General features: G+C 67.1%; 88 protein-coding genes and 1 pseudogene (1 of these 89 only partly in view). 31 read left to right on the forward strand and 58 right to left on the reverse strand.

What is annotated here, in order from left to right:
* From wecB to B2J86_RS18180, 14 genes are all read right to left on the reverse strand, one after another.
* Positions 1–181: the 5' end (the start) of a non-hydrolyzing UDP-N-acetylglucosamine 2-epimerase gene (gene wecB / locus B2J86_RS09740; protein WP_173025402.1), read on the reverse strand. The gene continues 959 nt to the left of window position 1, outside the view; 181 of the gene's 1,140 nt are visible here — the first part of the coding sequence; it begins with the start codon at positions 179–181; its stop codon lies off the left edge, out of view.
* Between the two features lie 63 nt (positions 182–244).
* Positions 245–1,720, reverse strand: coding sequence for a lipopolysaccharide biosynthesis protein (locus tag B2J86_RS09745; protein WP_216842348.1), 1,476 nt, complete (start codon positions 1,718–1,720; stop codon positions 245–247).
* Between the two features lie 67 nt (positions 1,721–1,787).
* Entirely contained in the window at positions 1,788–2,936 is a 1,149-nt protein-coding gene (locus tag B2J86_RS09750) for a TIGR03088 family PEP-CTERM/XrtA system glycosyltransferase (protein ID WP_173025404.1), read from the reverse strand.
* Positions 2,933–4,879, reverse strand: a complete 1,947-nt coding sequence (locus tag B2J86_RS09755) for an XrtA/PEP-CTERM system amidotransferase (protein WP_173025405.1) — start codon at positions 4,877–4,879, stop codon at positions 2,933–2,935. The genes B2J86_RS09750 and B2J86_RS09755 overlap by 4 nt, the downstream gene beginning before the upstream one ends.
* Positions 4,880–4,881: 2 nt before the next feature.
* Complete coding sequence (gene xrtA, locus B2J86_RS09760; protein WP_173025406.1) at positions 4,882–6,471, reverse strand: exosortase A; 1,590 nt, start codon at positions 6,469–6,471, stop codon at positions 4,882–4,884.
* A 343-nt stretch (positions 6,472–6,814) separates the two neighbouring features.
* Complete coding sequence (locus tag B2J86_RS09765) at positions 6,815–7,687, reverse strand: XrtA system polysaccharide deacetylase (protein ID WP_173025407.1); 873 nt, start codon at positions 7,685–7,687, stop codon at positions 6,815–6,817.
* A 16-nt stretch (positions 7,688–7,703) separates the two neighbouring features.
* On the reverse strand, positions 7,704–8,825 hold the full coding sequence (locus B2J86_RS09770) for an XrtA/PEP-CTERM system-associated ATPase (RefSeq protein ID WP_173025408.1): 1,122 nt from the start codon (positions 8,823–8,825) through the stop codon (positions 7,704–7,706).
* A gap of 3 nt (positions 8,826–8,828) precedes the next feature.
* Entirely contained in the window at positions 8,829–10,388 is a 1,560-nt protein-coding gene (locus B2J86_RS09775) for a TIGR03016 family PEP-CTERM system-associated outer membrane protein (RefSeq protein ID WP_371736370.1), read from the reverse strand.
* A gap of 19 nt (positions 10,389–10,407) precedes the next feature.
* On the reverse strand, positions 10,408–11,370 hold the full coding sequence (locus B2J86_RS09780) for an XrtA-associated tyrosine autokinase (protein ID WP_173025410.1): 963 nt from the start codon (positions 11,368–11,370) through the stop codon (positions 10,408–10,410).
* 9 nt (positions 11,371–11,379) lie between these two features.
* Positions 11,380–12,942 carry an XrtA system polysaccharide chain length determinant gene (locus tag B2J86_RS09785; RefSeq protein WP_173025411.1) on the reverse strand — a complete coding sequence of 521 codons (1,563 nt, stop codon included), beginning with the start codon at positions 12,940–12,942 and terminating at the stop codon, positions 11,380–11,382.
* 66 nt (positions 12,943–13,008) lie between these two features.
* Positions 13,009–13,647: an XrtA/PEP-CTERM system exopolysaccharide export protein gene (locus tag B2J86_RS09790; RefSeq protein ID WP_169167493.1), complete on the reverse strand. Its 639-nt coding sequence runs from the start codon at positions 13,645–13,647 to the stop codon at positions 13,009–13,011.
* Positions 13,648–13,853: 206 nt separating this feature from the next.
* On the reverse strand, positions 13,854–14,837 hold the full coding sequence (locus B2J86_RS09795) for an NAD-dependent epimerase (RefSeq protein ID WP_254068038.1): 984 nt from the start codon (positions 14,835–14,837) through the stop codon (positions 13,854–13,856).
* A 220-nt stretch (positions 14,838–15,057) separates the two neighbouring features.
* Positions 15,058–15,141 carry a hypothetical protein gene (locus B2J86_RS18415; RefSeq protein ID WP_371736384.1) on the reverse strand — a complete coding sequence of 28 codons (84 nt, stop codon included), beginning with the start codon at positions 15,139–15,141 and terminating at the stop codon, positions 15,058–15,060.
* A 367-nt stretch (positions 15,142–15,508) separates the two neighbouring features.
* Positions 15,509–15,937, reverse strand: coding sequence for a sugar phosphate nucleotidyltransferase (locus tag B2J86_RS18180; protein ID WP_254068039.1), 429 nt, complete (start codon positions 15,935–15,937; stop codon positions 15,509–15,511).
* Positions 15,938–16,252: 315 nt separating this feature from the next.
* On the opposite strand from B2J86_RS18180, the gene B2J86_RS09805 reads away from it, so the two are divergent.
* Positions 16,253–16,741 (forward strand): low molecular weight protein-tyrosine-phosphatase, encoded by a 489-nt coding sequence (locus B2J86_RS09805; RefSeq protein ID WP_173025413.1) that lies wholly within the window; start codon positions 16,253–16,255, stop codon positions 16,739–16,741.
* Positions 16,742–16,829: 88 nt separating this feature from the next.
* On the opposite strand, the gene rpe is transcribed toward B2J86_RS09805, so the two are convergent.
* Positions 16,830–17,513, reverse strand: a complete 684-nt coding sequence (gene rpe, locus B2J86_RS09810; protein ID WP_169167490.1) for a ribulose-phosphate 3-epimerase — start codon at positions 17,511–17,513, stop codon at positions 16,830–16,832.
* A gap of 30 nt (positions 17,514–17,543) precedes the next feature.
* Between rpe and apaG the strand changes: the two genes are divergently transcribed.
* From apaG to B2J86_RS09850, 8 genes are all read left to right on the forward strand, one after another.
* The gene (gene apaG / locus B2J86_RS09815) at positions 17,544–17,951 is read left to right on the forward strand and encodes a Co2+/Mg2+ efflux protein ApaG (RefSeq protein WP_169167489.1); all 408 of its coding nucleotides are present in this window, start codon (positions 17,544–17,546) and stop codon (positions 17,949–17,951) included.
* Positions 17,948–19,924, forward strand: coding sequence for a site-specific recombinase (locus tag B2J86_RS09820; RefSeq protein WP_173025414.1), 1,977 nt, complete (start codon positions 17,948–17,950; stop codon positions 19,922–19,924). Before apaG ends, B2J86_RS09820 begins: the two co-directional genes overlap by 4 nt.
* Before the next feature lie 169 nt (positions 19,925–20,093).
* Positions 20,094–21,353 (forward strand): cation:proton antiporter, encoded by a 1,260-nt coding sequence (locus B2J86_RS09825; protein WP_169167487.1) that lies wholly within the window; start codon positions 20,094–20,096, stop codon positions 21,351–21,353.
* On the forward strand, positions 21,343–22,467 hold the full coding sequence (locus B2J86_RS09830; RefSeq protein WP_169167486.1) for a YbdK family carboxylate-amine ligase: 1,125 nt from the start codon (positions 21,343–21,345) through the stop codon (positions 22,465–22,467). Before B2J86_RS09825 ends, B2J86_RS09830 begins: the two co-directional genes overlap by 11 nt.
* A gap of 26 nt (positions 22,468–22,493) precedes the next feature.
* Positions 22,494–23,468: a thiamine-phosphate kinase gene (gene thiL, locus B2J86_RS09835; RefSeq protein ID WP_173025462.1), complete on the forward strand. Its 975-nt coding sequence runs from the start codon at positions 22,494–22,496 to the stop codon at positions 23,466–23,468.
* Between the two features lie 36 nt (positions 23,469–23,504).
* Complete coding sequence (locus B2J86_RS09840) at positions 23,505–23,969, forward strand: universal stress protein (RefSeq protein WP_173025415.1); 465 nt, start codon at positions 23,505–23,507, stop codon at positions 23,967–23,969.
* 9 nt (positions 23,970–23,978) lie between these two features.
* Positions 23,979–24,500 (forward strand): phosphatidylglycerophosphatase A, encoded by a 522-nt coding sequence (locus tag B2J86_RS09845; protein WP_173025416.1) that lies wholly within the window; start codon positions 23,979–23,981, stop codon positions 24,498–24,500.
* On the forward strand, positions 24,497–25,030 hold the full coding sequence (locus B2J86_RS09850; RefSeq protein ID WP_173025417.1) for a CinA family protein: 534 nt from the start codon (positions 24,497–24,499) through the stop codon (positions 25,028–25,030). Before B2J86_RS09845 ends, B2J86_RS09850 begins: the two co-directional genes overlap by 4 nt.
* Positions 25,031–25,149: 119 nt before the next feature.
* On the opposite strand, the gene B2J86_RS09855 is transcribed toward B2J86_RS09850, so the two are convergent.
* The gene (locus tag B2J86_RS09855; RefSeq protein ID WP_173025418.1) at positions 25,150–26,646 is read right to left on the reverse strand and encodes a SulP family inorganic anion transporter; all 1,497 of its coding nucleotides are present in this window, start codon (positions 26,644–26,646) and stop codon (positions 25,150–25,152) included.
* A gap of 135 nt (positions 26,647–26,781) precedes the next feature.
* The gene (locus B2J86_RS09860) at positions 26,782–27,615 is read right to left on the reverse strand and encodes a UPF0149 family protein (protein ID WP_169167481.1); all 834 of its coding nucleotides are present in this window, start codon (positions 27,613–27,615) and stop codon (positions 26,782–26,784) included.
* Positions 27,616–27,853: 238 nt separating this feature from the next.
* On the opposite strand from B2J86_RS09860, the gene B2J86_RS09865 reads away from it, so the two are divergent.
* From B2J86_RS09865 to B2J86_RS09875, 3 genes are all read left to right on the forward strand, one after another.
* Positions 27,854–28,672 (forward strand): hypothetical protein, encoded by an 819-nt coding sequence (locus B2J86_RS09865; protein ID WP_254068040.1) that lies wholly within the window; start codon positions 27,854–27,856, stop codon positions 28,670–28,672.
* Positions 28,673–28,756: 84 nt separating this feature from the next.
* Positions 28,757–29,602 (forward strand): IclR family transcriptional regulator, encoded by an 846-nt coding sequence (locus B2J86_RS09870; RefSeq protein ID WP_169167433.1) that lies wholly within the window; start codon positions 28,757–28,759, stop codon positions 29,600–29,602.
* Positions 29,603–30,082: 480 nt separating this feature from the next.
* On the forward strand, positions 30,083–31,798 hold the full coding sequence (locus B2J86_RS09875) for an ABC transporter ATP-binding protein/permease (RefSeq protein WP_173025463.1): 1,716 nt from the start codon (positions 30,083–30,085) through the stop codon (positions 31,796–31,798).
* A gap of 218 nt (positions 31,799–32,016) precedes the next feature.
* Here the strand turns inward: B2J86_RS09875 and B2J86_RS09880 are convergent, their stop codons facing one another.
* Complete coding sequence (locus B2J86_RS09880; protein ID WP_173025420.1) at positions 32,017–32,544, reverse strand: putative toxin-antitoxin system toxin component, PIN family; 528 nt, start codon at positions 32,542–32,544, stop codon at positions 32,017–32,019.
* Entirely contained in the window at positions 32,534–33,802 is a 1,269-nt protein-coding gene (locus B2J86_RS09885; protein ID WP_169167432.1) for a class I SAM-dependent RNA methyltransferase, read from the reverse strand. Before B2J86_RS09885 ends, B2J86_RS09880 begins: the two co-directional genes overlap by 11 nt.
* A gap of 150 nt (positions 33,803–33,952) precedes the next feature.
* On the opposite strand from B2J86_RS09885, the gene B2J86_RS09890 reads away from it, so the two are divergent.
* Positions 33,953–34,870, forward strand: a complete 918-nt coding sequence (locus tag B2J86_RS09890; protein WP_173025421.1) for a bifunctional 2-polyprenyl-6-hydroxyphenol methylase/3-demethylubiquinol 3-O-methyltransferase UbiG — start codon at positions 33,953–33,955, stop codon at positions 34,868–34,870.
* A gap of 86 nt (positions 34,871–34,956) precedes the next feature.
* Here the strand turns inward: B2J86_RS09890 and B2J86_RS09895 are convergent, their stop codons facing one another.
* The 6 genes from B2J86_RS09895 to argS form a co-directional block, all read right to left on the reverse strand.
* The gene (locus tag B2J86_RS09895; RefSeq protein ID WP_173025422.1) at positions 34,957–36,510 is read right to left on the reverse strand and encodes an RNA polymerase factor sigma-54; all 1,554 of its coding nucleotides are present in this window, start codon (positions 36,508–36,510) and stop codon (positions 34,957–34,959) included.
* A gap of 42 nt (positions 36,511–36,552) precedes the next feature.
* Positions 36,553–37,311 (reverse strand): LPS export ABC transporter ATP-binding protein, encoded by a 759-nt coding sequence (gene lptB, locus B2J86_RS09900; RefSeq protein WP_169637161.1) that lies wholly within the window; start codon positions 37,309–37,311, stop codon positions 36,553–36,555.
* Positions 37,308–37,943: a lipopolysaccharide transport periplasmic protein LptA gene (gene lptA, locus B2J86_RS09905; protein WP_173025423.1), complete on the reverse strand. Its 636-nt coding sequence runs from the start codon at positions 37,941–37,943 to the stop codon at positions 37,308–37,310. The genes lptB and lptA overlap by 4 nt, the downstream gene beginning before the upstream one ends.
* A gap of 96 nt (positions 37,944–38,039) precedes the next feature.
* Positions 38,040–38,684: a thiol:disulfide interchange protein DsbA/DsbL gene (locus B2J86_RS09910; RefSeq protein WP_173025424.1), complete on the reverse strand. Its 645-nt coding sequence runs from the start codon at positions 38,682–38,684 to the stop codon at positions 38,040–38,042.
* Between the two features lie 57 nt (positions 38,685–38,741).
* The gene (locus B2J86_RS09915; RefSeq protein WP_173025425.1) at positions 38,742–39,419 is read right to left on the reverse strand and encodes an SPOR domain-containing protein; all 678 of its coding nucleotides are present in this window, start codon (positions 39,417–39,419) and stop codon (positions 38,742–38,744) included.
* Between the two features lie 13 nt (positions 39,420–39,432).
* Positions 39,433–41,130 carry an arginine--tRNA ligase gene (gene argS, locus B2J86_RS09920; protein WP_173025426.1) on the reverse strand — a complete coding sequence of 566 codons (1,698 nt, stop codon included), beginning with the start codon at positions 41,128–41,130 and terminating at the stop codon, positions 39,433–39,435.
* A 125-nt stretch (positions 41,131–41,255) separates the two neighbouring features.
* Between argS and B2J86_RS09925 the strand changes: the two genes are divergently transcribed.
* The 3 genes from B2J86_RS09925 (at position 41,256) to B2J86_RS09935 (ending at position 43,027) form a co-directional block, all read left to right on the forward strand.
* Positions 41,256–41,537, forward strand: coding sequence for a PsiF family protein (locus B2J86_RS09925; protein WP_169167424.1), 282 nt, complete (start codon positions 41,256–41,258; stop codon positions 41,535–41,537).
* A gap of 117 nt (positions 41,538–41,654) precedes the next feature.
* Positions 41,655–42,656 (forward strand): glycosyltransferase family 2 protein, encoded by a 1,002-nt coding sequence (locus tag B2J86_RS09930; protein WP_240964681.1) that lies wholly within the window; start codon positions 41,655–41,657, stop codon positions 42,654–42,656.
* Positions 42,653–43,027 carry a GtrA family protein gene (locus tag B2J86_RS09935; RefSeq protein WP_169167422.1) on the forward strand — a complete coding sequence of 125 codons (375 nt, stop codon included), beginning with the start codon at positions 42,653–42,655 and terminating at the stop codon, positions 43,025–43,027. Before B2J86_RS09930 ends, B2J86_RS09935 begins: the two co-directional genes overlap by 4 nt.
* Here B2J86_RS09935 and B2J86_RS09940 read toward each other — a convergent pair.
* The 6 genes from B2J86_RS09940 to B2J86_RS09965 form a co-directional block, all read right to left on the reverse strand.
* Positions 42,944–44,518, reverse strand: a complete 1,575-nt coding sequence (locus B2J86_RS09940; RefSeq protein WP_254068041.1) for a glycosyltransferase family 39 protein — start codon at positions 44,516–44,518, stop codon at positions 42,944–42,946. The genes B2J86_RS09935 and B2J86_RS09940 overlap by 84 nt on opposite strands.
* Positions 44,519–44,534: 16 nt before the next feature.
* Positions 44,535–45,353: a ChbG/HpnK family deacetylase gene (locus B2J86_RS09945; protein WP_173025427.1), complete on the reverse strand. Its 819-nt coding sequence runs from the start codon at positions 45,351–45,353 to the stop codon at positions 44,535–44,537.
* A gap of 1 nt (position 45,354) precedes the next feature.
* On the reverse strand, positions 45,355–46,908 hold the full coding sequence (locus B2J86_RS09950) for a glycosyltransferase family 39 protein (protein ID WP_173025428.1): 1,554 nt from the start codon (positions 46,906–46,908) through the stop codon (positions 45,355–45,357).
* Between the two features lie 130 nt (positions 46,909–47,038).
* Positions 47,039–47,485 (reverse strand): DUF2214 family protein, encoded by a 447-nt coding sequence (locus B2J86_RS09955; RefSeq protein WP_173025429.1) that lies wholly within the window; start codon positions 47,483–47,485, stop codon positions 47,039–47,041.
* A gap of 57 nt (positions 47,486–47,542) precedes the next feature.
* On the reverse strand, positions 47,543–48,466 hold the full coding sequence (locus tag B2J86_RS09960; protein WP_169637147.1) for a LysR family transcriptional regulator: 924 nt from the start codon (positions 48,464–48,466) through the stop codon (positions 47,543–47,545).
* Between the two features lie 171 nt (positions 48,467–48,637).
* Positions 48,638–49,648, reverse strand: coding sequence for a fumarylacetoacetate hydrolase family protein (locus tag B2J86_RS09965; protein ID WP_173025430.1), 1,011 nt, complete (start codon positions 49,646–49,648; stop codon positions 48,638–48,640).
* A 102-nt stretch (positions 49,649–49,750) separates the two neighbouring features.
* Between B2J86_RS09965 and B2J86_RS09970 the strand changes: the two genes are divergently transcribed.
* The 3 genes from B2J86_RS09970 (at position 49,751) to B2J86_RS09980 (ending at position 52,175) form a co-directional block, all read left to right on the forward strand.
* Positions 49,751–50,533 (forward strand): IclR family transcriptional regulator, encoded by a 783-nt coding sequence (locus B2J86_RS09970; RefSeq protein ID WP_169170765.1) that lies wholly within the window; start codon positions 49,751–49,753, stop codon positions 50,531–50,533.
* Positions 50,534–50,552: 19 nt separating this feature from the next.
* Positions 50,553–51,743, forward strand: a complete 1,191-nt coding sequence (locus tag B2J86_RS09975) for a DUF3108 domain-containing protein (RefSeq protein WP_216842349.1) — start codon at positions 50,553–50,555, stop codon at positions 51,741–51,743.
* A gap of 135 nt (positions 51,744–51,878) precedes the next feature.
* Positions 51,879–52,175, forward strand: coding sequence for a DUF3567 domain-containing protein (locus B2J86_RS09980; RefSeq protein ID WP_169169708.1), 297 nt, complete (start codon positions 51,879–51,881; stop codon positions 52,173–52,175).
* A 77-nt stretch (positions 52,176–52,252) separates the two neighbouring features.
* Here B2J86_RS09980 and B2J86_RS09985 read toward each other — a convergent pair whose 3' ends face one another.
* From B2J86_RS09985 to B2J86_RS10055, 15 genes are all read right to left on the reverse strand, one after another.
* A complete protein-coding gene (locus B2J86_RS09985; RefSeq protein WP_173025431.1) occupies positions 52,253–52,801 on the reverse strand; it encodes a hemerythrin domain-containing protein in 549 nt (182 codons plus the stop codon).
* 5 nt (positions 52,802–52,806) lie between these two features.
* Positions 52,807–53,211 carry a ribonucleotide reductase subunit alpha gene (locus B2J86_RS09990; RefSeq protein ID WP_169169706.1) on the reverse strand — a complete coding sequence of 135 codons (405 nt, stop codon included), beginning with the start codon at positions 53,209–53,211 and terminating at the stop codon, positions 52,807–52,809.
* Between the two features lie 15 nt (positions 53,212–53,226).
* Positions 53,227–53,895: a nitroreductase gene (locus B2J86_RS09995; protein ID WP_254068042.1), complete on the reverse strand. Its 669-nt coding sequence runs from the start codon at positions 53,893–53,895 to the stop codon at positions 53,227–53,229.
* Positions 53,861–55,183 carry an NnrS family protein gene (locus tag B2J86_RS10000; protein ID WP_254068043.1) on the reverse strand — a complete coding sequence of 441 codons (1,323 nt, stop codon included), beginning with the start codon at positions 55,181–55,183 and terminating at the stop codon, positions 53,861–53,863. Before B2J86_RS10000 ends, B2J86_RS09995 begins: the two co-directional genes overlap by 35 nt.
* A complete protein-coding gene (locus tag B2J86_RS10005; RefSeq protein ID WP_173025432.1) occupies positions 55,180–57,618 on the reverse strand; it encodes an adenosylcobalamin-dependent ribonucleoside-diphosphate reductase in 2,439 nt (812 codons plus the stop codon). Before B2J86_RS10005 ends, B2J86_RS10000 begins: the two co-directional genes overlap by 4 nt.
* Before the next feature lie 423 nt (positions 57,619–58,041).
* The gene (locus B2J86_RS10010; protein ID WP_173025433.1) at positions 58,042–58,767 is read right to left on the reverse strand and encodes a carbonic anhydrase; all 726 of its coding nucleotides are present in this window, start codon (positions 58,765–58,767) and stop codon (positions 58,042–58,044) included.
* A 2-nt stretch (positions 58,768–58,769) separates the two neighbouring features.
* On the reverse strand, positions 58,770–59,639 hold the full coding sequence (locus B2J86_RS10015; RefSeq protein ID WP_173025434.1) for a peptidylprolyl isomerase: 870 nt from the start codon (positions 59,637–59,639) through the stop codon (positions 58,770–58,772).
* Positions 59,636–60,442: a respiratory nitrate reductase subunit gamma gene (gene narI / locus B2J86_RS10020; protein ID WP_254068044.1), complete on the reverse strand. Its 807-nt coding sequence runs from the start codon at positions 60,440–60,442 to the stop codon at positions 59,636–59,638. The genes B2J86_RS10015 and narI overlap by 4 nt, the downstream gene beginning before the upstream one ends.
* Positions 60,439–61,146 (reverse strand): nitrate reductase molybdenum cofactor assembly chaperone, encoded by a 708-nt coding sequence (gene narJ / locus B2J86_RS10025; protein WP_173025435.1) that lies wholly within the window; start codon positions 61,144–61,146, stop codon positions 60,439–60,441. Before narJ ends, narI begins: the two co-directional genes overlap by 4 nt.
* Positions 61,147–61,149: 3 nt before the next feature.
* A complete protein-coding gene (narH, locus tag B2J86_RS10030; RefSeq protein ID WP_173025436.1) occupies positions 61,150–62,682 on the reverse strand; it encodes a nitrate reductase subunit beta in 1,533 nt (510 codons plus the stop codon).
* On the reverse strand, positions 62,679–66,497 hold the full coding sequence (locus B2J86_RS10035) for a nitrate reductase subunit alpha (protein ID WP_173025437.1): 3,819 nt from the start codon (positions 66,495–66,497) through the stop codon (positions 62,679–62,681). Before B2J86_RS10035 ends, narH begins: the two co-directional genes overlap by 4 nt.
* A 34-nt stretch (positions 66,498–66,531) precedes the next feature.
* On the reverse strand, positions 66,532–67,947 hold the full coding sequence (locus tag B2J86_RS10040) for an MFS transporter (RefSeq protein WP_173025438.1): 1,416 nt from the start codon (positions 67,945–67,947) through the stop codon (positions 66,532–66,534).
* A 20-nt stretch (positions 67,948–67,967) separates the two neighbouring features.
* Complete coding sequence (locus tag B2J86_RS10045) at positions 67,968–69,260, reverse strand: nitrate/nitrite transporter (RefSeq protein ID WP_173025439.1); 1,293 nt, start codon at positions 69,258–69,260, stop codon at positions 67,968–67,970.
* Between the two features lie 129 nt (positions 69,261–69,389).
* Positions 69,390–70,094 (reverse strand): response regulator transcription factor, encoded by a 705-nt coding sequence (locus tag B2J86_RS10050; protein ID WP_173025440.1) that lies wholly within the window; start codon positions 70,092–70,094, stop codon positions 69,390–69,392.
* Positions 70,051–72,036, reverse strand: coding sequence for a type IV pili methyl-accepting chemotaxis transducer N-terminal domain-containing protein (locus B2J86_RS10055; RefSeq protein WP_173025441.1), 1,986 nt, complete (start codon positions 72,034–72,036; stop codon positions 70,051–70,053). Before B2J86_RS10055 ends, B2J86_RS10050 begins: the two co-directional genes overlap by 44 nt.
* A 47-nt stretch (positions 72,037–72,083) precedes the next feature.
* Here B2J86_RS10055 and B2J86_RS10060 point away from each other — a divergent pair, with 47 nt between their 5' ends.
* The gene (locus B2J86_RS10060; RefSeq protein ID WP_254068045.1) at positions 72,084–72,905 is read left to right on the forward strand and encodes a ChaN family lipoprotein; all 822 of its coding nucleotides are present in this window, start codon (positions 72,084–72,086) and stop codon (positions 72,903–72,905) included.
* 3 nt (positions 72,906–72,908) lie between these two features.
* Here the strand turns inward: B2J86_RS10060 and B2J86_RS10065 are convergent, their stop codons facing one another.
* Positions 72,909–75,584 (reverse strand): EAL domain-containing protein, encoded by a 2,676-nt coding sequence (locus B2J86_RS10065; protein ID WP_173025443.1) that lies wholly within the window; start codon positions 75,582–75,584, stop codon positions 72,909–72,911.
* A gap of 53 nt (positions 75,585–75,637) precedes the next feature.
* On the opposite strand from B2J86_RS10065, the gene purU reads away from it, so the two are divergent.
* From purU to B2J86_RS10085, 4 genes are all read left to right on the forward strand, one after another.
* Entirely contained in the window at positions 75,638–76,486 is an 849-nt protein-coding gene (purU, locus tag B2J86_RS10070; protein WP_169636307.1) for a formyltetrahydrofolate deformylase, read from the forward strand.
* A gap of 5 nt (positions 76,487–76,491) precedes the next feature.
* A complete protein-coding gene (locus tag B2J86_RS10075) occupies positions 76,492–77,406 on the forward strand; it encodes a LysR substrate-binding domain-containing protein (protein ID WP_169169693.1) in 915 nt (304 codons plus the stop codon).
* A 152-nt stretch (positions 77,407–77,558) separates the two neighbouring features.
* Positions 77,559–79,085 carry an FAD-linked oxidase C-terminal domain-containing protein gene (locus tag B2J86_RS10080; RefSeq protein WP_173025444.1) on the forward strand — a complete coding sequence of 509 codons (1,527 nt, stop codon included), beginning with the start codon at positions 77,559–77,561 and terminating at the stop codon, positions 79,083–79,085.
* A gap of 151 nt (positions 79,086–79,236) precedes the next feature.
* On the forward strand, positions 79,237–80,268 hold the full coding sequence (locus B2J86_RS10085; protein WP_173025445.1) for a patatin-like phospholipase family protein: 1,032 nt from the start codon (positions 79,237–79,239) through the stop codon (positions 80,266–80,268).
* A 176-nt stretch (positions 80,269–80,444) separates the two neighbouring features.
* On the opposite strand, the pseudogene B2J86_RS18185 reads toward B2J86_RS10085, so the two are convergent.
* From B2J86_RS18185 to B2J86_RS10105, 4 genes and pseudogenes are all read right to left on the reverse strand, one after another.
* Positions 80,445–80,531 (reverse strand): annotated as a pseudogene (locus B2J86_RS18185) (hypothetical protein); the annotation flags it as partial.
* 16 nt (positions 80,532–80,547) lie between these two features.
* Positions 80,548–80,733 (reverse strand): type I restriction endonuclease, encoded by a 186-nt coding sequence (locus B2J86_RS18190; RefSeq protein WP_173025446.1) that lies wholly within the window; start codon positions 80,731–80,733, stop codon positions 80,548–80,550.
* Positions 80,734–80,797: 64 nt separating this feature from the next.
* Positions 80,798–81,487: a hypothetical protein gene (locus B2J86_RS10100; RefSeq protein WP_254068046.1), complete on the reverse strand. Its 690-nt coding sequence runs from the start codon at positions 81,485–81,487 to the stop codon at positions 80,798–80,800.
* 46 nt (positions 81,488–81,533) lie between these two features.
* Positions 81,534–83,096: a type I restriction-modification system subunit M gene (locus B2J86_RS10105; RefSeq protein ID WP_173025447.1), complete on the reverse strand. Its 1,563-nt coding sequence runs from the start codon at positions 83,094–83,096 to the stop codon at positions 81,534–81,536.
* A gap of 349 nt (positions 83,097–83,445) precedes the next feature.
* Here B2J86_RS10105 and B2J86_RS10110 point away from each other — a divergent pair, with 349 nt between their 5' ends.
* Positions 83,446–83,907: a hypothetical protein gene (locus B2J86_RS10110; protein WP_216842350.1), complete on the forward strand. Its 462-nt coding sequence runs from the start codon at positions 83,446–83,448 to the stop codon at positions 83,905–83,907.
* Positions 83,908–83,970: 63 nt separating this feature from the next.
* Here the strand turns inward: B2J86_RS10110 and B2J86_RS10115 are convergent, their stop codons facing one another.
* From B2J86_RS10115 to B2J86_RS10125, 3 genes are all read right to left on the reverse strand, one after another.
* Positions 83,971–85,263, reverse strand: a complete 1,293-nt coding sequence (locus B2J86_RS10115; protein ID WP_173025448.1) for a DUF445 domain-containing protein — start codon at positions 85,261–85,263, stop codon at positions 83,971–83,973.
* Positions 85,264–85,488: 225 nt separating this feature from the next.
* A complete protein-coding gene (locus B2J86_RS10120; RefSeq protein ID WP_173025449.1) occupies positions 85,489–85,896 on the reverse strand; it encodes an FKBP-type peptidyl-prolyl cis-trans isomerase in 408 nt (135 codons plus the stop codon).
* A gap of 42 nt (positions 85,897–85,938) precedes the next feature.
* On the reverse strand, positions 85,939–87,090 hold the full coding sequence (locus tag B2J86_RS10125; RefSeq protein WP_173025450.1) for an aminotransferase class V-fold PLP-dependent enzyme: 1,152 nt from the start codon (positions 87,088–87,090) through the stop codon (positions 85,939–85,941).
* Between the two features lie 211 nt (positions 87,091–87,301).
* On the opposite strand from B2J86_RS10125, the gene ltaE reads away from it, so the two are divergent.
* On the forward strand, positions 87,302–88,369 hold the full coding sequence (gene ltaE, locus B2J86_RS10130) for a low-specificity L-threonine aldolase (RefSeq protein WP_173025451.1): 1,068 nt from the start codon (positions 87,302–87,304) through the stop codon (positions 88,367–88,369).
* A 124-nt stretch (positions 88,370–88,493) separates the two neighbouring features.
* On the opposite strand, the gene B2J86_RS10135 is transcribed toward ltaE, so the two are convergent.
* Complete coding sequence (locus B2J86_RS10135) at positions 88,494–89,213, reverse strand: YggS family pyridoxal phosphate-dependent enzyme (protein WP_173025452.1); 720 nt, start codon at positions 89,211–89,213, stop codon at positions 88,494–88,496.
* A gap of 40 nt (positions 89,214–89,253) precedes the next feature.
* Between B2J86_RS10135 and B2J86_RS10140 the strand changes: the two genes are divergently transcribed.
* The 4 genes from B2J86_RS10140 to B2J86_RS10155 all read left to right on the forward strand — a co-directional run bounded on the left by B2J86_RS10140 (position 89,254) and on the right by B2J86_RS10155 (position 93,148).
* The gene (locus tag B2J86_RS10140; RefSeq protein ID WP_173025453.1) at positions 89,254–90,297 is read left to right on the forward strand and encodes a type IV pilus twitching motility protein PilT; all 1,044 of its coding nucleotides are present in this window, start codon (positions 89,254–89,256) and stop codon (positions 90,295–90,297) included.
* A 55-nt stretch (positions 90,298–90,352) separates the two neighbouring features.
* Positions 90,353–90,988 (forward strand): cyclic nucleotide-binding domain-containing protein, encoded by a 636-nt coding sequence (locus B2J86_RS10145; RefSeq protein WP_173025454.1) that lies wholly within the window; start codon positions 90,353–90,355, stop codon positions 90,986–90,988.
* A gap of 40 nt (positions 90,989–91,028) precedes the next feature.
* Positions 91,029–92,165, forward strand: coding sequence for a PilT/PilU family type 4a pilus ATPase (locus tag B2J86_RS10150; protein WP_169169926.1), 1,137 nt, complete (start codon positions 91,029–91,031; stop codon positions 92,163–92,165).
* A gap of 68 nt (positions 92,166–92,233) precedes the next feature.
* On the forward strand, positions 92,234–93,148 hold the full coding sequence (locus B2J86_RS10155; protein WP_173025455.1) for an NAD(P)-dependent oxidoreductase: 915 nt from the start codon (positions 92,234–92,236) through the stop codon (positions 93,146–93,148).
* A 39-nt stretch (positions 93,149–93,187) separates the two neighbouring features.
* Here B2J86_RS10155 and B2J86_RS10160 read toward each other — a convergent pair whose 3' ends face one another.
* The 3 genes from B2J86_RS10160 to B2J86_RS10170 all read right to left on the reverse strand — a co-directional run bounded on the left by B2J86_RS10160 (position 93,188) and on the right by B2J86_RS10170 (position 94,913).
* The gene (locus B2J86_RS10160) at positions 93,188–93,847 is read right to left on the reverse strand and encodes a BON domain-containing protein (protein WP_173025456.1); all 660 of its coding nucleotides are present in this window, start codon (positions 93,845–93,847) and stop codon (positions 93,188–93,190) included.
* Positions 93,847–94,443, reverse strand: coding sequence for an SIS domain-containing protein (locus tag B2J86_RS10165; protein WP_173025457.1), 597 nt, complete (start codon positions 94,441–94,443; stop codon positions 93,847–93,849). The genes B2J86_RS10160 and B2J86_RS10165 overlap by 1 nt, the downstream gene beginning before the upstream one ends.
* A 71-nt stretch (positions 94,444–94,514) precedes the next feature.
* Positions 94,515–94,913, reverse strand: coding sequence for a YraN family protein (locus B2J86_RS10170; protein ID WP_169169922.1), 399 nt, complete (start codon positions 94,911–94,913; stop codon positions 94,515–94,517).
* Between B2J86_RS10170 and B2J86_RS10175 the strand changes: the two genes are divergently transcribed.
* A partial coding sequence (locus B2J86_RS10175; protein WP_254068047.1) for an SAM-dependent methyltransferase occupies positions 94,913–95,270 on the forward strand: 358 nt, incomplete at its 3' end. The genes B2J86_RS10170 and B2J86_RS10175 overlap by 1 nt on opposite strands.

The raw sequence follows: 95,270 nt of genomic DNA on the forward strand, positions 1-95,270 counted from the left end.
TATTCAGATCATGCTTGGGCACGATATCGAATAACTTAAGCACTTGGTCGAGCATTTCGCGGTGTTGCGCCGTTGCGCACACCACCGTCTCGATATCGCCGGCCCGGTCCTGCAGGCCCTTGACTAGAGGAGCCATCTTGATAGCTTCCGGACGAGTGCCGAATATGACCATGACTTTCATCGCTTGTCTTTCATTAAGAAAACTTATCTTCTGACGGGCGGATGAAATGGCGTGCAGAAATCACTAAGCCTGAGCCGGTGGCACCCGCGAGCGAATCAAGTCCACCAAAGTCGACTCCAGCCCCTCAGGCCGCCCCGAAACCCACCAACTGAAAAACCCCCATACGCTGCAGAAAATAGCTCCAGCGAATGCACCAAACAGCAACTGCTGCCAGCTGGAAAGGTTCACTATTGCCATCAGATGTGTGCCAAGGACAAACAGACCCAGCGCGCCAAGCAAAGGGCGCCAAAGCGATTGCGCAATCGCACCGATGTGTAGTCCACAGAACTTGTGCGCGTACAAAGTGGTCATGCAAGCGCTGAATACGCTCGATAACAGACGAGCCCACACCAATCCGACCAAGTGAAACAATGGCAACAACACCACGACCCCTGCTGCAAATACTGCCAACTCCATCCACACAATGGCACTGAGCGAGCGTGTGTGACCGTTCAAGATCAACAGTGTGGCCACGGGACTCACTGAAAACTGTGCTGATGCAACCAATGCGTAAACAGCAACATATGACGAGGCCTGCACCCAAGACGGCCCCAGAACGACAGCAGTGAGAGGGATCGAGAATATTGCCACTCCAGCGGCAATCGGCATCGTGAAGGCGTTTGCCGCAGCCATGGTTTTGAGCACAGCGCCGTTTATTCGATGCTTATCGTTTTGCATGGCCGACAGCACGGGCAAAAAGGCGCGTACCAAGGGAGGCCCCAGCTCAGCCACAGGCATGCGCCCCAGGTCACCGCCTACATGGTATTCACCGAACTCCTGCGTTGAACCCACTCGACCTGCGATGAATTCGTCACTCCTTTGAAGGAAGAACGCCCCCAAAGAAGACAGCATGAGCCAGCGCGTTACACCCCAGATCTCACCCATATGACTAAAGCTCCACCGTGGGCGGTAAGGGTGCAGGACATAACTCAGCACGAAAACAACCAAATATCCGGCAGTGATCCCCAATACCAGCGCCCGGTAATCACCTAACAAATAGCCAGCCAGCAATGTGATTAGGACACGGATAACGTTGGACGTAACGTTAACTCGAAAATCCAGGGAAAAGCGGAAGTTCTTCTGCGCGAGTGTGAGACCGATGTTATTGACGCCGTCGAGCAACATGCAAAAGGCAAATACCCAAAGTACCGGTTGGACTCTTGGCTCCTTGAAGTAGGTAGCGGCCAATCCTGCACTGGCCACCAGCAGCACCGCCAACACCAGCCCCTGGATGGCCTTCAAAGTCCAGGCAGAGTCGATTTCATCGCGCGTGACATCACCCTTGCGCAGAAGCGCAGTGGCTACACCTAGATCTGTCATGGCGTGCACCATGCCGACAAAGAGCATAGCCATCGCAACGATGCCGTAGTCAGCCGGGAGGATCAACCGGGCCATGATGACAGTGTTAACAAAGCCCAGGGCCTTGATCGACCATCGGGTTCCCAAGGTCCACAAGGCACCTCGAATGAGTGCGTGCTTCGGGCTTTGCGTTCGCGTCATGGCAAACAAGCCCGGGACTTCGAAGCCATTGAATGAAGGCCAGCGACTGGCAAGGACTTGAGAGAGTTCATGTGGCCAACGAGCCCAAAAATATCGGACTGTATTGATCGACCATCGCCTGAAGGCCAAAATGATCGACCACCGTTTTCCTGGCAGCGGCGCCTTGAGCAATGGCCATGCTTTCGTCCAAGAAAACCGTCCATATTGCCTCGGCCATCGCCGCCTCGTCATCCGCAGGAACCAACTGTCCGTTCCGACCGTGTTGTACGACCTCGGGGGTCCCGCCCACGGCTGTCGCGACTACTGGCAATCTGCAGGACATGGCCTCCTGCAACGTGCAGGATGTTCCCTCGGCCTGCGACGGCAAAACAAAACAACGGAGTTGATTGAGAACGTCGGCCACATCAGAACGTGTACCCGGGAGCCAAGCCAGATCCTGTAGGCCGCCGCGGCTCAGTATCTGCTCGACTTCCTTTTTCAACGGGCCGTCGCCGACCATGACGAGACGCATTCGGTACCTCGCCTCTGGATGCTCGTTTATCAATCGTACGAATACGCGTGCAAGCATTGGCTGATTCTTGACGGTCTGCATGCGCCCGACGGTTCCGATGATCCAGTGCTCGGCCGCCGAGAAAGGGCAACCCGACAGGCCAACTCCGATGGCGTCCGCTGGACGGAAAGCATCGGTATCCACCCCATTGACGATCAAAGTTCTGCGGCACTGAGGAATTCCCACTCCGTCGGCCAGGTAGCGAAACAGGTCTTTCGACACCGCGACATAGTGGCTCACAAAGGGCCTGTAGAGTTTGCGCACGCGACGGTACTTCTTGCTCATCCCTTTGGGATCGTGTGAGTCCCATCCGTGCTCGGCGTGAATGCGTAGCGGCACCCTGGCCAACCAAGCCAGCGGCGTGACCTCTAGCGCAGCGAGGTTGCAAGTGTGGACCACGTGGGGTTTTATTTCACGCAGCAGCTTGTAAATGCGCGGATATAACGGTACCGCATGACCCGGCTGTTTTTCCAGTTCGATGAACCGCACACCTGGTTGGGTAATGCGATTCTTGAAATCGCTGATGGTGGTAAGCGCCATTACCACGTGCTCGAACTGGTCAGCTGGCAAACGGTTGATTAGTTGAACGATGACGTTTTCCAATCCTCCCGCCGAGAAGCTGTAAACCACATGAACGATCCGCCGGCGGAGCTGTGTGGTGTTCATATGGGTGTGGCCGCCGCACGGGTGACAGCAGTGGGCACAGCCTGTGCGGGCGTCTGGGCATAGCGGAGGAAAGCATCAAACATGATCAGCATCCACAACACCGTCGAGTGATCGTATTTGCGGTTCATATGCTGATTAATCAGTGCCCGCAGTGTCTCGACATTGAAATATCCCGAATCCAGCATGCGCTGGCTAAGCACCGACTCGCACATGCGCACGGCCAGTGGTCCCCGCAGCCAACTGGCCAATGGCACTGAAAATCCCATCTTGGGCCGGTACAACACGTCGCGCGGCAGTAGTGGCTCGAAAGCTTTTTTGAACACATATTTGCCCTGCCCACCATGGATCTTCAGGCTGCTGGGCAGCGTGGCCAGCCATTCGACGAGATGATGATCCATAAGCGGTTCCCGTACTTCGAGCGAATGCGCCATGCTGGCGCGGTCCACCTTGGTGTTGATGTCGCCGACCAGCCACGTCTTGTAGTCCAGATACTGGATTAGGGCCAGCGGATCTTCGGTCTGCGCTTTGCCTGCGTGCTGGCGAAACACGTCGAGCGAGCTGTATCCGCCAAGACTGCGCTGGAACTCCGGCGAAAAAAGGCGCTGGCGCTGGTCAACCCGCAGGTGCGACATGCTGTGGTGGTAGGCCTGTACCGTGTCCATGGCCATGGCCTGAAAGGTGGTCTTGGCGCGGAACATGCGCGGTGCCCAGTCGGCCTTGGGGTACAGAATGCCGAGCGAACCGAACAGCGGGCTGCGCAGGCCGTGGGGCACGCGGCTACGCACGCTCTCCTCGCCCAGGTGCATGCTGTAGCGTCGGTAGCCACCCAGGCTCTCGTCGCCTCCATCGCCCGAGAGCGCCACGGTCACATGCTTGCGTGCCATCTGGCAGACCCGGTAGGTGGGAATGGCCGAACTGTCGGCGAAGGGCTCGTCATAGAGCCTGGCCAAGGTATCAATGAGGTCGAAGTCGTCGCTCTTGACGATTTCGAGCCGATGGTCGGTTCGGTAGAGGTCGGCCACCTGCTGGGCAAAGGCTGATTCGTTGTAATGGGGGTCGTCGAAACCGATGGCGCAGGTGTGCACTGGCAAGCTGGACAATCCAGCCATGGTGGCTACTACGGCGCTGGAGTCAACACCGCCGGAGAGGAAGGCGCCGAGGGGAACGTCGGCGATCAGGCGTAGGCGCACCGACTCCTTTACACGCTCGCGCAGTTCGCTTTCAGCTTCAGCTAGATTGACGGGATTGTCATTGCTGAAATAAACGTCCCAGTAGGGCTGGGGCGCGGGCTGGCTGGGCATTCCGCGGCGCAGCAGCAATGTATGGGCCGGTGGGAGCTTGTGGGCCTGACGGTATATGCAACGCGGGTCGGCAACATAGCCCAGGGAAAAGTACTCTTCCACGGCCAGTGGGTCAATGCAGCGCACAAAACCGGGGTGGGCGGTTATCACCTTGAGCTCAGAGCCGAAGATGAAGCTGCCGTCAGGTAGCCAAGCGTAATGCAAGGGCTTGACGCCCATGCGATCGCGCGCGAGGAACAGCGTTTGTTGATTGCGGTCCCACAGAGCAAAAGCGAACATGCCGCGCAGGCGCTGGACGCATGCAGGACCCCAGGCCTCCCAAGCGTGGACGATGACTTCGGTATCGCTGCGGGTCTTGAAACAGTGCCCCATATCCTTGAGCTCGGGCACCAGTTCCTGAAAGTTGTAAATCTCACCATTGAAGACGATTCCCACGCTGTCATCTTCGTTGAACAGCGGCTGTTGGCCAGTGGTCAGGTCGATCACAGACAAGCGCCGGTGACCCAGCGCGAGGCCGGGCTCAAGGTGAAGTCCGTCTTCGTCGGGGCCGCGGTGAGACTGCATGTTGTTGATATGCGAGACCAGCGCTCGATTGAAGTTGCGCTGACCTTGGGTATCGAATAGGCCGGAAATGCCGCACATGATCAGTGCCCCTCGCGAACCATGCCAAGCGTAGTTCGCAAGGCACTGCCGTGAACAGAAAGGAAGGCCTGCAAAATGTGATTTCCCTGGGCTTCGGCCTCCGCAGTCGGTGCAATCGTCGGCAACACGGTATAGAGCACGATGATGGCTCCGTCATCGCCCCGTCCTGCAAGCAGCCCCAAAGCAGTGTGAAGCTTCGCCATAACGTCACTGGACATAAACCTGTTGTTGACCCAATAAAATCGCCACGTCAATATGCGATCCGTGGTGCGGGCCAACCCTCCTCCCTGCTCACGAAGCACCGCTGTCGCAACCCGCGTGGGCACGCCGCCGAAGCTCACATCACTGGTACCCGAGGAAACACGAGACCACCGCATGTCGTCGCTATCCACTAGCACGTTTGACGACGTCACCAACTTGCGCTTGTTGTTTTGCTGGCGGAAATAGGTGAGGTGCAACCCGACACGCTGACCATCCGGCCCTATATAGCCAGTGTGACTGCTCGCCGATGGGTTCTGGAAATTGGGCGTCCAGAATGCCGGGGCCGTATCCGCACCGTGCCAAGGAGGCTGCGCCTGCACGGCGGACAACACCACCGGATTGGAAGACACGCTTTGAAGAAGCGCAACCTTGGCCAGATGAGGAAATGCCACGACAGTCAGTGCAACCGCAAAAGCCACCCAAACATCCCTGGACGGAATAGCCGGTCTTTCGTGTACTGATGTGGTACTGCTCTCAACAGCCGATTTTTCGCCTGCCGTCAACTGGTCTTCCCAATGCGACCCAATGAGCAACATGAAGAAAATCACGATCCCGAAGAATACCCAGCCATAGATCAGGTGATCGACCCCAGTCGCAAGCTCATTGCCAGAGAAGTGTCCGATCATGACAATCATATAGGCGCGCAGCCAGTTGGCTACGAGCGGTACTAGGATCGAAATACCGACGAAGATCAGTCGCTTGCGTAAGCTCGTATAGGTAAGGTACGCAAATATGCAGCCGACCGTAATGGAAGCGATAAGGTATCGGATACCACTACAGGCCTCCACGACAGACCACGAGCCCGACGGGATAATGAATTGAAGACCCTCTCGATAGACGGGAATTCCCGTCCATCGCAGCGCAACGACTGTGAAGTCAGCGGTCCATTCCATGAGTTGCGGCAGCATAAAGTCGCCTATCGGAACTGCAAAGAATAGAAATGCCAAGGGAAATATCATTATCCTTGCGATGTCCCATCCGAGTATTACCGGAACGCTTAGAACGAGCAAGGCTACCAATGCAAGATGAGTGGTTGCATTCACCACTACCAAGTCACCAAGCAGCCAAAACACGGCCACGATGGTCATTAAGACCCCTGCCCACCTAGACGATTGTGGAGTCTTGATAACCCACCGATCCCTAATACGCCACAACAGCCAGAGCGTAATCAGCGGAACGACATAACCATGGGCGTACGTATCAGATGTGGACCAGATCGTAACCATGCCCAAGGCAGTGCGCCAAAAAAGAAGCAGAATTGCCATCTGCAGCAAACACAGTGCCAATAATGGCTGGCGCCACGGTTCTGGGATTCTTCTGATCAACGGCATCAAATGCTCAATGAAAGGGGCGAGTCTGCAAAGTTAATGACGAACTCACCGGAATCAGAAAGCTACCTGTGTCAACAAACGCTAGGTCTCGCGGGTTGGCGCGCCATGCACCAATAATCCCCATGTGCGTATATGGACAGAGGCCACGGATCGACCCCACAGACTCATCATCTCGAACATCTATGAAACCACCCAATAAAATCATATGTCGGTCCTGCAAACAACTCAATAGGTGACAAAAACAAACCTTAGTTCTGTCGATGAGTTGATCATGCACGCCGTGGGCGCACGTTAAATTGCTCTTATTCATGGGGCGCCTTTAGCGAGCGAATCCAGCGAGCATTTAATTTATAACCACCGATACCGGCTGACATGATTCTTGGAGGAAAATCTGATCCATACGGCCCCAACGAAAGTCTTGGAGCAATCGTGAAAATCGTTGCTCGGTGTGGCGAATGTTCACATAATGACGGAAACGCGTCTTGAGTCCGAGGCCTGGAATTTGGGGTTGTTCGGCGTCGATCTCCCAGGGGTGAAAGTAGAAGACGGCAGGTTCGGCGTCGCAAAGGTTGACCTGCTTAATCATCCACCGCGACAGTTCGTAGGGCAGTAACCGGAAGAATCCACCACCGCTGCACGGCAGATTACGGTTGAACACGCGTAGGGTGGTCAAAGGCACTTCAATTAGTTTCTCACGTATCTGGTGGGCAAACCGCGGCGCGTCCGGCATGCCGTAATGGTCGTGCTGAATTGGGTAAATGCTCGAGCTATAGCGATGGCCGACACGCTCAAGCGAGTCGAGTGCCCATAGGTTGCTCTCACCAATGGAAAAACTGGGAGCGCGGTAGCCCTGCACAGGCACGCCAGCGATGTCCTCCAATAAAGACTTAGCGCGCTGGATATCTTGGAAAAATTCCTGGGCGGAAAGGTCACTTACCCGTTCGTGGCCGTAGCCATGACTGGCGAGTTCGTGCCCTTCGTCCACAATTCGACGCACCAGTTTCGGGTAACGCTCAGCAATCCAGCCCAAGGTAAAGAAGGTTGCATGGATGCCACAGCCGTCCAGCAAAGCCAGAATACGGTCCATGTTGCGCTCCACGCGGCATTCGCGGGTATCCCATTCGCTGCGCCTGATGAAAGGCGCGAACGCGGACACTTGGAAGTAATCCTCGACGTCAATGGTCAGCGCGTTGGTGATGGGAAGCGTGCTGCACATGGTCGTAGGTCCGGGGTTAACTGGTGGCGTTGCCTGGACTCGGGCGGCGAACAGTGGCCACCAACTTTTGTAGATGCACCAGGATCTCAAGGTTCACGCGCTCTTGGCGCAGAACGCTGTGCTCAATGCGCAGCAGGCGCGCGCTCAGTTGCTCGGCCGCAATGTGCGCCAATTGGTGGTCCATGGTGTCGGCAAGCGCAGCGTCCAGGTCCAGGTCCAGCGCCAAAGGTTCTGCATTGCCTGCGGGGGGGCCATCGGAGTGCGTTTCTCCGACGCGCTGCAATGGAGCGTAATGCGCCCCCTCCCTGGGCTCTGCAGGAGGCATGTGCATTTCTGCTTGCAGCTCGTGGATGATCTCATTGACCAACTCAGGGTCGATATGGGTTCGGTCGCTCAGAAACCCTTGCAAGAGGACGCGATCGCACAGGTTGTTGATGCGCCGCGGAATGCCTCCCGTATGGCAATGCACACTGTCGAAAATTTCTGCATCGAAAGTGGGCTTATCGGTTGCGCCTGCGCATTTGAGGCGGTGCAGAATATATTGTCGTGTTTCATCGGCATCCAACGGTCCCAGATGGCATGCAGCAGTCACCCGCTGGCGCAGTTGCACCATGCCAGGACTTTGCAAGATTTGTCGAAATTCGGGCTGACCAACCAGAAAAGTCTGCAGCAATGCGTCGCGGCCATTTTGGAAATTCGAGAGCATGCGCAACTCTTCCACAGCCTGGGGCTGTAGGTTCTGCGCTTCGTCGACGATCAGTAGGCAGCGCTTGCCTCGCAAGGTCTGTGCGACAAAAAACGCTTCCAATGCCAGTAGCAAACCGCTTTTGGAGACCCCGTGCACAGGCACCCCAAAAGCAGCGCCCACCAGGCGAAGCGTGTCTTCAGCCCCCAGTTGCGTGCTCACCAGATGGGCGGCCACGATGCTGTCCGGATCCAGGCTGTCGAGCAAGCCGCGAACGATCGTGGTCTTGCCAGCCCCGACCTCGCCCGTGATGACGATGAAGCCTTCGCAGCGCATGACGCCGTATTCCAAGTAGGCACGGGCGCGTTGGTGCTGCTTGCTACTGAAGTAGAAGCCCGGATCGGGATTGAGCTGAAAAGGCTTGCTTTTCAAGCCATAGAACGCTTCGTACATGGATCAGAACCGGTGCGTGATGGTACCGATTACGGCCGATTCGCGATAAGGGATGGCGGGGCCACCGGAGACAACGCGGCGTATCTGGACTCCCCCGTTCGTCCGCGGCGCCAGCAAAGTATTCAAGCCGAATGAGAGCGAACGCACCCGCGTTTCCAGGCCAGAAACCGTGCCCATGCTTTGCTGCTCGATCCAGCTCGCATTGAGCGAAGAGTTCGGTGTGAGACGGTGTGCCAGCCAAAGGCTCCAGCCGCGCTGCCGAATACGGGTGTTGGTATCAAAATCGTCGCCCAAGGAACGCGCAATAGTGTCCAGGCGCCGATTGTCGGTCCGCGTCGCTGCCAGGGTCAGCATGCTGCGCTGGCCTAGAAACGCCAGCGACAGCTGCTGGGCCCGCTGCAATGAACTCGAAGACCGCAAAAAGTCCGGAAATACTTGCAGGTTGGCTGGCAAGCCCAGGCGTTCGATCTCTGCCAATACGAACTGGGTACGCCGGATGGGGTCGAGCTCCTGCCGGGCATAAACCCCGTTGAGCAGGTCGAACAGCGATCCTAGGGACGCCGACTGTGCGTTCTGCCCGCTGGAGACGCCCTGGCTGTCGGTGTAGCGCCAGACGGTGAGCCCGGTACGGTGCTCCAATACCACGTTATGGGCATTTCCAAAATACCTTCTTTCGTGATCGAAAGACAGGCGCGTACGCTCGGAAGGTTGCCAAACGGCGCCCAAGCCCACGATGCTGTTGGACTCACGGATCGGTGATAGCTGGTTGGTGGACTCGGCACCCACAACACCAGACACGGCTATCTGCGGCGAGATGGCATATACAAGATGGGCTCGCAGAGTGGCAGTATCAATGTTGCGGCCCAGAGAATAGTCAACGGTCTGTTGGCTGGCATCGACGGACCACCCGAGCACTTGGCCGCTGCTTCTGTTGCCCAGGCGCAAAAGCCAGTCCTGGGTCAGAATATTGGAACGAATTGCTGTATTGGTGTGGGTGTCTTGCGCACTGTAGCGCGCCTCGTAGTCTGCTAAGGAACCGAAGCGGCCGCGCAAGTACGGGGAGACACGGAAACTCGAGCTCTGCGTGGCATTGGGATTGGCCGGAGAGCCGCCGACTGGAGCACCAAAAGCCGATATGGGCTGCGATGCAACGACGCCTTCCACATCGACAAAGGCACGTTGTTCGATCGCCTCGATGACAGCGTTTGCGTTCAAGTTGTGCAATACGTGGTCAGAGCCCGTTCCCCGGGCGTAATGGATCCCACGGAGCGAATAATCAAAAAACCCCTTGATCCGGGCCGTGTTGCTGACCAGCCTTAAGCCTGGAATCACCTCCGTCACCTGATCACTGACGGGAGTGGCCTCCAGTCGGGCATTGCTGGTCACCGTATGCTGCAGTGATATTCGTGGCTCCATCCAGATACTGGGTTGCCGCGGCTCAGTGGATTCCTCCATTTGTTGTGCTGCGACAGGGCGTGCCACAAATGCCGGCGCAGTGACCAGCAGTAAAAAGGCACAGCGAGCGAATGGAGGGCTTACGACACGGCGGTACGTTGGCTTCACTCGGGCTCTCCTGTGTGCGTCATGCCGCGACAGCGGCTGATCGCGCTCTGCCATGCGTGTGCTCATAGCCATAACCATGGCCATACCCATACGCTCCCACGCCACCGGTGCGGGCTTGGTTGAGCACCATGAGCTTGATGGGACATGCCTCGATGGTGGACAGGGCGTGCTGAACCTGGGACTGCAGAGTCTTTTCCGCCTGGACCACCATGACAATCTGACCCATGTGGCTTGCCAGCGCCCGTGCTTCGGTAGTGAGCAGCAAGGGTGGCGAATCGAAGACGATAATGCGATCGCTGTAACGCTTGCTCATATCTTCCAGCAACGCGACCATGGCATCGCTGGCCAATAGTTCCGTTGCGCGTTGGTGGGGAAGCCCTGTAGGTAACAAGGTGAAGTTATCAATATTGGTGCGCAGCAGCACATCGGACACACCAATCGTCGGATCGAGCAACAGATCCAGCAAGCCACGCGCTTGCGGCAATCCCAGCGTGCTCATGACCGAGGGGCGCGCCACATCCGCGTCCACCAACATCACCGTATGGTTCAGCTCCATCGCCATGCTCATGGCCAAGTTGATGGCCATGAAGCTCTTGCCTTCCCCAGGCATGGCACTGGTCACCATGATGAGGTTGCCGTTGGCCACCAACGCCGCGCCTTTACCAGTTGCATTGTCCAAGAGGGGACGCTTGATGACGCGAAACTGGTCCGTGGTGGCTGAGCGAGGTGCGTTGGGTGTGACAAAGCCGGCTGCAGCCAACGATGCCAAGTCGACCTGGACACTTTTTGAAACTTGCTTCGGCGACGAAGCGTCCTCAGCACTTTTGCTGCTTTGGAAGAGAGACTCGGCCACTGGCAGACTGGACTTCGTTTGCTGTGGGGCGCTAGTCGGATCAAGGTGTACCGCTTCACCCGGAACGGGCGTACCAGCGTTACGCAATTGCTCTAAGCGCTGAGCGGCTTTTTCAATGGAGCTGGTCATGGTTGCGTCTCATCCGAGGAGGCGAGTTTGGTAGGACAGTGCTGCCATACCGCCTGCGTAAAGAACAATGAGAGCCATCAACGCCAGCATGAAGCGCCTGAAGCTGCGTTTCTCGCGTTGATGTAAGTCCTCATTGGGAATCAGGTCGACAACGCCCAAGAGAGGCAAGTGGGTTAACTGCCGCAGCGCCGCGCCGTCGAAAATTACCGGCCGGATTTGGCTCACAACAAACGCGATGCCCAACCCGGCAGCCAGTGCCGCCAACAAGGACACCGGCAACAACAAAACCCTGTTAGGAGCCACAGGCTTTGGGTTCACACGCGGCGGGTCGATGACACGGAAATCGGCCACGCTGGACGTGTTTTCCAGCTCACCTGACATTAAGGCAGACTCGCGCCGCGACACCAAATCCGCGTAGTTTTTCTGGTGAATTTGGTAGTCCCGATTGAGCTGTGCCAACTCCGCCTCCAGCTGCGGCGCCACCTTCAGCTGCTGCTGTATGTGGCTGGCGCGAGATTCGTATTCAGCGACGCGCGCGCGCAAGGAGGCGGCCTGCACTTCGGCCGCAGAGTATGCTCGACTGAGCTCCAGCACGGCCGGGCTGGATGGCACGGAGTTCGTCGCAGGAGATTCCAGTGCCTTTCGTCGCAACTCTTCCACCTCTAGGCGTTTTTGCGCTTCGAGTTCCTCGATCAAACGGCGCGTATTGGTCACGTCAGGGTGCGCATCGGTGTAGCGCTGCAAAAGCGTATCCAAATTGCGTTTTTGCACGTCTAAACGTGCGTCGATCTCCGGGGTCTGCACCGGGGCTCCCAATCCCGCGAGAGACTGCTGAGATTGCAGACGGAGCGTCTCCAGTTGGCGACTGGCGGCAGCGCGCGCGCTCTCGGCCTCCCGCAGTTCGAGGCGCGCCTGGCTCAGCATGTTGGCAATCTCTGCGGCGCGTCCCGCAGAGTCCAGTCCCGCTTGGGACTGCATCTGGATATTGCGCAGTTTGAAATCTTTGAGCCGGCTTTCGGCTTCGGTCAGCTTGGCCTCATAGCTTTTAATTTGCTCATCAAGGAAGCGGCGCGCGCTGTCCGAGTCCTGGCGCGAAGCCCCTAAACTGGACTCGACAAAAATCGTCAAGAGGGACTGGACAACGCGCTGCGCCACCTCCGGGCGCTGAGCGCTATAGGACAGGGTGTAAAGATTGTCGCGCCCCGCGCTCTGGATGCTGATCGCTTTGGTAACGGCATCCACCAACGCATCCTTGTCTGCCTTGGTCTTCACCCCCAAATCGAGATCGACCTGGCGCACCAGCCGCTCCACCGTTGGCCGGTTGATCAACGTGCGGCTGAGCATGGCCACCTGCTGCTCGATGTTGGGCTGCACGGCAATGCCTGTCATGAGCGGGCGCAAAATGGATTGCGTATCCAAGAACACGCGTGCCGATGCCTGATAGTGGTCGGGCATCAACAGTACCACCCCTATCCCTACTACCCCCACAAGCCAGGCAACAAGCATGGCCAACCGGCGATAGGTCCACATCCCGCGCACGGTTGTGGTGATCTGACTTAAAAGCTCGTCCATCCGCCCCCCTATCGCATGCAAACTGCGCGGTCTATCGCGTGATCGCTCCGACTGTGCCCATCCGCGTCAGAACCATCCTTGGGGAATGATGAGAATGTCGCCAGGCAGCACATCCACATTGGCATCGATGTCACCGCGCTTGATCAGATCGTTCAAGCGCACGGTGTAGCGCTTGTTGCCCTCTGCTGCCCGCACGAGGGTGGCGCGGTTACCATCCGCGAAATCGGTCAGACCTCCCGCAGCGATAAGCACGTCGAGCACCGTCATGTTTTGTTTGTAGGCAAGAAACTGCGGTTTTGCCGCTTCGCCAACGACACGGATCTGCTCGCTGTACGGGCCGACGAAACCTGTCACGATCACGGTAACCACCGGATCGCGCACATATTTGGCCAGCTCTTTTTCCACATCTCGTGCGATTTGCGCCGATGTCTTGCCCTGCGCAACGAGCCCGTCCACCAACGGCGTAGACACTTGGCCATCGGGCCGTACCGGCACGCTTTGTGATAACTCGGGGCTGCGCCAGACGATGATGTTGAGCATGTCGCCTGGCCCGACGATATAGTTGTAATCGGGGGCAGATGCCTTGACCGGGGCTGCCGGGTAAGCGCCGCCGAAGCCGGAACAGCCAGCCACTGCGACGGCCACACCGCCCATACCCACCACACGAACCACTGCCTTTAGAAGCCCAGAGATGTATTTCTGCATGGAGAACTTTCTACAAAGTTTGCGGAAGTATCAAATGGCTAGAAACAATACAAGACCGTTGCAGCAGCATACCTTGAACGAATGCGGAATGCAGCAGCATTTTCCTGGGGTCCATGGACTTCGGCAACCCTGCCGCGGCGCTCTCGGCGCATCGCCCCTGTCCTTAGCCTGAGTTCCTTTTACGCTACCCGTTCAAGCCGACAGATTCAAGCTCCGTAATAGTCACGGTACCACCGAACGAAGTACGCCATCCCTTGCGCCAGTGGCGTGGATGGCGCAAATCCCACCCAGTCCCGCAGTGCCGTGGTGCTGGCATAAGTCGCCGGCACATCCCCCGGCTGCATGGGCAGCAATTGCTTGGTGGCCACCTGTCCCAGCGCACATTCCAGGCAGCCGATGAAGTCCAGCAGTGGCACGGGGTCGCTGTTGCCAATGTTGAAGATGCGGCAAGGGACACCGCCCTCGTGCTCGGGCGTGGCAGGGCGGTCCAACACCCGCAACACCCCCTCAGCTATATCGTCGATGTACGTGAAATCACGCTTCATGTCGCCGTGGTTGAATACTTGGATCGGCTCGCCTGCCAGGATGGCGCGGACAAACAAGTGGTACGCCATGTCGGGCCGGCCCCAGGGACCATAGACCGTGAAGAAGCGCAGGCCTGTGGTCGGAAAACCGTAGAGGTGGCTGTAGGTGTAGGCCATCAGCTCATTGGCCTTCTTGGTGGCAGCGTACAGGCTTACCGGGTGATCGACCGCGTCGGTTTCGGTGAATGGCATCTTGGCATTACCGCCATAGACGCTGGAGCTGGAGGCATAAACCAGGTGAGCGACGCTCTGGGCGCGACAGCCCTCCAGCACATGGCCAAAGCCTGCGAGATTGGAATCGAGATAGGCATAAGGATGCGTGATGCTGTAGCGCACGCCGGCCTGGGCGCCCAAATGGATGACACCATCGAACCGTTCGGTGGCAAACAACTTGGCCATGCCCTCGCGGTCGCCCAAATCCAGCCTGAGAAACCGAAAACCAGGTGTGCCTTCGAGCCGTCGCAGTCGCGCCTGCTTGAGCGCGGGATCGTAGTAATCGTTGAGGTTGTCCAGGCCTAAAACCCGGTCACCGCGTGCCAGCAGGCGCTGGGCCACATGGTGGCCGATGAAACCGGCCGCACCAGTCACGAGGATGTGTGAGGGCATTCGCTCTGTTGGCATGGCAGGTGCCTCCGGAAAATTGGCGTGCCGTTAACGCCTATAAATGTCGTCCAAACGCACGATGTCGTCCTCGCCGAGATAGGCCCCCGCTGCACGTCGACCATCTCCAAGTGGACCTGTCCCGGGTTTCGATCCGGTGCGCGACGCCCAGAGGAATATGCCTGGACCGGTTCTCGGACGTCAGGAACACGTCGTCGCCCTTCACTCAGGCCGTGCCGCGCACGACCACCCAGTGCTCGGCGAGATGGTAGTGCATTTGCAGCGGCAGCTTGCCACCGGGCTTGGCCACGATGGGCTTGACCTGAAATCGCTCTCCCGCATCGATGCTGTCCTACCAGCCACCAGGGGGTGGCACACCTTGCAGTGCAGCGGCCCTTCGGTGCAACTTTTGTGCTTGAGGCGGTCGACGATTTTTCACGTCCTGGGTGTAGCGTTGATGGACCACCAGCACTGCGTCGGGCGCCTCCACCATGACCAGCCTTGCACGCCCATGCAGACCAGCTTAGGCGTCTGAAGAAAGCGCCAAGGTGTCGCAGCTGTCCTGCATGAGGGTCCGTCGCTGCGCCACATGGCCGTCGCCGTCCTTGGGCAGGATCTGCCACAGGGCATAGCGCGCCCCAGGCGCCCCCATCGGGCCTACACAGCGCCAACGCATGCTAGCCCGATGCACGCAGCACAAACAGCCTACTGTTACAAAGGTAGTCGCCCGATCGCACGTAACCCTTGGCCGTTGCAAGGTCGGGTTTTCCGACAGAACGGTCTATGGTGTGCGCCCCGTCGCGGCCGACCGGGGGGCTGGTCTGGATGTAGTCATAGCCCGTCTCTGGGCGATCGGGCGTGAGCCCAAAAGGCGCGATGGCACCCTCCTGTGCCAGCAGCGCTGGCTGGGCAATGGCATGGTCTGCAGGCATGACTAGCAGCAGCATCGGATCGGTGCCGCCGTCCTGGGCGGCCAGCGCAGCGAGCGTCAGGGCGGGGGCTGTATTGCGGCCATGGATCTCCAGCACGATACGGGCCTGCGGCCGATCAGACGCACAGATGCGTGCCCGAGCCGCCCGATAGCACCACGGCTGAATCGTCAACATGCAGGCCTACCGTTTGTCTGGGTGCAAGGTCGACGCATGCGCTCTACCCACCGCGCCGGACGCGCATGACGGGGGCGGCGCCTGGCGCCGACGAAAAATCACCGGGTAACAACGGTATGGCGGCAAGAACGCAGGCCCCATTTCGCACGGCGCTTCGCAGGGCTGAGTCACTGCGGCTTCGTGCCGCCAGGCCGCCTTATTCCATTTGATGGCACGCAAGCGCTGCTTGGGGTCCGTGTTTGCAGCGCGCCCGCCGCGCCGCGGGTGCGCTCCTACAATGGCCCCGCCCCGGCCATTGGGGCAAGCTTGCCTCCCATGAGCCAGTACTTCGTTCTCTTCGTTTGCATGGGCAATATTTGCCGCAGTCCCACCGCGCAAGCGGTGTTCCGCCAGCGCGTCGCAGCGGCGGGGCTGGCGCAGCGCGTGCGCATTGACTCTGCGGGCACCCACGCCGCGCCCCAGGGCGAGGCACCGGATCCACGCGCACAGGCCCATGCACGCCAGCGGGGCTATGCCATGGACGCGATCCGGTCGCGCCCGGTTCACGAGGGCGATTTCCACCGGTTCGATCTGCTGCTGGCCATGGACGACCACAACCTGGCCTTGCTGCAGAGCCGCTGCCCGCCGGCGCTGCACCCGCGCTTGCGGCGCCTGACCGACTTTTGCCTGCGCAGCAGCTGCTCCGTGGTGCCCGATCCCTACTACGGCAATGCCCAGGGTTTCGAGAATGTGCTGGACTTGCTGGAAGACGCCTGCGACGGACTGCTCTTGCATGTGCGCCGGCAACTGGACTCGGCGGGATGAGCATGCGGCGCGGCCGCGGGACGGACGCAGGGCGGGCCCCAAGCGCCTGGCGACAGAAGCCCCGCGCGGAGCTGGACTCGCGAGACGCTCAGGCCGCGAGCGCGCCCCGCATCGCGGTGATCACGTCCCGGTAGTCGGGCTTGCCAAAGATGGCGCTGCCGGCGACGAAGGTGTCTGCCCCCGCGTCGGCCGCGCGGCGGATGTTGTCCACCTTGATGCCGCCGTCCACTTCCAGTCGGATGTCGCGGCCCGTGGCATCGATGCGCCGTCGCACCTCTTCGATCTTGCGCAGCGCCGAGTCGATGAAGCTCTGGCCGCCGAAGCCGGGGTTGACGCTCATGATGAGCACGAGGTCGATGTCGTCGATCACCCAGTCGAGCACATCGAACGGCTCGGCCGGGTTGAACACCAGCCCGGCCTGCACGCCTTGGGACTTGATGGCCTGGATGCTGCGGTGCACATGGTGCGTGGCGTCGGGGTGGAAGCTGATGAGATCGGCGCCGGCCTGGGCGAAAGCGGCAGCCAGCGCATCGACCGGCTGCACCATGAGGTGCACATCGATGGGGACGGCCACACCCTCGGGCGTGACGGCGTGGGGCTTCAAGGCCTGGCAGACCATGGGGCCGAAGGTGAGGTTGGGCACGTAGTGGTTGTCCATCACGTCGAAGTGGATCCAGTCGGCTCCGGCAGCGATGACGCTGCGCACTTCGTCGCCCAGGCGGGCGAAATCGGCAGACAAAATGGAAGGGGCAATGCGGTGGGTGCGGCTCATGCCTGCAATTGTCGCAGTTACCATTGGCCGATGCCAAAGTACCAATTCCAGGTCGAAGTGCAACCCGAATACCTGCCTGAGCAGTCGTCCCCGAATGCGGGTGTGTTCAGCTTTGCCTACACCATCACCATCACCAACGCGGGCTCCGTCCCGGCGCAACTGGTCTCGCGCCACTGGATCATCAGCGATGCGCACGGCCACACCGAAGAAGTCCGGGGCCTGGGCGTGGTCGGGCACCAGCCGCTGCTCAAGCCCGGCGAGTCCTTCCAGTACACCAGCGGCTGCCAGCTGCGCACGCCCAGCGGCACCATGCACGGCAGCTTCTTCTGCGTGGCCGAAGACGGCGAATCCTTTGACTGCGCCATCCCGCTGTTCGTGCTCGAAGCGCTGGACCCGGGCGAGCCCAGCCAGCCCCTGAGCAGCCGGGTGCTGCATTGAAGGTCGCGCCCCTGGACTTGGCCGCCCTGCTGGCGCGGCTGGATCCGCAGGCGCCGCTGGCCGAGCGCCACCTGTGGCTGATCGCTCTGCTCGACTGGGTGCGCGGCGCGCGCGACTCGGTGCCCGCCAGCCTCGGGCGCGTGCAGCTGCTGATCGATGCTGTGGAGGCGCGCCACGACGTGCGCGCGCGCCTGCAGGCTTGGTGGGCCGCGCTGGTGGAGACGGTGGACGTCACCACCTTGCTGGCCGATTTCGGCTTTGCGCCGCGCACGGCACTGGTCAGCGAACTGGCCGAGCGCCTGCGCCGCAAGCTGCTGCCCAGCAGCCCCGAGACCATCGATGCCTCCGAACTGTTCACGCTGGCGCTGCCCAGCGCCTTCGATGCGCAGTGGCTGGGGGCGCTGCACGAAGAGCAGCTCGAGCGCCTGGTGGCACTGCTGGCGGACGGCGAGGGCCACACCACGCGCTGGCAAAAAACCCTGCTCGACGCCATCACCTACTGCGCCGGCCAGATCCTGTCCACCGGCTATGCGCCCGAACTGCGCCTGCGCATGAGCGAGGCCGCGCGCGAGGCACAGCCGTTCCACGCGCTGATCCGCGATGTGGAGAGCCTGCGCGTCGAGGTGCTGCACGGCCTGCGCACGCGCGACCGGCTCGACGAATCGGCGCAGCGCCTGCGCGAGCGGCTCGATGCCTGCCGCAGCGCGGCATCCACCGTGTATGCGCACTTCGAAGACAACGGCATCTCGGTCGGCCTGGTGTTCCGACTGCGCCAGCTGCGCGTGCGCATCCTGCGCGTGCGCGAACTGCTCGAATGCGTGCTCTCGCCCACACCGGCCGTGAGCGCGGCGCGGCTGCTGGCCCACCTGGTGCAGGTCGGGCAGGAGCGGCGCAGCCTGCGCGCGCTGCTGGCGGCCAACTCCTCGCTGCTGGCGGCCAAGGTGGCCGAGCGCAGCGCCGAGACCGGCGAGCACTACATCACGCGCACGCGCGGCGAATACTTTGCGATGGTGCGCAACGCCGCCGGCGGCGGCGCCGTGATGGCATTCACCACGCTGCTCAAGTTCGCTCTGTACGCGCTGGCGCTGTCGGCCTTCTGGGGTGGCTTTGTCGCCGGCATCAATTACGCGGCGAGCTTTGTGCTGATCCAGCTGCTGCACTTCACCGTGGCCACCAAGCAGCCGGCCATGACGGCGCCGGCCATGGCCGCCAAGCTCAAGGACATCGATTCCGACAGCGGCGTGGCCGAGTTCGTCGACAAAGTGACCTACCTGGTGCGCTCACAGGTGGCGGCGGTGCTGGGCAACGTGCTGGTGGTGTTCCCGGCCGTGCTGGGCCTCACGGCCCTCTGGGCCCTCGCCACGGGCGGCCCCGCGATCAGTGAAAAGAGCGCGGAGCAGGTACTGGACTCGCTGCACCTGCTGGGGCCGTCCCTGCTGTTTGCGGCGTTCACCGGGGTGCTGCTGTTTGCCTCCAGCATCATTGCCGGCTGGACGGAAAACTGGTTCGTGCTGCACCGGCTCGACTCGGCCATGCGCTACAACCCGCGCATCACGCGCCTGCTGGGCGCCGCGCGCGCGGCGCGCTGGGCGCGCTTCCTGCGCGACAACCTCTCGGGCCTGGCGGCCAACATCTCGCTCGGATTCATGCTCGGGCTGGTGCCGGCATTTGCCAGCTTCTTTGGCCTGGGGCTCGATGTGCGCCACGTCACCTTGTCGACGGGCCAGCTGGCCGCCGCCGCGGCGAGCCTGGGCCCGGACGTGCTGAGCCACCCCGCGTTCTGGTGGGCCGTGGCCACCCTTCCGCTGCTTGGCGCCCTGAATGTGAGCGTGAGCTTCTACCTGGCCTTCCTGCTGGCGCTGCGCGCGCAGAACGTCACCGGCGTGGAGCGCGCGCGCATCTATGCCGCCGTGCGCGCGCGCCTGCGCTCGAAGCCGCTGAGCTTCTTCGTGCCCGGGCGCCAGGACAACTGAGGCCGGCCCATGCCCTCCTCCCTGCCGGGCGTGCCACTGTCCTACAGCGAACGCCTGCAACAGACGGTAAATTCAGGCCATCGCGCCGGCGCACGGCGTGCGCCCCCCAGGGTGCGATCCCCCTTCTCTGCGCGCACATGCCGCGCTTGACGCACAAGGACCCACACACATGAACGAGATCCTGTCTTTCTGGGCGCAATGGCTGCGCCCCTCTGCCGGGCTGCCCACCGTGCAGTGGTCGCTGCTGCTGGCCATGGCAGCCATGGCGGGCTACCTGTGCCAGCGCCACATCGGGCTGCCCAAGGTCGTCGGCTACTCGCTGGTCGGCACAGCGGCGGGCCTCGCAGGCTTCAGCGGCGCAGTCTGGCCGCTGCAGGGCATCGGCCTGTTCTTGCTCGAACTGGGCATCTCCGTCGTGCTGTTCGAGTGCGGCGCACGCATTCCACTGCGCTGGTTCCGCCACAACCCCATGGTGCTGGTGCAAAGCGTGCTCGAGTCGGCGCTGACCTTTTTTGCCGTCTATTGGACGCTGGTGTGGCTCCAGGTGCCCGAGCGTGTGGCCGGGCCGCTGGCCGTGGTGGCGCTGGCGGCTTCGCCCGCCGTGCTCACGCGCGTGGTGAGCGACACGCGCGCGGCCGGCCCGGTGACCGAGCGCGCCATCGTGCTGGCCACGCTGTCCACGCTGTACGCCCTGACGCTGGGCAGCGCGCGGGCCGAGCTGATCCACCGCCCGGCCATCTCGCTGGCCGACACGGTCTACCCGGTGGTCGTGGTGCTGGGCGTGTCCATCATCGTGGCCGCGCTGCTGGCGCTGGTGATGCGCATGGCGCTGCGCGCCATGAGCCCGACCAGCGAGAACACCTCCATGCTGCTGCTGGCCCTGATCGCCGCCAGCACCGCCGTGGCCGCGCACATGGGTGGCTCGGCGCCGCTGGCCGCGCTGCTGGGCGGCATGCTGCTCAAGCAGCTCAACCCGCGCCCCTGGGCGTGGTCGCGCCAGCTCGGCACGGCCTCGTCGCTGCTGACCATGCTGATGTTCGTGCTGGTCTCCACCGTCGCCGCGCAGGCCGACTGGAGTGCTCCGGTGGCCGGCCTGGTGCTGGTGCTGATCGCCGTGCGCCTGCTGGCAAAGGTGACAGGCGTGGCCATCGGCAACGTCGGCAGCGGTGCCAGCTGGCGCCAGGCGCTGTGGGTCGGCGGCGCGATGACGCCGATGTCGTCGATCGCGCTCCTGATCGCATCGCAGTTCGTCGTTGCCTCGCCCGCCACCGGCCAGATGATCGCCCGCGTGGCGCTGCCCGCCATCCTGCTGATGGAGGTGCTGGGCGCCGTGATCGCCACCATGGCCATCTACCGCGCCGGCGAGAGTTCCAAACCCTGGGCGCCACTGACGACACGCGCCAGCAACGGAGACACCCGTGAGCCTTGAAGCCTTCCACCATTCCGAACCGCTGACGCTGGGCGTCGAGCTCGAACTGCAACTCGTCAACACCCACGACTACGACCTCGCGCCCTATGCCGAGGACATGCTGCGCCTGATGCTCAAGAACCCGCTGCCCGGCAGCGTGGTGCCCGAGATGACCAACAGCATGATCGAGATCTCGACGGGCATCTGCCACTCGTCGAGCGAGGTGCTGGGGCAGCTGAGCCCGATCCGCGACGCGCTCGTCAAGAGCGCCGACAAGCTCAACATCGCCGTGGTCGGCGGCGGCACGCACCCGTTCCAGCAATGGCACGAGCGGCGCATCTACGACAAGCCGCGCTTCCAGGAGCTCTCGCAGCTCTACGGCTACCTGTCCAAGCAGTTCACCATCTTCGGCCAGCACGTGCACATCGGCTGTCCCGACGCCGACGCCGCGCTGCTCATGCTGCACCGCATGTCGCGCTACATCCCGCACTTCATCGCGCTGTCGGCGTCCAGTCCCTATGTGCAGGGGCAGGACACCGCGTTCGACTCGGCGCGGCTCAATTCCGTGTTCGCGTTCCCGCTCTCGGGCCGCGCCCCCTGCGTGCTGACCTGGGCCGAGTTCGAGCAGTATTTCGACAAGATGACGCACACCGGCGTGGTCAAGAGCATGAAGGACTTCTACTGGGACATCCGCCCCAAGCCCGAGTTCGGCACGATCGAGATCCGCGTCTTCGACACGCCGCTGACCATCGAGCGCGCCGCCGCGTTGTCCGGCTTCGTGCAGTCGCTCGGGGCCTGGTTCCTGGCCGAGCAGCCCTTCACGCCGACCGAGGATGACTACCTCGTCTACACCTACAACCGCTTCCAGGCCTGCCGCTTCGGCATGGACGCGGTCTATGTGGACCCGGCCACGGGCAGCCACATGCCGCTGCGCGAGCACATCATGCGCACCATGGACCAGATCGCCGGCCACGCGGCGGCGCACGGCGCCTCGGGCGCGCTGCACCTGCTGCGCAGCGAGGCCCATGCCGGCCAGAACGACGCGCGCTGGCTGCGCGAGCGCCAGCGCGAGGAGCAGCTGCTCGCCGAGGTCAGCCGCCAGGCCGCGCAGCGCTTTCGCGGCATGCCGGTATGACCGCGCCCCTGGCAGCGGCGCCGAGCATGGGCGAATTCGACCTGATCGCGCGCTATTTCACGCGTCCGGTGCGCCGCGCCGCGCTCGGCGTGGGCGACGACTGCGCGCTGCTGGCGCCGGCCCCGGGCATGCAGCTGGCGGTGTCGAGCGACATGCTGGTGCAAGGCCGGCACTTCTTCGCCGGCACCGACCCCAAGCGTCTGGGCCACAAGGCCCTGGCCGTCAACCTGAGCGACCTGGCGGCCTGCGGCGCACGGCCGCTGGCGTTCACGCTGGCGCTGGCCCTGCCGTCGGCGGACGAGCCCTGGCTGGCGGGCTTTGCGCGCGGCCTGCTGCGGCTCGCCGACGCCCACGGCTGCGAGCTGGTCGGCGGCGACACCACGCGCGGCCCGCTCAACATCTGCATCACGGTGCTGGGCGAGGTGCCCGCCGGCCAGGCCCTGCTGCGCAGCGGCGCGCGGCCCGGCGACGACATCTATGTGAGCGGCACGCTCGGCGATGCACGCCTGGCGCTCGAGGCGCTGCAGGGCCGCGCCGCCCTGCCGCCGCTGTGGCTGGCCGCCGCGCGCGAGCGTCTCGAACGCCCCACGCCACGCGTGGCGCTGGGCCTGGCGCTGCGCGGTGTCGCCAGCAGCGCGCTGGACGTGAGCGACGGCCTGCTCGGCGACCTGGGCCACATCCTGCGCGCCTCGGGCGTGGGGGCCCGCATCGACACCTCGAAAACTATCGAATTGATAGCTGCCAGCGCTTATCCAGCAAGCGCCCGAGGCATGATCGACCCCGAACTGCTGCACCAGTGCACGCTCGCCGGCGGCGACGACTACGAGCTGGCCTTCACCGCTGCGCCCGCGCAGCGCGCCACGGTGGCGGCCGCGGCGCAGGCGAGCGGCACGCCGGTCACGCGCATCGGCGTGATCGAGGCGGCGCCGGGTCTGCGCCTGGTCGATGGCCGGGGCCAGCCGGTGGCCCAGCGCTTCGCCTCGTTCGACCACTTCGCCTGAGAAGGCGGAATGCCCCCCCTTTCCACAGGAGCCCCCATGTACACACAGATCCTCGTGCCCATCGACGGCAGCCCCACGTCCGACCATGCCCTGGGCGAGGCCGCGGGCCTGGCGCAGCTGGCGGGCGCGCGCGTGCGCCTGCTGCACATCGTCGATCCGATGGAGCACACCAACGGTTTCGAACGCCCCGAGGTCTACCACCGCGACGTATTGCCCGGCGCGCTGCGCGCGGGCGAAACGCTGCTGCGCCAGGCCCAGGAGCGGCTCGCGCAGCGCGGCGTGCAGGCCGAGACCGCGCTGGTGCAGAGCCTGGGGCCGCGCGTGGCGCAGCTGGTGGTCGAGCAGGCGCAGCAATGGGGCGCCGACCTGATCGTGCTCGGCACCCAGGGGCGGCGCGGCCTGCCGCGCCTGATGATGGGCAGCGACGCCGAGCAGGTGGCCCGCATCGCGCCCGTGCCGGTGCTGCTGGTGCGCGCGCCAACCGGCGCAGTGCCCGCCTAGAATTCCGCCATGCACAGCCCCTCCGACGCCCCTCCCGCGCGCCCCGGCGTCCGCTTTCTGCTGGCGCACCCGGCGCACTTCATCGCGCTGGGCTTCGGCTCCGGCCTGAGCCCCAAGGCGCCGGGCACCGTGGGCACGCTGTGGGCGTGGCTCGCCTTCCTGGTGCTGCAGCAGTGGTTCGATCCGCTGCGCATGGGCGCGCTGATCGCCTTCGCCACGCTGGGCGGCTGGTGGGCCTGCACCGTCACCGCGCGCCACATGCGCGTTGCCGACCCGGGCGCCGTCGTCTGGGACGAAGTCGTGGCCTTCTGGCTGGTGCTGTGGCTGGCGATGCCCATGGGCTTCTGGGGCCAGCTGGCCGCGTTTGCGCTGTTCCGCTTTTTCGACGCGGCCAAGCCTGGGCCCGTCGGCTGGGCCGACCGCCTGTTCAAGGGCTTTGGCTGGCGCGGCGGCTGGGGCATCCTGTTCGACGACTTCGTCGCGGCGTTCTGCACGCTGCTGGTGTTGGCGCTGTGGAGGTTCTGGGTGTGAACGCCGAATCGCTATCGAAACAAGAGCATCCAGCGCTTACCGGTCAATCGCCCGAGGCCGATTTGACCGATATTTCAGCGCAGCTGCTGGCGCGCGGCTGGATGCTGGCCACGGCCGAGAGCTGCACCGGCGGCCTGGTCGCCGCCGCCTGCACCGCGCTGGCGGGGTCGAGCCAGTGGTTCGAGCGCGGTGTCGTCAGCTACTCGAATGCAGCCAAGACCGAGCTGCTCGGCGTGCCCGCCGCGCTGATCGACGCCCACGGCGCCGTCAGCGAGCCCGTGGCGCGCGCCATGGCCGAGGGCGCGCTGGCGCACGCGCACGCCCAGGTCAGCGTGGCCGTCACCGGCATCGCCGGCCCCAGCGGCGGCAGCGCGGACAAGCCCGTGGGCACGGTGTGGTTCGCCTGGTGCGTGGCCGGCAAGATGCGCAGCGAGGTCCGGCACTTTGCCGGCGACCGCGCCGCCGTGCGCGCGGCCACGCTGAGCCACGCGCTGGCGCAGCTGGCGGCCTGGCTGCACGCACCGGCGTAGCCGCCCTCTTCGCCGCGCCGGCGTCGCGCCGCGCTCCAGAAAAAACAGCCGAATCGGCCGGAAACCGTGGCTGGGCCAGCGCGAACAGCTATGGTTTTGGCTAAGTCGGCAGCGCGGCCTCAGACCGCTCCGGTGCCCAGCCGGTCGATCAGCACCTCGCTGGCCGCGTTCAGGCCCACCACGTCCACGGTGCAGCCGTGGTGGCGCAGGCGCTGCACCACCTTGTTCAGCGCACCCACGGCGGTGACGTCCCAGAAATGCGCGCGCGAGACGTCGATGCGCACGCTGCGCTGCCCGGCGCCGAGCACGTCAAAGGCATCGACGAAGGCGTCGGCCGAGGCAAAGAACACCTGGCCCGACACGCGCCAGGTGCGGCGGCCGGTGGCCCCGTCGCCGTCGCGGTCCTCGCAGCGCACGTCCAGCAGGCGTGCGACCTTGAACGCGAAGAACACGCCGCTGAGGACCACGCCCACGGCCACGCCCGCCGCCAGGTTGTGGCTGGCGAGGGTGACGACCACCGTGGCGAGCACCACGGCGCTGGACAGGCGCGGGTGGCGCACCAGCGTGCGCAGCGATGTCCAGTCGAAGGTCTCGGCCGACACCATGACCATGATGGACACCAGCGCAATCACCGGCACCTGCGACACCCAGGGCTTGAGCGCCACCATCAGTACCAGCAGGAATACACCGGCGAACAACGTGGACAGGCGCCCGCGCCCACCGTATTTGACGTTGCCCACGGCCTGGCCGACCATGCCGCAGCCGGCGATGCCGCCGAAGCAGCTGGCGGCGATGTTGGCCACGCCGAGGCCCGCGCACTCGCGGTTCTTGTCGCTGGGGGTGTCGGTCAGTTCGTCGACCACGGCGGCCGTGAGCACCGATTCGAGCAGGCCCACCATGGCGATCGCCAGCGCGGGCAGCAGGACGATGCGCAGGGTCTCGAGCGACGCCGGCACTGCGGGCAGGCCCCACACCGGCAGCGCATCGGGCAGCTGGCCCAGGTCGGCCACCGTGGGCAGCGCCAAGCCCAGGGCGGACGACAGCACGCTGAGGACGACCACGCAGATCAGCGGCGACGGAATGGCCGTGAGCGCGCGCCAGCCCAGCAGCGCGCCCAGGCGCGGCAGGCCGTAGATCAGCGCCAGGCCCAGCGCCAGCAGGGCCCAGGTGGCAATGCCCGCGCCGGCCAAGTGCGGCAGCTGGGCCGAGAAAATCAAAATCGCCAGCGCATTGACGAAACCGGTGCGCACCGAACTCGAGACAAAGCGCATCAGCACGCCCAGCCGCAGCAGGCCAAACAGCACCTGCACCGCGCCCGCCAGCAGCCCGGCGGCAAACAGGTACTGCAGCCCGTGCGACTGCACCAGGGGCGCGGCCACCAGCGCGACCGAGCCTGCTGCCGCCGACACCATGGCCGGGCGCGAGCCCGTGAACGCGATCACGAGGCTGATGACGAACGAGGCGAACAGGCCCACCGACGGGTCGACGCCCGCGACGAAAGAGAACGCGATCACCTCGGGGATCAGCGCAAACGTGGCGACGGCGCCGGCCAGCAGCTCGCGCGGAATGCTCGGCGCCCATTCGGCGCGCAAGCGGGTCAGCAAGGGGGAGGTCATGGAACCGCAACGCGCCCGAAGGCGCGTGAAAAGTGGAAAAAGCATCAAATCGGGTGCAAATGCCCGTCCAGAAAGCGCATCAAGCTATTTAAAGCATAGCGTTGCGCACCGCGCTGGACTGGGGCCGCGCGGCGCTCAGGCGCCGTGGCACTTCTTGTACTTCTTGCCGCTGCCGCAGGGGCAGGGGTCGTTGCGGCCGGGCTCGGGCGCCTTGCGCAGGGTCTCGACGCGCGGGCCCATGCTCTGCCAGAGCTGGCGCAGGTCGTAGACGGCCCAGATGGCCTCGCCGAACAGCTCGACGCGCGCCTGGCTGGTGCTGGGCGGGCCGTCCTCGGCGTACATGCTGACCTCGGGCTTGCCGGTGTCGTCCTCGGTCAGCGCGACGATGCTGCCGAGCGCGTCGTCGAGCCACTGCGCGGCCTCCTTGTCGCGCGGCGCCTGCCACTCCTCGGGCCAGTTTTCGACCGCGAACATGAAGCCCAGTGCCCACACCTGGGCAAACGACGGGATCTCCTGCCCCTCCATCTCGGCGCGCTCGTCCTCGGGCAGGCTGGCGATGGCGCCGCGCATGTCCATGACTTCGGGCTCGAAGGTGCGCTCGTCGTCGAGCTTCTCGACCGGGGTGTCGAGCGCCAGCACCACCTCGTCCCAGCGGCGCATCCACAGGTCCAGGAACTGCGCCTGCTGCGCGGCGTCGGCAAACATGGGCAGCAGCGGCAGGGCCTCGCCCTCGGCCACTTCGACGGGCTCGCCGTCGCCCAGCAGCATGGGCAGGTATTCGCCGGGCGGGATGGCGCGGCGTGTGCAGACCAGCGCGGTCAGGAAGCCATCGCAGAACTCCCACTGCGGGATCTCTTCGCTGCGCGTGCGCAGCTCGTCAAGCAGGGTGTCGAGGGCGTCGAGCTCGTCGGCGCCAAGGGCCGGCGCACCGGCGGCGCGTTCGGCAGTGTCCGGGGTGCGTTCATTCATGGGGGATTCCGATCATCGGTCAAAGGCTTCTATGATGCCCGAGGGCAGCGCCATGCGGCGGGCCCGCGGGGACGGCGCGCCGGGCAGGGCCCGTGCACGGCGGCAAGTGTAGTCCTGCACACCCCTGCCATCCCCCTTGTCAACCACCCAGCGACCTGTTTCGGACCTTGATGCGCCTGCCCAGCCCTTGCCCCCCGCTGCCCTGGCGGACCCTGCGAGCGAACGCATGCCGGCCCTGATGCCCGAATCTTCCGCGCCGCCGCGCGTGCCCCCCGACTACGCCGCCTTCCTGCGCCGCCAATTGCCGGCGCAGCAGTGCAACGTCGCCAGCTATACGCTCGACGGCGAAGAGGTGTGGCTCAAGAAGGCCGGCCCGCGCCATGGCCTGTGGCGCTACCACGCGCTCGGCGCGCTGGCAGGCCTGGCGCGCCTGCCGGTGCTGCACCCCGTGCCCAACCTGGGCGGGCGCGCGGCCATCGCGACCGAGGCGCGGCGCCTGCGCGAGCTCGGCGCGCTGGGCCTGCGCGTGCCGCCGCTGCTGGCGGTGCACGCCGATGGCCTGCTGCTGCGCCATCTCGGCGCCCCGGGCCAGCCCACGCCCTCGCTGGCGCACGAGATCGAGGCGGCGGTGGTCGACGGTCCCGCCGCCGTGCAAGCGCTGTGGCAGCAGGGCCTGGACGCGCTGGCGGTGGTGCATGGGGCGGGCAGCTGCCTGAGCCAGGCCTTCGCGCGCAACCTGGTGCGCTGCCCCGATGGCGTGGTCGGCTACATCGACTTCGAGGACGACCCGGCGCGCACCCTGCCGCTGGCGCACTGCCAGGCGCGCGATGCGCTGTGCTACGTGCATTCCACCGCGCTGTCCCTGGTCCAGGGCGGCGCACTTGGCGGCGCGCGCGCGCTGTGGGCCCGCTGGCTGGCGCAGCGCCCCCCGGCCCTGCGCGCAGCGCTGGACGGCACGGTGGCGCGCATGGGCTGGCTGCGCTACCTGCCGGCCAGCCAGCGCCTGGGACGCGACCTGCAGCGCGCGCGCGCCGCGCACGACGTGCTGAGCGCCTGACCGCCGCAGCGCCCGCGGCGCCCGGCTGCAGCGCTGCGGCGAAGGCGCTACCATCGCAGCCCGCTCGTCTGCCCCCCATCCGCCATGCCCTCGCCCCGCCCCGCCACACCGCCTGGCCACGCTGCGCACGGGCCCAACTTCGTGCATTCGCTGGCCAAGGGGCTGGAGATCCTGTCGGCTTTCTCCGAAGGTGAGATGCGGGGCAACCAGCAGCTCGTCGAGCTCACCGGCCTGCCCAAGGCCACGGTCTCGCGCCTGACCTCGACCCTGGTGCAGCTGGGCTACCTGCGCATCGACGCGCACACCCGCAAGTACCTCATGGGCACGCGGCTGCTGGGCATGGGGGTGAGCGTGCAGCGCAAGATCGGCCTGCAGCGCGTGGCCCGCCCCTTCATGGAGGCCCAGAGCCGCGAGACCGGCCTGACGGTCGGCCTGGGCACGCGCGACCGCCTCGGCCTGGTGTTCCTGGAAGTGCAGCGCCCGCCAACCCATACCGGCCTCGTGACCAACGCCGACGCCGGCACCGTCCTGCCCCTGGCCACCACGGCCATCGGCCTGGCCTACCTGGTGGCCGCGCCGGTCAAGGAGCGCTCGCAGATCCTCGAGGGCCTGCGCCGGCGCTTTCCCGACGACTGGCCGCTCATGCGCCAGAACATCGAGCGCGCGCATGCCGATTACGCGCGCCACGGCTTCGTCACCACCGAGAGCTCGTGGGGACGCGATATCAATGGTGTGGCCGTGCCGGTGCTGCTCAGCGAACGCAACGCCTTGTACGCGTTCAACTTTGCCGGGCCGGCCTGCCGCATGCCGCTGGCCTACATCCAGAAAGAGCTGGGACCGCGCCTGCTGGCGATGGTGGCCGAGGTGCGCGAAGCCATGCTGCGCACACCGCGCCCGCGCCTGGCGCCGCCCGAACTCTACGCGCCCTGAGCCCCACGGCGCCGTGGCCGTCTTCCACCACGGCGCCGGTCGCTTCAGTGTGTCCGGCGGTCTGGCCGGGTCGGTCGCGGGCACCGGCCCGCGCGGCGGCGAAGCGGGCCTGTTCTGGCGTCTAGGTGTGGCTGCGCGGTCCCCAGGCAGCCGCCTGGGCGTTGCGCAAAATGCGCCAATGTCCTAAGCATGGGTAGGCGGGCGCCGACGCGCACACCCGGGGCACCAGGGCTATCGTGCAGCAGGCGCTCTTGCCGGCTTTGAAACGCGTTGTTGATGCCTCTCTCCCGTGCTGTTCCCTCTGCAGCGGGCGCTGTGCCCGCTGCTTCCGCGGCAGCTGCCGCGCCATCCCAGCGCACCCGGGTTGACCTGGGAGACGCGGGTGCCCCTCCCGACGACGGCGACGGCAGCGCCCCCGGTGGCAACGGCGGGCGCCGGCGGCGTGTGCCGGGGCTGTCCACGGCCGCCTGGCGCCAGTTCCTGGGCGTGGCGCTGCCGTACTGGCGCGGCGACCGCCGGCGCATCGCCTGGGCGCTGCTGGCGCTGCTGGTGGCACTGATGCTGTGCGAGACGCAGCTGGCGGTGATGCTGGTCGACAAGACCGGCGAGATGACCTCCGCGCTGGCGGCCAAGGACCGCGAGCGCTTCTGGAGCGCGGTGCGCATGTGCCTGCTGGTGCTGTCCTTCGCCGTGCCGGTGTACGTTTTCTATTACTACATGCGCGACGCGTTCGCCAACCACTGGCGGCGCTGGCTCACGCACCGCTTCCTGGACGGCTACCTGGGCGAGCGGCGCTATTACGAACTGGGCAACGGCGCGGTCAGCGGCGCCATCGACAACCCCGACCAGCGCATCAGCGAAGACATCAACACCTTCACCGGCCGTTCGGTGAACTTCCTGCTGCTGTTCCTGGGCTCGGCGATGCAGCTGGTGGCTTTCAGCGCGGTGCTGTGGTCGATCTCGCACACGCTGGTGGTTTTTTTGGCGGTGTATGCACTGCTGGGCACCTTCCTCGCGCTGTACCTGTTTGGCGCGCCGCTGATCCGGCTGAACTTCTGGCAGTTGCGGCGCGAGGCAAACTTCCGCTTTGGCCTGATGCGCCTGCGCGAGAACGCCGAATCGATTGCCTTCTACCGCGGCGAGGCGCAGGAGCGCGCGCAAATCAACCGCCGTTTCGACGAAGTGTTCAACAACTATGCGCGCCTCATCAAGAAGCAGCGCTCGCTCAACTTCCTGCAGCGTTCGTTCAGCCAGCTCACGGTGGTGCTGCCCAGCCTCATCTTGGCCAACCAGGTGCTCTCGGGCGAACTGGAGGTGGGGCGCGCGATCCAGGCGGCAGGCGCGTTTGCCGCGGTGCTCGGCGCGGTGTCGCTGATCGTGGACAACTTCGAGAGCCTGAGCCGCTTCGTCGCCGGCATCGACCGGCTGCACGCGCTCTCGCAGCTGGTGCTGAGGACGGCACCGGCCCCGGGCGCCGCCGCCCAGGGCGGCGCCCCCGCCCCTGAGCCCGTGCCGACCCAGATCGCCACGCGCGTGGGCCCCTGCCTGGCCATCGAGGTGCTGACGCTGTACACGCCGCAGTTCGGGCGCCTGCTGGTGCAGGACCTGACGGTGCAGCTGCAGCCGGGCGAGGCGCTGCTCATCACGGGCCCGAGCGGCTGCGGCAAGAGCTCGCTGCTGCGCGCCATTGCCGGCCTGTGGCGCAGCGGCTCGGGCACCATCGTGCACCCGCCGCGCGAGCACATCTTCTTTTTGCCCCAGCGCCCCTACATGCAGCACGACACGCTGCGCAGCCAGCTCATCTACCCGAGCCAGGTGACGGCGCTGGACGACGCCCAGCTGCGCGCGCTGCTCGACGAAGTCAACCTGGGCGACCTGGCGGAACGCGTGGGCGGGCTCGATGCGGTGCACGACTGGGAGAAGCTGCTGTCGGTGGGCGAGCAGCAGCGCCTGGCGTTCGCGCGGGTGCTCGTGCACCAGCCGGCCATGGTCATCCTCGACGAAGCGACCAGCGCGCTCGACAGCGCCAACGAAGCGGCGCTGTATGCGCGCCTGCGCGGCACCGGCGCGACGCTGGTGAGCATTGCGCACCGCAGCGCCGTGCTCGCGCACCACACCCACGTGCTGCAGCTGCTTGGCGGCGGCGCGTGGCAGCTGCACGCTGCCCGGGGATTCCGCTTCGACAGCGCCGAATGAGGCCGGGCGGCCACGGCGCCTCCCGGTACGCGGCCGCGCAGCCGCGCCTGGAATGTCGAAAAAGATAGCTGAAAGCGCATACTCATCAAAGGCTGGAGCCCTAAAACGCGCTGAAAAGAGAGTGACAGGGGTCAGGGCGCGAACCCTGGCCCCACGGCGTAGGCCAGCGCCGCAACGCCGCCAGCCCGGGAACACGCGGAGAGGCCGTGTTCCGGGACTCAGGCCAGCACGCGCCCCGCGCCTGTCGGCGCCGCACCCGGTGCGCCGGACGGGGCGCACACCGGTGCCCACACCAGCGCCGAGCCCACGTGGGCGCCGTGCGCCAGCATGCGCCGGCGCAGGACCACCACGGCCTTGTCCTTGCTGAGCAGCACGGCGCGGTGCGCGGCCGCCAGGTCGAGGAATTTCTGGTCGTCGGCATCGCGGCAGGCGGGGGGCACGCGCGGCGCCACCGGCGCCAGCTGCACCTGCGCATCGAAGGCTTGCACCACCGAGGCCACGCTCAAACCGTAAAACGCCAGCCGCGGCACGATGTGCGGGTACGCCAGCACGCGCTCCAGTTCCTCGCGCATGGCGCCGGTGGCCAGCCAGCGCAGCTGGCCCGCGCCCAGCAGGTCGCGCACCGGGGCCACGGCCGGGTCGCCAAACACCAGCAGGTCGAGCACGATGTTGGTGTCCAGCACCAGCGCGCGAGGCGCTTCTTCGGGCGTTGCCGCGGCCAGCGGCCAGCGCAGCTCAACCCGCATCGGCAGCGGGCGGTGCGGCGCGCGGCGCGCGCACGGCGCCCTTGACCATGTCGAAGCGGAACAGCCGGCACTCGATCGGGCCGTTCCACATCGGCACGCGGCGCGATTCCTTGAGGCGCATCTTGCCGGGCAGCTTGAGGTCGGGCGTGAGCATCCAGGCCTGCCAGCCGGCGTAGTTTTTCTTCCAGTGCGCGGCCAGCTGGCTGAAGAACTCGCCGCCGTCCTCGGTCTGCGCGGCCTCGCGGCCCACGGTGCCGGCGCGCGCGCGTTCGGCGGCATTGCTGCCGGCCGTGCCGGCGGCGGCAATGCGCTCGCCGTAGGGCGGATTGAGCAGCATCACGCCCGGCGTCTCGCTGGGCGGCATGCGCTGCAAGGCATCGCCGCCGCGCAGCTGCACGGCGCCGGCCACGCCCGCGCGCTCGGCGTTGCGCTGCGCGAAGTCGACCATGCGGTGCGCCACATCGCTGCCAAAAATGGGCACAGGGCTTTCCTGTTCTTCACTTTCAGCTTCGTTTTTTATAGCACTCCAGACATGGGCCTGGAACGGCAGCAGCTTCTCGAAGGCAAAGCGCCGGCGCTGGCCGGGCGCGATGCGGCAGGCGATCTGCGCCGCCTCGATGGCAATGGTGCCGCTGCCGCAGCAGGGGTCGTACAGCGGCAGGGGCGTGTCGCCATGCGGGTCCCAACCGCTGGCCGCGATCATCGCGGCGGCCAGGGTTTCCTTGAGCGGCGCGTCGCCTTTGTCTTCGCGCCAGCCGCGCTTGAACAGCGGCTCGCCCGAGGTGTCGATGTACACGGTGGCGTGCTCGGTCGTCAGGTGCAGGTGCACGCGCACGTCGGGCCACTGGGTGTTGACGTCGGGGCGCACGCCGCTCTTGGCGCGGAAGCGGTCGGCCACGGCGTCCTTGATGCGCAGACCGGCAAAGTTCAGGCTGGTCAGCGGGCTGTGCTGGGCCGTCACCTCGACCTTGAAGGTCTGGCGCGGGGTGAACCAGATCTCCCAGGCCACGCCGCTGGCGATCTCGTAGAGGTCGTTTTCCGAGCGGTAGGGCTGGTGGGCCAGTTGCACCAGCACGCGCTGGGTCAGGCGGCTGTGCAGGTTGAGCAGCAGCGCATCGCGCCACGAGGCGCGCAGCAGCACGCCGCCGCGCCCGGTCAGCAGGTCGTTGCCCGTGAGGCCCGTGGTCTGGTGCACCTCGTCGGCCAAAAAGCCCTCGACGCCGGCGGCGCAGGGCAGGAAAAGTTGCAGTTGATTCATAGCGGTGCAGAGGATAAGGCCTGCGCGGCCCGGGTGCGCTGCAAGCACTGTGTTAGCGTTATGGCGCAGGCGCCGTCCGCCTCCTGTAGAGCGCGCCTGTTCATTATTAATAGGGCGCGCTTCCCCTACCGTGCCCAGCGAGGTGTCTTCATGAACCCAGACAGCCGCACCTGCCCCCTGTGCAGTGCCAGCCCGGCCGAAACCTTTCTTGGCCGCGCCTTCGATGCACCGGAGCAAGACACCACGGTCTCGATCTGCGCCTGTCCGGCCTGCGACTTCGCTTGGCAGTGGCCCTTGGAGCGCACCGCGCAAGAAAGCGCGGCGGTGTTCCATAGCGAATACCAGGCCGCGCGCAAGGAAAGCTATTTCGACAAGGAGCGCCGCGGCGAGGTCGCTGCCCTGCAGTTGGACTTCCTGGACGAGTTGGGTCCGCCCGAGCGCACCCTGCTGGACATCGGCTGCGGCGACGGCACGCTGGCGACTGCGGCCGCTCAGCGTCGCTGGGCCGCGGTGGGACTGGATCCTGCCATGCCCGAAGACGCTGCCCCAGTCGCCACCAATCTCGCCCGTCCCCCCAGGCTGATCCGCGGCACACTGGAACAGTTGGGTGCAGGCGAGCAATTCATGTGCGTCACCCTATGGGACGTGGTCGAGCACCTGCCCGACCCCGAGCCGACGCTGGCCCAGGCCTGGGAGCGCGTCGCCCCGGGTGGCTGGCTGGTACTGGAGACGGGCAACTACCAGAGCACCGAGCGCATGCTCTCGGGCCAGCACTGGTGGGCGTGGCAGCTGGATCACCGCTGGTATTTCGCGCCATCGACGCTGGCCCGGCTGCTGGAGCCGCTGCGCTTCAGGCAGTCGTGCCTGGCCCGGCGCGTGCTGCGCCCCTGGTCCACCGGGAACGCGTACAACCAGCCGCCCTCGGCCCTGCAGACAGCCCTGTCGATCGCCAAAAGGCCGTGGCGTGCCCAACCCATCGCAGCCGAGCACGCCACCCGGCGCCAGGCGGCAGCGCGCTGGCCCGAGTGGTCGGGGCTGTCGATCTTCACGCTGGCCCTGCAGAAATAACAGGCAGGCGCCCTGCGCTGCTGCGCGACGCCGCATGGGTGCAGCGGATGCCGCAAGCGCATGCTGGCGTACAACTTTGTCTGTATCTACAGCGCCTTGCGCAGCGATGTGGTCGGGATTTTCAGCGCCTCGCGGTACTTGGCCACGGTGCGGCGTGCGCATTCGATGCCCTGCTCCTTGAGCATGTCGGCCAGCTGGCTGTCGGACAGCGGCTTGGCCGGGTCCTCGGCGGCGACGAACTGCTTGATGAGCGCGCGCACGGCCGTGCTCGACGCATTGCCGCCAGTGTCCGTGCCCAGGCCCGAGCCGAAGAAGAACTTGAGCTCGTACGTGCCCTGCGGCGTGGCCATGTACTTGGCGGTGGTCACGCGGCTGATGGTGGATTCGTGCAAGCCCAGCTCGTCGGCGATGTCGCGCAGCACCAGCGGGCGCATGGCCAGCTCACCGTGCACGAAGAAGTTCTTCTGCCGCTCGACGATGGCGCGCGAGACGCGCAGGATGGTGTCAAAGCGCTGCTGGATGTTCTTGATGAACCAACGCGCCTCTTGCAGGCGCTGCTGCAGCGCCTGGTGGCCGCCCGCGCCTTTGTGGCCGCGCAGCGCGTTGGCGTAGATGTCGTGCACGCGCAGGCGTGGCATGACGTCGGGGTTGAGCTGCACGGAAAACTGCTGGCCGCCGCGCCCCACGGCGCGCACCAGCACGTCGGGCACCACGGCATGGCGCTCGACGTCGGCAAAGCGCCGCCCCGGCCGGGGCTCGAGCCGCGCGATCAGCGCCATGGCGGCGCGCGTCTGCTCGTCGCTGGCGCCGCAGGCCTGCGCGAGCCGGCGCAGGTCGCGGCGCGCCAGCCAGTCGAGCGGCTGCTGGCACGCGCGCAGCGCGGTCTGCACGGTGTCGGCGTCGCAGCCGCCGTCGCGCTGCAGCGCCTTGAGCTGCAGCGCCAGGCATTCGGCCAGGCCGCGCGCGCCCACGCCGGTGGGCTCCAGGCTTTGCAGCAGGTGCAGCGCCACGGTGAAGCGGTGCACCAGCTCCTCACGCTCCTCGGTGGGGGCAGCGCCGGCGAGGCCCGCGGCGAGCTCGTCCAGAGAGTCTTCAAGGTAGCCGTCGTCGCTCAGCGACTCGATCAGGAAGTGCAACGCCGCGCGGTCGAGCTCGGACAGGCGCAGTGCCAGCGCCTGGCGGTGCAGGAAGTCGGTGAGCGTTTCGTGGCCGCGCGCCAGCTCGGCCGCATCGGTGTCGTCTTCGCTGCCGTTGGCGTTCTGGCGCGCGGGCGCCTCGCCGCCCCATTCGCTGTCGTCGGGTGCGGTGTCGCTGCTGCCGTCACCGCCCCAGTCGGGGGTGTCGGGCATGCCAGAATCCGCACTATTTTGGCCTTCAGCGCTTTCTGGGCTTGCGCCTGCAGCTCCTGAATACAGAGCATACTCGCCCTCCTCCTGGGCCGGCGTGTCGGCCTGGGCCAGGCCGAACTCCTCGCGCGCCGCCTCGTCGGGGTTGCGCTCCAGGAAAGGGTTCTCGTCGAGCATCTGCTCGATCTCGGCGGACAGCTCGAGTGTGGACAGCTGCAAGAGCCGGATCGACTGCTGCAGCTGGGGCGTGAGTGCCAGGTGCTGCGAGACCCGCAGTGACAGGCTGGGTTTCATGGGCGGCCTCCACGCCGCGGGCGCTGCGGGAAGGCCATGGGCTTACATCCGGAAATGCTCGCCCAGGTACACCCGGCGCACCTCGGCGTTGTCGACGATCTCGGACGGCGTGCCCTGGGCCAGCACGCGGCCGTCGCTGATGATGAAGGCGTGGTCGCAGATGCCCAGCGTCTCGCGGACGTTGTGGTCGGTGATGAGCACGCCGATGCCGCGCGCCTTCAGGAAGCCAATGATGCGCTGGATCTCGATCACGGCGATCGGGTCGATGCCGGCAAAAGGCTCGTCGAGCAAGATGAAGCGCGGCTGCGTGGCCAACGCGCGCGCGATCTCGACGCGCCGGCGCTCGCCGCCCGACAGCGCCAGCGCCGGCGAGTCGCTCAGGTGCTCCACGCGCAGCTCCTGCAGCAGGGCCGCCAGGCGCTCTTCGATCACGGCCTTGGACAAGGGCTTGCCGTGCTCATCGCGCTGCAGCTCGAGCACGGCGCGCACGTTCTCCTGCACCGTGAGCTTGCGGAAGATCGACGCTTCCTGCGGCAGGTAGGACAGGCCCAGGCGCGAGCGCCGGTGGATCGGCATGTGAGCGACCGACTGGCCGTCGATGCGGATGTCGCCGCCATCGCTGGGCACCAGGCCGACGATCATGTAGAACGAGGTGGTCTTGCCCGCGCCGTTGGGGCCGAGCAGGCCGACGACCTCGCCCTTTTGCACCACCAGCGAGACATCCTTGACGACTTTGCGGCTGCCGTAGGCCTTTTGCAGGTGCTGCACTTCCAGGCGGCTGCCCGGGGATGCGGCGCTCATGGCTTGCCACCGCCGAGCGCGTCGCTGGGTCGCAGCGCGGGGCCCGGCGCACCCGGCGCGGGGGCGGGCGGCGCAGGCGTTTCCTTGGGCGCCAGCACGGCGCGCACGCGCGAGCCCGGGGCCGGCGGCGTGTTGGGTGCGGCCTGCTGGCCGTCGACCGTGAACACGTCGGTGAGGTTGAAGTAGACGATGACCGCGCCCGAGAGTTCGTCGCTCAGGGTGCTGCCGCGGTAGCGGCGCAACTCGGCGCGGCGCAAGAAACGCACGGTATCGGCGCGGCCGTTGTATTCAATGACCTCGCCCTCGCCTTCGACAAACTCTTCGGGTGCACCGGGCGCGGTGTCGCGGCGCTGGCGGAAAAACGCGCGCTGCCCGGGCGGCGCTGTCACCACGCCCGACTGGTAGCCTTCGGCATCCTGGCGCACTTCGAGGCGCGCGCCGCGCAGGACGATGGAGCCCTTGGTCATGACCACGCGGCCCGTGAAGACGCTGGTTTGCTGCAGGTCGTCGTGGCGCAGCGCGTCGGCCTCAATGTTCATGGGCTTGTTGCGGTCGGCCTTTTCGGCATGGACCAGCCCGATGGGGGCGCAGGCCAGGCAGGCCAGAAGGGGGAGCGTGAGCAGGCGTTTCATAGGGCACGAATCTTGCAATGATTGTAGCCATGCACCGGCCACAAAAAAGCCCGCGGCTGCGGGCTGGCGTTCCATCGGGCGCGGGTGGCGCAAGGCTCAGCCCTTGGCGCTCTGGGCCACGAGGTAAGTAACCACCTCCAACACGGCGCCCATGCTGCCTGCGTGGGTGCCATCGGTGTAATAACGGCCGGCCACGCCCATCGAGGGCACGCCTTCGACGCCATAGGCCTCCTGCAGCTGGCTGGCGCGGCGCACCTGATTGGAGACGGTAAAGGAGTTGTAGACCTCCTTGAACTTGGCCAGGTCCATGCCGGGCTGCTTGCCGATCCAGGCAAAAATGGCATCGTCCTTGGCCAGGTTCTGGCGTTCGACGTGGATGGCGCGGAACACGCGGGGGTGCAGCTCGCCGAGCTTGCCCAGGCCTTCGAGCGCGTAATAGAGCTTTTGCTGCGGCACGAAGCTGGCATTGAAGGCCACGGGCACGCGGCGCACGCTGGCGTTCTGCGGTGCGTTCTTGAGCCAGGCGGCGAAGGTCGGCTCGAAATCGTTGCAGTGCGGGCAGCTGTACCAGAAGAACTCGATCACCTCGACCTTGCCGGCCGGTGCCTCGGTGGGTGCGGGCTTGGCCAGCTTGACGTAGTCCTTGCCCTCTTTCGGGGCGAGCTGGGCCAGGGCCGGCAGCGACAGGGTGGACGCAGCCACGGCAGAGGCGGCAGACAGGGAAAACTCACGGCGTTTCATGGAAAGGACACTCCTTGTTCTGGTTGCGGGGGTCTGAGCGGCCACCGCGCGGAAAGTTCAGCGCTGCACGCGCACCAGGGCCGACTCCACGCCGGCGCCATCGAGCTTTTCCTTGAGCTGCTCGGCATCGTCTCGCTTGCCAAACGGACCCACGCGCACGCGGAACACGGTACGGCCATTTTGCTCGCGCTCGCTCACGCGCGCCTCCCAGCCCATCATGGCCAGCTTGGCGCGCTGCGCGTCGGCGTCAGACTGGGCGCGGAAGGCGCCTGCCTGCACGAAATAATCGAACGGGTCCACGCTGACCGCGGCGGCAGACTTGGACTTGGCCTTGACCAAGTCACCCAAGGGGTCTGCCGAGGTGGCGGCCTTGGTGGTGCCCGCAGGCGGCGCCTTGCCCGCGACCGCGGGGGGCAATGGCGCTGCAGCAGGGGCGTCGGGCGCATGCGCAGCGGCAGGCGGCATGGCCGGGGGCGCTTCTGCCCCCACCGGGCCCGACGCCTCGGGCGCTGTGGTGCGCGCCGGGTTCTTGCCATAGAGTGGTGAATTGGGGTCCCAGTTTTTGTTCTTCTGCGCTTCGGCCGCGTCCTGGTCGAGGCTGCGCGAGGCGCCCTTGTTCAGAAAGGGCACCGGCACCTTGGTCACGTAGACGGCCACGGCCAGCGCCGCCCCCAGCCCGACGACCAGGCCGAAGATGAAGCCCACAATGGTCCCGCCCTGCTGCTGCTTTTTCATAGGTCCGATTCCGTCACATTCTGCGCGGGGCAGACACGCCCAGCACCGCCAAGCCATTGTGCAGCACCTGCGCGGTGGCGGCGACCAGCGCCAGGCGCGCACGCTTGACGGCCTCGTCGTCGACCAGGATGCGCTCGGCGTCGTAGTAGCTGTGGTAGCAGGCGGCCAGGTCGCGCAGGTAGAACGTCACGTCGTGCGGTGCCTCGCCCTCGGTGGCCGCCGTGAGCATGTCGGGGTATTTGGCCAGCTGCAGCATCAGCGCCTGGGCCTGCGGGCCCTCGAGCGCCGAGAGGTCGGCGTTCTTGAGGCCGGTCACGTCGCCGCCCCAGGCCGTGAGCACCGAGCAGATGCGCGCGTGCGCGTACTGCACGTAGTACACCGGGTTGTCGTTGTTCTGCGCCACAGCCAGATCGACATCGAAGGTGTATTCGGTGTCGGGCTTGCGGCTGAGCAGGAAGAAACGCACCGCGTCCTTGCTGGTCCATTCGATCAGGTCGCGCAGCGTCACATAGCTGCCCGCGCGCTTGCTGATCTTGACCTCTTCGCCACCCTTGACCACGCGCACCATGGTGTGCAGCACGTAGTCGGGGTAGCCCTGCGGAATGCCGACATCGGCCGCCTGCAGGCCGGCGCGCACGCGCGCGATGGTGCCGTGGTGGTCGGTGCCCTGGATGTTGACGACCTTGGTGAAGCCGCGCTCCCACTTGGCGATGTGGTAGGCCACATCGGGCACGAAGTAGGTGTAGCTGCCGTCCTGCTTGCGCATGACGCGGTCCTTGTCGTCGCCGTAGTCGGTGCTCTTGAGCCACAGCGCGCCGTCCTGCTCATAGGTGTGGCCGTTGGCGATGAGGCGCTGAACCGTGGCCTCGACGCGGCCGCTGGTGTAGAGGCTCGACTCCAGGTAGTACTCGTCGAACTTCAGATTGAACGCTTGCAGGTCCTTGTCCTGCTCATTGCGCAGGTAGGCCACGGCGAACTGGCGGATGGACTCCGCATCGTCGACGTCGCCGCTCGCGGTGAATTCGCGGTCGTCGGCCTTGACGGTCTTCTTCGCCAGAAAGTCGTTGGCGATGTCCTGGATGTAGTCGCCGTTGTAGAAGGCCTTGCTCGCCGGGTTCTCGGGATCGGTGGGCCAGCAGCTGTCGCCGGGCTGGAAACCCTTGGCGCGCAGCTGCGTGCTGTGCGTCAGCGTCTGGATCTGCACGCCGGCGTCGTTGTAATAGAACTCGCGGTGCACGCTCCAGCCCTGCGTGGCGAACAGGTGGCAGAGCGCATCGCCCAGCGCCGCCTGGCGGCCGTGGCCGACGTGCAGCGGGCCGGTGGGGTTGGCCGAGACGAACTCGACCAGCACCTTCTCGCCCCGCTCGGGCGCGAAACCGAACCGCGCACCGGCCGCCAGCACCTCGCGCACCACTTCCTGCTTGGCGGCGGGCTGGAGGCGAATATTGATGAAACCAGGACCGGCAATCTCGATGTCCGAGACCCAGCGCTGGAAGGCGGGCGTGGCAAGCAGCGCGCTGCGCAGCGTCTCGGCCAGCTGGCGCGGGTTGAGCTTGAGCGGCTTGGCCAACTGCATGGCGGCCGTGCAGGCGAAGTCGCCATGGGCGGCTACTTTAGGGGACTCGAACGCGGCACGGGCGGCCGTGCCAGGGAAAAGGGTGTCCAGCGCGGCCGCAAGCGCGGCCAGCAGGTCTTGTTTGACAGAGAGCATGGCCCGATTTTACGGGGCCGGGAAATGGCAGCTGCGCTGCGCGTCAATCGCATTGTGGGCGCTGCCGTTGTGTGGTGAAATTCCGCCGGGGTGGCCCCTCACCCATCCCCCTTAAAGGAGACTCCATGAAACAGCTTCTTTCCCTGACCGCGCTGGGCCTGGCCCTGTCCCTGGGTGCGGCACATGCCGCCGACAACGCCACACCCTCGGCGCAGCAATCCAAGATGGCCAGCTGCAACACTGACGCCAAGGGCATGAAGGGAGACGAGCGCAAAGCCTTCATGAAAAACTGCCTGAGCCACAAACCCGCCACGCAGCAGGACAAGATGAAGACCTGCAACACCGACGCCAAAGGCATGAAGGGCGATGAACGCAAGGCGTTCATGGCCCAATGCCTCAAGAAGTGACGCGGCACACCGCGCGCCACCCGCCTGTCCCGCCAGGCGGTTTTTTTTTGCCGCAATGCATCCGCCTACGATATGACGCCCCTACCACCGCCCCCTGCGAACCCTACGGCCCCTGACATGCCCCACGCTGGCGTCCCGGCGCCCCGCGCCACCCGGATCCCCTCCATTTCCTGCGTGCTGCCGGCCTACAACGAGGGCCAGAACCTGGCCCAGGTGGTACCGCAGGTGCTGGCATCGCTGCACGCGCTGTCGCCCCAGGTGGAGGTGCTGGTGGTCGACGACGGCAGCCGCGACGACACGGCCGCCGTGGCGCGCGCGCTGTGCGCGGCGCACCCGGGCGTGGTGCTGATCGAGCTGTCGCGCAATTTCGGCAAGGAAGCGGCGCTGACCGCTGGACTCGACGCCGCGCGCGGCGAGGTCGTCGTGCTGATGGACGCCGACGGCCAGCACCCGGCCGCCCTGCTGCCGCAGATGCTGGAAAAATGGCAGCAAGGCAGCGACGTCGTGTATGCCGTGCGGCGCACGCGCGACGACCAGTCGCCGCTGCACGCGCGTCTGGCGCACCTGTTCTACCGCCTCGTCAACTGGGGCAGCCGGGTCGCCATTCCGGCCGACGCGGGCGACTTCCGCTGGATGGACCGCAAGGTGGTCGACGCCCTGAAAGCGCTGCCCGAGCGCAACCGCTTCATGAAGGGCCTGTACGCCTGGGTCGGCTTTCAGAGCACGGCGCTGGATTACCTGCCCCTGCCGCGCACCCAGGGCCACAGCAGCTTCGGGCTGCGCGGCGCGTTTTCGCTAGCGCTGACCGGCATGGTGGCGTTCTCTTCAACCCCGCTGCGTGCGCTGTCGCTGCTGGGCCTGCTGCTGTCCATGGCTTCATTGGCCTACGGCCTGTGGGTGGTGCTCGAGTACTTCTGGCTCGGCATCGAGGTGCCGGGCTATGCCACGCTGGCGGCAGGCATGATGTTTTTGAGCGGCATCCAGTTGCTGTCGATCGGCGTGCTCGCCGAGTACGTGGGCCGCATCTACGAAGAGGTCAAGCGCCGCCCGTCCTACCTGGTGAGCGAGCGCAGCGGCGCAGGCTTGGCGCAGGACGGCGCAGACCGCCCCGGCGCATGAGCGCGGCGCGCACGGGCTTGTGGTTTCTGGCCGTCGGCGGCACCGCGGCGCTCACCCACATGGCGGTGTTCGCGCTGGCGCAGCGCTGGCTGTGGCCCGAGGCGGCCAACGCGCTGGGCTTTGGCGTGGCCTTTTTGGTCAGCTTTGCGGGCCACCGGCGGCTGAGCTTCCATGGTGCCGGCACCACGCTGGCGCAGAGCCTCGCACGCTTTGGCGCCACGGCGCTGGCCGGCTTTGCCGTCAATGAACTCGCGTTCGTGCTGCTGCTGCGCGTGGCGGGCTGGCCGTCATGGCTGGCGCTGGTCACCGCCATGGGGCTCGCAGCCGGCCAGACCTTTGTGCTCAGCCGGTTCTGGGCCTTCCGGCGCTGAGCGCCACAGGCTCCAGCCCGCACCGCGCTGCACCGCCACCCAGCCGGCGGGAATCTGCGCCGCGGGCAGCGCGTTCGGCGCCACCAGCCAGCGCCCCGGCTGCTGCGCAGCGGATGCGAGCACCTCGGGCGTTTGCAGCACGCGCCCGGCAGCGGCGTCGAAGTCGGCGCCTTCAAACAGCTCGCGACGCCAGTTGTCGCCCGCCGAGCGGCGCAACGCCGTCCAGTCCTGCACCACCACCATGGGCTGCACGGACTGGGTGTAGAACGGCAGGTCGTACGGGTATTCGCCGAGCGCATACACCGTGTCGGATGGGCGCGCCTGGCAGGCCAGCGTGCGCGCGATGTCCTGCGTGCCATGGCGCGCCGCATATCGGCCCGCCAGCCCATGGACCGCCACGGCCACGGCCACGGCCAGCAGGCAGAGCGCGCCCCACAGGGCGCGCTCCCAGCGGTGGCCGCCGAGCCAGCGCTGCCAGCCCAGCGCGGCCAGCAAGGCCAGGGGCGGCATCACCGGCAGCACGTAGCCGACGATCTTGGAGTTCGGCACCGAGAAGAAGCCGACGATGGCGACGATCCAGATCCAGCACAGCAGCCAGACCGGCCGCGCTATTGAATCAGTAGCTGCTTGCGCAGACTGGACGGGCGCTTTGACCTGATTCAATGCAAAAATCACCCAGGGAAAGAACAGGCCGGCCAGCGCCGGCAGGTAGAACCACCAGGGCCGGGGGTTGTTGAACGCCGTGCCGGTGTAGCGGCCGAACTGCTGCACGCCAAACAGGTAGCCGACAAAGTCCGGGTACTGCCGCTGGGCCAGCACGAACCACGGCAGGGCAATCACGGCGAACAGCGCCAGTCCGCTGGCCCAGGGCAGGCGCAGCGCCTTGGGCAACTGGCGCGTCCAGAGCAGCCAGACCAGCAGCACCAGCCCCGGCAAGGCCAGGCCGATCAGCCCCTTGGAGAGCACGCCCAGCGCGCAGGCCACAAAACCCAGGCGCGCCAGCGCGGCATGGGGGCGCGGGCCGTGCAGGAAGGCCAGCGCGAAGCTCCAGATGGCAACGCCTATCCACGCGGCGACCAGCATGTCGTGGTTCACGTACTGCCCGGCCGCCAGAAACGACAGGCTGGTGCCCAGCATCAGCGCCGCGCGCCGTGCCACCGCGGGCGGGGCCACCTGCAGCGCCGCCAGGTACACGGTCACCATCATCAGCCCCGCGTGCAGGGCCGGCGCCAGGCGCGCCGCCCAGACCCCGGCGCCGAAGACGGCCATGGCGAGCGCCTGCAGCCAGTGCAGCAGCGGCGGCTTGTGGAAGAAGGGAATGCCGTCGAGCCGCGGCGTCAGCCAGTCGCCCGAGACCAGCATCCAGCGGCCGATTTCGGCATAGCGCCCCTCGTCGGGCAGGGCCAGCGGGCGCAAGCCCGCGAGGACCAGCAGCAGCGCCCACAGCGCGCCCATCATCAGCCAGGATTTTCGGGATCCGGTCAGGCGCATGTGCAGTGGGGCCCGGTCACGCGGGCGCCGCAGGGAAGAGATCGTGGCCGCGTGCCAGGCGCACATCCGCAGCGGCCAGCGCCTGCGCGAACGCAGCGCTGGCCAGGTAGGCGCCTTCGCGCGCGCGCGCCGCCCCGATGGCGTCGTCCGCGTCGGCGCGGTCGGCGGGGTGGCACATCAGCACCGTGCCCGCGGGCGCTGTGCGCAGCCAGCGCTGCATGTGCTGCGCATACGCCGCGGTGTCGCCCGAAAAATCGTAAATACCCGACAGCACCTCCGCATGCGGCAGCCCCGCGCGGTTGGCTTGGCGCACCAGGGCCTGCGCGCCCCAGGCCGCAATGGTGCGCGCCTTGAGGTCGCGCTGGCCCGGCGGCGCCAGCGACACGCGCAGCCAGGGCGGATGCTGCGGGTAGCGCCGCTGCACGGCCTCGACCAGCGCCTCGCGGATGCCGCGGAACTGCTGCACATGCTGGTGGCCGTCGATGTGGTCGGGCGGCGCCTTCCAGTGCGCCTCGAACGCGTCGAGCTGGCGCTCGACCACGGCGCGCACGGCATCGGCGCGCAAGGCCCCGAGGGCAGCCCACAGCATCAGGGCCGGCAAGGGCTGGCCGTGCCCCGCCGCCAGGGCGAACGCGCTGGTCCAGTCCAGGTGCAGCCCCACATCCACCTGGCCGCGCAGCGGCTGCAGCCGGGCCACATCCTCGCGCCAGCGCGGCGACAGCACCATGGCGCTGGTCGCGCTCAGGCGCCCCTGGGCGGCCAGCGCGGCGATCGCGCGCGACACGCCCTCGCTCAGGGCGAAGTCGTCGGCGCACAAGACCAGGGCGCGCGCCATCTCAGTGGCTCGCCGGGTCCGCGCCTGTGCCGACTTGCACCGACCAGCCCCAGCCGCCACGCACCCGGTGGGCATCCTCGGGGCCGGTGCCCGGCGGCCACAGGTTCAGCACCCCCAGGCGCTCGGGCTCGCCCGGTGCAATCCAGGGACTCACGGCCAGGTTGCCGTCGATCAGCACGCGGGGCTGCTCGGGCAGCCACAGTGCCACAACGCCACTGACCGTGGCGGGCCCGCGGATGATGGAAATGGGGCCGCCCAACGCTTGCCGCGCCGGGCCGGCCACGGCCAGTGCCAGCTCCTCGGACGCAAATTCTCGCCAATGCGGCGAACGCGGCCGGTGGCGTCCGAACGCGGAGGAGTCGTACGACTGCCACACCAGCAGGGCCTGCAGCAGCACAAAGAACACGCCCCCCAGCACCAGCACCCGGCGCACAGCGAGGGCCTCTTCGCGCAGGCGCAGCCAAGCCATGAGGGCAGGCACCGTCCACATCGCAAAGGCCGTGCCCCATTGCAACTGCAGGTCCACGCCGCCCAGCACACCCATGGCCGCCATGAATAAGGGCGGCAGCAGGCCCCAGCACAGCAGGACCGAGGCACCACGCTCCGCTGTCTGCGCAGCATGCTGCGGACCAGCGCTTGGCGGCAGGCGCGCACCGGGCGCCGCCAAGCGGCGCTGCGCCCACCAAACGGCAACCAGCAGCAAGAGGGCCGGCAGGCAGCGGTTGAGCAGCCAGTCCGCCAGCCATTTCGTCGATGCGGTCAGGCGCTCGACGGGGCCCAGCTGGGCGCCCAGCGACGACTGCATCGCATAGGCGATGGGGCCGCGCTCCTGCTGCAGCAGCCACAGCGCATGGGGCAGGACCAGCGCCAGCGCGACCGCGACCGCCAGCACCAGGCCGCGGCGCTGCAGCGGGTCGCGCCACAGGCCGTGGCGCGCAAACAGCCACAACCCGCACAGCGCCGTGACCGCGTACTGGTACTTGCTGAGCATGCCCGCTGCGGCCACGACGCCCAGCGCCAGCCACCAGCGCAGCTGCGGCCGCGTGAGGATGCGCCACCACAGCCAGGCACTCGCCGCGACCCACAGCGTGAGCGCCGTGTTGTGGTTGTAGTAGTACAGCCGGCCGTTGTAGAAAGTGATGCACAGCGCCGCCAGCAACCCCACCAGGGCGTAGTGCCGACCGTACATTTCGCGCAGCAGTGCCGCGTAGAGCGCCAGGGAAGCCAGCGTGCACAGCGCGCCCAGCAGGTAGCTCGACCAGGCAGACCATCCGGCCACCTGCACAAAGGCCCAGAGGGCCCAGGTGGGCAGTGGCGGGTGCTTGTAGTAGCCCCACTGCAGCGAGCGCACCCAGGTGAGCTGCTCGATGTTGTCGGCCGGCGGACTCAGTGCCACGCTGCTCAGGTGCCACAGCCACAGCACGCCAAACAGCCCGAGGATCGCCCACGTCCAGTCAACGCTTGCGAGCCCCTGCAGCGCGTGCTGCGCGCCGCGCGCAGGCGCGGCGGCGCCCGGCGGCGGTGGGGTGGTCATCTGCGCATCGGCACGCGTCATACAAGGTCCTGGGATTCTGCGTGGCATGCGCCTGGGCGCAGCCGGGTCACTCAAAGCGCAAAGCCGCGGCTCGAGCGTGCGCCTACAGCCAGAGCCTTCGGAGCGGGCCTACATTTTGTCACACTGCGACCTACCAGCCGCGCGCCCAGAACACCGCCACCACAGCGATCACGGGCAGCAGATGCGACTGCACCATCACCAGGCGGCGCACGCGGGCCACTTCGTCCGCGGCGGGCAGGGCCCCAGTGGCGTACAGGGCACGGCGCCAGCGCCGAAAGGCCAGCGTGGGACGGATGGACAGCAGCACCATCACCACGAACAGCGCCACCTTGAGGTGCAGCAGCGGTTGCGTGGCGTACCAGGACGCCCCTTTGATGCCCCAGAACACGCGCGCCAGGCCGGTGGCCAGCAGCACCACGGCGGTGATGCCATAGATCAGGTCCAGGCGCGCCAGGCGCGCCACCACGGCGGCGTTGAGCCATTCGGTGCGGCACAGGGCCGCCTGGCTCGAGAGAAAGACCACCAGGGTCAGGATGGCCACCAGATGCAGGCTGGCCAGAACGGCTTCGAGGGTCATTGCAAGTCCTTGTACATGGGCCGGGGCGAAGCCGGAGGCGCCCACGGCACCACCGCCTCAGGGTGTCTTCCAGAACCCGGGTTGGCTGTAATTGTGCTTGAGGTAGTCGATCCACAGGCGCACGCGCAGCGGCAGGTGCTTGGCGTGCGGAAACACCACATAGATGCCGTTGGGCGGTGCGGCGAACGCGTCGAGCACCGCCACCAGCTGGCCCGCGGCGATCTCGTCCTCGACCTCCCAGGTGCTGCGCCAGGCGATGCCAAAGCCGGCCAGGCACCAGTCGTAGAGCACCTGGCCGTCCGAGCAGTCGAGCGGCCCGCCGGGGCGGATGTGCACCAGTTCGCTGGCGCCCGTGGCCGTGGGCACGCGAAAGGCCCAACCGCGCGTTTGCGAGGCGTCGCTCGACAGCGTCAGGCAATCGTGCGCCGCCAGCTCGCTTGGGTGCTGGGGCGTGCCGCGGCGCTGCAGGTACTGCGGCGCCGCGACGCACAGGCGCCGGTTGTCGGCCACGCGCACGCTCACGAGCGAGGAATCGGGCAGGTCGCCCACGCGCACGGCGCAGTCAAAGCCCTCGCCCGCCAGGTCGACCACGCGGTCGCTGAGGTTGAGCGAAATCGCCACCTCGGGGTGCAGCGCGCGGAACAGCGGCACCAGCGGCGCCACATGCCGGCGGCCAAAGCCGGCTGGCGCCGTGATGCGCAGGTGGCCGCTGGCCTTGACGCCGCCGGCCGAGACGCTGGCTTCGGCGTTGGCCACCTCGGTCAAGAGGCGCTGGCAGTCTTCCAGAAAGGCGCTGCCCTCGTTGGTCAGGCTGATGCGCCGCGTGGTGCGCACGAGCAGCTTCACGCCCAGGTGCTCTTCGAGCGCGTCGAGGCGACGGCCCATGATGGCCGGGGCCACGCCCTCGGCACGCGCCGCCGCCGTGAGGCTGCCGCGCGTGGCCACGGAGACGAAAGATTCAAACGCCTTGAGCTTGTCCATGGGCGCCGATTATGGGTGTGCGACGCTGCCTAAAACCGGTGCCGGCCCTTCATCGGGCGTGACCCCGGTGGCCTGGAGGGCGGCGCTCCTGCGCTGTGTCTCCTTCAACTATTTCTTTGATAGCTGTCAGCGCTTACTGGGCAAGGGCCAGAGCCCTATTTCATGGAAAACTCAGGCGGGCGCCGCAATCGCCTGGTCGATGGCGCCAAATATGCTCTGGCCGTCCTTGCCTTTCATCTCGATGCGGATGGTATCGCCGTACTTCATGAATTCGGTCGAGGGCTGGCCGTCCTGGATGGTTTCGATGCAGCGCTTCTCGGCGATGCAGCTGTAGCCCTTGGGCCAGTCGGTGCGGCCCTTGGCGTCCGCCACGCCCTTGTTGCTGACAGTGCCGCTGCCGACGATGGAGCCGGCGCGCACGTTGCGCGTCTTGGCGATGTGGGCGATCAGCTGGCCGAAGTGGAAGGTCATCTCGGTGCCGGCGTCGCACATGCCGACCTTGCGGCCGTTCCAGGTGGACTGCAGCGTGAGATGCAGGCGGCCCTTGTCCCAGGCGTCGCCGAGTTCGTCGAGCGTCACGGCGACGGGGCTGAAGGCGGTCGCGGGCTTGCTCTGGAAGAAGCCGAAGCCTTTGGCCAGCTCGGCCGGAATCAGATTGCGCAGGCTCACGTCATTGGCCAGCATGACCAGACGGATGCCGTCGAGCGCCTGCTCGGGCGTGCTGCCCATCTTCACGTCGCCGGTGACGACGGCGATCTCGGCCTCGAAGTCGATGCCCATGGCCTCGCTGGGCACCACCACGTCGTCGCAGGGGCCGATGAAATCGTCGCTGCCGCCCTGGTACATCAGCGGATCGAGATAGAAACTGGCCGGAACTTCGGAGTTGCGCGCTTTTCGAACCAGTTCGACGTGGTTGATGTACGCCGAGCCGTCGGCCCACTGATAGGCGCGCGGCAGCGGGGCCATGCACTGCTGCGGGTCGAACGGGAACGCGTGGCGCGCCTTGCCCGCGTTGAGCTGGTCGTACAGGTCTTGCAGCTGCGGCGCCAGGTAGCTCCAGTCGTCGAGCACCTGCTGCAGCCTGTGGGCGATGCCGGTCGCATAATGCGCGCTGCCCAGGTCGCGTGAGACGACCACCAGCTGGCCGTCGCGTGAACCGTCTTTGTAGGTGGCGAGTTTCATGGGTGCAAAACCTTTATCGGCATGGAAAGCGGCTGCGCCCAGCGCAAATTACGCTGGGTGAAATCGATTTAACTAAACAAAACCTCTGAAATTCTAGTGCACATGGACAAGGAACGCGCCGGCATCCAGTCCGTCGAGGTCGGCTTCTCATTGCTCGAAGGCCTCACGCGAGCGCGCGGGCCGCTGATGCTCAAGGACGTGGCCGCCTCGGCCGACATGAGCGCGGCCAAGGCGCACCGCTATCTGGTGAGCTTCCAGCGCATGGGGCTGGTCACGCAGGACAGCCGCACCGCGCGCTACGACCTCGGGCCCGCCGCGCTGCGCCTGGGGCTGGCGGCGCTGTCGCGCCTGGACGCGGTGCGCCTGGCGCGCGAGCGCCTGCCGCAGCTCATGGACGAGATTGGCCACACGCTGGCGCTGGCGGTGTGGGGCAACCACGGCCCGACCATCGTGCACTGGGAGGAGTCGGCGCAGGCCGTCACCGCCAACCTGCGCCTGGGCGACGTAATGCCGCTGCTGGCCTCGGCCACGGGCCGCTGCTTTGCCGCGCACCTCGCGCCCGAGGTGGTGGCGCCGCTGCTGCAGGCCGAGCTGGCACAGGCCGAAAAATTGCACCGCAGCGACCTGCCCGCCACGCTGGCCGCGGCCCAGGCCCTGCTGCAGGAAGTGCGCGAGCGCGGCGCAGCGCGCGTGGTGGACACGCTGCTGCCGGGCATCGTCGCCTTCTGCGCGCCGGTGTTCGACGCCGACGGCCACCTGGCGCTCGGCATCACCACGCTGGGCTCGGTCGCCACGCTGGACGCGGCCTGGGGCGGCACCATCGACACGCCGCTGCGCGCCGCCGCCGCGCACCTGTCGCACGACCTGGGGTTTGGCGGCGCCTGAGCGCGGCCGGCAGGGCACCATGATCCCGCGGCGCACCCTGCTGCTGATCGCCACGGCGGTGCTGGCCCTGCACTGGTGGGTGCTGGCCGGCGTGCCGCTGCACTGGGACCGGCCGGCGACCGCGCAGCCGCCCCAGGTTTTCACCACCCGCACCGTGGCAACGCCACCGCCCGCCCCCGCGCAGGCCCCGCCGGCCGCCGCGCCGGTGCGGCGCCCGCCGCCGCGCAAGAAGGCGCCTGTGCCCGCCAGCACGCCCTCTCCGGCCCCTGCGGTGGCGGCGAGCGCCGAGGCCAGCCTCTTGGGCCCGCCCCCCGGCGCGACCGACCCGGAGCCTCTGGCAAACCGTGCGCCGGACCCGGAAACCGACAACCAGGCCAGCGCGCCCTCTCCCGACCCTGCCGCCGAGACTGCCCCCGACCACGGGCCGGGCCCGCAGCCGCTCCTTGCGGCCGAGGCGCCGGACGCCCCTTCAGAGGCCCCCGCGCCGGCGCCCGCCGCAGGCACGACAGCAGCGATCGACATCGCCGTGCCGGGCGCGGGCGCACCCGGGGACAGCGCAGCGCCCCGCCCGGTGCGCATTCCGCCTCCCGTGCGCCTGGATTTCGAGGTCAGCGGGCAGGCCAAGAAGCTCCACTACAGCGCGCGCGCCGAACTGCTGTGGCAGCACGACGGCCAGCACTACCAGGCGCGCCAGGAGATCAAGCTGCTGTTCCTGGGCGCGCGCACGCAGACCAGCGAGGGCGACATCGCCGCGGGCGGCCTGCAGCCCCGGCGCTTCGGCGACCGCGCACGCAGCGAACAGGCCGCGCACTTCGATTACGCCCACAACCGGATCACGTTCAGCGCCAACACGCCCGAAGCCGTTCTGGTGCCGGGCACGCAGGACCGGCTCAGCGTGTTCCTCCAGCTCGGCGCCCTGCTGGCCGCGGCGCCCGAACGCTACCCGGTGGGCACCCGCATCAGCGTGGCCACGGCAAGCGCGCGCGCGGCCGACGTCTGGTCGTTCACCATCGAGGGCGAGGAAACGCTGGACCTGCCCGTGGGCGCCACCCCGGCGCTGAAACTGGAGCGCCTGCCGCGCCGCGACTACGACCAGAAGGCCGAGCTGTGGCTCGCGCCCGCCCTGGGCTACCTGCCCGTGCGCATCCGCCTCACCCAGGCCAACGGCGACTTTGCCGACCTGCGCCTGAGCGGCCACGCCGCGCCCTGAACCGGGGCCAAGGCCCCGCCAGCGAAGGTGATTGGCATCCGTGAAATACTGGGGCAGGCCCCCGGGCCGCACCGCAGGACTTGAACTCCGCGCCCGCGCTGTCATCTGACAGACACACAGACCAGGGAGAACACCATGCACATGCTCTACGACTCAGAATCTTTTGTGGTGGTCCACATGCTGACAGACGCCGTGAAGCCGCTCGATGCCACGTCGGCGGACAGCCCCGCCCCCGCCCCACAGCTGGCCCGCCACGGCTTCGAGATCGTAGACAAGCGCTCGGGCAAGGAGGTCTACCTCGATGGCTCGTGGGCAGAAATGTTCCAGCAGGTCATCCTGGCATGGCAGCGCGACGCACCGACGCAGGAGGAAGTGGAAGACACGCTGGACCGCTACACGGGCCTGGCGCAGAACCCGGTGGTGGTGCACTGACCAAGCAAAACACCAGTCAAATCCGCCACAAACACTTACCCATCAAACGCCAGAAGCTATCATTATAATAGCGCAAATCAGGACGCAGCGCCCCGGCGCTGGCGCATGTCCTGGGCCATGCGCTGCAGCGCGTCGGCGCCGAGCAGGGCGCGCGCCGCCGGGTACACCAGGTCTTCCTCACTGCGGATGTGCGCGGCGTAGGCTGTGGCGAAGCGCGCGAACGCGGCCTCGTCCTGCGCGCTGAAGGCGGTTTTTTTCCCTTCGGCCAGCGCCTGCAAGGCCGTGCGCGCGGCCTGCCAGTCGGCGTCCATGCGCGCATGGTCCTGCTGCAGCTGCCGCACCCGCGCCGCCACGGCGGCGTCACCGTGCGCCAGCAGCGGCGGAAACACGTGCAACTCTTCGTCTTCGTGGTGCAGCGGCGCGGCGAGGTCGAAGTAGCGCAGCACATCGTGCGCCGCCTGGCGCGCGGAGTCGTCGCAGGCCTGGCCGTGCAGGTAGCCGACCAGCCTCTGCAGCAGCGCCAGCGTGCGCTGCACGCGCTCGTGGCAGGCCTCGAGCATCTCGAACGGCGTGTCAAAGCCCACGGCGGGCGCGCCGAAGCCGGGCAGGGCCGCGTTGCCGGCCATGGCGCTCAGCCCAGCCGCACCGGCTCGCCCTGCCGGTTGAACGGGATGAACGCGTCCACCCGGCCCTCCTTCACAGCGTCCACCATGCGCTGCAGCGGCGCCTCGGCCTCCTCGCTGCTGGGCGCGCGGTGCAGCGTGCCAGACAGCGCGGCGGCGAACACCATGGCCCAGTCATGACCGAACTGGGCGGATTCGTCCACCAGTGCGGCAAACGAGGCAATGTCTTCGGGCCGCTTGTCCACGCACATCAGCGGCACCAGCGCGCCGCCCTGCCCGGCCGCGAAATCGGCGCGCTGTGCGGGCGTGGCATCGCCCGGCAACTCGGCGCCGGCGAACACAAACAGCAGCCTCTGGGGCTCGGGCTGCGAGCGGGCGGCCTGCAGCAAATCGTCAAAACTCGCAATTTCCATGGGTGTTCTCCGACATCACAGCAAAGGGTCTGCGCGCGACGGCTCGTCGGGGGGCTCGCCGCCGAGGGTGCGCAGGTAATCGGTGGGCACGGGACGCAGGCGCGCGCGCTTGCGCGACTGCACCGTGCCCAGGCTCAGGAAGCACAGCGCGTGCTCGCCCGCGCCCAGGCCAAACAGTGTGCGCAAGCCCGCGGACTTGAGCGCCTTGCCGCTGGTCAGCGCCGAGCCGTAGCCCAGCGCCGTGGCCATGAGCAGCATGTTCTGCACCGCGCAGCCGGCCGACACGATGCGCTCGTGCAGGTCGATCTGCGGGTCGCCGCGCTCGCCGTCCACCACCACGAGCAAAAGCTCGGGCGAGCGATAGGCCTTGTCGCGCGCCTGCGCCACCTGCTCGGGCGTGGCGCGGGCGTCGCGCCCGAGCAGGGCGGCGGCGAACACCTCGGCCAGCGGCCCGCGCTGCGCCTGCGGCACCCGCACCAGGCGCCAGGGCAGGATCTGCCCGTGGTCGGGCGCCTGGCCGGCGGCGGCCACGATCTGCGCGAACTCGGCAGCCGGGGGCGCGGGCTCGGCCAGGCGCTTGGGCAGGATGGTCTGGCGCGCCTGGATCAGCGTGGCAGCCACCGCGGCCAGCTCGCCGGGCGTGCCGCCTTCAACCGGGGCGACCATCGGCGCGCAAGCGTCCATACCAGTCTCCCAGCCGCACCCCCCATACCGCCACCACGGCGGCCCACAGCAGCGCGGCCGCCAGCAGCAGCCACGCCGACGCGGCACCGGGCAGCGCCGCCGCGATGCGCAGCACGGTGGCCGCCTGCAAGGCCCAAAAAAGCGACCAGACCGTCCGGTCGGCCACCAGGGCACGGCCGCTGTGCCCGCACGACACGCGCGTGACCATGGCCAGCATCAGCGAGGCCAGGCACCCCATGGTGAGCGCATGCAGGGCCCCCAGGCCGAGCACGGGCGCGCCCTGCGCCAGGCCCAGCAACTGGGATACGCCAGCGAGCACCAGCGCCAGCCCCAACCACAGAAAGCCCAGGTGCAGCATGGCCAGCAGCCGGTTCTTGAGGCTTTGCACCACGCCCCACACGCCGGCCAGCCACAGCAGCACGGCGCCCACGGCCAGTTCCAGCACGCCGCGCACCAGCAGCCACAGCGGCGCCACCGGCCCCTGCAGCGGCCCGTCGAGCTCGACCCACACGGCAGCGGCCTCGAGGGCGGCGGCGGCCAACATCAGCCACAGCACCCAGAACGGGCGCCACACGGCGATGAACGGCAGGGCGCTCGACGTGAAAAACGGGATCATGCGGTGCGCCACCGTGACGTACACCACCACGACGAAGCCCCACAACGCCGTGAGCACGCAGGCGCGCGCCACGGCCGGCGCATCCAGCGCCAGGCCGAGCACGGCGCCCATGGCGCTCAGGCTGCCGACGGCGCAGGCCACGGCGATGGCGCGCGCATGCACCTGGTCGTCGGCGCGGCTGCGCAGCACCAGCCACCAAAACAGTGCCGTCATCCACGCCAGGCCGAGCGCCGCCAGCGCCGCACCCGCGATGGCCCAGCGCGCCGCCATATGGGCGCCCCCCAGCCACAGCAGCCAGCCCAGGGCCTGCAGCAGCAGGGGCGGCAGCAGCGTGCGCGTCCCCCAGGGCGCAACCCCCAGCCACTTGGGGCCGGCGGTGAACAAAAAACCCGAAAAGAACAGCGGAATGAAGCCCAGCACCATCACGGCGGCATGCACGAGCGACGGCGACAGCGCATAGGGCAGCCCCAGCAGTCCGCTCGCCCGGTCCACCTGCACCAGCGCCCACCACACCCCCGAAGCCCCCAGCAGCACCATCGCCAGGAAAAACCCCAGCCGGTGCGGAGCCCGCATCAGGTAGACCGGCCGCCAGCGGGGGTCGGGCGGCGCCAGCCCCTCGGGTGCAGGCTTGCCCGGTGCCCCAGGCCGCGCGGTGGCGGGGCGCAGGCTCATCCGCAGGTGCCGAGGTGGCCGCACTGGGTGCAGTAGTCGCAACCGTCCTTGCGGATGACCGCGTGCGCGCCGCACTCGCTGCATTTCTGGCCGGCCATGATGGGCGGCATGGCGGCCACGGCCACCGCAGGCGCCTCGGCCAGCGCCGGCACATCGACGCCCAGGTTCTTGCGGGCGCGCCGCGCCAGGATGTTCTGCACTGCGTAGGCGATGGCGGCCACTTCGGAGTCGTGCCACATGGGCACATGCGTGCCATCGGCCTTCTGGTGCGTGCCCAGGCGCACGGGGCCGCGGTCCCAGGCGACCTTGCGCATGTCGCTGAGCGCACGCTCGAGGAAGCCGCCGCGCGCCGCCAGCGACAGCAGGCGCATGCTCGACGTCACCCATTGCTGCGACTCGCCGCTCTGGCCCACGGGCATGAAGAACTCGATCGCGCGGTCGACCGTGCCGGTGCCGTCGGCATTGGGCACGGGCAGGAAGGACACCACGAGGTACAGGCGCTTCTGGCCTTCCTGCGTCCAGTACTCCACTTTCTCGGCCACGGCCGACAGCGCGCCCTTGGGGCGGCTCTCGATCACGGTGCGCATCGGGTCCACCGGGGCCGCGGCCGGCGCCTGCGGCGCAGCCTCGGCGGGGGCGTGGGTTTCGAGCACCGCACCCAGGATGCTGTTGGGGCGGTACGTCGCCAGCCCCTTGAGGCGCGCGCGCCAGGCCTGCAGGTACAGGCCCTTGAAGTCGTCGTACGGGTAGTCGGCCGGGATGTTCACGGTCTTGGAGATGGCCGTGTCCACGAAGGGCTGCACCGCCTGCATCATCGCGATGTGGCCGTCGGCCGACATCTCGAGCGCCGAGACGAAGTACGCGGGCAGACGCGCCACGTCGCCGCCGAGCTCGCGGTACAGGCGCCAGGAATGGTCTTCGACCGCGTACTCGGAAGTGCTGCCGTCGCCCTCGCGCTTGCGGCGCTTGTACATCCACGAGAACGGCGGCTCAATGCCGTTGGACGCGTTGTCGGCAAAGGCCAGGCTCACGGTGCCGGTGGGCGCGATCGACAGCAGGTGGCTGTTGCGGATGCCGTGCTTGCGGATGTCCTTTTGCAGCGCTGCTGGCAGGCGGCTGGCAAACGTGCCGGTGGCCAGGTAGCCCTCGGCGTCGAATTTCGGGAAGGCGCCCTTCTCGCGCGCCAGCGCCACGGACGCGGCATAGGCGGCGTCGCGCATGCGCTCGGCGATGCGCGCCGCCATGGAGCGGCCCTCGGGCGCGTCGTAGCGCAGGCACAGCATGGCCAGGGTGTTGCCCATGCCGGTGAAGCCCACGCCGATGCGGCGCTTGGCGTGCGCCTCTTCGCGCTGCTGGGGCAGGGGCCAGAAGGTCAGGTCGAGCACGTTGTCGAGGGCGCGCACCTGCAGCGCCACCGATTTTTCAAACGCGTCGAAGTCGAACGCCGCTTCGCCCGACAGGCCGAACGGGTGGCGCACAAAGCGCGTCAGGATGACGGGGCCGAGGTCGCAGCAGCCGTACGAGGGCAGCGGCTGCTCGCCGCACGGGTTGGTGGCCTCAATGGACTCGCAGTAGTGCAGGTTGTTGTCGGTGTTGATGTGGTCGAGGAACAGGATGCCGGGCTCGGCGAAGCCGTAGGCCGACTTCATGATGGTGTCCCACAGCTCCTGCGCCGGCAGCGTCTGGTAGACCCACTGGCCGTCGGCCCGCTGGTAGGCGCCCTGCGCCATCAGCGTGGCGCCCGGCCGCGCCTGGTGCACGAGCTCCCACGGCTGGTCATTCTGCACCGCCTCGATGAAGGCATCGGAGACGCCCACCGAGACATTGAAATTGTTCCAGCGCCCCGGCGTGCGCTTGGCGGTGATGAAGTCCATCACGTCGGGGTGGTCGATGCGCAGCACGCCCATCTGCGCGCCGCGGCGCGCGCCGGCGCTCTCGACCGTGGAGCACGACTGGTCGAACACGTTGATGTAGCTGCACGGGCCCGAGGCCATCGAATGCGTGCCCTTGACCTGCGCGCCGCGCGGGCGGATGCGCGAGAAGTCGTAGCCCACGCCGCCGCCGCGCCGCATGGTTTCGGCCGCTTCGCGCAGCGCTTCGTAGATGCCGGGGTAGCCGCCCTCGTCCACCCCCTGGATGCAGTCGCCCACGGGCTGCACGAAGCAGTTGATGAGCGTGGCCTGGATGTCGGTGCCGGCGGCGCTCATGATGCGGCCCGCGCCGATGGCGCCGGCGTGCAGGTTGGCCAGGAACAGCGCTTCGTATTTTTCCCGCTCGCCCTCGGCCTCGACCGAGGCCAGCGCGCGTGCCACGCGGCGGTACAGGTCTTCGGCGCTGGTTTCGCCGGCCTTGAGGTATTTTTCTTTCAGCACATCGAGGCTGATGGGCTGGGTGGCGGTCACGTCGTGCGCGCGGCCGAGGTCTTCGCGTTTCATGGGGTCTGCCTTGGGAAAAGGCGGCGCAGCACCGGGCACGCGCAGCCGTGGAAGGGGTTGCGCAGCGCACCGGGTCCCGGAAACAGGACAAGGTGGGCGCTGCGCAGACGGCAAGAATAGACCTTTTTGGCGACAGACCCGCGCAAGTCCCGCCCCGGCGTGGTGGTTAAAACGCATTCCTGACGCAGCGCAATCTTGGTGCATCTGTCCTGCGGTCCCCAGCGGCACGGGCTCGGGCGGAGGCGCCGTCCACGCCCCGCACCGGGGGCGGCGCCCCTTCGCGGATCCACTGGGTGGGAATCCGGCCTTTGGCATCGAAACAAGGCTCTAGCGCCTGCCAGCCGTATGCAGATAGCTATCAAAGTCATAGTTCCCGGTGGCCCCAGGAATTTCAGGCATGGAACCCGGGCATGGCGCGCTGGCTCAATCGCAAATCACCTGCCCATCGTGCTCGACATACGGGGCATACGGGCCGGTGCCGCTGTTCGTGGCCACCGAGGCGGCGACGAAATTGCCCGTCTTGACATCGAAGACATGGACTTCGCCGTCCTCAATGACGTAATGCCAGCCGTGCAGGCTGATCTGCCCCGCCAGCACGCGGCTGCGCACCATGGGAAATTCCATCAGCCGGCCCAGTTGCAGCACCACGGCGCGCTGCTCGGTGCGGCGCAAGGCCTCGGGGCATGGCTGGACCGGCAGCACCGCCTCGCGCCCCAGGTCGAGCCAGCGCAGCAGGTTGTGGGCTTCGGAGGGCACCTCGCCATACAGCGCCTTGATGGCACCGCAGTGGCTGTGACCGCAGACCACGATCCGGCTGACCTGCAGGCTGAGCACGGCGAATTCGATGGCCGCCGCCGTGCCGTGGTGGCCGTGCGAGCCGTCGTAGGGCGGCACAAAAGCCCCCACATTGCGCACCAGAAACAGCTCGCCCGGACCGGCGCCGGTGAGCAGGTAAGGCAGCAGGCGCGAGTCGGAGCAGCCAATGAACAGCGTGGTCGGGTGCTGTCCTTCGGCCACCAGGTCCTGGAAACGCTGCTGGTGCAGCGGGAAATATTCCGACTTGAAGCGCCGCAGGCGCACCAGCAGTTCGTCGCTGCTGTCAGCGCTGCTGTCGCTGTCGTTCGCGCTGTCGTGAGCCGGCGCGTCCATGCCTACTGCACCAGCGGGGAGTCGGCGGCGTCCAGTGCGATGTGTTCCAGCGTGGCCTCGCCCGCCAGCAGGGCCATGTACTGGTGCAGCGCGCGAGCGCGCGACTGCATCGCCAGCAGGCGCGCTATGCGCTCGCGCACCTCGGCGTAGGTGGGCTGGGTTCCCTCGCGGCGCTCCAGCACCTCTACGATGTGGAAGCCAAACCGGCTGTGCACCAGCCGCGGGAGCACGCCGACGCGGGCTTGGTGCTGCTGTGTGTGGAACAGCGCCTGCGCCAGTTCGGGCGCGCAGTCGTCCGGGCCGATCCATCCCAGGTCGCCGCCCTGGGTGCTGGTGGGGCAGTTGGACAGTTCGGTCGCCAGCTGCGCAAAGCGTCCGGGCGGGCTGTCTGCGTGGGTCAGTTCCAGCAGGGCTTTTTCCGCATGCACTGCCAGCGCCTGCACGTTGGTGCCGGGCGTGACCGCAAACAGGATGTGCCGCACATGCAGCGCCTGCCCCACGGTGAACTGCGCAGCGTGCGCCTGGTGGTAGCGCTGGCACTCGGCCTCCTGCGGCTGCGGACTGCGGACGTCCGCGTCGACCAGCTGTTCGAGGATTTGGCGCTCCGGCTCGCCCAGTTCGGGCGCCACGCTGCCCGCGTAGGCCGGCAACAGCCCCTGCGCCACGGCGCGCTGGCGCAGCAGTTCGGCATAGGCGCGTTCGCGCAGTTCGTCCTCGGCAGGGCGCTGCCCCGGGAGGTGCAGGGCCACGCCGTTGATGGTGGCCGTGGGCCCGCTCCGGGTGCCGGCCGCCGCGGCATCGGCAGGGGCAGCCGCGCTGCCACAACCGCATCCGCTGCCGCAACCGGAAGAGGAAGAGGGAGCGGTGTTCATGAGAACTCTCCTTTGGGCGAGGCGGCGCCCGTCGGGGCCTGGGCGACCGGGCGGTGGGCGGGATGGACCGCCTGCACCGGCTGCGGCGCGTGCGACGAGCGCGTGGTGACGCCCACGTCCAAGCGCCGGCTGCGCACCACCTGGTAGGGCCGGAACAGGTAGCCCACCGACGCAAAACCGCTCCACACGTGCACCAGGCGGCTGAACGGGAACAGCAGGAAGATCGTCATGCCGAAGACGATGTGAAACAGGTAGGGCCAGGGCAAGCCGGCCAGCACCTCGGCATCGACCGTGCGCAGCGTCAGGATGCGCTGCGCCCAGTCGGCCAGGATCAGCATCACGCTGCCGTCGGAATGCGCCCACGAAAAAGGCAGCGTGATCAGCCCCACGACCAGCTGCACCCACAGGATCAGCAGGATCGCCAGGTCGGTCTTGTGGCTGGTGTAGCGGATGCGCTCGTCGAACATGCGGCGGTAGATCAGCATCGACAGGCCGATGAAGCAGAGGACACCGAACAGACCGCCCGAGTAGATGGCGATTTTCTGCTTGACCGAAGCTTCGAGAAAGTGCGCATAGAACGCATGCGGCGCCAGCAGGCCGATCAGATGGCCAAAGAACAAAAACAGGATGCCGACGTGGAACAAATTGCTGCCCCAGCGCAGCAGCCCGGTGCGCAGCAGCTGCGACGAATCGCTTTTCCAGGTGTACTGGTCGCGGTCGAAGCGCAGCAGGCTGCCGAGCAGGAACACCGACAGGCAGATGTAGGGGTAGACCCCGAAGAGAAAACCGTGCAGGGAAGTCATCGCTGTGCTCCGTGGGTGGGACGTGCCTGGCGCGCGGCGTGGGGCACGATGTGGATGGGTTGCGGCTGGTCGGGCCGCGCCTGGCCTTTGGACGAGCAGCCATCAAACACCACCGGCTCCTGCCAGACGGCGTCCATCGGCTCTTCGGCAGCGATCTCGACCGGCGAAGCTTTCTCGCCCGCCAGTTCGAGCAAGGCGCCCAGGACGCAGGCATAGGGGCTTGAGCGCTGCTGCAGGGCGGCAAACAGGGCGTTGAAGATGTGTGCCATTTCAGCGAGGAACTCGCGCGCCTGGCGCGGCGGCTGCGTGGAGGTGAACTCCAGCACCACCGGCAGGAAGTCGGGCATTTCGCCCTCGCCCAGGAACATGCCGGCCTGCTCGTAGGTTTTGGCCAGATCGATCATGGCCGGACCGCGGTCGCGCGAGTCACCATGCACATGCTCGAACAGGTGCAGCGAGGTGGCGCGGCCGCGGTCGAACAGCTCGACGTAGTCGGCCTCGGCTTCCAGCGCCGCTTTGCGCTCCAGGGTATCGATCAGCGCGTCGAGCTCCGCCAGGCGCGGCGCAGGCAGCGCCTGCTCCTGCAGCAGCGCAGCGCGCAGCCCGGGCAGGTGGGCGCGCAGTTCCGCATCGGGGTAGCCGAGCAGCCGCGCCAGCACGCGCAGGCTTCGGGTCGCATTGGGGGCGTGGTTGAACAGGGCCATGGCTCAGACCTCCACCTTGATGGGAATGGTGCGTTTCTTGCTGCCGCCAAACAGGCTGACCTCGCTGCTGCCTTCGGAGCAGCCGTTGCCAAAGGTGAAGCCGCAGCCGCCGCGCACGTCAAACGCGTTTTCGGCGTATTCGCGGTGGGTGGTCGGGATCACGAAGCGGTCTTCGTAGTTGGCAATCGCCATGGTGTGGTACATGTCTTCGACCTGCGCCACCGTGAGGCCGGCCTGCGCCAGCACCGCCAGATTCTGCTCATGGTCGACGTGCTTGCTGCGCTGGTACGAGCGCATCGCCAGCATGCGCTCCAGCGCGCGCACCACCGGCGCGGTGTCGCCGCCCGTGAGCATGTTGGCCAGGTACTGCACGGGGATGCGCATCTGGGAAATGTCTGGCAGCTCGCCGTGGATGCCGATCTGACCGGCATTGGCCGCCGAAGTGATCGGCGAGAGCGGGGGCACATACCAGACCATGGGCAGCGTGCGGTACTCGGGGTGCAGCGGCAGCGCCACCTTCCAGTCGACCGCCATCTTGTAGACCGGGCTCTTGCGCGCGCTTTCGAGCCACGCCTCCGGAATGCCGTCCTTGCGCGCCTGCGCGATCACGGCCGGGTCGTGCGGGTTGAGGAAGATGCCCAGCTGCGCCTGGTACAGGTCCTTGTCGTTTTCGACGCTCGCGGCTTCCTCGATGCGGTCGGCGTCGTACAGCACCACGCCGAGGTAGCGGATGCGACCGACGCAGGTTTCACTGCACACGGTCGGCTGGCCGGCCTCGATGCGCGGGTAGCAGAAGGTGCACTTCTCGGCCTTGCCGCTCTTCCAGTTGTAGTAGATCTTCTTGTACGGACAGCCCGAGACGCACATGCGCCAGCCGCGGCACTTGTCCTGGTCGATCAGCACGATGCCGTCTTCCTCGCGCTTGTAGATCGAGCCCGACGGGCACGAGGCCACGCAGCTTGGGTTCAGGCAGTGCTCGCACAGGCGCGGCAAATACATCATGAAGGTGTTTTCGAACTGCCCCACCATGTCTTTTTGCACCTGCTCGAAGCTGTCGAGGTTGGCGTCCTTGCTGCGCTTGGAAAACTCGCCGCCGAGGATTTCCTCCCAGTTCGGGCCCCACTCGATCTTCTCCATGCGCTTGCCGGTGATCAGGCTGCGCGGCTGCGCCGTGGGCGCGGCCTTCATTTCGGGCGCCGACTGCAGGTGGTCGTAGTCAAACGTGAAGGGCTCGTAGTAGTCGTCGATCTGCGGCATGTTCGGGTTGGCGAACAGGCGCATCAGCATCTTCCACTTGCCGCCCTGGCGCGGTTCGATGGAGCCGTCGGCGCGGCGCACCCAGCCGCCATTCCACTTGTCCTGGTTTTCCCACTCCTTGGGGTAGCCGATGCCGGGTTTGGTCTCGACGTTGTTGAACCAGGCGTACTCCATGCCCGGGCGGCTGGTCCAGACGTTCTTGCAGGTGACCGAACAGGTGTGGCAGCCAATGCACTTGTCCAGGTTCAGCACCATGCCGATTTGCGCGCGTACTCTCATGCCGACTCTCCCTGTTGCTGCACCGCGAAGGCGCGTTCGTCCTGGCGTGGCGTGTCCAGCCAATCCACCTTGTGCATCTTGCGCACGACGACGAATTCGTCGCGGTTGGTGCCGATGGTTCCGTAGTAGTTGAAGCCGTACGACAGCTGCGCGTAGCCGCCGATCATGTGCGTGGGTTTCAGGACGACGCGCGTGACCGAGTTGTGGATGCCGCCACGGTGCCCCGTGATCTCCGAGCCGGGCGTGTTGACGATCTTTTCCTGCGCGTGGTACATGATCACCATGCCGGGTTTGATGCGCTGGCTGACCACGGCACGCGCGGTGAGCGCGCCGTTGACGTTGTAGGCCTCGACCCAGTCGTTGTCCTCTACGCCGATCGCCCTGGCGTCGTCTTCGCTGAGCCAGACGATCGGGCCGCCCCGGCTCAGGGTCAGCATCAGGAGGTTGTCGGTGTAGGTCGAGTGGATGCCCCACTTCTGGTGCGGCGTGATGAAGTTCAGCAGGATTTCCGCATTGCCGTTCGCGCGGATGCCGTGCACGCCGGCCGTGGCCTTCAGGTTCACGGGTGGCCGGTAGCTGGCAAAGCCCTCGCCAAAGGCGTGCATCCACGGGTGGTCCTGGTAGAACTGCTGGCGGCCGGTCAGCGTGCGCCACGGGATGTACTCGTGCACGTTGGTGTAGCCCGCGTTGTACGACACGGTTTCGGACTCGATGCCGCTCCAGGTCGGCGAGCTGATAATCTTGCGCGGCTGCGCCTGGATGTCGCGGAAGCGGATTTTTTCGTCCTCGCGGTGCAGCGCCAGGTGTGTGTGCTCGCGCCCGGTCTGCTTGCCCAGCGCAGCCCAGGCCTTCACCGCGACGTGGCCGTTGGTCTCGGGCGCGAGCTGCAGCACCATTTCGCAGGCGTCGATGTCGCTGTCAATGCGTGGCATGCCCTGCGTCACGCCGGGCTCGGTCACCACGCCGCTGAGCTGCCCCAGCTGCGTGACTTCGGTCTCGGTGTTCCACGCAATGCCCTTTCCGCCGTTGCCGATCTTGTTGAGCAGCGGGCCCACAGCCGTGAAGCGCTTGTAGACATTCGGGTAGTCGCGCTCGACCACCTGCATCTGCGGCGCCGTCTTCCCGGGAATCAGCTCGCATTCGCCGCGCTTCCAGTCCTTGACCTCGAAAGGCTGGGCCAGCTCGCCCGGGGTATCGTGCATGACCGGCGTCAGCACCATTTCCCTTTCGACGCCCAGGTGGCCGTCGCACAGCTCGCTGAACTTCTTCGCAAACCCCTTGTAGATCTCCCAGTCGCTCTTGGACTGCCACACCGGGTCCACGGCGGTGGACAGCGGGTGGATGAAGGGGTGCATGTCGCTGGTGTTGAGATCGTTCTTCTCGTACCAGGTGGCCGTGGGCAGCACGATGTCCGAATACAGGCAGGTCGTGCTCATGCGGAAGTCGAGCGTGACCAGCAGGTCCAGCTTGCCCTCGGGCGCCTGGTCGTGCCAGACCACTTCTTCGGGTTTGGCGTCTTGGGCGCCCAGATCCTTGCCCTGCACGCCATTGGTGGTGCCCAGCAGGTGTTTGAGGAAGTATTCATGGCCCTTGCCCGACGAGCCAATGATGTTGGAGCGCCACACGAACATGTTGCGCGGCCAGTTGTCCGGGTGGTCGGGGTCTTCGCAGCTCATTTTCAGCGATCCGTCCTTCAGCGACTGGACCACGTAATCCTTGGGATCGAGTCCGGCGGCCTGCGCGTTCCTGACCACCTGCATCGGGTGGGTTTGCAGCTGCGGGGCACTCGGCAGCCAGCCCATGCGTTCGGCGCGCACGTTGTAGTCGATCATGCTGCCGCCGTAGAGCTTCTTGTCGGCCAGCGGCGAGAGCACTTCGTCGACCCCGAGCTTTTCATAGCGCCACTGGTCGGTGTGCGCGTAGAAGAAACTGGTGCTGTTCATCTGCCGCGGTGGGCGGATCCAGTCGAGCGCAAAGGCCAGCGGCGTCCAGCCGGTCTGCGGGCGCAGCTTCTCCTGGCCCACGTAATGCGACCATCCGCCGCCGCTCTTGCCGATGCAGCCGCACATCATCAGCATGTTGATGACGCTGCGGTAGTTCATGTCACTGTGGTACCAGTGGTTCATGCCGGCGCCGATGATCACCATGGACCGGCCTTCAGTCTTGTCGGCGTTCTCGGCAAACTGGCGCGCCACGGCAATGATCTGGTCGCGCGGCACGCCGGTGATCTGCTCCTGCCAGGCCGGCGTGTAAGGGGTGTTGTCGTCAAAGTCGGCTGCCGCCAGCTCGCCCGGCAGGCCGCGTGCAATGCCGTACTGCGCCACCTGCAGGTCGAACACGGTGGCCACCAGCACCTCCCGGGCTTCACCGTCCGTGCCGAGGGCGATGCGCTGCACCGGCACGGTGCGCACCAGCACATCGCTTTGCTCGTTGTTCGGGAAATGCTCGTGGTGGACTCCGCCGAAATACGGGAAACCCACACGGGCGCTGTCGTGGTCCGCCGCGTCGCCTTCGAGCGTGGACAGCCTGAGCGCCACATCCTTGCCCTCGCGTGCTTCCTTGGCCTCCAGGTTCCACTGCCCGGCATCGGCCCGGCCGTCCGGCCCCCAGCGGAAACCGATCGCGCCCTGCGGCGTGACGACCTGGCCGTGCGCGTCAAAGGCCACGGTCTTCCAGTCGGGGTTGTTGTCCTGTCCGAGCCGGTCGGCAAAGTCGGAGGCGCGCACATAGCGGTCGGGCACCATCACGGATTCGCCGCTGGCCAGCGTGTGCGCCTTGAGCATGACCAGCATCGGCAAATCGGTGTAGCGGCGCGCGTAGTCGTCGAAGTAGGCCGAGCGCGGCTTGCCGTTGCCGCCAAAGTAGAAATCCTTGAGGATCACATGGCCCATCGCCATCGCGACCGCGGCGTCGGTGCCCTGCTTCGGGTGCAGCCACAGGTCGGACAGCTTGGCGACCTCGGAGTAGTCGGGCGTGATGGCGACGGTCTTGGTGCCCTTGTAGCGCACCTCGGTGAAGAAGTGCGCGTCCGGCGTGCGCGTCTGCGGCACGTTCGAGCCCCAGGCGATGATGAAGCTCGAGTTGTACCAGTCGGCCGACTCGGGCACGTCGGTCTGCTCGCCCCAGACCTGCGGGCTGGACGGCGGCAGGTCGCAGTACCAGTCGTAAAAGCTCATGCACACGCCACCGATCAACGACAGGTAGCGCGACCCGGCCGCATAGCTGACCATCGACATCGCCGGGATCGGCGAGAAACCGATGATGCGGTCGGCGCCGTGCTGCGCGATGGTGTAGACGTTGGACGCGGCAATGATCTCGTTGACCTCGTCCCAGGTCGAGCGCACAAAGCCTCCCAGGCCGCGCACGCTCTGGTAATCACGCCGCTTGGCGTCGTCCTGCACCACGGCGGCCCAGGCCTCGACCGGAGGCAGGGTCAAGCGTGCCTCGCGCCAGTGCTTGAGCAGACGGGCGCGCACCATCGGGTACTTGACGCGGTTGGCGCTGTAGAGATACCAGCTGTAGCTGGCGCCGCGCGAGCAGCCACGCGGCTCGTGGTTGGGCATGTCCCAGCGCGTGCGCGGGTAGTCGGTCTGCTGGGTCTCCCAGGTCACGATGCCACCCTTGACGTAGATCTTCCATGAGCACGAGCCGGTGCAGTTGACGCCGTGCGTGCTGCGAACGACCTTGTCGTGCGCCCAGCGGTTGCGGTAGGCGTCTTCCCAGGTTCGGTCTTCGGCGGTGGTGACGCCGTGCCCTCCCGAAAACGATTCCCGAGGCTGGGAAAAGTGGTTGAGGCGGTCGAGGAAATGGCTCATCGGGAGGCTCCTTTTCGTTTCTGCAGGCAAGGGTTCAGCACGGCATCTCGGCGTGCTTGCGCGCGTAGTACCACCAGGTCACCACGATGCACAGGACATAAAAAACGGCGAACGTCCACAGCGCAAACTCGGGCCCGCCGGTCAGCGCAATCGAGCTGCCGTAGCTCTTGGGGATGAAGAAGCCGCCATAGGCCGCAATGGCCGCCGTGAAGCCCAGCGTGGCCGCGCCCAGCGTGTTGCCTTCTTTCTGCGCCTGCGCCACGGCGGTGGTGTCGTTGGCATCGACGCCGCGCATGGCCTCTGCCAGGAAGATGGCGGGAATCATGCTGAAGGTCGAACCGTTGCCGATGCCCGTGGTCAGGAACAGCACCAGGAAGCAGACGAAGAAGCCGGCAAAGTTGCCACCCACGCCGCCGTGCGGCAGGAACTGGATCACGCCCACCACGGCAATCGCCATGACCGCGAAGTTCCACAGCGTCACGCGCGCGCCGCCCACCTTGTCGGCCAGCCAGCCGCCGAAGGGCCGCACCACGGCACCGACCAGGGGGCCCAGCCACGCATAGGCCAGCGGATTGACGTCCGGGAACTGGCTCTTGATGAGCAGCGGAAAGCCCGCGGCATAGCCGATGAACGAACCGAAGGTGCCCAGGTACAACAGGCACATCAGCCAGTTGTGTTTGCGCCGGAAGATCGCGGCCTGACTGGCGAACGAGGCCTTGGCGTCGGCGATGTCGTGCATGCCGAACCATGCGGCCAGGGACACCAGGGCGATCCATGGCACCCAGATGAAGGCGGCGTTCTGCGTCCAGACCTGCACGCTGGCGCCGTTCTTCGCGATGGTCTGCCCTTCGCCGCCAAAGATGCCGAAGATGCCGGCCGTGACCACCAGCGGGCTCAGGAACTGCACCACCGACACCCCGAGGTTGCCCAGGCCCGCGTTCACGCCCAGCGCCGAGCCCTTGCGTTCCTTGGGGAAGAAAAAGCTGATGTTGGCCATGCTGGAGCTGAAATTGCCCCCGCCCAGGCCGCACAGCAGCGCCAGCGCCAGCATGGTCGGGTAGCCGGTGGTGTTGTCCTGTACGGCGTAGCCGATGCCGACTGCGGGAATCAAGAGGGAGGCAGTGGAGATCGCCGTCCAGCGCCGGCCGCCGAACACCGGCACCATGAACGAGTAAAAGATGCGCAGCGTGGCGCCGCTGAGCGCAGGCGCCGCCGCCAGCCAGAACAGCTGGTTGCTCGAATATTTGAAGCCGAGGCCAGGCAGGCTCACGGCGACCACGCTCCAGACCTGCCAGATGGCAAAGGCCAGGAACAGCGCCGGCACCGAAATCCAGAGGTTGATCTTGGCGACGGCTTCGCCTTCGCGCTCCCAGAACGCCTTGTCTTCTGGCGTCCAGATGTGCAGGGTGCGCCCGGTGCGTGCACGCGCGGCAGGGGTAGAGGCAGACATGGTGTGTGGCTTTCAGAAGGTCAGCGGACTGCACGCGCCGCCGGGGCGTTGGCCGGGCCCATCACATCGGTGCGACGGACTTCGGTGAAATACATCCAGATCAGCGACACCCAGACCACGCCGTACATCAGCATGAAGGCGCTGGAGCGGATGCCGGTCAGGTCCATCAGGGCGCCGAAGGCGATCGGCAGCACAAAGCCGCCCAGGCCGCCGGCCAGGCCGACGATGCCGCTGATGGCGCCGATGTTGGCTGGGTAGTCGTCGCTGATGTACTTGAAGACGCTCGCCTTGCCGAAGGCGAAGGCAATGCCCAGGATGAACATCAGCGCGGTGAACGTGTACACATCCAGGCCCAGGTGAAAGGTCCTGGGGCCGTCCACGGTCAGGATGCTGAAGTCGGTCTGTGGATAGCTCAGCAGGAACAGGCAGATCCAGCTGACCCACATCACCCACCAGGTGACGCTGTGCGCACCGTACTTGTCCGACAGCCAGCCGCCAATGGCGCGCAGCACGCCCCCGGGCAGCGAGAAGCAGGCCGCCAGCAGCGCCGCCACACGGATGTCGAGACCGTACTCCCCGACGTAGTACTGCACCATCCACAGCGACAGCGCCACGTAGCCGCCGAACACGATGCTGTAGTACTGGCAGTACTTGAGCACCTTGGGATCCTTGAGCGCCTTGAGCTGGTCGGTGAACTTGACGTTGCTCGGCACCAGGTGTGCCGGGTCGCTGTAGCTGAAAAGCCAGAACAGCACCAGCGTACCCAGCATGATGGCCGCATAGACATGCGGCACCATGGTCCAGCCAAAGGCCACCAGCAGCACGGGGGCGACGAACTTGTTCACCGCGGCGCCCGAGTTGCCGGCGCCGTACACGCCCATGGCCGTGCCCTGGCGGTTCTTGGGGAACCAGCGCGCCACATAGGGAGTGCCCACCGAGAACGAGCCGCCGGCCAAGCCGACGAAAAGACCAATGGTGAGGAAGTGCCAGTACTCGGTGGCATAGCCCATCATCCAGATGGCCGGCACGGTGACGGCCATGAGCACCGCCATGACGATGCGCCCGCCGTACTTGTCGGTCCAGATGCCCAGCGGCACGCGGATCAGCGAACCGGTCAGCACCGGCATGGCCGTGAGCAGGCCGAACTGGGTCGAGCTGAGGTTCAGCATCTTTTTGATCGGAATTCCGATCACGCCGAACATCATCCAGACCATGAAGCAGACCGTGAACGCCAGTGTGCTGACGACCAGGACCGACCAGGCCTGCCGGGTGCGTTGCGGACTGGGGCCCGCAGACAGCGGTGCGTGTGCCATTGCGCGATACCTCTCCTGTGTTTGTAGAGGGATCGTCGCCTGCCATGGCGTCTTCGGCCATCCTCCTGCCGAGGCATGCCCGCGTGGCAGAAGAACTAGGCGCCGCCCCGGCCGCCTCGTCCTAAAGGACTAGGCGATGCGCTGGCGGTCGGCCGCGTAGACCGCGGCCTGTACGCGCGAAGTCAATTCGAGTTTGCGCAGGATGTGCTGCACGTGGATCTTCACGGTGGTCTCGGCAATGTCGAGCGTACGCGCGATTTCCTTGTTGCTGGCGCCGCGGGCGATCTCGCGCAGCACCTCTTCCTCGCGCGGCGTCAACGCCGCCGGTGCCGGCGCGGCCTCGTCCGGCATGCCGCAGGGCGCCGCGGCCGCGCCGTCCGCGGGCGCCGGGCTGTCCTGCGCCTGGAACGCCGCCACCAGTTTGCCCATCAGTTCGAGGCTCACCACCGGCTCGCCGCGCACGGCGCGGCGGATGGCATCGGCCAGCAGGTCGCCGTCGATGGTCTTGAGCAGGTAGCCATGCGCGCCATTGCGCAGTGCCATGGCCAGGTCTTGCGCGTCTTCGCTCACGGTCAGCATCAGCACGCGCGCGAGCGGAAGCTGCTGGCGCAGGTCCTTGATGGCATCGATGCCGCTCACGCCAGGCAAATGGTTGTCCATCAGGACCACGTCGGGCTGCAGCGCGGGCGCCAGCCGCAGCGCCTGCGCGGCGTCCCCTGCCTCGCCCACCACCTGCAGATCTTCATCCTGTCCCAGCAGCGCCACCAGGCCGCGGCGAAACAGGGTGTGGTCATCCACTACGAACAGCTTGATGGGAGCGGGTGGTCGGTTCATGCGCTTGCGTGGTTGGGTGCAATGGGAAAGAAGGTGCCGCAAGAGCGGCGGCGTTGCCGCTGGCCGGGTCTGCGCCCGCCGCGCTGGCCGGCAGTTCAATGCACACGGTGGTGCCCTGGCCAGGAGCCGAGCGCACGTGCACCTGCGCGCCAATGCCGCGCGCGCGTTCGTGCATGATGCCCAGGCCCACGTGCACCGATTCCGGCGAGGTGGCTACCATGTCAAAGCCCACACCGTTGTCCTGCACCTCAAAGCGCCAGTGCGGATGGCGCTGCGCCCGCAGTTGCACCCGGCTTGCGCGCGCGTGCTTGCGCACGTTCGACAGCGCCTCCTGCAGCATGTGCAGCACCTGGATCTGTACATCGGGCGCGAGCGGCAGCCCGTGGCCGTCCATCGCCAGTTCGGTGGCAATGCCGGTCTGGTGCTCGAACTTGGACAGTGTGGTGCGCAGCGCCGCCTCGATGTCTTCCGCACTGGTGCGCGTGCGAAAGTGCACCAGCAGCTCGCGCACATCGGCGTAGCACTCGCGCACACCGACATCGAGCTCGGCCAAGCTGCGGTCGCGCCCGGCGATGTTGTTCTTGGCCACGGCATCGCGCAGCAACTGGCTCTGGATCTTCAGGAACGCGAGCGACTGGGCGATCGAGTCGTGCAGTTCGCGCGCCAGTAGGCCGCGCTCCTCGGCCACGGCGGCTTCGCGCTCGAGCGCCGCTGCGCGCAGCCCTTCCATGGAGCTGGCCAGGTGGCGCACCATGGCTTCGAGCAGTTCGCGCATGTCGTCCGTCAGCTCGACGGGCGTGCGGAAGAACAGGTTGAGCTCGCCGAGCACGCGCTGGTGCACCACCACCGGCAGCGCCACCAGGGTGGCATAACCTGCCTCCTGGCAGTGCGCCAGCAGCATGCTGGACGTGGGCACGATCGGAATCACCCGGGTACGTGCTTTTTGCTGCGGCTGGCCGCACAGGCAGCTGCCGGCGTGCAGGCACCGCTCCTGCTCGGCCATGGCACGCGGCAGGCCGTCGGTGGCCAGGATCACATAGCGCTCGTTGCCCTCGTCGGACCAGCGCACCACCGCCGCGTCGGCCCGGGAGATGCGGCGCGCCTGCTGCACGAAGCCCTGCGCCAGCACGTCCAGGCTCGGGGCCTCGGAGGCCTTGGCGCTGACCTCGTACAGCGCAGCCAGGCGCTGGCTCTTGTCTTCGATGCTGGCGGTTTTCTCGCGCACCTTGCGCTCGAGGTCGGTGTGCGAAGCCTGCAAGGCGTGGGCCATGCGGTTGAAGCCCGCGGCCAGTTCGCCGAACTCATCGTCGGACTCCACCGCCAGGCGCGTATCGAGCGCGCCCTGGCGCATGCGCGCGAGCGCCTGGTGCAGGCGCGCCACAGGGTTGAGCACGACCCAGTAACTGAGGGCCATGAAGGCCACGGCCGCCGCGATGGCCAGGCCCATCATGGACAGCTGCAGCAGGTGCAGCACCGAAGTCCAGCGCGCGCTTTCAAGCTCGATCGCATGCACCAGCCCGTTGATGAGGCGCACGTTCGCATCGGCCTGCGCCACCACCTGCTGCACCGGGGGCGGCGGCTCCGCCGTCCACTGCGCGCGCGTGCTCGCCCAGGCGGTGCGCACCTCGGTAAAGCGCGTGTGCGTGTCCTCGCCCCAGGGCACAAACAGCGGGCGCGCCGGGTCGCCGGTGCGCAGCAGTTCCAGACTGGCATCGAAATTCTGTGCCAACGCGCGCAGCTCTTGAGGCGACCCGGTCTGCAGCGCCAGCGCCATGCGCATGGTGTGCATGCGCAGCCGCCCCGCCTCGTTGACGGCCGCGGCCCCGCCTTCGAGCTTCCAGGCCACCCACAGGGTCAGGCCGATCGAGGTCAGCGCCACCAGCAGGAAGCTCGCCCCCATGGCCAGGAGCTTAGTGGTCAGCGTGGTGGGGGCCTTGCGCATCGGGCCAGTGTAAGAGATGGATGTGGCGTACCGCTACCATGGCAGCCATGTGGATTCGCCCCCTGCCCCTGTTGCTCTGTACCGTGGCGCTGCTGACCGGGTGCGCCGTTCTGGCACCGGCGCCGCTCTCGGCGCCCGCACGCCAGGCCCTGCTGCCGGCCGACGTGCTGCTGCTGGGCGAGCAGCACGATGCCGGCCAGCACCAGCAATGGGAGCGCGCCACCGTGCAGTGGCTGGCGCATCGCGGCCAGCTCGCCGCGCTGGTGATGGAAATGGCCGAAGCGGGCCGCAGCACGCAGGGCCTGGCCCCCGGCGCGAGCGAGGCCGCCGTGCAATCGGCGCTGGGCTGGAGCGACGCCGCCTGGCCCTGGGCCGCCTATGGCCCCGTGGCCATGGCCGCCGTGCGCGCCGGCGTGCCGGTGCTGGGCGGCAACCTGCCGCGCCAGGCGCTGAAAGCCGCCATGGCCGATGCAGCGCTCGATGCGCAGCTGCCCGCCGCCGCCCGCGCGCGCCAGCTGGAGGCCGTGCGCGACGGCCACTGCGGCCTGCTGCCCGAGGAGATGCTGCCCGGCATGGTGCGCGTGCAGATCGCGCGCGACCTCCAGCTGGCGCGTACCGCAGCGGCCGCGCACCGGCCCGGCCAGGTGGTGCTGGTGGTGGCCGGTTTTGGCCATGTGCAGCGCGGCCTCGGCGTGCCGCAGCACCTGCCCGGCGATTTGGTGTCAAAAGTGGCGATAGCGCAGGCGGGGAAAGCGCCGAAAGCTATCAAAAACGAAGCGGATTGGGTCGAGGAAACGGCCCCGCTGCCAACGCACGACGCCTGCGCCGACCTGCGCCGGCAGTGGCCGGCGCAGGCCGCGAAGCCATAGCCCTCAGGCGGGCGCGCCGCCGTCGGCCTGCGCCCGCAGCAGCGCGGCGAACTCGGCGGCCGGCAGCGGCCGGCTGCGCAAGTAGCCCTGGTAGGTGTCGCAATGGCGCTCGCGCAGGAACTGCAGCTGGGCCGCCGTTTCCACGCCTTCGGCCACCACCTGCAGGCCCATGCTGTGGCCCATGGCAATGATGGCGGCGCTGATCGCCATGTCGCCCGCGCTGTGCGGAATCTCGCGGATGAAGCCCTGGTCGATCTTCAGCACGTCGATCGGGAAGCGCTTGATCAGCGCCAGTGACGAGTAGCCCGTGCCAAAGTCGTCCACCGCCAGGCGCATGCCCAGGTCGCCCAGGCGCGTGAGCACCTGCAGCGCCTCTTCGGGCCGGTCGGCCAGCACGCTTTCGGTGATCTCGAGCTCCAGGTGCGTGGCCGGGAAGCCGGTCTCGCTGAGCACTGCCTCGGTGCAGGCGACGAGGTCCGAGAGGTGGAACTGGCGCGGCGACACGTTGACCGCCAGGGTCAGGGGCGGCAGGCCGTCGTCGAGCCAGCGGCGCCCCTGCCGGCAGACCTCGCCCAGCACCCACTCGCCCAGCGGCCCGATGAGGCCCGACGACTCGGCAACCGGGATGAAGCGCGCCGGCGAGACCATGCCTTCTGCGGGATCGTGCCAGCGCAGCAGCGCCTCGGCCCCGGCGATGCGGCCCGTGGCGATGTCCACCTGGGGCTGGTAGTGCATGTGCAACTGCCCTTGGGCCATCGCCAGGCGCAGGCGCGCCTCCAGCGCCAGCCGCTCGCGCGCCGCCTGCGTCATGTCCTCGTGGAAGAAGCACCACGCGCCGCGCCCGCGCGCCTTGGCGCCATAGACTGCTGCGTGCGCGCCCTGCACCAGCGCCTGGCCGGTGTCGGCATGCTCGGGGAACAGGCAGATGCCGACGCTGGCACCGGCCACCACCTCGAAGCCCTCGGGCGAGCGCCACGGCTCGCCCACGGCCGCGATCAGCTGGCGTGCCACGGCCGCCGCGCCATCCGCATGGCGCAGGTGGCGCACCACCACTGCCATTTCGTCGCCCGCCATGCGCCCCAGCAGATCGCCCGGGCGCAGCACCGCCTGCACCTGGCGCGCAATGTGCGCGAGCACCTGGTCGCCCACGGCGTAGCCATAGCTGTCGTTGACATCCTTGAAGCGGTCCAGGTTGAGCTGCAGCACGGCCAGATGCTCCCCGCTGCCACGGGCCTGCGCGACGGCGCTGTCCAGCTGCGCGCTGAACCAGGCGCGGTTGCCCAGGCCCGTGAGCGGGTCCTTGTGCGCCAGGAACTCCAGGCGCTGGCGCTGCGCCTTCTGCTCGGAGATGTCGATGAACATGCAGACATAGTGCGTGACCGCCCCCGCCGCGTCGCGCACCGCGCTCAGCGACATGTGCTCGGGGAACACCTCGCCGCTCTTGCGCCGGTTCCAGATCTCGCCCTGCCAGTGGCCGGTGCGCTGCACGTGCTCCCACATGCCCTCATAGAACGCGCGGTCGTGGCGGCCCGACTTGAAGATGCGCGGCGTCTGGCCCAGCAGCTCGTCCTCGGTGTAGCCCATCAGCCGCGTGAAGGCCGCATTGACCGACAGGATGCGGCTTTGCGCATCGGTCACGACCACGCCTTCCATCGTGTTGTCGACCACGGTGGCCGCCAGGCGCCGGCGCGCGTCGGCGCGGCGCTGGTCCGTGAGGTCGGTCAGGATGCCGGAAAAGCGCGCCGGCCGCCCCTGTGCGTCCAGGTGGCGCTGGCCGCTGGCCGTGAACCAGCGGTACTGGCCGTCGAAACACAGGATGCGCACGGCCTCGCTGAAGCGCGCGCCCGTCGCCACCGCGCGGCGCGCCGCGCGCAGCACGCGCCAGCGCTCTGCCGGGTGCAGGCGCTCGCCCAGGGCAAAGGCCTGCGCAAAGTCCGCGCCGCGGTAGCGCAGCAAGCGCTGCAGGCCGGCGCAGGCGATGCCGCTGCGGGCCTGCAGGTCCCAGTCCCACATGCCACTGCCGCTGCCTTCGAGCGCCAGGCGCAGCCCGGCCTCGCTGCGCTCGAGCGCCTCGCGCGCCGCGTGGATCTCGCGGATGTCCTGCAGCGCGCAGACCAGGTGGGCCGCCTCGGCGCCCGCAGCGGGCACCAGCGTGACGGTGCACACCACGGGCACGAGCGCGCCGATGCCGGGCTGGCGGCACTGGCGCTCGCCCTGGTAGTGGTCGATCTCGCCGGCCAGCAGGCGCTCGCGCTGGCGCTGAGCCCAGCCGCGGTCGGTGGCCTGCACCAGGTCGCGAAAGTCCTGGCCCTGCAAGGCGGGCACGGCCACGCCCGTGAGCTCGCTCAGGCGCTCGTTGGCCCACACGATCCTGCCGTCCATGCCGACGCGCGCGATGCCGGCCGGCGCATGGCGCAGCACATGCGCGGTGTGCTGCGCGGCCAGGGCCTGCGCGCTGTCGGCGGCCTGCATGTGCCGCAGCAGCCACCAGGCCAGGGCGCCCGTCGCCAGCACAAACACCCAGCCTTTCCACAGCTGGTAGCGCTGCACCGCCGCCACATCGAGCGCCATGGCGGCCAGCAACAGGTCGCCCGCCAGCACCCAGCACGCGCCCACGGCCAGGTACAGCACCAGCCCATGCCAGGGCCGTACCCGTTTTGTTTCGCCGCTTGTGTCCATCAATGCCCCACTGCCCCTTCGGGCCCCGGCCATGCTGCGACAATCCTGCCGCTATGACCCAAGCCTATGTTTTGAACCTGTCCTGCCCCGACCGACTGGGGCTGGTGCATGCCGTCTCCGGCTTCCTGATGGAGCACGGCGGCAACATCGAGGAAGCCGCGCAGTACAACGACCCGGCCACCGGCCTGTTCTTCATGCGCGTGCAGTTTGCCTGCACCGAACACGACCACTCGGCCCTGTCCGAGCGCCTGGCCAGCTTTGCCCAGCCGCACCAGATGCGCTGGAGCCTGCACGCGACCCACCAGCCCGTGCCCACGGTGATCCTGGTCAGCCGCGACGGCCACTGCTTGAACGACCTGCTGTTCCGCTGGAAGTCAGGCCTGCTGCCGGTGGACATCCGCGCCATCATCAGCAACCACCGCGACTTCTACCAGCTGGCCGCGAGCTACAACGTTCCCTTCCACCACATCCCCGTCACGGCCGCCACCAAGGCCCAGGCCGAGGCCAAACAGTACGAAATCATCGAGGCCGAGGGCGCAGAGCTGGTGGTGCTGGCGCGCTACATGCAGGTGCTGTCAAACGACCTGTGCACCAAACTGGCGGGCCGCGCGATCAACATCCACCACAGCTTCCTGCCCAGCTTCAAGGGCGCCAAGCCCTACTACCAGGCCCACGACCGCGGCGTGAAGCTGATCGGCGCCACCGCACACTACGTCACGGCCGACCTCGACGAAGGCCCGATTATCGAACAGGACGTGGCGCGCGCAGACCACACCGACACCGTCGAAGACCTCACGGCCCGCGGCCGCGACACCGAAAGCCAGGTGCTGGCGCGCGCCGTCAAGTGGCACAGCGAGCGCCGCGTGCTGCTCAACGGCCACAAGACCGTGGTCTTTCGCTGAGCGCCATGCGCAGCGCCGCATCGCCCGTCGGTCTGCCACCCCCACTGGCCCTGGCACGGCGCATCCCGCCGATCCAGTGCCTGCTGACCTTCGAGGCGCTCGCGCGGCTGCGCAGCGTCACGCTCACGGCAGACGAGCTGTGCGTGACGCCCAGCGCCGTGAGCCACCGCGTCAAGCAACTCGAACAGATCCTGGGCACGCAGCTGTTCGGCCGCGCCGACTTCTCGCTGACCACCGACGGCAGCGCCTACCTGGCCCATGTGCGCGAGGGCCTGGGCGCGCTGCAGCGCTTTCCGGGTGCGGCCGCCGCGCCGGGCAAGCGCCGGCTCAAGCTGGCGGTGACGCCGACGTTCGCGCGCGCCATCCTGATCCCGCGCCTGCGCCAGTTCACCGAGGCCTACCCCGAGATCGATCTGGCGCTGCAGGTGTCGATTCCGCTGCTGGACGTGGTGGCCGAGGACGCGGACCTCATGGTGCGCTTTGGCGCCGGCCACTATGCCGACGTCGAGCACGTCGAGATCGCGCGCGACGTCGTCACGCCGCTGGCCTCGCCCGCCTTCGTGCGCGAGCACGGCCCCTTCGAGCGGCCCGAAGACCTCGAAGGCACGCCGCTGCTGCGCAGCCCGCTCGAGCCCTGGCGCACCTGGTTCGCCGCCACCGGCCTGGCCTGGCCCGAACCGCAGGAAGGCTCGCAGTTCAACGACGTGGGCCTGATGTGCGACGCCGCCGCCGCCGGCATGGGCGTGGCGCTGGTGCGGCTCAAGCTCGGCGCGCCCTGGCTGGACAATGGCGCGCTGGTGCGCCTGTTCGACATCGACGTGCCCAGCCCGCACGCGCACTACCTGTGCTGGCGCACCGGCGCGATGGACCGCTGGGAATGCGCGGCCTTTGCCGAATGGCTGCGCAAGACCATGGTGTAAAACCAGCCAAATTGGCCTCTGGCGCTTATGCAGCAAGCGCCCATAGCTTCTTTTTCGATAGCATTCAGTGCGCTGCCCATGGCAGCACATTTCACATCCGGCTGCAATAAACATCACGGCGACGGCGCGCCACATCGCCTAAAGTGGCGTGCATGACCTCTGCCAGCCGCCCCCTTTCCGCCGCCCCGCCCGCGCCTGCTGCCGCCGCGCCGTCCGCGCGCGCCGCGCGCCAGGCCGAGGTGGTGCAGGCGCTGCTCCTGCACCTGCCGGCGCACGCGCTGCTGTGGCACAGCGAAGACACCACGCCCTACGAATGCGACGGCCTGACCGCCTACCGCCAGCGCCCGCTGGTGGTGGCGCTGCCCGAAACCACAACCCAAGTGCAGGCCGTGCTGCAGGCCTGCCACCACCTGGCCGTGCCCGTGGTGGCGCGCGGCGCCGGCACCGGCCTGTCGGGCGGCGCCATGCCGCACGCCCTGGGCGTGACGCTGTCGCTGGCCAAGTTCAACCAGATCCTGAAGATCGACCCGGTCAGCCGCACCGCCGTGGTGCAGTGCGGCGTGCGCAACCTCGCGATCAGCGAGGCCGCCGCGCAGTACGGTCTGTACTACGCGCCCGACCCCAGCAGCCAGATCGCCTGCACCATCGGCGGCAACGTGGCCGAGAACTCGGGCGGCGTGCACTGTCTCAAGTACGGCCTCACGGTGCACAACGTGCTCAAGGTGCAGGGCTTCACCGCCGAAGGCGAGCCCGTCACCTTCGGCAGCGACGCGCTTGACGTGCCTGGCTACGACCTGCTGGCCGCCGTGATCGGCAGCGAGGGCATGCTCGCCGTGGCGACCGAAGTGACCGTCAAGCTCATCCCCAAGCCGCAGCTGGCGCGCTGCATCATGGCCAGCTTCGACGACGTGCGCAAATCCGGCGACGCGGTGGCCAACGTGATTGCCGCCGGCATCATTCCGGCCGGCCTCGAGATGATGGACAAGCCGATGACCGCCGCGGTGGAGGACTTCGTGAAGGCCGGCTACGACCTCACGGCCGAAGCCATCCTGCTGTGCGAGAGCGACGGCACGCCCGAAGAGGTCGAAGAAGAGATCGGCCGCATGAGCGCCGTGCTGCGCGCCGCCGGCGCCACCGCCATTGCCGTCAGCGAGAACGAGGCCGAGCGCCTGCGCTTCTGGAGCGGGCGCAAGAACGCCTTTCCGGCCAGCGGCCGCATCAGTCCCGACTACATGTGCATGGACTCGACCATCCCGCGCAAGCGCCTGGCCGACATCCTGCTGGCCATTCAAGACATGGAGAAAAAGTACGGCCTGCGCTGCGCCAACGTATTCCACGCGGGCGACGGCAACCTGCACCCGCTGATCCTGTTCGACGCCAACGACCCCGACCAGCTGCACCGCTGCGAACTGTTCGGCGCCGACATCCTGGAGACCAGCGTGGCCATGGGCGGCACCGTTACCGGCGAGCACGGCGTGGGCGTCGAGAAGCTCAACAGCATGTGCGTGCAGTTCAGCGCCGAAGAGAACGCGCAGATGTTCGGCCTCAAGGCCGCGTTCGACCCGGCCGGCCTGCTCAACCCCGGCAAGGTCATCCCGACACTGAACCGCTGCGCCGAGTACGGCAAGATGCTGGTGCGCGGCGGGCAGATCAAGCACCCCGATCTGCCGCGCTTCTGAAACCCGCACAGGGATTCCAGGCCATTTTGGGCCCAAACGCTTGCCAGGCAAGCGCTGGCAGCTCTTGTTTTGAGAGTGCAAAGCTCTCGCAAGAGCCCGCTCTGCCCCCGCCGCTATACTGCCCAGCCCCATGACAGCAGGAGCTCCCGGCATGCGTTTGAACGCCTTTTTGCGTCCCCTGGCCTGTGGGTGTCTGCTGGCGCTGGCCGCTTGCAGCAGCGCTCCGCCGAACCCCTCTGCGGCGGCTCCCACAGCGGCAGCCAGCACCCCGGCCGCACCCGTGCGCGTCGGTATTGCGCTGGGCGGGGGCGCCGCCAAGGGCTTTGCCCACATCGGCGTCATCAAGATGCTCGAAGCCAACGGCTTGACGCCTGCCGTGGTGGCAGGCACCAGCGCGGGCAGCGTGGTCGGCGCCCTGTATGCGAGCGGCATGGATGCGTTCGAGCTGCAGGAAAAGGCCGTGGCCCTCGATGAGACCAAAATCCGCGACCTGCAGCTGTCGTCGGGCGGGCTGGTGCTGGGCCAGAAGCTCGAAGACTATGTGAACGAACAGGTGCAGCGCAAACCGCTGGAGCAGCTGACCAAGCCCTTCGTGGCCGTGGCCACGCGGCTCGAAGACGGCGAGCGCACCGTGTTTGCCCGCGGCAACACCGGCCAGGCCGTGCGCGCGTCCAGCAGCATCCCCGGCGTGTTCCAGTCCGTCACCATCGGCAAATACCATTTTGTCGATGGCGGCATCACCAGCCCCGTGCCCGTCGATGCAGCCCGCCAGCTGGGGGCCGATGTGGTGATTGCCGTGGACATCTCGAACAAGGCCCGGGGCAAGACGCCCGACGGCATGCTGGGCACGCTCGGCCAGTCGATTGCCATCATGGGCCAGAAGCTCGGCCAGGCCGAGCTGGCGCGCGCCGACGTCATCATCCGCCCCAAGGTGCTCGACATCGGTTCTGCCGACTTCAGCCAGCGCGCCCTTGCCATCGTGGAAGGCGAAAAAGCCGCCCTGGCCGCCATGCCACAGATCCGCGAGCGCATCGCCCAGCTGCAGGCCGAACGCGCCCAGGCTGCGCGCCTGGCCCAGCAAAAGACGGCCGAAGCCCAGCACCAGGCCTGCCTGGACAATCGCTCCCGCCTGAAGAAGCTGGCGGGAATGGCCGGGCTGGACGACACCTGCGCGTTGCCTTGAATGGAGCGGAGGGCAAAACTCCGCTGCAGAGCGTCTTGTGCTGGCTGGCTTTTTGTAAATGCACTGCAGTCATCCACCGCCGCCGGGTCATTCATGTCCAGGCCTTGCAAAGCCTTCAGGCTGACGAACTCATCGAAATTTTGCAGCACGTTCTCAACGCGCAAATATTCGCCAAACAGTTTTGCAAAGGCCTTTTTGTCGGCCTCTTTTTCAATGGCTGCAGGGTCTGGAAAGCGCTGCTCCAGTTCCTTCACCACATCCACAAAACCACGCCGCGCTTCACCGGTCTTTGATCAGGTTGTTATCGGCCTTCGCCCAGTTCATGGTGAAGTCGAAGCTGTTCTTGCTGCGCTGGGTGGTGTTGGCAAAGTAGCGGCTGTCGGTGCCGTTGGTAATCACGAACAGCTGCAAATACTTGAACAAGGACTGCGTGCTGTTGAAGCTCAGGGTCAAGAAATCAAACACATACGGGTCTTTCAGGCTTTGCTGCACCAGCGCTGACTGGGGTGCAGGCAGAGTCTGGGCAAAGTTAGCCTAAGAAGCTGGCCGTCTTCTCGTACAGATTGCGCAGCAGCGTGAAGTGGTAGCGCTCCACCTTTTGATCGGCAATCGCCAGCTCGATGGTCTGCAACAGGTGCAGATGGTAGGAGAAGCTCTTGTTGGAGTCGCCGTGTTTTTCCGTCAGCGTGAAGCTGCCGTCTTCCTGGCGATTCAGCATGTAACAGGCTTTGTTGCTGAACTCATTGAACAGCACGTTGTAGAACAGTGGGCTGTGTGTGGTGATGATGAACTTCAGATCGGACTGGCTGGATTTGATCAACCCCGCCAGGTTGACCGCTAGCTCGATCAAATGGTTTTCATCCAGTGAACTCACCGGATCATCCACAAAGACGTACTTCAGATTGTTGAACACATCGGTGGAGCGGTTGGCGACCTCTGCGATGTTCAGTTCACCAATCACCTGCTCCAGCAGGGCATTGAACACGCTCCAGATGAAGTTGCTTTCCTCGCCCTTGGAAATCTTGATGTTCGGCTCATGCTGGTTGTTGCCACGTTCAAAAGAAAAGCTGACCGAGGAAAAATCTGTACTGAAATGGGGTGTCAACTTTTCGCTGGTGTAGTGCTGAAAAGTGGCAGTGATGCTCTGGTCTCGGTGAAGTCTTTCTTCTGTAAGCCATTGCCCCGAACCAGCTCGCCAAGAGAACTCAAAGGCCTCCACTCCACGGCACCCCCATCCAGCAGCTTTTCCAGGAAGCTCGCGCTGCTCATGCGCCCAGCTCCTGCCCTTCGATCTCGGCCACGATGGCGTCGATGTCTTTTCGTAGCTGGTCGATTCGGGTGGCCGTGGTTTTCAGTTCCGCATTGAGCTGGGCAATGTTCACCACCTCCCGGTTGTCTTTGGCTTCGATGTAGCTGCTGACCGACAGGTTGTAGTCGTTGGCGGCCACCTGCTCAAACGGCACAGACTGGGCGAAGTGGTCCACGTTCGCCTTGCGACCGAACACCGCCATGATCTGGTCGATGTGAACGTCCAGCAGCAGGTTGTTGTTGGTTCCCTTCTCGAAGTAGTCTTTGCCGCTGGCGTCGATGAACTGGATGTGGGTGTCGGTCTTGTGTTTGGACAGCACCAGGATGTTCACGGCGATGGTGGTGCCATAGAACAGGTTGGGCGCGAGCGAAATCACCGTTTCCACATAGTTGTTGTCCACCAGGTATTGGCGGATCTTCTGCTCGGCGCCGCTGCGGTAAAAGATGCCAGGAAAGCAGACGATGGCGGCTCGGCCTTTGGCCGATAGGTAGCTGAGCGCGTGCAGCACAAAGGCGAAGTCGGCCTTGGATTTTGGGGCCAGCACGCCCGCCGGGGCAAAGCGGTCGTCGTTGATGAGGGTCGGGTCGTCTGAGCCCTTCCACTTCACCGAGTAGGGCGGGTTGGAGACGATGGCGTCAAACGGCTTGTCGTCGCCAAAGTGGGGTTCGATGAGGGTGTCGCCCAGCTGGATGTTGAATTTGTCGTAGTTGACGTTGTGCAGAAACATGTTCATCCGCGCCAGGTTGTACGTGGTGTGGTTGAGTTCCTGTCCAAAAAAACCGTCTTCAATGATGTGTTGATCGAAGTGCTTTTTGGCTTGCAGTAGCAGCGATCCCGACCCGCAGGCAGGGTCGTAAATCTTGTTGATGCTGGTTTGCCCGTGCATGGCCAGCTGGGCAATCAGCTTGGAGACCTGTTGCGGCGTAAAAAACTCGCCGCCCGATTTGCCTGCGTTGGCGGCGTAGTTGGAGATGAGGTACTCATAGGCGTCGCCAAACAGGTCGATGTGGCTGTCGTCAAAGGTGCCGAAGTCCAGATCGGCCACGCCTTTGAGCACAGCGGCCAGGCGGGCGTTTTTGTCTTTGACGGTGTTACCCAGGCGGTTGCTGGTGGTGTCGAAGTCGGCAAACAGGCCCCGGATGTCGCGCTCTGACGGGTAACCGATGGCAGAGGATTCAATGAGAGAAAAGATTTTGGCCAAGTCGGTGTTCAGGCTTTCGTTGGTGTTGGCTTTGGCCGCGACATTGACGAACAGCTGGCTGGGGTAGATGAAGTAGCCCTTGGTTTTGACGGCGTCGTCGCGGATTTCGGGCGTGATGACCAGGTCGGAAAGCGCTGCGTAGTTGATGCTGTCGTCACCGCCTTCGATGTATGCCGCAAAGTTTTCGCTGATGAAGCGGTAAAACAGGGAGCCGAGCACGTATTGCTTGAAGTCCCAGCCGTCGACGGCTCCGCGGACATCGTTGGCGATTTGCCAGATTCGGCGTTGGAGTTCTGCACGTTGTTGGATGCTGGTCATGGTGTGTTCTTGTTGGGGTGCGTTGTTGCGGATACAGGAGCGCTTGCCGCTTTTGCGTATTGTCGAGATCAAAAGTCGCTGAGCTGGGTTGGCGACTCTCAAGGCGCGTAGCAGTCTACTTGGGCTCTGCGCATGGGTTTCAGAACAACTTGAAGAACGCCCGGGCGCTATGAGGGATCACGCAACTTGGCCCGATGCGGGCCGAAGGCTGCCGCACGTAACATCGGGAGCGGCAGTAACCAGCCTGAAGCTGCGGTTCAGCCGGAAGGCTTGAAGGGCAGTTCGTGAGCGATAACACCCCGCACCCCAGAGACAATCCCCAGCAACATCCTCTCCTTCCACCCCGATCATGACCACTGCCCCCTGCTCCACCCTCCTCCAATCCGGCAACGCCCTCGTCGCCCAGGCCCAGGCCGCGGCCACGCAAGACTTTGCGGCGGCGCGCGCGCTGTGGCGGCAGGCGGGCGCGCTGTTTCGCCAGGCGCATGCGGCCGACCCCGAAAACCACGAAGCCGCACTGCGCGTCGGCCAGGCCTTGGTTGCCGAAGCGCACGCGCTGCAAAAGGAAGGCTCGGACGATGCCGTCGGCCTGTGGCGCGACGCGGCCGTGCAGTGCGAAGCGGCCTTTGCGCTCGACCCGCACCACGCGCCGACCGCCATGCACGTGGCCAGCTGCTATGCCTGGGCGCAGGATGCCGAGGCCGCGCAGGCCTGGGCGCAGATCGCGCGCCACCTGCAGGCGCAGCACGCCGCCGACATGGCGGCTGACCGGGCGGCCGACGCAGCGGCAGACGACCGCGCCCCCGACTGAGCCCCGACTGAGCCCCGACTGAGCCCCGACTGAGCCCCGCATGGCCCGCGCGGGCGCGCCGGTTCAGCCTCCTGCCAACCCCATCGCCCGCGCAATCTCGCCCATGTGCGAGACGGCGAACAGCACCAGCCCGATCAGCCCGCCGACCACGGTGCCGTTGATGCGGATGGTCTGCAGGTCCTTGCCGATGTTCAGCTCGATGATCTGCGACATCTCCTGCGCGTCCCAGCGCTGCACGGTGTCCTCCATGTGCTGCGCCACGAACTGCGCCACGTCGGGCGCCAGGCCGTGCACCCACTGCGCGAGCCGCGCGTTCAGCGCCTCGCGCAGTGCCGGGTCCTGCGCCAGCGACGCGCCCAGCCACTGGCCCATGGCGCGCACGTTGCGCGCCACCGCCGAATGGCCGTCGGCCAAATCGCGCTGCAGCGACGCGCGCAGGCCCTGCCACAGCTCCTGCACGTAGCGCCCGAGCGTGGCATTGGTCTGCAGGTAGTGGCGGATTTCGTCGGCCTTGCGCGCCCAGGCGGGGTCGCTCTGCAGCCGCGCGATGAACAGCTGCACCGCCTCGTCGAACTTGGCGCGCAGCTGGTGCTGCGGGTTGGCGGCCACCTCGGCGAGCAGGCCTTCGAGCGCATGCGCCAGCATGGCCGCGCCCTTGTCGCCGAGCCAGTCGGTGGGCAGCATCTTTTCCTTGAGCGGATGCTCCGTCTTGAGCCAGTGCACCAGCGTGCGCGCGATCAGCGTGCGCGTGTCCTCGCGCTGCAGCAGCGCGATCAGCTGCGCGATGGCGTCGCCCAGCAGCGCCTGGTGGCGGTCGCCCTGCGTGAGCGCGCCGAGCGTGCGCGCCAGGGCCTGCGAGAGGTCGATCTGGCCGATCAGCGTGCGCGCGGCCTTGCGGATGAAATGCTCGACCTGCCGGTCCTGCACCATGTCGAGCGCAGCCGACAGCATGCGCGCCACCTGCTGGCCCAGCAGCTGCGCGTGGCCGGGCGCCAGCAGCCACTCGCCCAGGCGCGCCACCAGATCGTGGCGGCGCACCAATGCGACCAGCGAGTCGGCGTCGAGAAACTTGTCGCGCACGAAGCGTGCGAGGTTGCGGCCGATGCGGTCCTTGTTGCGCGGAACAATGGCCGTGTGGCGTGCGATGAACGGGATCGGCACGCGGTGGAACAGTGCGCGCACCGCAAACCAGTCGGCCAGAGCGCCGACCATGGCGGCCTCGGCCACGGCCTTGAGTCCATCGACCGCCAGGCTGCGGGGCGCGAGGCTGGTGGCCACGAACACTGCCGTGGCCAGCAGCAGCAAGGCCAGGGCGAAGCGTTTGGCGCGTTGCAGCGCAGCGGTCTGGTCGGGCATGGGCTTGAGTGCGGTGGCGCCGTGCAGGCAAAGCGCCAACGTAGCACGCTGCGCCGGCTGCCGCTGTCAGCGCAGGCCGCTTTCCAGGCATGCAAGCCAAAACTGCCGCAAACGCTGACTGGCCAAGCGCTCACAGCTATCAATCAATGAGCGCGCGCACTGCGACACACCGCAGCGCCCGGCGGGCACCCTGCGCAATGCCGCAGCGCCGCAGCGCGGGGCCGTTTACTTGATGCCCACCAGCTCGACCTCGAAGTTCAGCGTGGCGTTGGGCGGAATCACGCCGCCGGCGCCGCGCGCGCCGTAGGCGATGGCGGGCGGGCAGGTCAGCTTGGCCTTGCCGCCGACTTTCATCTTCTGCACGCCCTCGGTCCAGCACGGGATCACGCCGGTGAGCGGAAACTCGATCGGCTGGCCGCGCGCGATCGAGCTGTCGAACTCCTTGCCCGAATCGGGGAAGGTGCCGCGGTAGTGCACGCGCACCGTGTCGCTGGCCTTGGGGCTGGCACCGGTGCCGTCCTTGAGGCTTTCATAGACCAGGCCGCTGGCCGTGGTGACGGGGGCGGCGGCCTGGGCGGCGCCCATAGCGACAAACGCGCCGATGGCAATCAGGGCAGGAACAAAACGGGTCATGGAACAGGTCTTTCTGTGGTGTGGAAGCGGGCGCCAGGCCCTTCAGGCCGGCACGCCCATCGCGTCGAGCGCGCGCGCCACATGGGCCACGGTGCGCTCGACGTTGTGCCATTTTTCGAGCCCGAACAGGCCGATGCGGAAGGTCTTGAAGTCCGGGCCTTCGTCGCACTGCAGCGGCACGCCCGAGGCGGTCTGCAGGCCGACTTCCATGAACTTCTTGCCGCTCTGGATGCCGGGGTCGGTGGTGTAGCTGACGACCACGCCGGGCGCCTTGAAGCTGTCGGCGGCCACGCTGGGGAAGCCGCGCGACTCGAGCAGCGCGCGCACCTGGGCGCCGAGCGCGATCTGCTCCTCGCGCACCTTGGAAAAGCCGTAGGCGCGCGTCTCGACCATCACGTCGCGCAGGCGCACCAGCGCGTCGGTGGGCATGGTCGTGTGGTAGGCGTGCTGGCCCTTTTCGTAGCCCTCGGCGATCTGCATCCACTTCTTGAGGTCGCACGAGAAGCTCGAGCTTTGCGTGTGCTCGATGGCTTCGCGCGCGCGCTGCGACAGCATCACCATGGCGCAGCACGGCGAGCTGCTCCAGCCCTTTTGCGGCGCGCTGATCAGCACGTCGACGCCGGTCTGCTCCATGTCGACCCACATCGCGCCCGAGGCCACGCAGTCGAGCACGAACAGCGCGCCCACCTCGTGCGCGGCGTCGGCCACGGTGCGCAGGTAGGCGTCGGGCAGCAGGATGCCGCTGGCGGTTTCGACGTGGGGCGCGAACACCACCTTGGGTTTTTCGGCGCGGATGGTGGCGGCCACCTCGTCGGCCGGGCACGGCGCCCAGGGCGCCTGCGCGCCGCTGCCCTGCTGGCGCGCCTTGCAGACCACGGCGCCTCCACCGACACCCCCCAGGCCAAAGCCGCCGGCGTCGAAGATCTGGCTCCAGCGGTAGCTGAACCAGCCGTTGCGCACGATCAGCACCTTCTGGTTGTTGGCGAACTGGCGCGCCACGGCCTCCATGCCGAAGGTGCCGCTGCCGGGCACCAGCACGGCAGTGTGGGCGTGGTAGACCTCCTTGAGCGTGCCCAGGATGTCCTGCATCACCCCCGTGAAGCGCTGGGACATGTGGTTGAGCGCACGGTCGGTGTAGACCACCGAAAACTCAAGCAGGCCATCGGGATCGATATCGGGCAACAGACCGGGCATGGAGCATCTCCGTCAAGAAAGGGATCAAAAAGAGGAGCGCGGCGCCCCGTCCGACCGGGTGGCAGCGGGGCCGCGCGCTGGGCAAATCAGCTTAGCACGCAGCCGGTGCCCCGACCCGCGCCCCGCAGCCGGCCCGCGGGCCATGCCCCTGCCCCGGCCAGACGGGGCAGAGCGGGCTACGATCGGCGCTTTTGACACCGAAAGCGCCCCGATGCCAGATTTTCGCAGCGACACCGTGACCCAGCCCACCGCCGCGATGCGCGCCGCCATGCAGGCCGCGCCGCTCGGCGACGACGTATTCGGCGACGACCCCTCGGTCAATGCGCTGCAGGACCATGCGGCGCAGCTGCTGGGCTTCGAGGCCGCGCTGTTCGCCCCCACCGGCACGCAGACCAACCTGATCGCGCTCATGGGCCACTGCCAGCGCGGCGACGAGGCCATCGTCGGCCAGAGCTGGCACACCTACCGCTGGGAGGGCGGCGGGATGGCCGTGCTGGGCTCGATCCAGCCGCAGCCCGTGGAGACGCAGGCCGACGGCACGCTGCGGCTGGCCGACATCGCTGCGGCCATCAAGCCCGACGACCCGCACTTTGCGCGCACGCGCCTGGTGGTGCTCGAGAACACCACCGGCGGCCAGGTGTTGCCCCCGCCCTACATCGCCGAGGTGGCGCAGCTGGCGCGCGCACGGGGCCTCTCCACGCACCTCGATGGCGCGCGCCTGTTCAACGCCGCAACCGCCAATGCCGCGGCGAACGGCAGCGATGTGTACGCCGAGGCGCGCGCCATCTGCGCGCATTTCGACACCGCTTCGGTCTGCCTGAGCAAGGGCCTGGGCGCGCCCGTGGGCTCGCTGCTGCTGGGCACGCGCGACTTCATCCGCCAGGCGCGGCGCACGCGCAAGATCCTCGGCGGCGCCATGCGCCAGGCCGGGCTACTGGCCGCCGCGGGCCAGCACGCGCTGCAGCACCATGTGCGCCGCCTGGCCGACGACCACGCGCTGCTGCACGAGCTGGCCCAGGGCCTGCAGCAGGCGGCGCACACGCACCCGCTGCTGGCGGGGCGCCTGGTGGTGCACCCGGCGCAGACCAACATTTTGTTCACCGATGTGGACGCGGCCGTGGCGCCGCAGTTCACCGCCTGGATGGCCCAGGGCGGCGTGCGCGTGACCAGCGGCGCCCATGGCGGCCAGACCCGGCTGCGCTGGGTCACGCACCTGGACGTGGGCGCCGCCGACGTGGCGCAGGCGCTCGCCCGCGTGCAGGCGTTTGCGCTGGCGTAGGCGTGGCCGCGGCGCCATCGCCTATCTTTTTGATAGCTGAAGGCGATTGCCTGGTAAGGCCTGGAGGCCGTTTTCATTGAAAATTCGCCGCGCCAGCGGTGGCCTGCCCTGCCGGCCCTGGCTTTCAGGCTGCGGCAGCGCGCACGCGGCCGCCAAAAATGCCGCTGCCCACGCGCACCAGCGTGCTGCCGGCAGCCACGGCCGCTTCGAGGTCGGCGGTCATGCCAAGCGACAGCGTGTCAAAGCGCTCGAGGCCCGCGCCGCCCGCGGCCAGGATCGCGTCGAAAACCGCCTTGGCGCGCAAGTGCAGCGCGCGCTGCGCTTCGAATTCCACCGCCGGCTCGGGAATGCTCATGACGCCGCGCAGTGCCAGGCGCGGCAGCGCCGCCACAGTGCGCGCGAGCGCCAGGGCCTCGCCCGGCGGTACGCCCGCCTTGGTGGGGCCGCCGTCGACGTTGAGCTGCAGGCACACCTGCAGCGGCGCCAGGTGGGCCGGGCGCTGCGCGGACAGGCGCTCGGCAGTCTTGGCCCGGTCCACCGTGTGGACCCAGTCGAAGTGCTCGGCCACCAGGCGCGTCTTGTTGCTTTGCAGCGGGCCGATGCAGTGCCACTCCAGGGGCCGGTGGCCCCCGGCGCGCAAGGCCGCCATCTTGTCGAGCGCCTCCTGCACGTAGTTTTCGCCAAAGGCGCTCTGCCCGGCGGCGGCCGCTTCCTGCACGGCCTCGGGCCCGAAGGTCTTGGAGACCGCGAGCAGCGCCACGCTGCCCGGATCGCGCCCGGCCTGCGCGCATGCGCGTGCAATACGCTGTTGCACTTGCTGGAGGTTGTTAACAATCATCGTCATAATGACCGCCGAGCGTACCAAACGAGAGAAGGACGGATCCGTGGACATCACCCAGCTGCTGGCCTTCAGCGTCAAGAACAAGGCATCCGATTTGCACCTGTCCGCAGGGCTGCCGCCGATGATCCGGGTCCACGGCGACGTGCGGCGCATCAACGTCGACGCGCTCGACCACAAGACGGTGCACGCGATGGTCTACGACATCATGAGCGATTCGCAGCGCAAGGCCTACGAAGAGTTCCTCGAAGTCGACTTCTCGTTCGAGATCGAGGGCCTGGCGCGCTTTCGCGTCAACGCCTTCAACCAGAACCGCGGCGCGGCCGCCGTGTTCCGCACCATTCCGAGCAAGATCCTGACGCTCGAGCAGCTCAACGCCCCGAAGATCTTCAGCGACCTGGCGCTCAAGCCGCGCGGCCTGGTGCTGGTGACCGGCCCCACCGGCTCGGGCAAGTCGACCACGCTCGCGGCCATGGTCAACTACCTCAACGAGACCGAATACGGCCACATCCTCACGGTGGAAGACCCGATCGAGTTCGTGCACGAGTCCAAGAAATGCCTGGTCAACCAGCGCGAGGTCGGGCCGATGACGCTCTCCTTCGCGGCCGCGCTCAAGTCGGCGCTGCGCGAGGACCCGGACGCGATCCTGGTGGGCGAAATGCGCGACCTCGAAACCATCCGGCTGGCCATGACGGCGGCCGAGACCGGGCACCTGGTGTTCGGCACGCTGCACACGTCGAGCGCCGCCAAGACCATCGACCGCATCATCGACGTGTTCCCGGCCGAAGAGAAGGAGATGGTGCGCTCCATGCTGTCGGAGTCGCTGCAGGCCGTGGTGTCGCAGACGCTGTGCAAGCTCAAGGACGGCTCGGGCCGGGTCGCCGCGCACGAGATCATGCTGGGCACCAGCGCGATCCGCAACCTGATCCGCGAGGCCAAGGTGGCGCAGATGTATTCGACCATCCAGACCAGCAACAGCGTGGGCATGCAGACGCTGGACCAGAACCTCACGGATCTGGTGCGGCGCAACATCATCAGCCCGGCCGAAGCGCGCAGCAAGGCCAAGATTCCCGACAACTTCCCCGGGTGAAGCACACACCACCCCCTGACCCCGGCCGCCCTTGGGCGGCCCACTGGAGCCCCCCATGAAAGGCATTCTTGGCCTGCTGCGCCAGCAGGCGCGCGGCAACAAGGCCGCGCAAGAGCATTCCGATTCGGTCTTTTTCTCCACCGCCTTTGCCGACCAGGGCGTGGGCGCGGCCATGCTGGTGCCGTGGGAGGCGCGCGCCGTCGAAGTGGGCGCCAAGCGCCTGGCCCCGAGCCGCGGCGGCAAGCTGCTGCAGGCGCTGTGGGCCAAGGACAAGTACATGGCGCACCTCGACACCGACGCGGTCAAGCGCATGGAGCGCTTCTTCGAGTTCGCCCAGGTCGCCGCCAACCGCGACGTGATCCGCCAGGACGAATATGGCAACTTCATGGTGGTGCTGCTGTCGGGCACCATCGCCGTGGACCGCGTGCAGCCCTGGGGCGAGCAGCTGCGCCTGGCCGAGACCCGGCCCGGCGACATCCTCGGCGAGATGTCGCTGCTCGACAGCGGCATCCGCTTCTCGGCCTGCACCACGCTGACCGAATGCGACATCGCCGTGCTCAGCGCCGACGCCATGGACGACATGATGGCCCGCGACCCGCAGCTGGCCGCCAGCCTGGTGGCGCTGCTGGCGCGCAAGCTGTCTCTGCGCCTGCGCGCCGTGAGCGCGCGCCTGAACGAGCACCAAAAATGAACCCTTGGCACCGCCATGCCAGACCGTGGGAGACACTCTGATGGAACGCGATCAGGCCAGTAAATTCATCAACGATCTGCTCAAGCTGCTGGTCAGCCGCAATGGCAGCGACCTGTTCATCACGGCGGATTTCCCGCCGGCGATCAAGGTCGACGGCGCGATCGCCAAGGTCTCGCCCCAGCCGCTGTCGCCCAACCACACGCTGACGCTGGCGCGCTCCATCATGAGCGACAAGCAGGCGGCCGAGTTCGAGCGCACCAAGGAGTGCAATTTCGCCATCTCGCCCCCGGGCATCGGGCGCTTCCGCGTCAATGCCTTCATCCAGCAGGGCCGGGTGGGCATGGTGCTGCGCGTGATTCCGCTCACGCTGCCCACGATCGACGGACTTGGCGTGCCGCAGGTGCTCAAGGAAGTGACCATGACCAAGCGCGGCCTGTGCATCCTCGTGGGCGCCACGGGCTCGGGCAAGTCGACCACGCTGGCCGCCATGGTGGACTGGCGCAACGAGAACTCCTTCGGCCACATCATCACGGTGGAAGACCCAGTCGAGTTCGTGCACCCGCACAAGAACTGCGTGGTGACGCAGCGCGAGGTGGGGCTCGACACCGACAGCTGGGATGCGGCGCTGAAGAACTCGCTGCGCCAGGCGCCCGACGTGATCCTGATGGGCGAGATCCGCGACCGCGAGACCATGGAGCACGCGATCGCGTTCTCGGAAACCGGCCACCTGTGCCTGGCGACGCTGCACGCCAACAGCGCCAACCAGGCGCTCGACCGCGTGATCAACTTCTTCCCCGAGGAGCGCCGCGCGCAGCTGCTCATGGACCTGTCGCTGAACCTGCGCGCCATGGTCTCGCAGCGCCTGATCCCCAAGCAGGACGGCAAGGGCCGCGCCGCCGCCGTCGAGGTGATGCTCAACACGCCGCTCATCTCCGACCTGATCTTCAAGGGCGAGGTCGCCGAGATCAAGGAGGTCATGAAGAAGAGCCGCAACCTGGGCATGCAGACCTTCGACCAGGCCCTGTTCGACCTGTTCGAGTCCAACGTCATCACCTACGAGGACGCGCTGCGCAATGCCGACTCGGTCAACGACCTGCGCCTGCAGATCAAGCTCAGCAGCCAGCGCGCCAAGACCACCGACCTGGCCTCGGGCACCGAGCACTTCGCGATCGTCTGAAGGCGCCCCCACACGCACCGGCCCGCTGGTCGGGCCGGACTTTTTTCTTCACTGACCGGACAGAACCCATGCCAAGCACCCATCCCCGCAATTACGAAGCCACGCCGCCCCGCAAAGTCGCCTTTCTGGGCCTGGGCGTGATGGGCGCCCCGATGGCGGCGCACCTGGCGCTGGCGGGCCACACGGTTACGGTCTACAACCGCACGACCGCAAAATCCATAGCATGGTGCGCAGAGCACGCAAGGGCTGGAGCGCCAAAACATGCTGAAACACCCCGCCTGGCGGCGCAGGGCGCGGAGCTGGTGTTTTGCTGCGTCGGCAACGACGACGACCTGCGCGCCGTCACGCTGGGCGCCGACGGCGCCTTTGCCGGCATGGAGCCGGGGGCCATCTTTGTCGACCACACGACGGCATCCGCCGAAGTGGCGCGCGAGCTCTACGGCGCCGCGCGCACCCTGGGCCTGCAGTTCATCGACGCGCCCGTCTCCGGCGGCCAGGCCGGCGCGCAAAACGGCCAGCTCACCGTGATGTGCGGCGGCGACCCGGCCGCGTTCGATGCGGCGCAGCCCGTGGCCATGGCGTTTTCGCGCGCCTTCACGCGCATGGGCGAAGCCGGCGCCGGGCAGCTGACCAAGATGGTCAACCAGATCTGCATCGCCGGGCTGGTGCAGGGCCTGGCCGAGGCCGTGGCCTTTGGCCAGCGCGCAGGCCTGGACATGGTCCAGGTGCTGGACGTGATCGGCAAGGGCGCGGCGCAGAGCTGGCAGATGGACAACCGCGGCAAGACCATGGTGGCGGGCCAGTTCGACTTCGGCTTTGCCGTGGACTGGATGCGCAAGGACCTGGGTCTGGTGCTCGACGAGGCCAAGCGCAACGGTGCGCGCCTGCCCGTGGCGGCGCTGGTCGACCAGTTTTATGGCGACGTGCAGCACCTGGGCGGCGGCCGCTGGGACACGTCCAGCCTGGTCAAGCGCCTGGACTGACGGGACCGGGAAAGCGCGCACCCGGCGGGCGCTGCGGCGTCAGGGCGCGCGCTGGGGGCCCGAATCCGTGCTCACGGGCGCGGGTTTCGGCGCGCTCAGGCGCACCAGTTCTTCCTCGCTGAGCTGCTCGAACACGCGCACCACCTTGCTGACGCCACCGACGCCGCGCGCAATGGCGGTGGCGCGGTTGGCCTCGCGCGGCGTGACCAGGCCCATCAGGTAGACCACGTTGCGCTCGGTCACCACCTTGAACGCGCTGGCCGTGAGGTCCTTGGCGTCCACGAGGCTGGCACGCACCTTGCCGGTGATGAAAGTGTCGTTGGAGCGCTGGCCCAGCGAGGTCGCGGGCATCACGCCCAGGTCGTTGACCACCGAGCGCACATTGCCCACGCCAGCCACGGCCTGCTCGATGGCCTGGCGCACTTCGGCGCTCGGCACCTCGCCGGTCAGCAGCACCTGGCGGTTGTAGCTGGTCACGTTGACGTGCACGCGGTCGCCGTGGTCGGCCTGGATGCGGTTGGCGGCCCGCATCTCAATGCCCTGGTCCTCGACCTGGGTGCCGGCGGTGCGCCGGTCCACGGCCACCATGCTGCCCATGGCCACCCCGCCCACCACCAAGGGGAAGCAGCCTGTCAGGCCAGCGCCCAGGCTGACAGCCGCCAGCAGCATGCAAGCGGTACGGGTCATGCGAAGTTTCATTACGGGTTCTCCTGTTCACCAAACAATTGGGCGTCCACGCCATCGCACAGGCAGTTGAGCACCAGCGCGTGCACCTCGCGCACGCGCGCGGCGCGCTCGTGCGGGACGCAGATCAGCACATCGGTCTCGCGCAGCACCGTGGCCAGCGCGCCGCCGCTGCGCCCGCTGACCACCACCACGGTCATGTCGCGTTCGTGTGCGGCGTGCACGGCAGCGAGCACCTGCACGTCGTTGCCGCCCACGCACAGCGCCAGCAGCAGGTCGCCCGCCTGCCCGAGCGCGCGCACCTGGCGCGCGTATTGCTGCGCCGGCTCGCCCTGGCCGGTCACGGACGCCAGCAGCGCGCCGTTGGCGGACAGGGCCACCGCGGCCAGTTCGGGGCGTTCGCGCTCGAAGCCGGCGACGCAGAAGGCGGCAAACTGCTCGGCGTCGGCGGCGGACACGCCGCTGCCGCACGCCAGGATCTTGCTGCCGCTGGTGATGCAGGCCAGCACGGCCTGCACCGCGTCCGCAATGGGCTTGCCCAGCGCCTGGGCGGCCTGGTACTTCAGATCGGCGCTGTCGATGAAATGCTGTTGGATGCGTTGCTCAAGCATGGGGAGCGATGATACCTGCGTCGTGTTACAAGTTTTGTAGCAAACCGTAGCCTGCCTGCGGGCTCGCGCGGTCAGGAGGCATCGAACGCGGCGCGCAGCCACTGCACGCCGCCGCCCTCGACCAGCACCACGTCGAAGCGGCACGGGGGCGGCGCGCCCAGGCGCAGCAGGTAGTGGCGTGCAGCGAACACGATGCGCTGGCGCTTGGCGGCGCCAATGCTGGCGCCGGCGCCGCCGAACGCCGGGCTGGCGCGGCTGCGCACCTCGACGAACACCACGGTGCCATCGCGCTCGCGCACAATCAGGTCGATCTCGCCGCCGCCGCGCCCGGGCGTTCGATAATTGCGCGCCAGCAGGCGCAGGCCCGCGGCCTGCAGGTGGTCCAGCGCCAGATCTTCTGCGGCGTTGCCACGCTGGCGCGTCGTGCCCGGCGCACCGGCGCTGGCGGCTTTTTTTCCGAGGAAATCCATTGAGCGCATCTTTCGCATCAGCCCTGGATGCCGCGCGCGACGCGGCGGCTGCGCAGCATTATCCGCAAGGCGCCCTGTACGTGGTCGCCACGCCCATCGGCAACCTGGCCGACATCACGCTGCGCGCCCTGCATGTGCTGCAGCTGGCCGACACCCTGGCCTGCGAGGACACGCGCCACACGCAGAGCCTGCTGCGCGCCTACGGCATCGACAAGAGCGGCGCGCAGCTGCTGGCCGTGCACCAGCACAACGAGGCCGAGGCCGCGCAGGCGGTGGTGGCCCGCCTGCAGCAGGGCCAGCGCGTGGCCTATGTGAGCGACGCCGGCACGCCCGGCGTCAGCGACCCCGGCGCGCGCC

The sequence above is a fragment of the Acidovorax sp. SRB_14 genome (assembly GCF_012932145.1).
GTDB lineage: Bacteria > Pseudomonadota > Gammaproteobacteria > Burkholderiales > Burkholderiaceae_C > Simplicispira.

What these genes read in the sequence shown, in the direction of transcription:
- B2J86_RS10060 (WP_254068045.1), top strand. Translation starts at nt 72,084, where the DNA reads ATGTGGATTCGCCCCCTGCCCCTGTTGCTCTGTACCGTGGCGCTGCTG.
- B2J86_RS09765 (WP_173025407.1), bottom strand. Translation starts at nt 7,687, where the DNA reads ATGTGCAGCACGCTTCCCATCACCAACGCGCTGACCATTGACGTCGAG.
- B2J86_RS09960 (WP_169637147.1), bottom strand. Translation starts at nt 48,466, where the DNA reads ATGGACAAGCTCAAGGCGTTTGAATCTTTCGTCTCCGTGGCCACGCGC.
- B2J86_RS09980 (WP_169169708.1), top strand. Translation starts at nt 51,879, where the DNA reads ATGCACATGCTCTACGACTCAGAATCTTTTGTGGTGGTCCACATGCTG.
- narI (WP_254068044.1), bottom strand. Translation starts at nt 60,442, where the DNA reads ATGACTTCCCTGCACGGTTTTCTCTTCGGGGTCTACCCCTACATCTGC.
- B2J86_RS09845 (WP_173025416.1), top strand. Translation starts at nt 23,979, where the DNA reads ATGCACAGCCCCTCCGACGCCCCTCCCGCGCGCCCCGGCGTCCGCTTT.
- narJ (WP_173025435.1), bottom strand. Translation starts at nt 61,146, where the DNA reads ATGGCCCTGTTCAACCACGCCCCCAATGCGACCCGAAGCCTGCGCGTG.
- B2J86_RS09770 (WP_173025408.1), bottom strand. Translation starts at nt 8,825, where the DNA reads ATGTACGAAGCGTTCTATGGCTTGAAAAGCAAGCCTTTTCAGCTCAAT.
- B2J86_RS10110 (WP_216842350.1), top strand. Translation starts at nt 83,446, where the DNA reads ATGACCACTGCCCCCTGCTCCACCCTCCTCCAATCCGGCAACGCCCTC.
- B2J86_RS09990 (WP_169169706.1), bottom strand. Translation starts at nt 53,211, where the DNA reads ATGGAAATTGCGAGTTTTGACGATTTGCTGCAGGCCGCCCGCTCGCAG.
- B2J86_RS10000 (WP_254068043.1), bottom strand. Translation starts at nt 55,183, where the DNA reads ATGAGCCTGCGCCCCGCCACCGCGCGGCCTGGGGCACCGGGCAAGCCT.
- B2J86_RS09865 (WP_254068040.1), top strand. Translation starts at nt 27,854, where the DNA reads ATGCCCGAATCTTCCGCGCCGCCGCGCGTGCCCCCCGACTACGCCGCC.
- B2J86_RS09745 (WP_216842348.1), bottom strand. Translation starts at nt 1,720, where the DNA reads ATGACGCGAACGCAAAGCCCGAAGCACGCACTCATTCGAGGTGCCTTG.
- B2J86_RS10055 (WP_173025441.1), bottom strand. Translation starts at nt 72,036, where the DNA reads ATGCGCAAGGCCCCCACCACGCTGACCACTAAGCTCCTGGCCATGGGG.
- ltaE (WP_173025451.1), top strand. Translation starts at nt 87,302, where the DNA reads ATGCCAGATTTTCGCAGCGACACCGTGACCCAGCCCACCGCCGCGATG.
- B2J86_RS09955 (WP_173025429.1), bottom strand. Translation starts at nt 47,485, where the DNA reads ATGACCCTCGAAGCCGTTCTGGCCAGCCTGCATCTGGTGGCCATCCTG.
- B2J86_RS10005 (WP_173025432.1), bottom strand. Translation starts at nt 57,618, where the DNA reads ATGAAACGCGAAGACCTCGGCCGCGCGCACGACGTGACCGCCACCCAG.
- B2J86_RS09995 (WP_254068042.1), bottom strand. Translation starts at nt 53,895, where the DNA reads ATGGACGCTTGCGCGCCGATGGTCGCCCCGGTTGAAGGCGGCACGCCC.
- B2J86_RS10075 (WP_169169693.1), top strand. Translation starts at nt 76,492, where the DNA reads ATGCGCAGCGCCGCATCGCCCGTCGGTCTGCCACCCCCACTGGCCCTG.
- B2J86_RS10125 (WP_173025450.1), bottom strand. Translation starts at nt 87,090, where the DNA reads ATGCCCGGTCTGTTGCCCGATATCGATCCCGATGGCCTGCTTGAGTTT.
- B2J86_RS09895 (WP_173025422.1), bottom strand. Translation starts at nt 36,510, where the DNA reads ATGAAACCCAGCCTGTCACTGCGGGTCTCGCAGCACCTGGCACTCACG.
- B2J86_RS09825 (WP_169167487.1), top strand. Translation starts at nt 20,094, where the DNA reads ATGAACGAGATCCTGTCTTTCTGGGCGCAATGGCTGCGCCCCTCTGCC.
- B2J86_RS09755 (WP_173025405.1), bottom strand. Translation starts at nt 4,879, where the DNA reads ATGTGCGGCATTTCCGGCCTATTCGATACCCAAGGTCAGCGCAACTTC.
- B2J86_RS10150 (WP_169169926.1), top strand. Translation starts at nt 91,029, where the DNA reads ATGGAACGCGATCAGGCCAGTAAATTCATCAACGATCTGCTCAAGCTG.
- B2J86_RS09910 (WP_173025424.1), bottom strand. Translation starts at nt 38,684, where the DNA reads ATGAAACGCCGTGAGTTTTCCCTGTCTGCCGCCTCTGCCGTGGCTGCG.
- B2J86_RS09925 (WP_169167424.1), top strand. Translation starts at nt 41,256, where the DNA reads ATGAAACAGCTTCTTTCCCTGACCGCGCTGGGCCTGGCCCTGTCCCTG.
- lptA (WP_173025423.1), bottom strand. Translation starts at nt 37,943, where the DNA reads ATGAAACGCCTGCTCACGCTCCCCCTTCTGGCCTGCCTGGCCTGCGCC.
- B2J86_RS09840 (WP_173025415.1), top strand. Translation starts at nt 23,505, where the DNA reads ATGTACACACAGATCCTCGTGCCCATCGACGGCAGCCCCACGTCCGAC.
- B2J86_RS09935 (WP_169167422.1), top strand. Translation starts at nt 42,653, where the DNA reads ATGAGCGCGGCGCGCACGGGCTTGTGGTTTCTGGCCGTCGGCGGCACC.
- B2J86_RS09785 (WP_173025411.1), bottom strand. Translation starts at nt 12,942, where the DNA reads ATGGACGAGCTTTTAAGTCAGATCACCACAACCGTGCGCGGGATGTGG.
- B2J86_RS10085 (WP_173025445.1), top strand. Translation starts at nt 79,237, where the DNA reads ATGCGTTTGAACGCCTTTTTGCGTCCCCTGGCCTGTGGGTGTCTGCTG.
- B2J86_RS10120 (WP_173025449.1), bottom strand. Translation starts at nt 85,896, where the DNA reads ATGACCCGTTTTGTTCCTGCCCTGATTGCCATCGGCGCGTTTGTCGCT.
- B2J86_RS10010 (WP_173025433.1), bottom strand. Translation starts at nt 58,767, where the DNA reads ATGGACGCGCCGGCTCACGACAGCGCGAACGACAGCGACAGCAGCGCT.
- lptB (WP_169637161.1), bottom strand. Translation starts at nt 37,311, where the DNA reads ATGAGCGCCGCATCCCCGGGCAGCCGCCTGGAAGTGCAGCACCTGCAA.
- B2J86_RS09870 (WP_169167433.1), top strand. Translation starts at nt 28,757, where the DNA reads ATGCCCTCGCCCCGCCCCGCCACACCGCCTGGCCACGCTGCGCACGGG.
- B2J86_RS09855 (WP_173025418.1), bottom strand. Translation starts at nt 26,646, where the DNA reads ATGACCTCCCCCTTGCTGACCCGCTTGCGCGCCGAATGGGCGCCGAGC.
- B2J86_RS09985 (WP_173025431.1), bottom strand. Translation starts at nt 52,801, where the DNA reads ATGGCCGGCAACGCGGCCCTGCCCGGCTTCGGCGCGCCCGCCGTGGGC.
- apaG (WP_169167489.1), top strand. Translation starts at nt 17,544, where the DNA reads ATGCCAAAGTACCAATTCCAGGTCGAAGTGCAACCCGAATACCTGCCT.
- B2J86_RS10105 (WP_173025447.1), bottom strand. Translation starts at nt 83,096, where the DNA reads ATGACCAGCATCCAACAACGTGCAGAACTCCAACGCCGAATCTGGCAA.
- B2J86_RS10065 (WP_173025443.1), bottom strand. Translation starts at nt 75,584, where the DNA reads ATGGACACAAGCGGCGAAACAAAACGGGTACGGCCCTGGCATGGGCTG.
- B2J86_RS10050 (WP_173025440.1), bottom strand. Translation starts at nt 70,094, where the DNA reads ATGAACCGACCACCCGCTCCCATCAAGCTGTTCGTAGTGGATGACCAC.
- B2J86_RS09930 (WP_240964681.1), top strand. Translation starts at nt 41,655, where the DNA reads ATGCCCCACGCTGGCGTCCCGGCGCCCCGCGCCACCCGGATCCCCTCC.
- B2J86_RS09805 (WP_173025413.1), top strand. Translation starts at nt 16,253, where the DNA reads ATGAGCCAGTACTTCGTTCTCTTCGTTTGCATGGGCAATATTTGCCGC.
- xrtA (WP_173025406.1), bottom strand. Translation starts at nt 6,471, where the DNA reads ATGCCGTTGATCAGAAGAATCCCAGAACCGTGGCGCCAGCCATTATTG.
- thiL (WP_173025462.1), top strand. Translation starts at nt 22,494, where the DNA reads ATGGGCGAATTCGACCTGATCGCGCGCTATTTCACGCGTCCGGTGCGC.
- B2J86_RS09950 (WP_173025428.1), bottom strand. Translation starts at nt 46,908, where the DNA reads ATGACGCGTGCCGATGCGCAGATGACCACCCCACCGCCGCCGGGCGCC.
- B2J86_RS09780 (WP_173025410.1), bottom strand. Translation starts at nt 11,370, where the DNA reads ATGACCAGCTCCATTGAAAAAGCCGCTCAGCGCTTAGAGCAATTGCGT.
- B2J86_RS09975 (WP_216842349.1), top strand. Translation starts at nt 50,553, where the DNA reads ATGATCCCGCGGCGCACCCTGCTGCTGATCGCCACGGCGGTGCTGGCC.
- B2J86_RS10155 (WP_173025455.1), top strand. Translation starts at nt 92,234, where the DNA reads ATGCCAAGCACCCATCCCCGCAATTACGAAGCCACGCCGCCCCGCAAA.
- B2J86_RS09915 (WP_173025425.1), bottom strand. Translation starts at nt 39,419, where the DNA reads ATGAAAAAGCAGCAGCAGGGCGGGACCATTGTGGGCTTCATCTTCGGC.
- B2J86_RS10080 (WP_173025444.1), top strand. Translation starts at nt 77,559, where the DNA reads ATGACCTCTGCCAGCCGCCCCCTTTCCGCCGCCCCGCCCGCGCCTGCT.
- B2J86_RS09890 (WP_173025421.1), top strand. Translation starts at nt 33,953, where the DNA reads ATGAACCCAGACAGCCGCACCTGCCCCCTGTGCAGTGCCAGCCCGGCC.
- purU (WP_169636307.1), top strand. Translation starts at nt 75,638, where the DNA reads ATGACCCAAGCCTATGTTTTGAACCTGTCCTGCCCCGACCGACTGGGG.
- B2J86_RS10145 (WP_173025454.1), top strand. Translation starts at nt 90,353, where the DNA reads ATGAAAGGCATTCTTGGCCTGCTGCGCCAGCAGGCGCGCGGCAACAAG.
- B2J86_RS10015 (WP_173025434.1), bottom strand. Translation starts at nt 59,639, where the DNA reads ATGAACACCGCTCCCTCTTCCTCTTCCGGTTGCGGCAGCGGATGCGGT.
- B2J86_RS09965 (WP_173025430.1), bottom strand. Translation starts at nt 49,648, where the DNA reads ATGAAACTCGCCACCTACAAAGACGGTTCACGCGACGGCCAGCTGGTG.
- narH (WP_173025436.1), bottom strand. Translation starts at nt 62,682, where the DNA reads ATGAGAGTACGCGCGCAAATCGGCATGGTGCTGAACCTGGACAAGTGC.
- B2J86_RS09970 (WP_169170765.1), top strand. Translation starts at nt 49,751, where the DNA reads ATGGACAAGGAACGCGCCGGCATCCAGTCCGTCGAGGTCGGCTTCTCA.
- B2J86_RS09790 (WP_169167493.1), bottom strand. Translation starts at nt 13,647, where the DNA reads ATGCAGAAATACATCTCTGGGCTTCTAAAGGCAGTGGTTCGTGTGGTG.
- rpe (WP_169167490.1), bottom strand. Translation starts at nt 17,513, where the DNA reads ATGAGCCGCACCCACCGCATTGCCCCTTCCATTTTGTCTGCCGATTTC.
- B2J86_RS18180 (WP_254068039.1), bottom strand. Translation starts at nt 15,937, where the DNA reads ATGTTGACGATTCAGCCGTGGTGCTATCGGGCGGCTCGGGCACGCATC.
- B2J86_RS10035 (WP_173025437.1), bottom strand. Translation starts at nt 66,497, where the DNA reads ATGAGCCATTTCCTCGACCGCCTCAACCACTTTTCCCAGCCTCGGGAA.
- B2J86_RS09880 (WP_173025420.1), bottom strand. Translation starts at nt 32,544, where the DNA reads ATGCGGGTTGAGCTGCGCTGGCCGCTGGCCGCGGCAACGCCCGAAGAA.
- B2J86_RS09795 (WP_254068038.1), bottom strand. Translation starts at nt 14,837, where the DNA reads ATGCCCTCACACATCCTCGTGACTGGTGCGGCCGGTTTCATCGGCCAC.
- B2J86_RS09860 (WP_169167481.1), bottom strand. Translation starts at nt 27,615, where the DNA reads ATGAATGAACGCACCCCGGACACTGCCGAACGCGCCGCCGGTGCGCCG.
- argS (WP_173025426.1), bottom strand. Translation starts at nt 41,130, where the DNA reads ATGCTCTCTGTCAAACAAGACCTGCTGGCCGCGCTTGCGGCCGCGCTG.
- B2J86_RS10045 (WP_173025439.1), bottom strand. Translation starts at nt 69,260, where the DNA reads ATGGCACACGCACCGCTGTCTGCGGGCCCCAGTCCGCAACGCACCCGG.
- B2J86_RS10040 (WP_173025438.1), bottom strand. Translation starts at nt 67,947, where the DNA reads ATGTCTGCCTCTACCCCTGCCGCGCGTGCACGCACCGGGCGCACCCTG.
- B2J86_RS10160 (WP_173025456.1), bottom strand. Translation starts at nt 93,847, where the DNA reads ATGAAACTTCGCATGACCCGTACCGCTTGCATGCTGCTGGCGGCTGTC.
- B2J86_RS09940 (WP_254068041.1), bottom strand. Translation starts at nt 44,518, where the DNA reads ATGCGCCTGACCGGATCCCGAAAATCCTGGCTGATGATGGGCGCGCTG.
- B2J86_RS09750 (WP_173025404.1), bottom strand. Translation starts at nt 2,936, where the DNA reads ATGAACACCACACAGCTCCGCCGGCGGATCGTTCATGTGGTTTACAGC.
- B2J86_RS10135 (WP_173025452.1), bottom strand. Translation starts at nt 89,213, where the DNA reads ATGACGATGATTGTTAACAACCTCCAGCAAGTGCAACAGCGTATTGCA.
- B2J86_RS09885 (WP_169167432.1), bottom strand. Translation starts at nt 33,802, where the DNA reads ATGAATCAACTGCAACTTTTCCTGCCCTGCGCCGCCGGCGTCGAGGGC.
- B2J86_RS10165 (WP_173025457.1), bottom strand. Translation starts at nt 94,443, where the DNA reads ATGCTTGAGCAACGCATCCAACAGCATTTCATCGACAGCGCCGATCTG.
- B2J86_RS10170 (WP_169169922.1), bottom strand. Translation starts at nt 94,913, where the DNA reads ATGGATTTCCTCGGAAAAAAAGCCGCCAGCGCCGGTGCGCCGGGCACG.
- B2J86_RS10115 (WP_173025448.1), bottom strand. Translation starts at nt 85,263, where the DNA reads ATGCCCGACCAGACCGCTGCGCTGCAACGCGCCAAACGCTTCGCCCTG.
- B2J86_RS09945 (WP_173025427.1), bottom strand. Translation starts at nt 45,353, where the DNA reads ATGGCGCGCGCCCTGGTCTTGTGCGCCGACGACTTCGCCCTGAGCGAG.